Below are 115,343 nucleotides of genomic sequence, written 5' to 3' on the forward strand. Positions count from 1 at the left end.
CCTGCATGGATCGTACGGCTGCAATATCCACCCCACTCGATCGAGGTGGAGTAAACAGGATCACTGACGTTACCGATGTACCAGCTGGCAAAGGCATCAACGTAGCGATGGCTACCTACAGGGCCGACGAACCAACCGTCGCCATTGCACCGGCATCCGCAGGCGATCCCTTTACTTCTTTAGTTCATAAAACAGGTCTCAGTTTTGTACCGACGCCAGCTGACCATCCCGTCCGCGTCAACCTCACTGTCACGGAACCCGATGGCACGACGACGAAACTGAATGAGCCAGGCAATCCTCTTGAGCATGATCACATCGACACGCTGACTCGAGTGATTTCGCAGGTCGCGCAGCGTGCATCATGGATTGTTCTCTCCGGTTCACTGCCACCTGGACTGCCTACATCGTGGTACGCCGACATGGTCGGAGCGATTCGTAAGAGTGCCAACGGGCACGACGTCAAAATAGCGGTCGACACGTCAGATAAACCGCTTGAGGAACTCGGCGCGCGGATGCTGAAGGATCCGGCTGTGGCCCCCGATCTCCTGAAACCTAATGGTTTCGAAATCGGCCAGATCCTCGGCCTCGACGGAAAAAACATTGAACACGAGGCATCGCAGGGAAATCTCAAGCCCGCGACAGAAGCCGCAAAGCTCTTGGTTGACCACGGCGTGCGTTATGTCCTGCTCACACTCGGTGCGTCGGGCGCGGTCTTAGCTACCCACCAAGGGACCTGGTATGCCTCTCCGCCTCCTATCACTCCGGTGAGTACTGTCGGAGCGGGTGATTCAAGCTTGGCTGGCTTCATTATCGGTACCCAAAGAAGCGCTCACAGTAACGGAACGAGCTCAGCTACAGACAGTTCAGTTGAGAAAACTGCACTTCAATACGCTGTAGCCTACGGCTCTGCGGCAACGTCGCTGCCCGGAACGACAATCCCCTTCCCCTCCCAAACACAACCTGAATCCGTCACCGTCATGGCTGGCGCCGAAGCAACAGCCTTGAAAGGAGTGTCATGACATCATCGAGCGGCTCCGGATCTACTCCGAATACACCGACACAAAAAGAAACAGCACCGGCGAAGGGAACACAGACGAACTCCGCGGAGCCTCCAGTAATCACCCCGGACCTCATCATGCTCGACGTGGCTCCCGGTGATACCAAGGAAGCTGTTATTAAAGCTTTGGCTTCACATGCGGCGGTGGCCGGTCGCGCTGATGACGCCGAGGGACTTACCTCTGACGCCTTGACTCGTGAATCGAAGTCAGCCACTGGTGTGCCTGGTGGCGTGGCAATTCCGCACTGCCGCACCAGCCATGTGGAAGTTCCGACGCTGACCTTCGCGCGTCTCTCGAAGCCTGTTGATTTCGGTTCTGCCGATGGACCTGCCGATCTGGTTTTCCTTATCTCCGCTCCGATGGGCGGAGGGAAAGCGCACCTGCGGATCCTGTCGAAATTAGCCCGTAGCTTGGTAAAAGCCTCATTCCGGGACTCGCTACGCGAAGCATCCGACGAGAAGGACGCAGCCCAGCGCATCCTTGACACCTTGGCTGCTAAACCAAAGAAGAAGTCCGCATCGACGGCGTCGGCAAGCAAGAATGCAAGCTCGGCTGCGGCGGGTAGCGCTGCGGGTTCGACACCCGTCGGAGCAGCGGGAGCATCAGCTCAGAGCACCGACAACAGCGATAACGCTGGTGGATCCGGACAAGCTGTTACCCACCTTGTCGCGATTACCGCGTGCCCAACCGGTATTGCGCACACGTACATGGCTGCGGATTCTCTGTCTCAGACAGCCGACGCGCGTGACGATGTCGAGATCACGGTTGAAACTCAGGGATCGTCCGGAGTCACTCCCCTTCCCTCTGACGTCATTAAGAATGCCGACGCGGTCATTTTCGCAACGGATGTTGGGGTGAAGGACCGTGAGCGGTTCGCTGGCAAACCAGTCATCGAATCTGGTGTGAAGCGGGCTATTGATGAACCCGCGGTCATGATCGATGAAGCCATCGCGGCAGCAAAAGATCCTCATGCACGTCGCGTCAAAGGGAAGGCATCATCGTCGTCTGAGAGCTCTCAGGAAGAGGGCGCAGGACTCGGCTGGGGTAAGCGCATTCAGCAAGCCCTGATGACCGGCGTCTCGTACATGATCCCCTTCGTGGCAGCAGGCGGCCTCCTCATGGCGCTGGCCTTCGTGCTGTCCGGTGCGGATATCGCCAAGGTTTATGAGACCGTCGTTAACCACAATGCTCTGTGGAACCTTCCCGGCCAGCACATTACTGTCGACGGTGAAACGTACAACTTTAGCCAGGCTCCCATACTGATCTACCTTGGTGCTGTGTCGGCCTATGTCGGCACGCTGGGGATGAACTTCCTCGTTAGTGCCCTGTCGGGGTACATCGCCTACGCCCTCGGTGGCCGGCCAGGTATTGCGCCTGGATTCATTGGTGGTGCCGTCTCCGTCGCTGTGGGTGCAGGGTTCATTGGTGGCCTGTTCACCGGCCTCATCGCAGGTCTCATCGCAATGTGGTTCAACACGCTTAATCCACCGCGGTGGCTTGCTGGGTTGATGCCCGTTGTGATCATTCCTTTGGTGGATTCGCTCATCACCGGCTTCGCCATGTTTATCCTGCTTGGACGCCCGATCGCCTCGCTGATGGATGCCCTGCAGAATGGCCTGAACTCGATGTCCGGCTCCTCCGCGGTTCTCCTCGGAATCATCCTGGGCCTCATGATGTGCTTCGACCTCGGTGGCCCCATCAACAAGGCAGCGTACTTGTTCGCCACAGCGGGCCTGAATGTCGACGATCCTGCGTCGCTGAAGATCATGGCTGCTGTCATGATTACCGGTATGGTTCCGCCTCTGGCCTTGGCTCTTGCGACGACTCTGCGGCCTAAGCTCTTCAATAAAGCGGAGCAGGAAAACGGAAAAGCGGCTTGGTTGCTAGGCCTGTCCTTCATCTCTGAAGGTGCTATCCCCTTCGCCGCTGCGGACCCGCTGCGCGTGATTCCGGCAACGATGCTCGGCGGCGCAATCTCCGGTGCTATCTCGATGGCAGCTGGCGTCGAATTGATGGCTCCTCACGGCGGTGTGTTCGTGATTCTGGCTGTCACCCACGTTCTCATGTTCTTCGTCTCACTGGTGGTTGGCGTGGTCATCGCTGCTGCTGGTGTCGTCGCCCTGAAGACATGGTGGCCAGTCAAGACACGCGATGCCGCGGAATCGCCTGCATCAGCAGCGCCGTCGTCGCAGAACAAAGAAGCTTCTGCAAAGACCACAGCGTAAAGCAGAAGTTCGGCCATTACACTGACATTGGCTTAAAGATCGGGCTGGTACACGCTAAACAGCGCACCGGTGGTACCCCCGATCGTCAGATACGGAAAAGGCTGTGGCACATGGCATTTTCCGTATCTGAACTAACACACTTGCAGCAACTTATCGGCTACGATAAGTACCGCTGTAGAAATAAATAAAATGCTTTGTGCAGGAGGACTTTAAGTCCGTTATTCTGGCACAAGAGGATCCCAATGATCCACACCTTGTTTTGATTAACAGAAAGGTTCACTTATGGCTTCCACAACCGTGACTGTCGGTTCAACCGTTGGTCTTCACGCTCGTCCCGCAGCTGTTATCGCCGAGGAAGCATCTAACTACGATGATGAGATCTTGATCTCGCTTCCCGACGATGATGATGCAGAACCTGCCGACGCCGCTTCTTCCCTCATGATTATGGCCTTGGGCGCTGAGCACGGTGACACCGTGGAAGTTTCGTCTGAGAACGCCGAAGCTGTCGAGAAGATTGCGGCTCTGGTTTCACAGAACCTCGATAACGAATAATCCAGTAGTTGTGGGGATCGCCACTGCGCGGTGACCAACGGCACTATTGATGGGGATGACCGAACTTTTAGGTCATCCCCATTTTTAATACTGACGTTGGCTGGCATCCTGCCCTTCCCCAACGTGCTCGAAGAGGTAGCGCAAAATCGGGTATCCAATGATGATTCCCACCGATCCCCACGCAATACCTTCAATATCGACTGACCCCACCCGCAATGTGAGATTTCCTATCCCAGCTATTAACGCCACTGCAGCAGCGGTCAGGTTAACGGGATTGGTAAATCGAACATTGTTATCTTGCCAAATACGAATCCCAAGCATTCCGATCATGCCGTATAAGACCATAGTCGCGCCACCCAAAACTCCAGTGGGAATAGTGAACACCAAAGCGCCGAACTTAGGAATAAAGGCGAGAATTATTGCGGTCGCAGCGGCAACCCAATACGCAGCCGTCGAATAGACTCGCGTAGCCGCCATGACACCAATATTTTCGGCATAACTGGTTGTACCCGATCCGCCGCAAAACCCTGCCACCGTCGTCGCGATACCGTCAGAAAATAAAGCTTTCCCCGCTAAGTCATCCATATTTCTTCCCGTCATCGCAGAAACAGCCTTCACATGGCCGACATTTTCTGCAATTAACACAACGACAACGGGAATCGTCGAGATAACGATTCCTGTATGAAAAACGGGAGAATGGAATTGAGGGAAACCAATCCATGCGGCATTCGCAATCGTCTTAGAGGTACCTGGCGCTAAATTCCCTGTTAGCGACGCGAAAACCCACCCGACGACGACACCAAAAAGAATTCCTAGCCGCGCGATCATCCCCCGACCAGCCACTGTGAAAAGCAGAATGGCCGCCAGAGTAATGCCGGCAACTAAAGGCTGCTTCTGCACGTTGGAAGTGGCGGCAGAGGCCAGATTCAGACCGATGAGTGCGACGATTGCTCCCGTGACGGGCGGAGGCATCACGGCGCCAAGAGCGTGTTGTCCCACGGCCATGACAACGAGCCCCACAACCGCAAGTGCTAACCCCGCGGCAAGTACGCCACCCAGCTGGGCGGAGAGTCCCGCGCTATGTGCAGCGGTCAATGGAGCGATGAACGCAAATGAAGACCCTAGATATGATGGAAGGCGATTCCTCGTTATAAGGAGAAACGCCATCGTCCCCAGGCCAGAGAACAACAGGGTCGTATTAACGGGGAACCCCGTGAGGGTGGGGACAAGAAGCGTCGCCCCGAACATGGCAATGACGTGCTGCATTCCCACGCCGATAGTTCGAGGCCAACTTAATCGCTCATCTGGGGCCACCACAGCACCAGGCCGGGGTGTTTTTCCATCACCATGCACGGACCACGGTAAAAGACTCTTTTTTGCGCTCACGCTTTCTTATTATTCAACCTGAGCAGTTAGATCCTTGCCACGACCCCTATAAACACGAGCACGCCCCTGTAAGCAAAGAGAACTATGAGTATTCGTCCGCCTGAATAAACTCTTTCACCTCTTGAGCAACACGAGCTGGAACGCGCACATCAAGAACGGTGCCGTCGGTATCGTATTGTTCGTCGATAACGGTTCCATATTCGTGGACTTTCGCCACGATGTCACCACGGGTGTACGGGACATGAAGCCTCACATGGGTATCCAGAGTATTTAAGAAAAGCTCGATTCGTGATGCGAGTTCATCGATGTTTTCGCCGGTCTTCGCCGACACGAAAACAACGTCGTCAAGCTCGTGGCGAAGCTGCGCGAGAACAATAGGGTCAGCCTGATCTATCTTGTTCACAACAATGATTTCAGGCGGCATGGTCTCCGCCTTACTGTTGCGAACGTCGGCAAGAACCTCGTGAACTGCCGCTATCTGCTTCAAAGGGAAGGGATCGGAACCATCCACAACGTGCAGCACCAAGTCTGCCGACGCAACTTCCTCCAGTGACGATCGGAACGCCTCCACCAACTGTGTGGGCAGGTGCCGGACGAATCCAACGGTGTCCGAAAAGATCACTGCTCGCCCGTCGGCAAGTTCTGCACGACGTGTCGTGGGGTCCAAGGTAGCGAACAGAGCATCCTCCACCAGCACCCCTGCCCCGGTGATGGCATTGATTAACGACGACTTCCCCGCGTTCGTGTACCCGGCAATCGCGATTTGCGGAGTGGTGGAGTTATCCCGCCGATCTCGCTTGATTTCACGAGCGGTCGTCATGCTCCGCAATTCCGCTCGCAAACGAGCCATATCTTTACGCAACCGTCGGCGGTCGGCCTCAATCTTCGTTTCACCAGGGCCACGGAGGCCAACACCGCCATTAGAACCGGCTCGCCCACCCGCCTGCCGGGACATCATATCGCCCCAGCCGCGGACCCGCGTATAAAGATATTCCATCTGGGCGAGAGAGACCTGTGCTTTTCCCTCTTTGGACTTCGCGTGCTGAGCGAAAATATCGAGGATCAGCATCGTGCGGTCAATAACCTTGACATCGAGCTGTTTTTCTAAAGCGATGAGCTGTCCTGGGCTCAGCTCACCGTCGCAAATCACTGTATCTGCGCCCAATGATCGGACCGCGTCACGGAGCTCAGCAACCTTGCCGGATCCGATGTATGTGCCCGCGTCGGGCTTCTCGCGCCGCTGGTAAAAAGACTCGAGGACCTCAGACCCGGCTGTCTCCGCGAGAGCACGGAGCTCTTCCAAATTTGCTTCAAATTCAGCGGTAGTCCCGGAGGTCCATACGCCGACCAGAATGACTCTTTCTAACCGCAGCTTTCGATATTCGACGTCATAGCCATCGGATTGCTCCGTCGTGTGAGCTTGGCTACCCCGCGACAGCGCGCGGAGTTCGTCTCGCTCGCTAAGGTCGAGTTCGCCCGCGGTGGGCATGTCCGCATGGCGAACTCTTGTGTCGTTATGTAGGCCTCCTCCGCGTCGGCCATGGTCATCGGTGAGGTGAGTGTCGGTGTCCGAATAAGACGGATAATTATGTGAACGTTCAGTCATTGCTCACAAGTGTCTCACGACTAGCCCTCACGCGGTAGTGCGTTCGCTATAGGCTGATGAACCGTGGCATGCCTGTGCTATGCCTACACAGGTCACGGCTCCATGCCACGGCTCTATACCTAGTGCCGGCCCGCGGAGCTAACAGCTTCAGGCACAGCCGACGTGGACGCAGCCGGCCAGCACTGTGGACGACGGGTTAAAACCAGCGCAACCGGGCCTGTTCCGCCGATGTGCGATCCGCATCCAGCCCCTCCGTCGGCCTTACCCAATGGGCAGGATGAGCATCCCCCGCCGGGGCAGGATGTACCCAGCGGTTTCTTGGTCAACCAACCCATGCGTTCGAGGTGCTCAATGGAGGCGTCGACGGTGGTTCGGGCAAGGCCCGTGTTTTCAGCGATCCGTGACCGATCAACGGCCCCAGAGGCAATGGCGTCACGAACCATGGCAAGCGGACCTTGTGAAGCCGACGATGCCGATGCTCGCCCGGAGAAGTCACCCCGCGAAGGAACGCGTCGTGGTAAGTCTCGTTCTCGACGAAACAGCATTGCTATCACTGCTTTCACGAATCAATATAGAGGAAATGTTTTAGAAGAAAAGACGTAGTGCCTGGAACGTTACGACGGCCAGAGCCCAGGCCACTGTCAGCTGTATGGCTATCCCCACCAACGTCCATTTCAACCCGATTTCTCTCTTTTGGGCAGCCAGTGTAGCCACGCATGGGGTGTACGCCAACAGGAAGACCATGAAAGCCCACACTGCCGGGTACGTGTGACCACCTGACGAGTGGTTAAAGTCTTCACGAATAGCCTGAGCCAGCGCAGAGTGCCCCTGGTCCACAGCATCTTCATCCGACGGGTCCTGCAGGGCGTACGTCTGAGCCCACGACGAAATCACGGCTTCCTTAGCGATGAATCCCGTGATCAACGGACCCGACAGCGACCAGGAATCGAAGCCAGCCGGGGCAAACACAGGTGCCACTGTTTGCGATACCGCGCCGTAGACCGAATCTTGCGGATCGAGGTCGTCGTCACCCCAGCTGTGGCCGCCGACGACGGGAGTCGACTGCAGCAGCCACACGACGATGACCGTCGCAACGATGATCCCGCCGGCTGTGTGCAGGAACCCTTTGAGACGCATCCACATGGCGGATAGTGCCAATCGAGGCACTGGCAACTGGTACACCGGCAAGTCGATAACGAGCGGTTCCGACCCCATACGCCGCCACAAGGTGTTTTTGATCAGTAACCCTGTGAGCACAACCAATGCAATAGAGATCACGTACATGGCGAACACAACGGAACCACTGTTGTGGGGGAAGAAGGTCGCGGCCAGCATGACGTACACGGTCAGCCGGGCGGAGCACGACGTAAAGGGCACGAGCAGAGCAGTCAAAATACGTTGACGAGCGTTGCTTAAAACCCGTGTTGCGGAAATGGCCGGAACGTTGCATCCAAATCCCACGATCAGCGGGATGAAGGCTTTACCCGGCAGGCCAATCGCTCGCATGAGCCGGTCCGCAACCACTGCGGCACGAGCCATGTAGCCCGAATCCTCCAGCACAGCCAGGCATAAGAATATTAACGCCATCAGTGGCGCGAAGGTCAGAACCATTCCCACGCCGCCGATCAGGCCGTCGACAATCAACCCGTGAACAAACGGATAGTCAAGCCCCAAGGCCTGAAGTAGGGATGTCGCCCCATCACTGACGGGCCCGCTGAAGAAGTTATCCAGCCAATCCTGCAGAGGTGCGGCGACCGTCGTCGTAATTTCGAAGACACACCACATAGCCGCAAGGAAAATCAGTGGCCCTGCGATGGGGTTAAGAACAACGCGGTCGATTTTTTCCGAGACGGACCGGGTGTGATCGTTGTGGATCGTTGCCTTCGAGACCGCTTTATCAATCCAGCTGAAACGTGCGTCAGAGACAGCCAGTTCGCGGTCCGGACCCTCTAATTCATCGGGAATGTGCTGGCAGCACATCGGCCGGACGGTATCGGCCGGCATCTGTAACTGCTTTTCAACGGCAGATGCCAACTCACCGACGCGACGCTTACGCGGATCGACCGCGACGACGGGAACCTGAAGCTTCCGCGACAGCACTTCAGGGTCAATCTCAAACCCCTGGTTTAGCGCAACATCGCCCTTGGTGAGGACGACAACCATACGATACGGGTGCTCAGCGACTTGCGCCGCAAGATAGAGGCCACGCGAAATCGTGGCGGTATCTGCGACGACGATGACCAGATCTGGCCGCTCCTCGACGTCACGTTCCAAAAGGAGTTCACGTGTGAGAGCTTCATCAGGGCTCATCGGATCAAGAGAGTAAGCCCCCGGAAAATCGATGACGTCATAGACTGTTTCACCCGAGCCGTGTGAGGTCTCGGAGTGGTGTCCACCCTTTGTCGATTCTTCAGCCTTCGGCTCCCCGTGATCGCTGGCGCAGTGAGGGCATGCATCTGCCGAATCCACCGGAACGGAACCCGCATGCTCTTCGCACGAGTCCGCGTGATCGACGGCGCTGTGCTTGTCCTTCTTGACTTTCCATGCACCGCGAGACACTGACACGGTTGTTCCCGGCCAGTTGCCCATTTTGGCTTTTGCACCGGTAAGTGCGTTGAACAGGGTTGATTTGCCGGCATTCGGCGCGCCGACGAGCGCGATAACTGGAGAGCCCTTCGGTGCCATGGCCGTTCCGTGGCTTTCGCAGTGACAAGATGGTGCGTCGGCAAATTGTGTTGTGAGGTCCTTAGTAGATGTGGCCGTCGCCGCGCTGGAAGTTGCGACACCACCCTCCGTCTGAGGACCTAACGAGTCATTCATTTTTTCCTCCGAAAATCCCCACCGTCATGGGGAAATGACCTCTATGACGAGGTCGAAATAGCAATGTGCTTGAGAGTAAAAGCATCGAGCGCGTATCGAGCGTCAAGAACCTTCACAATGCGGCCGCCGCCTGCGGCGTTTTGAGCCACATGAACGGTAGTGCCCTCGCGCAAACCCAGTTCACGGAGTCGACGAGCAAAAAGAGCATCGACGTCCGAGCCCACAATCGTTGCGGAATGTCCTGGTGGCACGTCGTAAAGAGTGCTCATGGCAGGCGAAGGAGTAATGTCGTGACGGTCCGAGCGACTCATGGAAATCTTTCCCATTCCAGGTCTCCTCATCGGCGTGCACCATGCACTACCTTTCACAGTGCACAGTGACCGCGTGTCCTTACTTGCCAGAGAGAGGGAGCCATCTGGAAGGCTCACCGAGGGGGTGGTCTGCGGGTGGTTGTCCTCGGTCTGGTTTTCCTTAACTTATTTCCAGGTCTTTCAGAATTGTGGTTCTGTTCGGCCTATAACCGTTTTCATGGTAGCACGACACAAACGGGCATAAACAAAAAAATGAGGGAAACAAACAAACACTGTGAGCAAACCCGTGAACGGCCGGATTCATAAGAGAGCTAGAATCGACTTCTATGAGCACACCTACCGAAACCCCCGCTGACTCCCAGACTGCGGGAGCACGCACGACGACGGGGCTCACAGCATTAGGAATGGGGGGCGTCCCCTGGCAAGAGCTTTTAGAAAAAGCCTACTCAACCGGCACTTTGTTTGTCACCGGTGAATTATCAGGTGGACAATTGCTCGCGTTTAATGACGTCAGTGGAGCGCAGCTATTCATCCTCGCTGCCCCACCGTATGCCGCGTATGCAGGCTTCGATGCATTGACCGAATGCGAAGCGGAAATTTCGATGCTATCCGACGTCTTAGCGCTGCTCAGCGTTCATGATGACGAAGGCAACATCGTGTGTGATATTGCCGCCAACCTCGCCCAGGGCCCGCTTTTGGTTGATGAGCCCACCCAATTGGGAACGGTCAATCTTTCTGCTCTTGGTGTTGACACCCACGTTTATTCCGATGAAAAAGCGTTCTCTGACGCCGGCGGAGCAACGACTGGTTTCGTCATCTCGCACGGTGCAGCCGTGGTCAATGCAGGGTCAGGCGATACCGAACCATCAGCCGCAGGGGATGTATCACTCGTCGTGACGTCCGCTGAAAAACGGACGAACGGACTCACTGGCGAATCGTTCTGGCATGTCAATGTCGACGCCCCTTTCCCTGTCGATCTGTGCCTCCCCGAATCCGCAGCTGACAACATCAGCAAGGGCAATATTGTCGCTGGTCGAGTGCTGTTCACAGCGTCCGTCGCGGCCGATACCAGCGCTGGCGGGTGCTGCGGTGGCGGAGGCGGCGGCTGTGGTTGCGGTGGCTGCGGATGTGGTGGCCATTAAAAGTGACCAGCTCCCCTACCGATAAGGATGGTGTTCCGGCGCTGACGTCACCTCACCGTGATGTCCGGGTATGGCGTCTTATCTCTCTGAGCGCCATCCTCACCGTTATCGCCCTGTGTCTGATCATCATTTTCCACTGGCTCGGCTTTGGGCTTGTTCTCGCGTGCGCTGTCGTCGCCATCGTTATCGCACGAACGTCAACATTCTCCGCCGAACAAGAACAAGTTCGTCAGTCCATTGAGTTGTCAGCTGCGGACATCACTGCAGTTCTGGACCAGTGGGAAGCATTTCAGAACGGCACGTCAGCCCAGGCTGTTACCGATCGATCCACGCATTCCGTGCTCTTGGATGAATCTCACCAGGAGAATCCGATCATTAGTCGGTTCCACAAAGCCAGGGTGTCGAGCGAATTGTTTATCGACGATCTTGAGGGTGTCGTTACCCACGCACGCACCATTCACATGCTGGAGCACATCCTCTCAGCAACAGATGAGATGGCGCGCGAAGTACAAGAAGCGTGGGTTGAGGCTCGACAGTACGCTAGCCAAGTCGACAGCCCGGTGGTACGGTTTCCTGAAAGCCAGACACGTACTAGCCCGTCCACATATGGATGGACTCCCGGGGCTTCTAGCTATAGGTCGTCTTTTCCACGCAATGCTGGCGCATAATGCGCCGAGGCATATTCACGCAATTGGTCGATATTAATTGTTCCTGACGCAACAATTACCGACGGACCTTCCAAGGTGGCCTGCTCGTCCTTGATAGTCACCGTGACCTCACCACCAGGAACGACGACGTGGACCGTGCCGTCGACCTGACCTCGGTCAGCCAAGGCCGCTACTGCTGCCGCGACCGTTCCCGTCCCGCATGATCGGGTCTCCCCCGACCCGCGCTCATGGACGCGCATCGACACTGTGCTGTCCCCACCCCGACTGTCATCCGCGTGAAGAGGAGTAAGAAGCTCGACGTTGGCTCCGTGCGGGAAGAACTCGTCGTCAAGAACAGGCTTGAGGTGAAGAGGAAGCTCGCGCAGACCAGCGTCATCAAGATCGGGAATAACGCACGCTAAGTGGGGGTTGCCTACATCAATCCCCACACCGGCAAACCTCTGTCGATCAAATGCAGCTACGGACTGACCAATAATGCCCACACGTCCCATATCGACGGCGATCCGCGCTGATGAGTCAGTCGTTTGTGCCGGATTGACGACGGTCAAGCGCTTCACTCCCGCTCGCGTACCAATCGAAAAATGGGGCGAATCGCTCACGAGGTTGTGCGCGAACAGATAGTGCCCAAATACGCGAGAGCCATTTCCACACATTTCAGCGATCGACCCATCGGCATTGCGGTAATCCATAAACCACTCGGGTGTATCTTCTGGTGCCCCATCGCCGGACTCACCAACAGCCTCTCGTGCAATGATGCCTTTATCGATCAAAGCTTCGGTGCGAGCAATGCGGATCACACCATCGGCACCCAACCCGCCGCGCCGATCACATAAAACCCGGACGAGTGCTGGGTCGAGGTCGATATCGGCGTCGAAGTCTGGCAGGAGGATGAAATCATTCTCTGTGCCGTGGCCTTTACTGAAGGGGGTTATCTGTTCGGGCATGGGGCCATTCTAGACGTGGTTGTCGATGATCGACGTCGCTTCGCTGACGGTGTCCCCTGCCGCGTCGATCCAGTGGGTTCGTGGGTCGCGACGGAACCACGAACGCTGTCGTCTGACATAGCGACGGGTCCCTGTGATGGTGGACGATATGGCTTCATCGGTTGTTATGTCGCCGGCCAGCATGGCAAGTACTTGGGAGTATCCGATCGCTCGCCCGGCGGTGGACTGTGCAATGAGCCCGTGCCGGGTGAGGCCGTCGACTTCGTCAATAAGGCCTCGGTCAAACATGGTGTGGGTGCGTAATTCTATTCGCGGGTTCAACCATTCTGATGATGTTTGTAATCCGATGATGAGTGTTCCCCATCGGGCTGGTGCGTTGATGGGTGGCTGTGATGCCGCGAAAGGCTTCCCTGTTAATTCGATGACTTCCAGGGCGCGGACAGTCCGACGCGGATCATTGACTTCGATAATGCCGGCAGCCGCTGGGTCAATAGCAGCAAGTTCCTTGTGCAACTGCTTAACACCTATCTCGTCGAGGCGCTGTTGCCATTTGGCCCGAACTGCAGGATCGGTGGGTGGGAACTGCCAATCATCGACGAGCGACTGGACATACAGCATGGAGCCACCCACCAAAATTGGCGTTTTCCCTCGTGAACGGATGTTTTCAACATCATCGACGGCAGATTGTTGGTATCGTGCGACGCTTGCCCGCTGTGTGACATCAAGTTTGTCGAGCTGATGATGCGGGATGCCCTCGCGCTCTTCAGGCGTCAACTTTGCCGTACCGATATCCATCCCCCGATAAAGCTGCATGGAATCGACGTTGACGATCTCTCCGTCATAGCGGTGCGCGAGCGCAAGGCCCAATGCCGACTTGCCCGACGCGGTGGGACCGACGACGGCCACGGGGAAAGGCAGAGATGCGGGCACGTTATCATCCTGTTCTACATCACGGTGGTGAGCTGCCATACGCCACAATGGAAACCTATTCCTCCATAGGCAGGCGGCCCATCCTGTGCGGGTGGGCCAACCTGTTGCTCGGCGGTGGTATCGGCGCGGTCATCGATGGAGGACCAGTGATACAGGGTACTCACACTGGAAGGGTGGGCTCGGCAAAAGTCAGCCCAAGCGATCCATGGTTCCGGGTCAATCCCACAGTTTTCTGCAGCAGCCACGTCAAACAATGGTGCCGACGCCTGAGCCGCGGGATCGATAACAAAACGCCGAAGTTTCTCCTCGAGGGCCCACGCTCCGGGCACGTCACCCAAAGGTGCGTCAGGGTGAAGTCCCGCTCCCCCGTCGGCGGCTATTAGAAGAGGCCCATCCAGCAGCGTCCCATCCTCGGCGAGAAACTGCACGTCGTGAACGTCGACGCTGACGATCTCACCGTCGTATCCCCACCGTCGAAGAAGGGCCCGCAGAACGAGATCGGGCAAGTACGTTCCCGCCCCCACGTTCACCTCAATTCCCCATGCCTTGAGAGATCCAACGTGACGTGTCGCCATGGAATCGTCGGGATGGAAAGCAATAGTGATGGGCCCGTCGGTAGGGAGTATCCACTGCCGGGCACGGTCAATTCCTGTGCGGAGTTGTGCCGGATACTGGGCGTGACCAGTCGCTTCGGGGATAAGCAGAGGAGTTGGCGGCAGAAGCGCGACAATGCGTCCCCGGCGCATCCCAGGCTTGGCGTCGGAGATATCGGTTGGATCGGGTCGTCGATGCGACGTGGGTGCGGGCGACGAAGCCGGTGAAGCCGTGTGGGAATGGGTCACATCACTATCCTAACGGGTAGACTCTCGGCGGGAAGTCGTGCAGTCTAAACAGTGGATTGTGTTTGGCAGCCGTGCCGCGCGGCAAAGAAAGAAAGAGTGAGGAACACCGGCCCATGACTACTTCTTCGGTCCCTTCAGCGCCTATCCCTGGACCCCGAGGCGCTCATCCCACACCGGCATCCATGTCTGGCCATGCAGCGACAACGACACCGCCCCGTCGGACAAACAACCCCGAAGACCACGGGCGTATCGACGATGATGGAACAGTCTGGCTAATCACTCGTGACGGTGAGCGCGCTATCGGTGAGTGGAAAGCCGGCTCGAAGAGCGAAGGATTCGCTTTCTTCGGCAAGCACTTCGATAGCCTGCAAACTGAGGCGGATATCCTCCGCGTACGTCTCCACACCCACCCCGAAGAGGCTGCTAACACTCGCAAGTCGGCCGAGGAACTACAGGCTAAAGTCGCCGAATCAGCTGCGCTTGGCGATGTTGATGGCCTTAATGACCAGCTCAGTTCAATTATCGACGACAGCTACACCGTCGCTGAACAGGCCGAAACTGAAAAGAAACAGCGCCGGGAGGACACGATTGCCCAGCGTGAAAAGCTTATCGACGAGGCTGAGCGCATTGGTTCGGATTCGACGGAGTGGAAAGAATCCGGCGATCGACTGCGCGAGATGCTGAACGAGTGGAAGAGCATCCACGGTATCGACCGGAAAACGGATGATGCGTTGTGGAAGCGTTTCTCTGCTGCTCGTGAGCAGTTTTCGCAGCGCCGCGGCGCGCATTTTGCCGAGTTGGATCGGAAACGCAATGAAGCTCGTCGCCTCAAGGAAGATATCTGCGAACGAGCGGAGAAGATCCAGGATTCGACGGAGTGGAGAGACACCGCGCGTCAGTTCCGCGACCTTATGACGGAGTGGAAAGCCGCTGGCCGCGCGCCACGGGGTATCGATGACAAGCTGTGGAAGCGCTTCCGTCACGCCCAAGACACGTTCTTCTCGGCACGGAAGGCCGTTAATGAGGCTAAAGACCGTGAGTATGAATCCAACGCCGAGAAGAAAGACCAGCTCATAGAGCAGTACAGCGACAAGATTAACCCTGAGGAGAACTTGGACGCTGCTAAGAAAGCTCTCCGCGAATTGCAATCGCAGTGGGAAAGCATCGGATACGTGCCGCGGGGTCGTGTCCACGAGTTCGAGGATAAGATCCGTGCACTGGAGAATCGGGTCAGTGACGTCGAGAATGAGCAATGGCGGAAGACTGATCCCGAACGGCAGGCTCGCGTCGCCCAGTTTGAGGCTAAAGTCAATGAGCTTTCAGCGGCAGCGGACAGCGCTGAAAAAGCTGGGAACAGCAAGAAAGCCGCAGACCTGCGGGCTCAAGCCGAGCAGTGGGCGCAATGGGCTCAGACTGCTCAGCAAGCAGTTGACTAAGTAGCGACGGGCGACAGGCGGACCTAACAGCACGCAGAGAACTGAGAAGCCCCACGAGTAACCGGGCATAGTGCCCGATATTGATTCGTGGGGCTTTAGTTCTGAGTTGTGGGAGTTCTGAATCAAGGCTCCTATTTATCCGCGGGCGGTCGTTTCCGCTTACGTTGGTTTTCCGCCACTTGATGTGCGCGCTCCCTGGCACGTGCACGTCGGTTATCCACCGGCTCCCTGTACTCCTGAACGGTCAAACCGGTCCGAAGATGCTGCTGGGCAGCCCGCGCTTCATCATCGCGGTCGGCTTCTTCACGCCGGATTTCTGCCAAAACACGCTGGAGAACTGATCGGCGGAAAACGACGGTAGAGATGGTTGCGAAAATAACGATGATCGCGGCGAACCCAACGATAAGCCCGAACGAGGGACCGGATCCCGGCTCTGTCGGTGGACGTGACTGCCGCATCCAGATCGCGAAAATACCGAATACCCAACCAACTCCGGACACGACCCAGGTCACCCAAGCCACGAGGGTGGAGCGTGAAACGATCACACCGATGGGTAAGAAGATTCCCCCTACCAGCGCCAACCACACGTAGATGCGCTCGGGCCACGTGGTGACCATCTCTTGAGCGCGGTCGGAGTAAAACAGAACGTCAAAGCCATACACGCTCCCCGAGTGCGGGAGGAAAATGGCGAACAACGCCCCCAGCATCCCGAGCAAGAAAAAAGGAAGCTGACGGTTGATTACCACGGTTCTCGACGCCAAGCGTTCTTCTACGTTGATGTTGGCGCGTTTGCTTTCGCCGAAAGCTCGAAGCGCTTCTCTGCGCTCCTCAGCCGTCATCTCTTGGGGCTTTTTCGCAGGTTGATGCCGCTGAGCCGAGCCGTCGCCATCACTACGTCCAGACCTCTTCTTCATTGCCATGCTTCTTACCCTAATCCGTAAAGCTCATTCGTGATGCTTACCAAGCTTGGCTACCTTTTCATCGTCTTGATCGTCGGCATTCCCAGACCAACACCGCGGGGCGTCGGAGCGGAAGCAGCTTCAGTCCGGTCCCCCGCCGGCATACGACGATGAGCAAGAACGCCCGAGTCAGACAACAGGAAGTGAGAGCGTGAATCGGTGATACGCACCCACACCACATCTCCTGCGCGGATCGCCCGATCAACACCCGGTTTCACGCACTCTTCAACGGAGACTCCGCCGGAAGCCGTCGGATGTGCCATAGGAGTTGCTCCAATGGAATCCCATGCTCGGGCTGTTTCTTCCATCGGTGCAGCATCAGGGGCAAAGTGCACCAGGCGACCATCGCGTGTTCTGCCCGACAAACGATGTGTTAGAGCCGATCGTCGACCGTCGTCAGCCTGAACAAGGACCTCGACGACGTCCCCAACCAACTCAGCATTGAGCTCGGCGCTGATTCGCTCTTGAAGTTCAACCAGTCGCTCATATCGATCCTGCACCACGGCCTTCGGTACCTGATTCTCCATCGCCGCTGCAGGAGTTCCGGGACGAGGCGAGTACTGGAACGTATATGCGCTCGTAAACCGTGCTTTTTCGACGAGATCCAGCGTCTGTTGGAAATCTTCCTCAGTTTCTCCAGGGAAGCCAACAATAATGTCGGTCGTAATGGAGGCCTGAGGGAGCTTCTCACGAACTTCGTCGAGGATCCTCATAAAACGCTTCGTCCGATAAGAACGACGCATCTCTTTGAGCACCTTGTCTGAACCCGACTGCAAGGGCATATGCAGCTGCGGGCACACATTGTGCGTCTCCGCCATCGCGTCGATGACGTCAGAGGTGAACTCGGCAGGGTGTGGACTGGTGAAGCGGACGCGCTCCAGGCCCTCGATATCACCACATGCGCGCAATAGTTTGGAAAATGCGCTGCGGTCACGCTCTAGCGTCGGGTCCTCAAAGTGAACTCCATAGGCGTTGACGTTTTGGCCCAGCAGTGTCACTTCGCTCACGCCGTCGTCGACAAGAGTTTGTACCTCCGCCAAAATGTCACCTGGTCGGCGGTCCTTTTCCTTCCCGCGGAGGCTCGGGACGATGCAGAATGTGCAGGTGTTATTGCACCCGACAGATACGCTCACCCAGCCGGAATAGGCGGAGTCACGTTTTGCGGGAAGGACAGAGGGGAACTGCTCTAACGCGTCGGCAATTTCCACCTGCGCTTCATGATTGTGGGCAGCACGCGCCAGAAGAGTCGGGAGCTTCCCAATGTTGTGGGTACCGAACACGACGTCGACCCACGGGGCTCGCTTAACAACGACATCCTTGTCTTTCTGCGCCATGCATCCCCCGACTGCGATTTGCATGTCAGGTTTCGTGTCTTTGACCGATTTCAGCTGGCCCAAGGTTCCGTACAGGCGGTTATCCGCATTTTCGCGTACTGCACACGTGTTGAACACGACAACATCGGCAGGATCGTCGCTGCCTACTGGCACGTAGCCGGCTTCCTCCAAAAGTCCGGCTAGCCGCTCCGAGTCATGCACATTCATTTGGCACCCGAAAGTACGCACCTCATAGGTGCGCGGGCGGGTGGTCGTCGTCGAAACCGAGGAATGCGGAGAAGCAGTGAAATGGTTCATGGTCTGTAAATGATTAATTGACATATCAGGGGTTGTGCCGTTCATCGCGGACTATCGTACTGGTCACCCCCGACAGACGGGGAATTGGTTACGGTGTTGTTAAGTTTTTGTTTCCCACACAGCTTTGGCTAAAGAAACCCTTTAAGTTTTTCCGTATGCCAGAAGTTTCCGGATCCGACGTCACAGCGCCGTCGACACAGTCCATTCCCGCACACGCTGCAGACAGCTCTGCACCTCATCCCGACGCTGAAACGGCTGCCAAAGATCCTGGGCATCGCCCGCCGATGATCTCAATGTCCCATGTCAACAAGTATTTCGGCGACTACCACGCGCTCCGCGATATCAATCTGACAATTCCTGCAGGACAGGTCGTGGTTATTCTCGGCCCCTCAGGCTCGGGGAAATCAACTTTATGCCGAAGGCTTAACCGGCTCGAGACTATCGACGATGGGGAGATCGTGATCGATGGTGAGGCGCTTCCTGAAGAAGGGAAGAGTTTGACCCGGCTAAGGGCGGAAGTCGGCATGGTTTTCCAACAGTTCAATCTGTTTTCGCACAAGACCATCCTCGACAATGTCACTCTTGGCCCTATCAAAGTGCGGAAACGGAGTAAGGCCCAAGCTAAGGATCGGGCTATGGCTCTGCTCCGACGGGTCGACATTGATAGCCAGGCTCACAAGTATCCCGCCCAGCTATCCGGTGGCCAACAGCAGCGTGTCGCCATTGCACGCGCCCTCGCCATGGAACCCAAAATCATGCTTTTCGACGAGCCGACGTCTGCTCTCGACCCTGAGATGGTGAATGAGGTTCTCGACGTCATGGTCGGACTCGCTCGAGAGGGCATGACGATGGTATGTGTGACCCACGAGATGGGTTTCGCCCGACGTGCCGCTGATCGTGTGTTGTTTATGGCCGACGGCGCCATCGTCGAAGACGCCGATCCGGAATCTTTCTTTACGAATCCCCAGACGGACCGGGCCAAAGATTTTCTCTCCAAGATCCTCGGTCATTAAAAGGGGGCGTGAAGAATGACACGAATGCAGTTCGCCGGCCGTCATATCGGCCAGTTTGTTACTTATTTCCGACGGGGCACGTGCCGACGCCACTCTTTCCGACGCCACACCCGCGTGCGCGCGGTGGTGGCCGCGGTGACCGCCCTTGTTTTCGTCACCCCGACGCTCACCGCGTGTGGGTCGTCGGAGCCCGTGAGTGTCCTCGACGAAATTAAAGCCGGGCATATCGTCGTCGGCACGAAATATGACCAGCCGGGTATGGGAATGCGCACGCCGGATAAGAAATTCGTCGGTGTGGATCCAGATGTCTCCCGGTATGTCATTAACCACATTGCAGAAAAGAACGGTTGGGATAAGCCGAAGATAACGTGGCGTGAAACGCCATCTGCGCAGCGAGAGACGTTGATCAAGAATGGCGAAGTGGGCATGATTACGGCCACGTATTCCATCAACAAAGGGCGCGCGAATGCTGTCGCTTTTGGTGGGCCTTACCTGGTCACCCATCAGGCGCTACTGGTGAGGGATAAGGACGCGGGGATCAAGTCTCTGACAGACCTGAATAAGGGAAAACGTTTGTGCTCTGTGAGTGGGTCCACTCCCGCCCAGAAGGTCAAAGAGGCGCTCCCCGAGGTCCAATTACAAGAGTTCGATTCCTACTCGTCATGTGTGGAAGCGCTCCACCAAAAGAAGGTTGACGCCCTAACCACCGACGCCACCATCTTGTATGGGTTTGCGACCCAGTACCCGGGCGAGTTTCGCGTCGTCGATATGAAACAGGATGACGGATCGTGGTGGACCGATGAGCACTACGGGATCGGACATGCGAAGGGCGACACCAAGTCGACCGAGGCAATCAACGATGCCCTGAAAGACATGTGGGCGTCTGGAGCTTACGCGTCCATTGTTCACAAGAATCTTGGCAACGACTTCCCCGTGGGCGATGAACCCGCCATCGGCGATCTCAGCTTTTTGCAGAAGGGATAAGGGGGATCAATGGAGACAACGACTTTATGGAGTGACCTCAGCGATACGCTATGGCCTGCATTCTGGGTCACCATCAAACTCACGGTGTGCTCAGGGATCGGTTCACTGATCCTGGGCATCGTTCTGACCGCCATGCGCGTATGCCCCGTCGGGATATTGCGCACCTTATCGTCACTGTTCATTACTGTGTCGAGGAACACTCCCCTGACACTGATTGTGTTGTTCTCATCGATCGGGCTCTACCAAAACTTGGGCTTGACGCTCGCCCCCGAGAACGACAACTTCATTAAAAACAACAACTTCTGGCTCGCTGTCCTGGCCTTTATCATCTACACCTCGGCTTTTGTCGCGGAATCCTTGAGGGCAGGCATCAACACCGTGCCCTTTGGACAAGCGGAGGCCGGCCGATCACTGGGACTGTCTTTTGGCCAGAATTTCTCTTCCATCGTGTTTCCCCAGGCGTTTCGCGCGTCGATTGTTCCGTTGGGCAACACCCTGATTGCGTTGTCCAAGAACACGACCATCGCGTCCGTCATCGGTGTGGGCGAGGCATCTCTGTTGATGAAGTCGACGATTGAGAATCATGCGGACCAGTTGTTCTTGGTGTTCGGCATTTTTGCTCTCGGCTTTATCATCTTGACCCTGCCCATGGGATTGTTCTTCGGCTGGGCTGGTAAACGATTGGCGGTGAAACGATAGTGAGTACTCGCGCAACTGTCCTTTATGACAACCCTGGCCCACGCGGGCGTCAGATCAACCGCATTCTCACGGCGGTTACTGTCGTCGTTGCTGCTCTGGTCATCGGGTGGACGATATCGGTGCTGGCCAAGAATGGTCAGCTGGAGGCATCCAAGTGGGATCCTTTTATTAAGTCGACCACCTGGAAGACGTATATTCTCCCCGGTCTGTGGGGAACGCTGAAAGCCGCCTTTGTTTCCATTATTTTGGCTATGCTTCTTGGAGCGGTACTGGGAACTGGGCGTTTGCACCATCGGTGGATCGTTCGCCGGGTCTGCGGGGTAATCGTCGAGTTCTTCCGCGCTATTCCCGTGTTGATTTTGATGATCTTCGCCTACCAGCTTTTCGCTGAATATGCGGTGTTCCCTTCAGAACAGTTGGCTTTCGCTGCTGTTGTTTTTGGGTTGACGCTGTATAACGGCGCGGTGATTGCCGAGGTTCTTCGTTCGGGGATTGAGGCGCTCCCGAGCGGGCAATCTGAAGCCGCGTTGGCGCTGGGATTGACCCACCGGCAGACGATGCGAATCATCCTTCTTCCTCAGGCTGTGGCCTCGATGCTCCCCGCCTTGATTGCACAGATGGTGATTGCTCTCAAGGACTCCGCATTGGGCTATCAGATCGGGTATGTGGAAGTGGTGAGGTCTGGCATTCAGTCGGCTTCGTATTACCGAAACTTCCTTGCGGCGCTCGTTGTTGTTGCAGTGATCATGATTATCGTCAACATTGGGCTGACGAAGTTCGCGGAGCGAATCGAGCTTCAGCTGCGGGCTGGGCGTGCTCGGCGCAATATTGTGGCCCATGTTCCCCACCAGAAAGAACAGGGCGTGGAGACCAAGGATGAAGCCGTGGTCGACTGGCATGACCCGGCCCACCGCGATCTACGCAGCACTTTCGAATAGTTACAGCACGCTCTGAGGATTCTCGGCGGTGTTATTTCCCGTCGGGATCGCTGCTCAATTCGGTGATTCTCTCCTCTACGACGTCATGAGCGATCCGCTGTGACATCCCCGCCGGAAAGCCTCGCCGTGCCAGCGCTGCGGCAATCCGTCGGAGATGGGCATATTGTTCTTTCCGATCGGCGGGAGCCGTCCGAATCCGTCGAGCGCGATCTTCGGCAACGCGACGAGCTAATTCCTGTTCATCGTCGTCACTGACCTCGGCTAGTGCATGATCGCAGTCGGAATCGGAGACCCCTTTTCTTCGGAGTTCTTCGCGCAGGACACGGCGAGATTTTCCCCGACGCGTTCTGCGTTGCCTCACCCATTCTTCGGCAAATCGGCGGTCATCAATCAGTCCGCCTTCGGCAAGGTCGGCAATGACGGTATCCACGCTAGCCTGGGGAAACTCGGCATCGAGGAGACGATCCCTCAGTTCCTGCTCTGATCTAGCGCGGTGATCCAACAGGCGCAATGCTCGCGATCTAACAGGTCGTACAGCATTTTCTTCTTGCGCAATAGATCTGCTGGTGTCCACGCGAGAGATGGCTTCACTGAGATGCCCGATAATGTCAGCGGTGGACTCAGCAGAGTTATCACTGTCACTGGACTTAGGCATCGCCTAATTTAGCCCTTTCGCATCTATTCGTCGTCGTCATCGAAGTCCACATTCGGGACGACATCGATCGGATCGTCATCAGAGCTGGTGCTTTCTGACTCCGCCGCATCATCATCAGTGACATTCGCGTACGGCCCGACCTTCGCGGCCCTCATGATTTTATCTTCAATAGTCCCAGCCAGGTCACTATTATTCTTGAGATAATCGCGGACCTTTTCTTTACCCTGGCCGAGCTGTTCGCCTTCATAGGTATACCAGGAGCCTGATTTCTTGATAATGCCGTAGTCCACGCCCAGGTCGATGATCGAACCCTCCCGCGAAATACCTTCGCCATAAAGGATGTCGAACTCGGAAACCTTGAACGGCGGCGACACCTTGTTCTTGACAACTTTTAGTCGCGTCCGGTTACCAATGACGTCTTGGCCATCTTTCAGTGCCTGAATACGGCGAATATCACAGCGAACGGAAGCATAGAATTTCAGAGCCTTACCACCCGTGGTGGTTTCGGGCGACCCAAACATCACACCGATCTTTTCACGCAGCTGGTTGATGAAAATGGCGGTTGTGCCCGACTGAGACAGCGCGCCTGTCATCTTTCGAAGAGCCTGGCTCATCAAACGAGCCTGAAGCCCCACATGGCTATCGCCCATCTCACCATCAATTTCCGCCTTCGGGGTTAGTGCAGCCACCGAGTCGATGACGATGATGGCTAAAGCACCCGACCGGATGAGCATGTCGGCAATCTCCAAAGCCTGCTCACCTGTGTCTGGCTGCGCAACAAGCAGCGCATCGGTATCGACCCCGAGCTTACGGGCATATTCAGGATCCAGAGCGTGCTCAGCGTCGATAAAAGCAGCAATGCCACCGTCTTTTTGAGCTTCAGCAATCGCGTGAAGAGCTACCGTGGTCTTACCTGACGATTCTGGGCCGTAAATTTCTACAACTCGGCCGCGGGGGAATCCACCAATCCCTAACGCAACGTTAATCGCAATGTTGCCTGATGAGATCGAGCTAATCGGAGGACGCTTATCATCCCCCAAACGCATGACTGCGCCTTTACCAAAATCCTTTTCGATCTTCGCTAAAGCCGTGTCGAGGGCTTTCAGGCGTCCGTCGCCACTAGTCTGATTTGTTTTCTTTTTCGTTGCAGTTTTACCTGCCATTGTCCACCAATCCTTCATCGAAGTCAGAGCACTACTGCTGGTATCTAGCAACCTGACCTAACAACACAACATCTACCTGATGACAGCCACTCGCCCGGTCACAGCACAATACGTTCTCAAACCAGCATGACTGTCCTCATCACACGGAATAGACGATGTTACTCCGGTTCTGGTTCCAAGATAGAGAATATTCTGGCGTCGGACACGGCAACACCGCTCTTCATCATACGCAAACGTATGTTCGATTCAAAACGCCGCCGCCCATCGCCTAGCTCTCAGCCGTGAGCCATTATCAACGTTCATTCGCCGAGCAATACTAGTGTTAGCCATACTTTTTATTACGATGTCAGCTATGGGTGATAAAGCACATAACGCTGGTTCTACCTCCACCTCTGCTCCCCACCAGCAATCATCACGCCGATCTTCATGGGGGAGCCGTGACGTCGCATATGTAGCAGTCTTTGCCGCACTCTTCATAGCCATGGCCTTCGTCTCTATCCCGATAGGAGTGGCCGGCGTTCCTATTGTCATGCAGAACGCAATCGCGATTATGGCCGGAATGATTCTCGGACGACGCCGCGGAACAGCTGTCATTGGGCTTGTGCTTATTCTCGGCCTTATCGGTCTACCGGTACTTGCAGGTGGACGATCTGCACTGTCGGCTTTTGCTGGCGTTAGCGGCGGATATGTTATTGGCTACCTTATTTCGGCATGGGTATGTGGCGCGATCGCAGAAATAACTCCGCGTCGCCGACCACTCCAGACGATTCTCTTTGTCATTGTCAGCGTGCTCGGAATTTTCGTCCAGTACTTTTTTGGCGCTATATGGATGGTTGTCATCAAAGGCTTTAGCCTGAAGGCAGCATTGACAAGCCAACTCGCCTTTATTGGCCCCGACCTGGTGAAAATGATTGTTGTCGGACTCATTGCTTCGGGAGTCGCGGCTGCTTTCCCTCGTTTACTACCCGAACCTCGCTAATGAATGCATCCGTCACCCCACCCGTTATTCAGTTCGACAATGTCACAGTGGCTTTTGATGAACGCACAATTCTCAATGACATCTCCGTTGAACTTTCAGAACGACGAATAGCCATTATCGGAGCAAACGGATCCGGAAAATCCACCTTCGTGCGCATGATTAACGGGTTGGGAACGCCAGATAACGGAACAGTCACCGTTAACGGGCTCAATCCTCAAACCGACGGCCGCGATGTCAGAAAAAAGGTGGGATTTGTTTTCTCCGACGCTGAAAATCAAATATTGATGCCGACGGTGTATGAAGATATCGAGTTTTCTTTACGAAATATACGTGTAGATGGCCATCGCCTTTTTCGTCGTGAAAAGAACGATCGTGTCATGGCGATGCTCAGCCGGTTTGGGTTGGATAAACGTGCACAGGCATCGCCGTATCGGTTATCCGGTGGCGAAAAGCAAATGCTGGCACTGGCCGCGGTGCTCATCGGGCAACCACTGACAATTATTGCCGACGAACCAACAACGCTTCTTGATCTATCCAACAGGCTCAAACTTGGACGCTTGTTCGATAGCCTCCCCCAACAATTAATTGTTGCTACCCACGACTTAGATTTTGTGTCCGATTACGACCGTGCACTCTGGATTGATGGTGGCCGCATCCGGGCGGATGGGCCCGCGAATGAAGTGTGTCGAACATACGAGGAAGCAATGCTCGCTAGGGACCAAGCCTGACAAAAATGAAGAACAAAAGTAATTCTCGTACTCCCCGACAGTGGTTGACTATGCCTCTCGGCCATTATGTGGATAAAAATACCGTCGTCCACCGGCTCAAACCCACCACGAAGATCGTATTCATTATGGTCATGGTGGTAATCATCACGGTCCTGTCACGGACGGTCGGGAGCCACGTCACCACACTCGGCCTAGCGATTCTCGGGATTGAAGTCCTCGTGACTGTGGGCGTGTTTGTCCTCGCTCGCATCCCGTTCAGCGTTGCGACATCACAGTTACTGCCCGTGATCCCTGTTCTTGCGTTTATCACCGTATTTCAGGCTTGGAGCGCGGGATGGTGGTCGGCTCTGTCACTGGCCACATCATTGTTGGTCAGCGTAGCTCTGGCATTAATTTTGACTCTGACAACGCGAATCGGCGACATGATCGAGTCGCTTGACCGAGCTCTCCGCCCCCTTGCCCGTTTTCACGTCCCTGTGAACGCAATCAGCGTGGCCATTGCCATCACTATCCGCCTGATCCCCCTCCAGATGGAAAATATCCGCGTGGTCATTGAAGCTCGCCGTGCTCGATCCTCACGGGGGCTACGTGCCTTCGCTTTGCCGGTGGTTATCCATTCGATTCGACGTGCCGAAGCAATGGGAGAAGCCTTAGGAAGTCGCGGATTTGACGACTGGGATCCGACGGCGCCCGAGTATGACTCTCAGGAGTAGGCACTGAAAAAGCGCGGTAGCGACCCCCTCACTACCGCGCCTATCAACGTAGCTATGTAGACTAGTTCCCTTCGCGTAACTGCCGCAGCTTCTCAGCCACTGCATCCTGCGAGACATCGTCGCCGCCCTGGGAAGAGCGAGTAAATTCCCCATGAACGGAATTATCAATATCGCTACCGTTTTGGGGCGACTGCTCCAGTGACCGCTGGGAGGAACCGGCAATGCTGCGGTCAGCGTTAGCCCCAGAGCGCCCACCGTTATTCATCGACGCACGAATTTCTTCCAAGCGAGAGTGCCCTGCCATCTGCACGCTGGCCTGCTGCACCTCTACCATGCGGTTTTCAACTGAATTCTCCGCCAGTTCCGCCCGTCCCAAAGCATTTGAGTAACGCTTCTCGATCTTGTCCCGCACCTGGTCCAGGTTCGGCGAATCGTCGTTGGCGGTCAGCTTGTTCATCGAGGAGATAGAATCGGCAACTTTCTCCTGCATCTTGGCCTGCTCTAGCTGGCTCAAGAGCTTCGTGCGCTCCTCAGTCTTTTGCTTCAAGGCCATCGCATTGCGTTCAACCGCGGCTTTCGCCTGCTGAGCTTGCTGTAGAGCCTGATCATGGAGCTGCTTGAGATCTTCTACCGACTGCTCTGTCGTCACCAATTGCGCGGCAAAAGCCTCCGCTGCATTTTCGTATTCGACAGCCTTCGATGAATTACCTTCACTCCGGGCTTTATCCGCTAATGACAGAGCCTGGCGGGTATTGCCCTGCAGCTTTTCCACCTCTGCCAGCTGTCGGTTAAGTTTCATTTCCAGTTGACGCTGGTTGCCAATGACAGCTGCGGCCTGTTTCGAGAGTTCCTGGTGTTGTTCCTTCGCAGCCTGAATGGACTGCTCAATTTGTACTTTCGGATCAGCCTTCTCTTCGATCTTGTTGTCGAAGAGAGCCATCAAGTACTTCCACCCTTTTGAAAACGGGTTCGCCATCGTGAAAACCGGGACCTTTCTACACAGAGCTGCTCAGCAACCGATGCTGACAATAACAACGTGGATGAACAACAAGGATGGCACAGAGCACGTGGATGACTACTACACGGTGGCGTCGAGCTCGTGCCTGAAATCAACTGCTTCCGCCTCCAGGGCCATAATGCTAATGCACTCCAGAAGAACATCTGAAACGCGGACTCCAAGAGCATGGCAGACAGAGGCTAAGAGTTCAGACGACACTTCTTTACGGCCACGTTCAATCTCTGACAGGTAACCGGGGCTCACCGACGCAACATCCGATAGCTCCCTGAGCGTCATCGACGCACGAACACGGAAAGCTCGGAGCGCCTCACCCAGCGTCTCACGCAGGAGAGGTTCAGGTGTCCCGGCCGACGAACCGATAGCGCCGTCGAGAGGGTTCTCACTGTCATGGCGGAGTACGGGGCTATTGCCCTGTGATTGATGGTGCGGAAAAAGAGCAGGATTATCTAGAACGGTGGTCTGAGTTCTCATCACTGTGTGTAACGAATCTTTGCCCACTTTTGTTCCCATCATTGCTATTTTCTATCGACGCTGTTTTCCGTCGACGCTATTTCCCAACGACATCGAATTCCGCTAACCAATCGCTGCACGAAGATAACGCCGCAGATACAGACAAGCGTCGAATCGTCTCACGATCTCCACCGATAAGGATATCCGACGTAGCTCGTTTATCTGCATAATTGTGGCGAAAAAGCACATTACCAGCAAGCTGTGCCGTGGCTTTTGTGCCATCAGCGGTGCCAATGAATACTTGTCCCACCGGCTTGCCCTCTTGAGGCTCCGGCCCGGCAACGCCAGTCAGGGCGACCCCGAGCGTGGCCCCGCATGCCTCGCGGATATGAGCAGCTAAGTACCGCGCGGTGGTTGGTGCCACTGCCCCGTCGGCGTCGAGGACGTCACGGGGTACTCCACCAAGGCTCGCTTTAAGCTCTGTCGCATACACGACGATGCCACCACGTAAGACGGCCGACGCGCCGGGCACGGTCGCTACCGTCGCACTCAACAAACCGGCTGTTAACGATTCTGCACACGCAATAGTCACGCCCGCGGACGAAAAGCCGTGGACGACGCGTCGGGCGGCCTCAGACAGCTCATCATCGGTAGGGCGAGCGAGCTCAATAGCACTTTGAGGTGCAGATTTTGGCACCTGGACCACTTCTTTCCATCCACTAGCGGATGAGTATGACTATCGCGCGACTACGCCGACGTCGTCGCAGATGATGCTGCTCGTGATTGCCGCGAATCGAGCAAATATTGAATACCGGTCACCACGGTGACGATGACCGCAGCGGCCATGACGATACCGGTGAGCCAGTCGGTCCATCCCGGCAGAGGCATGAGGAACAAGCTGACGGCTAGCGACTGTAGCGCCGTCTTCAGCTTCCCGCCCTTAGATGCAGGAACCACTAGCCCGCGGTGAAGCATCGCCATTCGCCACAGGGTGATACCAATCTCGCGGATCACGATCAGGCAGGTCACCCACCACCACAGGTGGCCAATGATATTTAGCCCCACCAGTGCAGAGATCATGAGGGCCTTGTCGGCAATGGGATCCGCAATCTTGCCAAAGTCGGTGATGAGGTTACGTGATCTAGCTAGTCGTCCGTCGACAAAGTCGGTGACCATGAGCGCGATAAACATAAGCAAGGCCAGCCAACGCGATGCAGCAGATTCTCCCCCGTTCCGGAGAAGGAGCCACACGAAAACGGGGATAAAGACGATGCGGATGACCGTGAGAACGTTGGCAATGTTCAGCAGTTTTGCGCTTTCTTGCGTGTGACGTGGAGCTGGCTGCGTGTAGTCACTCACCTCGTGGTTGTCACTCGCAGCTTCCGAAACCGTCGGCCCATGAGCCTTGTCGTCTGACGCGTTCACACTTAAACCTTACCGCTTACTACAACGATGAAACCGTTTTATCACCAAAATTGGTTAGCAGCCACCCGTATCGTTCGACGGACCTCACATGCGATTACGGACGGAGATACCTCCGGCCTCACGATCCCGGCGATCCTTAATAACGCTCGCTACCACGGTCACGGTCAGCGTAACGACGATGACACCCAATGACAAAACTGTCGAGATTTCTGGGACGTGGACATCCTCACCGCCATTAATGAACGGCAGATTGTTCTCCTCCAAGGCGTGGAACAGGAGTTTCACGCCAATGAAGCCGAGGATGACCCCCAGTCCGTACGGAAGATAGACCAGACGCTCCAAGAGGCCGTCGAGCAAGAAGTACATCTGACGAAGCCCCATGAGGGCAAAGACGTTGGTCGTGAACACGATGTAGGGTTCCTGGGTCAAGCCATAAATCGCGGGAATGGAGTCCAGGGCAAAGAGAAGGTCGATAGCACCGAGGGTCACCAGCGCCAGCAGCATCGGCGTAACCATGCGCTTGCCGTCCACTTTTGCCACCATTTTGTGGCCAACGAACTCGGACGACACCGGGACAAAGCGGCGGAGCGTCCGAACCACAAACATGTCATCAACATCGGTTTCTGGCGCGTCGCGGACTTCGTCGACCACCAATTTGATGGCCGTGTACAGCATGAAGATACCGAATAAATAGAAGATATCCGACCACGCATTAATCGCCGCAGCACCCAAAGCGATGAAAATACCGCGAAAGACGATCGCCAGCGCGATGCCATAGGCCAGGACTTTTTGTTGCAACTCTCGCGGAACTTTAAACGAGCTGATAATTAGGGCGAAGATGAAGAGATTATCGATGCTCAAGCTCAGCTCGGTGAAGTATCCAGAGAAAAACTCAAGCCCGTGCTTGTGCGGATCCCCCGGGGCCGGCCAGGACACCCACAAGAAGATCCCAAATATCGTGGCCAGACCAACGTACATGCCCAACCACAAGCCAGCTTCTTTCATGCTGGGTGTGTGGTCCCGCCGGACGTGCCCGACGAAATCGACCAACAAAATTCCAACGAGGACGACGATTGTGATCGCCCACGTTAACCCATCTACATGCATTAAATACCTCCGGTCGTCATTACCAAAGACCGGAGGTCTTTCCCACTAGGCTCACCACAACATCGATAATTGACAACCACGCGGACGCACCGCCTTCTGTCTTACACAGAAAGCCGTGTGCCCTCGGCTGATCATGATCGGCCTAGCCGTTGATACCGGGTGCCGCTGTGCTCGTTCGCCTACTCACATACTCCACACGAACACAGGCACCGTGTTGACGACACCAACGCGACGGGGATACTCCCCTCCAGCTATTAGAGGGTACATGACCCATGTGTAAAAACCACGATCATGGTGCGTGACCAGCCAAGACAGCACCGCAGCGCCAGAAGAAGGGGGTACCCAATCAGACGATGCCGCTCGACGGGTTGGCGCTAACTACCTTTGTCGTTGAGGCCGACGCTCCACCAGCTGCAGCGTCGGCTTCCCCGTTGTCACTCGGATCTTCCTTAGGTGCCTCAGCAGGATCAGCACCCTTAATCATCCACAAAATGGTGTCCAGCTCCTCCGGTTTCACCAACACCTCACGCGCTTTAGACCCCTCTGACGGGCCAACAATTCCGCGCGACTCCATCAAATCCATCAAGCGACCAGCCCGGGCAAATCCCACGCGAAGCTTGCGCTGCAGCATCGATGTCGAGCCATACTGGCTGGTCACAACGATCTCGACGGCTTGCAGCAGGTCCTCGAGATCGTCGCCAATGTCCTCGTCAATTTTCTTCTTCGAGGATTCAGCCTGCTCGACCACCTTGGGATCGTATTCCGGCTCACGCTGAGCCTTCGCCGCATCGACGACGGCCTGCACTTCAGTGTCAGTGACAAACGCACCCTGGATACGCATCGGCTTGCCCGCGCCTTGGGGGATAAAGAGGCCATCGCCCATGCCGATGAGCTTCTCAGCCCCACCTTGGTCAAGGATGACTCGCGAGTCCGTCAGGGACGAGGTCGCGAAGGCCAAGCGTGAGGGGACGTTCGTCTTAATCAAGCCGGTGACAACGTCAACCGACGGGCGCTGCGTCGCCAATACTAGGTGGATACCCGCAGCACGAGCTTTCTGGGTGATACGGACAATCGAGTCCTCAATCTCTTTCGGAGCCGTCATCATCAGATCAGCAAGCTCATCGACCACACAGACGATAAAGGGGTAAGGCTTGACTTCGCGTTCAGAGCCGAGAGGGGCCGTATATTCGCCCGTCTCCACCTTGCGGTTGAAGTCCTTGATGTGCCGGACACCGGCGGACTTCATATCCATATAGCGCTGCTCCATTTCATCAACCAACCACTGCAGCGCGCTCGCAGCTTTCTTGGGCTGGGTGATAATCGGAGTAATGAGGTGCGGCACCCCCTCATACGGCGTGAGCTCGACCATCTTGGGATCCACCAGGATCAGACGGACATCTTCCGGCGTCGCGCGTGTCAGCAAGGAGACCAACATGGAGTTCACGAATGCAGACTTACCTGAACCGGTAGCACCAGCCACCAGCAAGTGAGGCATCTTCGCGATCGAGTGGGCAATGAAATCGCCTTCGATGTCTTTGCCCAAGCCAATCAGCATCGGATCAGTGTTCTGCATGACCTCCGGGGCGTGCAAAACGTCAGAGAGCCGAACCATTTCACGATCGGCGTTCGGCACCTCAATCCCCACCGCAGACTTGCCGGGGATCGGGGTGAGTAGACGCACGTTGTCCGTCGCTGCTGCATAAGCCAAGTTGGACTGCAGATTCGTAATCTTGGATACCTTAACGCCCGGCCCTAGCTCAACCTCATACCGCGTCACTGTCGGACCACGCGAGTAACCGGTGACCTTCGCATTGACCTTAAACTCCGAGAAGGTCTCCGAGATCGCAGCGATCATCCGGTCATTGGCTTCAGTTCGGGTCTTCGCCGCTTTACCCGGAATGAGCAAATCGGCACTTGGCAGCTCATAGTGATGCCCCGCTTCCGATGACGATGCGGCAGTACTGCGGTCTTGGCTCCCCGAGGCCGACTTCGACGCCGCCGGGGCACGCTGCGATTGCTTTTTCCCGGGCGCTTTACGTGCCGCATCAATCCCCGAGCGCGCAACAATTGCCCGACGCATGGCCTCACGACTGGCACTGACCGCGTCCGTACTGCTCTCGCCGTGTTCACCGTCGCCATCGTCCACCAGCTCAGGTGCGCCTTCACCCGCAGCATTAACTTTTACTGCCGACGATTGAGACGAACCCTCATTCGCTGCGGAGGGAACATCGTCATCCTCGGTGAGAGAGGCGTCGACCCGCGTGTTATTGACGTTGTCTCGTTGCACCGCAGCATCTCGTTGCTGTTCAGCGTCTACGAACGTCGGCATACCACCATGGAAACCGGCGATGTCAACGTCGGTGGGTTGATCGTCCAGCGTCGGCGCAGGCCTTCTCCCCGAAGTATTGCGGGACGAGCGACCACGATCACTACCCCGCGACCCCGATGAGAACACACGCGTCGGCGCAGCATCTTCGTCCAAGGGATAGTTATCCATCGGCGTATTGCCATACGAACCGTACTGCTGAGCACCCGAGGGCAGCTCGTCATCGTCAAACTGCGCCCCCTCCCCGACGATGAGCGGTTGCCCATCTCTGTGTACCCGAGGATCAGAAGGCACGTTGCGTGCCGGGTAATGCCTGCGCCCCGAATCGTAGGGAGTCAGGTCGCGATCCGAGCGGGCATACCGACGGTCGGCTCCAGCGCCATCGTCATAGTCGGCACCCTCATACTCGGCATCAATGTCATAACCGGATTCGTCATACTCGTCGGGGCCATAGGAGTCGTACGAAGCGTCGTCGTACGCTCCCCTGCCCCACCGGAAGCCCATCCAGTCGGACACAGCATGAGCCGTATCTTTGATGGTCGTTCCAGCAAGTGTGATCGCCGACCAGACGATAATAAGGAGCAAAATCGGCACAGCAAGCCACACCGAAAACCCGGTTGCCAGGGGCGTTCCGGAGAACAGACCTATCACACCACCGGCGTGGCTCCGACCTGCCCATGTCGACGGTTGGCCCGCGAAAAGGTGGGCGAGGCCCAGCATTGCAATCAACAGCAGTGCCAGTGCTCCCCCGGACCGATAATGATTCACTTGACGGACGGTTACACCCACCATCAGTGCCCAGGCAACGAAAAACAGGGCAACGGGAACCAGGTACGCAGCTGCACCGACGACCATCATGAGACCAGTGGACAGGGCACCACCCACTGGACCGCCAATCCCGAACCACAGTGATCCAGCAGTGATGAGGCCGAGGGCGGCGACGATCAAGGCGGGGGTGTCGTACCCGCCGCCAATCACTACTCCGGCATCGTCGGCGTAGGCGTCACGATCCTGGTCCACACCCTCATCCATGAGGCCGCGCTGTGCGGAGGATACGCTCCGTCGGGTGCTGCCACCACGCCTATGTCCCCCCGGCGACACGTTTTCTCCTTCAGAATAATCGTCAACAATCTCTTCACTATCGGCAGTATGCCGGTCTGATGGCTCCGACGCCTGAGATACCCGGCGGAATCGGCCCCTGCCCCGTCGTGGTTTCCGGTCAAGGCTCTGGTGATGACTATCAGGGGTGCTATCGCCCGAAGCATTGTTACCGTCGGCACTATCGTCGAAGAGATCGTCATCATTCGATCCTCGGATACTGCCTTGCGGTCCTCGAACGGAAGCGACTTTGCGGGTCAAACTTCCCAACCCCCGCGCTGTACTACTGAAAAAACCGGCCAGGCCAGAGCCCACGGCTGAAAACGCGCTGCCTGTGCGCTCAAATTCCTGGGTAGGAATTAGCTCCTCGCCGCGGTTAGCAGGTCGGGATCCCCCTCGTGGTCTCGATGCTGGCGCACCCCTCCGGGACCGTGCACGCGTAGAACTCGCAGGGTGAGTCTTCCGGTTACGTGTACTGGTTTTCCGAGGGGCAGTCATGCATGCCACTTTAGACTCTCAGATCACATCATTCACATTATTAACCTACGCAGGGCGTTTAGATGGCCGCTGTGTTTTCACCCCGCACGCACCTCATAATGAAAAAGTCCTGACCCCAAATTCATGGGACCAGGACTCTCACCAGGCTATGAGGCAATACCTACATCACAGCGATTCGCGTGTACCTGTCACATCGGACACCAACGGTTCGTCGGATGTCATGGGAACAACCGTCGGAACAACAAATGGCTTCCTGCGCCACTTCTCGCCCACGAACTTGGTGATCCGACGCTTGATCTGCTGAGCCATTCGGTAAGGATCATTTTCGCCCTCGCCTGACAAATCAAGCAGGGTGTTATCGACGAGATCCTCAACCTCATGCATCATCTCGCGCGACTCGTCCGAGAAGCCAGATGCCACAACGCGAGGCTTCTCCAACGCCATGCCCGTCCGGTTATCGATCACGACGGTGACGGAGATGACGCCGCCCTCGCCCATCTGAGCGCGGTCTTCCAGAACCTCAGCGTTCACGTCGCCCATGGTGACACCATCGACGTAGAGGTTTCCGACGGGGATCTGTCCAACAACGTCGGCGTGTTTATCCACGAGATCAACAACCACGCCATTTTGTGCCAGCACGGTGTGATCCTCACGAACCCCCGTCGATATGGCCAGTTGTTTATTGGCCCTCAAATGACGCCACTCACCATGCACAGGCATGAAGTTCTTGGGGCGGGCTGCGTTGTACAAGAACAAGAGCTCACCAGCGAAACCGTGACCCGAGGTGTGTACCTTAGCATCTTTACTGGTCACCACACGGGCGCCGATCTGCGAGAGCATGTTGATCACACCGAAAACGGCCTCTTCATTGCCCGGCACCAGCGACGACGACAGAACAATAAGGTCACCATCACGGACAGTGATCTGCCGATGCTCACGCCGTGCCATACGGGACAGTGCAGCCATAGGCTCGCCCTGCGTACCCGTCGTCACGAGCAGAACCTTATGCGGAGCCATCTTCGCGGCGTCGTCCATAGAAACAATGGTGTTTCGTGGAACCTCCAAATAGCCCATCTCTTCCGCAATTTGCATATTGCGGATCATCGACCGGCCATTGAACGCAACTTTCCTACCCGCGGCAACGGCTGCATCCACTGCGGCTTGGACTCGGTACACGTTCGAGGCGAAGGAGGCGATGATGACACGTTGTTTCGCTTCGGCAACGAGACGTTTCAATGTCGGGGCCACATCCGCCTCCGACCCGGAGAAACCAGGCGTCGCGGAGTTCGTCGAATCCGCCAGCATGATGTCAACACCCTCATCACCGAACCGGGACAATGCCGGCAAATCGGTGGGGCGGCCACCCGTCGGAGTCTGGTCGAGCTTGATATCGCCTGTGTGAATCAGAAGCCCAGCCCCTGTCTTCAGCGCGATGCCAAGGCAATCCGGGATGGAGTGGTTCACATTCCAGAAGCGCAGGTCAAACGGACCATACTTCTCGTGAGAGGTCTCATTAACTTCGATCAGCTTCGGGTGCTGATGGTGCTCACGACATTTCGCCGCAATCAAAGCACATGTAAAGCGCGAGGCCACGATAGGAATATCAGACCGCAGTTTCAGCAACCACGGGATCGCACCAATGTGGTCCTCGTGGCCGTGGGTAACGACCAGCGCCTCGACACGATCCATCTTGTCTTCCAAGTAGGAAAAATCAGGAAGAATCAGATCGACGCCGGGTTCGTCGGAACTTGGGAAAAGAACGCCACAGTCAATAATGAGAAGGCGATTGTGGTATTCGAAAACGGTCATGTTACGGCCGATTTCGGAAATACCACCCAAAGCGACAATGCGCAGACCATCTTTTGGCGCTTTAGGAGGCTCAGGCAGGCGCTGAGTGAGGTCAGCTCCCTGCATGGATTTCACGACAGAGCGGTTCTTATTGTGTCCCCTGTTGCGGTCACGGCCTCGTTTATTGGGGCGATTGTTTTTTCCGTTCTTATTCGAGTTCCGGGAACCGCCGCGCTCTGAACGACCGTTGTCGTTTTTGCTGTTACTGCCACGGTTGTTGCGGCCTTTATTACCATTGCCGCCACCGTGCTTGTTATTGCCACCACGGTTCGATCGGCCCGATGAACCATTGCGGTTTCCATCACGTCCATTGCCTTTGTTGCCGTCGGCGTGGCCTTGATTGTCATCGGAGGATGGTGAGGACTGACTACGTGTAGTGGCTTTCGGCTCTGTGAACTCTGGACGCTGAGCTGCGTCAACATCAGGCGACCCGGCCTTACGCGTCGATCGCCGACCGCGAGTGCGGTTATCTGGCACTACAGAACACCAGCCTTTCGCATATCATCAGCAAGCTCGTCGAGCTGTGATGGACTGGGGGAAATTTGAGGCAAACGAGGTTCTCCTACATTAATGCCCTGCAAGTGCAGAGCTGCTTTGGCAAAACTTACCCCGCCGAGTCGTGCTTGGGCATGATAGAGCGGGGACAACGATGCTGATAAACGCTGAGCTTCAGGGAGATCTCCGGAATCATATGCGTCGTACATTCTTCTCAGCACGGGAGCAGCAATGTGTCCGACGACAGAGATAAGACCCGTTGCACCAACCGACAACCACGGAAGGTTGATGGGATCGTCTCCGGAATACCAGGCCAATTCAGTGGACTGAATAAGCTCCAAGGCCTCTGCGAGATTCCCTTTCGCATCCTTAACAGCTGCAATACGCGGGTGCTCGGACAAGCGAGCCAGCGTCTCCTTCGCAACCGGAATAACACTACGCGATGGGATGTCATAAATCATGACAGGCACGTTCACAGCGTCGGTAACAGCCGTAAAGTGCTGATAAATGCCCTCTTGACTTGGCTTCGAATAGTACGGAGTCACAACGAGGAGTCCATCCGCGCCAGCCTCTGCCGAAGCACGGGATAACTCGATACTCGTCGCCGTATTGTTTGTTCCCGACCCCGCGATAATACGGGCGGAATCTCCCACCTCTTGTTTAACAGCCTTGAGCAACCGCAACTTCTCTTCGACGGTCGTCGTCGGGGACTCACCTGTAGTCCCAGCGAGAACCAGGGAATCACACCCTTGATCAATGAGGTGCTTAGCCAACGACACCCCTGCGGATATATCGACGTGACCGTCGCTATCGAAGGGCGTCACCATTGCTACGGCAATAGTTCCGAAAGTTTCGGCGCCGGCCCGTGTTGCAATACCAGTGCTCATATCGGTCAAGGGTACCCGCGGGGCACGGGCACAAACAACTAGCTTTCACTAACAAACGGGCTTGTTGCGACCTCAGTTCCGTCGCTGAGCTCGGTCACAGAAAAATCACCGAAAGCATGAGGCGCCACGGACTGAAGCTCTTTCAAGATCGCAATAGCTAAGTGCCGGATCTCTTGATCCGCATTTTCCGTCGCTCTCATCCCAATAAAATGACGCCAAGTCCGAAAATTCCCCGTGGCCACCAACCGAGTTTCGGTTGCCGACGGCAAAATCGCCCGTGCTGCTTGCCGCGCTTGCTTCTGACGCAACAGGGCATTCACACGTCCCGACGCCCCACCCGGAGTTTTCTTCTCGAGGCTACTCAGTAGCTCCGAAAAGGTATCTCTGGCCACATCACACGCTTCGAGGAACAAATCTGTTAACTGTTTATCTTTCGCAATTTCTGCAGGAACAACGACATCAATGTCATCGTCCGGCGTGAAGCGCTGCGAGAGTTGAGAAAACGACAAGTGACGGTGCCGCATAAATTCATGGGCACATCCCCGAGAAAGCCCCCGGATATAAAACGTCGCCGTCGGATGTTCAAGGAGAGCAGTATGCCCTACCTCCATAATGTGCCGAATATAGGCTCCATTCGACGCCGTGTGGGGGTTCGGGCGATCCCATGTTTCGTAGCAGGCACGGCCAGCAAACTCGACTAATGAATCCGCATCGGAAGAGTCTTTAATAAAGCCCAAGTCCATCCCCGTGGGGAGAGTAAAAGACGTGTGGGCAATAAGAGACACTTCACATGGCTTAGGTGTTGCCATTTACAGCCCCAAAAAAGAATCCAAACCGATGGTTAAGCCTGGGTGTTCAGGCACCTTACGCACTCCCAGGAAAACACCGGGAACAAATGAGGTGCGATCGTAAGAATCTTGACGGATCGTCAAGCTCTGCCCCTGGGAGCCGAAAATAACTGCTTCGTGCGCAACGGCACCTTTCATCCTGATGGCGTGGACAGGAATCCCGTCTACCGAAGCTCCACGAGCTCCGTCGAGTGCTTGCTCGGTAGCGTCCGGCTGATCGCCACACCCAGCCTTGTCCCTCGACTGAGCAATTGTTTGTGCCGTGTGAATGGCAGTACCCGACGGCGCATCCTTCTTGCCTGGGTGGTGCATCTCTACCACTTCGGCAGAATCGAAATACGGAGCAGCTATTTCCGCTAATTTCTCCGTCAATACCGCGGAGATAGCAAAGTTCGGAGCAACTAAGACACCAGTGGTGGGCGAATCCTTGAGCCATTCGCGGACCTGGCCATAACGATCATCAGTCCACCCCGTCGTACCGACGACTGCGTGAATTCCATGGTCGATGAGGAATTTAACGTTATCCATCACAGCCGAGGGGGACGTGAAATCGATGGCGATTTCCGCACCTGAATCAACCAACGTGTCCAAAGAATCATCGCGGTCAACCGCAGCAACGAGCTCAAGGTCTGACTCCCCCTTCAATGCCGCAACGAGTGTCTGTCCTACATTCCCCGAAGCACCGATGACACCGACTTTGAGTGGTGAATTCATTATTTCTCCCATCATTAGTGGATATATCTGTCATGTGGGTGGCCGCGGCCACCGCAACGGCGATAGTCTACCCCTTCTGGCACGATACCGAACTACCCCCGGACGGTAACCCCACTGCTTGAATGAGCCCAATCGACGTCACGAATCGTATTCACATTCTTCCAGCTCAGCTTGATAGAGACCGGGACGTAATACAACCGAAACATTTTGTAACCTCTTTGTTTCGACATTTAGCAACGCCTCGTCATCAATCAGTTTTACATTTCAATGCGTAAAGCTTGTCTTCGTGACGATGAGGCCCCTGACTATGACGAAATATTTGGTGAAGAAGCTAGGCGGATGGCTCGCCATCATCTTCATTGCCACTAACATCACATTTTTCCTTGCGACTGCATTCCTTGATCCCAAGTCAAACTATGTTGGCAGACGACCTCCGCTGCCAGAGGATCAAATTCAACGCACACTTCAGCCGCTGAATCTCTCTGATAACACCCCGCTTTTCGAGCGTTGGTGGACATGGTTATCGAACATCTTGTTCCACTGGGATTGGGGAGAGTCTCCCCTCGGCGAGTCTGTTAACCAGCAGATTTCATTTCGTATCTGGGTCTCGGCAGAGCTTCTTCTGTTAGCAACAGTGTTATCCGTCATCATCGGTGTCGCTATCGGCGTCTATACCGCGAGTAATCAATACAAAATGGGCGACCGTATTTGGCAAGGAATTTCGATTGTCACCATGAACCTCCACATCGTTGTCGCATCGATCATTACGGTGGCGTTTGGTTTATGGGTCAATCGAATCACTGGTTCCCGCATTTTTTATGTCACTGGAGCATCGAAATATGGCGTCCACGGATTCTTTCCGACGCTCCTCGACTTTCTTCAGCACGTTGCTTTACCGACGTTCTCACTCCTGTTGGTGAATTACGCGGGCTATCACATGATGCAGCGTTCACTGCTTCTCGATAACCTCAACGCCGACTATGTCCGGACAGCCCGGGCAAAAGGTTTGCCTCGGCGTAAAGCTATCCGGAAGCACGCCTTGCGTACGTCGATTATTCCGGTGGCTACCTCGGTGGCGTTCTCTATTCCAGGGATTTTCACCGGCGCCATCATGACCGAGAAGATTTTCGCCTGGCAGGGAATGGGCGATTATTTCATTACGGCGTTATCGCACAATGACATATACGGAACGGTAGCCGTTGCCGCCTTCGGTGCTTTCACAACCGCGGTGGCAGCAATTCTCGCAGATATAACTGTCGTGATTTTAGATCCCCGGGTAAGGGTGAGTTAAATGGCTCAGCATAAAACTGCCTTATACGCGCGTCGTTTCGCGCGAAACAAACTGGCCCTTATCGGCGTCGTTGGTTTTCTTATTCTGGTTTTCGCTTCGATTTTTGGACCCTATATTTCGAAGTGGAGTTATGAGGAACCGGATTTTCTCCACCTCGCCTCTGCCCCGAGCGCTGAACACTGGTTTGGGACCTCAGACTCGGGAAATGATCTCTTCGCCCAGACAATCCACGGGTTAGGACGGTCGCTCATCATCGCTGTGACAGTCTCCCTCGGTGTGTCGATTCTCTCCGCGCTCATCGGATGTGTCGCGGCACTCTTGGGTGGCATCGCGGAAAAGATCATTCTGACCTTCATTCACTTTATGTTGGCCATCCCCTCCTTCTTGATCATTGCTTTACTAGTGTCTGGTTCGGGTGGAGACTGGAAGCTATTGATCTTAGTTCTGATCATTTTCGGATGGATTTATCCTGCACGCGTTATTTGGTCAATGGCGTTATCGGTCAAACAGAATGACTATGTCAAAGCAGCCCAATATATGGGTGTCAACACTCCCCGCATCGTGATTAGGCACCTTATTCCCAATATTGGTTCGCTCTTAATTATCCAATTTGCACTCGGAGTTCCCGCGACGGTGATGACAGAAACAGGCCTGTCATTCCTCGGGCTAGGAGTCAAGCTCCCCGACGTGTCCCTGGGCACTCTCTTAACAGTCGGTACCGGAGCCGTCGACGCATCACCGTGGCAGTTCTACTTCCCGGCCCTGATCCTTACACTCCTGACAATTTCCATGGCGTTTATCGCTGACGGCCTGCGCGATGCTCTGGATCCCTATTCTGCTGCTGGAGGACATGTCTCATGACATCTGAAGCGTTGTCATCTACTCAGACGCGGTCGACCGAAAAAGCTGAAAAGCCTATTCTCTCCGTCCGTGAGCTCACCATTCGTTTCCCCTCCGAGGCGGGAACTGTTCACGCCGCTCGCGGGGTTGATTTCGACCTCTACCCGGGACGCACTCTCGGGATTGTCGGCGAATCCGGATCAGGTAAATCCGTCACTTCTCTGGCGGTCATGGGGCTTTTGCCCGATTCGGCGGCGATTTCGGGCTCAATCAAACTTGATGGCCGCGAGCTCATCGGCATGAACGATAAGGACATGAGCGCCATCCGCGGGAAAGACATCGGCATGATCTTCCAGGATCCGCTGTCGTCCCTGACGCCGGTGTTCAACGTTGGTGAACAAATCGTTGAGGCCATTCAATGCCATTCCTCCATGTCAAAGTCCGACGCATGGAAGCGCGCTATTGAGCTACTCGATATGGTCGGCATTCCAGAGCCACACAAGCGTGTGAAAGCCTTCCCGCATGAGTTTTCCGGTGGCATGCGGCAGCGCGTCGTCATCGCCATTGCGATCGCGAATAATCCGCGCATACTTATTGCCGACGAGCCCACCACTGCTTTGGATGTCACCGTCCAGGCGCAGATTCTGGACCTGATCAAGGTGGCACAGAGGGAGACAGGCGCGGCGACGATAATGATCACGCACGATATGGGCGTCGTCGCAGAAACGGCCGACGACGTGCTCGTCATGTATGCCGGCCGCCCCGTGGAACGCGCCGATGTGTCGTCGATATTTCACAACCCAAAGATGCCGTACACGATTGGGCTGCTGGAATCGACTCCCCGCGTAGACAAACAGGCGGGAGGAGCGCTTCCTACTATTCCTGGGCACCCGCCTATGCTGATCGATCTCCCACAGGGATGTCCCTTCGCGGCCCGCTGCCCCGTCGTTATCGACAAGTGTCGGGAAAAAGAGCCTCTCGCAATTCCCCTCGACGATAAGCCCGACCACAACACAGCGTACTTCCGCTCCCACGAGGTTGTTGATCAAATGATCGACAATACGAGGATGTATCCGCCTCCTGTCCTCGCCGACGACATTCTCGCCGGAACGCCACGGAGCGAACGGTCGACAGTGCTGTCTGTAACGAACCTCCGCAAGGAGTTTCCACTGCTCAAGGGTGCACTCGTTAAGCGCCGGGTCGGTACGGTTCACGCTGTTCGTGGCGTAGATATCGACATTAAACAAGGCGAATGCTTTGCAATCGTCGGCGAATCGGGATCCGGAAAAACAACCACACTCTTAGAGATCATGGATCTGAATCCGCCGGAAGGAACTGCGATCGAATTGTGTGGAGAATCCGCGGCCCGTTTCACCCGGAAGTCACGACTGAAGGCTCGTCAGAATATACAGATCGTCTTCCAGGATCCTATGGGCTCTCTCAACCCGCGCATGACGGTGCGCGAGATCATTACCGAGCCATTAAAGAGTCTTGGTTTCGACGGGGACGTTAACGAGCGCGTGACCGAGTTGATGAAGCTTGTTGGCCTCAACGCGGCACATATCGACCGCTTCCCCAGTGCATTCTCTGGTGGTCAGCGGCAGCGCATTGGTCTTGCCCGCGCTCTGGCAACAAATCCTGCGCTCATCGTGCCGGACGAACCGGTATCGGCCCTCGACGTTTCGATTCAAGCCGGGATGATCAATCTTCTCGACGACCTCAAGCGTCGGTTAGGACTTTCCTATCTGTTCGTTGCCCACGATCTGTCCGTCGTTCGACATATCAGCGATCGTGTTGCGGTGATGTACCAAGGAGAGTTCGTCGAACAGGGAAATACCGACGACATTTTCGACAATCCTCAGCACCCATATACGAAAAAGCTGTTGGCCGCTATCCCGATTCCGGATCCTCACGCAGCGCACGACCGATCTGTCCACACTGTGGATGCCAAGTAGTGAGTGTCGTGGCCATGCATCGTGATCGAGTGATCCATCAACCCGCCAGATCTTCGTCGGAAGGTAAAACCGTGAACGTCCCCTTACTCGCGCCCCTGCGGCACTCCGTTCGACACGCACAACGGCGCGTGCGCTCGAAGGTCATCATGGCCCTCGTCGTGATTGTTTCGACATCAAGCATGTCTCTGACTGCCTGCGGTTATAACGACGACGCAGAAGGCTCTAACCAAGGATATGACCAAATTGCCGACTACAAACCGACGAACCGAGACCAAATAAAAGATGGTGGGCATCTCAATTTAGCCATTGACGAATTAACGACCCAAGAGAATCCTTTTCATGGTGACGGTACGGCGTACACCACCACGATATGGTCGTATTACAACCCTCAATTGGCTATGTACACCCCACGTGGTGAGTTCTCTCCGAACCATGACTATGTGACTGATATCAAGGAAGACACAAGTTCTGGCAAAACGGTTCTGACCTACACCATCAATCCGCGTGCTGTGTACAACGACGGCACACCAATTGACTGGCGTGCCTTTGAAAACACGTGGAAGGCAAACAACGGGACTGATGAGGATTACATCCCCTCCTCCACCGACGGATACAAGCTCATCGAATCTGTTACTCCCGGCGAGAATGATAAACAAGCAGTAGTGACGTTCTCTCAGGTTTATCCCTGGTGGAAAGGTCTATTCAACATCCTGCTTCCTCCACAAGTGTCGGATGCGGAGAAGTTCAATAACGCATATAAAAGCGCTTTGCATCCGGAATGGGGCGCTGGGCCCTACACCGTTGACCACGTCAACTTTAAAAAAGGGGAAGTCGTCTTTAAACGGAACGATAAGTGGTGGGGCGATAAAGGAAAACTCGATTCCATTACGTTCCGGCAAATGGAACCACAGGCCTCGATCAATGCCTTGCGTGCCGGTGAAATCGACGCGACCTCAGTCGGTAGCCGTGAGCGGCTCAAAACAGCAGAAAAGATGGGTAAGCTCGTCGACATTCGCACCGGGGCCGCACCGTTTACGTCGCTGATCACTCTCAATGCGAAGTCAGATATTCTCTCCGACATTAACGTTCGTAAGGCGGTCATGACGGGAATTGATCGGTCACAGCTCGCGACCATCAGGTTCAACGGCATGGGATACTCAGAGAAACTGCCCGGTTCGTTCCAGCTCTTCAGCCGCCAGAAGGGATATGACGACAACTTCGGCGCCGTCGTGAAGTTCAATAAAGACGAAGCGCAACAGATACTCGAACAGGATGGGTGGAAACCTGGGTCCGACGGTGTCCGGAGGAAAGACGGTAAGAAACTGCAGCTGAAATATGTGCTGCTTGGGGATGACAGCCTCTCTCGGGCAACGGCCCAAGCAACACAAAAGATGATGTCCGATATTGGTGTGCAGCTATCGATCCAGGAACGGCCTAGCTCGGAGTTTTCCGACGTTGTTACGCGTCGTGACTTCGATATGTTCTCGATGGGATTTAGCCAGTCGGATCCGTATGGCGTAGCGTATTTCCAGCAGACCTATGCCTCTGATTCTCAGCTGAATCGATCCGGAACTGGTACCCCGGAGATGGATGAAAAGATTAATGAGCTGCAGAAACTTCCCACCGAAGATGAACAAATCCGTCGGGCCAATGAACTCGAAAAAGAGGCATTCGCGCGGTACGGGATTATGCCGGTGACCAATGGTCCATCCATTACTGCGGCTAATCCGGACCTCGTTAACTTTGGTCCTAAGTTCTTCGGCAGTGTCAAGCTGCAGGACATCGGCTGGAAGAAGAAGTAGGGGCTTGCGGTAGTGCTCGCGGCGGGGGGGCTGTGCGAAGCTGGCCCCTACAGCACGAGCGCTATGACGACACCAAGAGTAACGAGCTGCTCGGTCTTCCCCACCCGCTTTGGCGTCCACTTCCCACCATTATGCGCCGAGCGGGGTACTGCCCAACTGCGAAACAGTGATATGGCGGCCGCGACTACAAGCAACCAGGTTCCCACGGTCCACCACAGACCTGTATACGGCGAGAATCCTGCGACAACCCCACATGAAGCTAAGACAGCAAACACGAGGGAAATAAGAACAAATGCCGCGTGATATCCGATACTAAACGTCAAATAACGCGGGTTGTTGCGCTCACGAATCATTGTCTTGACGTAAATAATCGTGCCCGTGAAGTAGATGCCCAACATGAGGGCCCACCACCACGCGATTCCGTTAATACTCCCCCGGATCGTGTGGTCTGCCACGGGAACCATCAATACGGACGCAACCACCGTCGCAATACCAGAAAGCAAAGAACGTGGGCGTTTTCTGACGACTTCCCACAGAGCAACACCCATGATAATGACGAACGCGGGTGCCCACACCAACAGGCTCGGACGAAGCACCACAGTAACAAGCGCTGCCGCGAGCGTAATTGCACAATACGTAGCCGTCGCCACAAAAGCCTTCTGTTTACGCTCGGATGACCGGCCGTTCCGCGGTGGCGGTATCTTAACCCAGAGCCCCCACGCGAAAAACGCAAAATAGCCGACTACCCAGGTTATTAATAACACCACCGACCGGGCTACCCCCATGATCACTGCACCGGCCGATGATGAGTCATTCACCAAAGTACAAATGCCTAAGCCCATTCCCATGATGATGGGGAGCAGAAGCATTGCCCACGCCCCATGTTGGTTAGGTACCCAGGGACTAACTGCACGTGCCATGCGAATTAGTGTATAACCGTTAGTCGAGCCTTAACAAGAAGCTCGAAAGTACATAGAGGGGCCATTAAAGGCGACCCGCTCTGGTTATCCCAGAGCGGTTATTATCCAAAATTAGTCGTCGACGGGAACCAGCGAGATCTTCCCGCGGTTATCGATATCGGCGATCTCAACCTCGAGCTTGTCGCCGACGTTGACGACGTCCTCGACCTTCTCGATGCGCTTCTTGCCACCGAGCTTCGAGATGTGCACGAGCCCATCGCGGTTGGGAAGGATTGACACGAACGCCCCGAACGCCGTGGTCTTCACCACAGTGCCCAAGAACCGCTCCCCCACCTTCGGCAGTTGAGGATTGGCAATCTCATTAATCCGGTCGACCGCGGCATCTGCGGAGCCACCGGAGGTGGCGGAAATGAACACAGTACCGTCATCCTCGATGGAGACGCGGGCACCGGTATCTTCCGTGATCTGGTTAATGTTCTTGCCCTTTGGGCCGATCACTTCACCAATCTTCGAGACCGGCACAGAGATCGTCGTGATACGCGGTGCATAGTCACTCATCGGGTCGGGCTCATCAATGACCTCAGCCATCGTGTTGAGGATTTCAAGCCGAGCCTCGCGAGCCTGCTTCAACGCACCGGCAAGAACATCCGACGGAATGCCGTCGAGCTTGGTGTCCAGCTGAAGCGCGGTGATGAAGTCCTCCGTGCCCGCAACCTTGAAGTCCATATCGCCGAATGCGTCTTCAGCACCCAAGATGTCCGTGAGGGTGACGTATGTCATCTTCCCCTTGACTTCGCCGGACACGAGGCCCATTGCGATACCTGCAACCGGAGCCTTCAGCGGAACACCAGCGTTGTACAGGGACAACGTCGACGCGCACACCGACCCCATCGAGGTGGAACCGTTGGAGCCCAACGCCTCGGAGACCTGACGGATGGTGTACGGGAAGTCATCGCGCGACGGGATCATTGGCTTCAGAGCGCGTTCTGCCAACGCACCATGCCCAATCTCACGACGCTTCGGGGAACCAACACGGCCCGTCTCACCGGTGGAGTACGGCGGGAAGTTGTAGTGGTGGATGTAGCGACGGTGATCAACAGGACCCAAAGAGTCAACCTGCTGCTCCATCTTCAACGTGTCCAGCGTCGTTACGCCGAGGATCTGGGTTTCACCACGCTGGAACAGCGACGAGCCGTGGGCACGAGGAACAAGGTCGACCTCAACATCGAGATCTCGAATATCCTCGACGCCGCGACCGTCGATGCGGAAGCCGTCGGCCAAAATACGCGACCGGACGACCTCTTTTGTTACGGCGTTATGAGCAGCACGGATTTCCGCTTCACGCTCCGGGAACTCTTCGAGCAACGCCTCAACCGTGTCATCCATGTCTGACGAGAGAGCTTCATCGCGCTCCTGCTTATCGGCAATGGACATGATGTCACTGATACGCCCTTTGGCCTCAGAATCGACAGCGGCCACAACGTCGGCACCATAAGGCGGGAACAGAGGAAATTCCTCGGTCTCCGGATCCACAGCCTGGCGAAGAGCCTGCTGAGCGCCACACAGTTCGGCAATGAAGGGCTTTGCTGCCTCAATACCCTCAGCGACGACGGACTCGGTAGGGGCAGGTGCACCATCGTTGACGCGATCGACAACGGTTTCCGTCGCTCCCGCTTCCACCATCATGATCGCAACATTGTCGGTCTTTTTCCGTGGACTCGACTTGCGACCGCGACGACGTCCCTTCCGTGGCTTCTCCGAGACTTGCTCATCAGTCAAACGACCGGCAACGACCATTTCAAACACGGCCGACTCGTGTTGTTCTCGAGTGGGGAATGCGACCCACTGACCATCCTCATGATCGTCGTCGACGATGAGAGCCATTCTTACGCCACCAACCGGGCCCGACACGGGCAGCCCCGAAAGCTGGGTCGACGCAGATGCCGCGTTGATCGCGACGACGTCGTACATGTCTTTCGGGTCCAAGGACATCACGGTGACGATAACCTGAACCTCGTTGCGCAGTCCCTTCACAAAGGTCGGACGCAACGGGCGGTCGATCAGGCGGCACGCCAAAATAGCGTCGGTGCCTGGGCGGCCTTCCCGGCGGAAGAAAGAGCCAGGAATACGTCCAGCGGCATACATGCGCTCTTCCACGTCTACGGTCAACGGGAAGAAGTCAAAGCCCTCTCGAGGTTTGGATGACGCGGTCGTCGTCGACAACATCATGGTGTCTTCATCGAGATACGCAACGACGGAGCCATTCGCCTGGCGAGCTAGTTGTCCGGTCTCTAATCGAATAGTGCGTGAGCCGAAGTCGCCATTATCAATCGTGGCTTCGACAGAATGGGTGCCAAACTCTTCGTCATAAAAAACGGAGTGATTATTGGTCATAAAAGGGGGAATCCGTCCTTCTCTATGGGTGCCCCGGGCGATCATCGGTGTCGCCAGCGAGAAATCTCTTCTTCATATATCTTCAGGCGACCTCATCTTAGCAGGTGAAACCTGGAAGAGCAGGACGACGGGGTGTTGACACGCCTACCTACCTCTATGGATGGCTTCATCAGCGATACCACGGCCAGGTCCAAGCACCGTTCACAAGCTCCAGATATGAAAAACTCGGCCCTGCCGCACTGTGCAGAACCGAGTCACGATTGCCGACGCAGCAATTAGCGGCGGAGACCTAAACGGGCAATCAGGTTACGGTAACGATCGACGTCGTTAGCAGCCAAGTACTTCAACAAACGCTTGCGACGACCGACCAAGAGCATAAGCCCACGACGTGAGTGGTGATCATGCTTGTGCTCACGAAGGTGCTCCGTCAGCTGACGAATGCGCTCGGTCAACAAGGCAACCTGAGCCTCGGTTGAACCGGTGTCGGTCTCATGAAGACCGAACTCGGAAAGGATTTCTTTTTTCTTTGCAGCGGACAAAGCCATAGGAAAACTCCTGAGATTGAGGTCGTTATTTCAGTCCGTATGCGCTATGTCGTAAAAAGACACAGCTTTCACAACTGCAACGGACCGCAGTTGATACCCGAACGAGGCTACCACATGTTCGGATGGACCCGAAATACCATCCAGCAGGCCCAAAACCAGGTCATGCACACCCCAGGAAATACTAAAGCACCCGCGCTCATCCTACTTCCGAGCCGTCATCGCCCTTACTGCGTCAACGTCGCGGTGCATGGCAGCGAGAAGCTCGTCGACACCCGAAAATGTTTCCATTCCCCGGACATAACCGATGAACTCGACTGTCGCATGCAAACCGTACAAATCCGCGTGCCTATCAAGCACAAAAGATTCAACCGACCGACGATCATCGTTAAATGTTGGGTTCATCCCCACCGAAATGGCGGTTGGATACCGAACTCCCGGTTCCATATCTCCATCGACGGTCTCACCAGGATCAATCGTGAACCAGCCGGCATAGACGCCATCTGCGGGCAACGCACGCTCCGGGTTGATATAGAGATTGGCCGTGGGATATCCCAGTTCCCGGCCACCCCGCCCGGCGCCGTGTTCAACCTCGCCATAGACGGAATACGGACGCCCGAGAGCCCACGCGGCCTCGTCGACATGTCCTTGGTCAAGTTGAGAACGAATGAATGTCGAGGAAATCGTATGACCGTCCTCACTCAACAGCGGGACAATATCAACATCGCATCCATACCGAGGTCCTTCAGTTTCCAGTGTCTGAGACGTGCCTGCCGCTTTGTGACCAAACGTGAAGTTCTCACCAACCACGATGGCCCTGGCATGGAGCTGCTGAACAAGGACCTGCTCGATGTACTCAGTTGGACTCAAGGCAGCCAAGCTTCGCGTGAAATCAACGGTCAAGAAATAATCCACGCCCAGCTCTTCGGCCATCGCTTGACGATCCTTCAAACTTCCCAAGAGCCGTGGAGTACGTTCCGGCGCAAACACCTTGACCGGGTGAGGTTCGAATGTCATCAACACACAGGGAACATGCAGTTCACGAGCACGACGGACAGCAGTACCGATAAGCCGACGATGCCCACGATGAACACCATCGAACACACCAATAGTAACGACGGACGCTTCGAGGGACTGCGGTATGTTATCCAACCCGTGCCAAATATCCACGTGAATAGCGTACGTCACAGGGGCGACGTTCTGCGATACGACCCCGATATAAACAACCGTGACGACGGTGTGGCTCAGGGTCCTCCTCAGCCCACAGTCCTTCGCGCTCCCCGAGTAAGACGTCAGCTACGCTAAACCCCGTGAATGCCTCAGAGAACCCCGGACAGTCCTCTACACAACGGCCACGTACACAGCGTCCGCGTGGCGAAACACCACACACCACCAGTTCGTCGACGCACTCATCATCGGTACTGGACCGCTCCGGCATTATCATCGTCGATAAGCCCGCAGGAATGACGAGCCACGATGTCGTCTCGGCGATTCGTCGCCTGATGCGGACGCGCAAGGTTGGGCATGCGGGGACGCTCGATCCAGCGGCAACCGGCGTCTTGATCCTTGGAATTGAGCGCGGCACAAAATTTATGACGCACTTAGTGGCGGACACGAAGTCGTACAACGCCACGATCCGCCTCGGATTCGCCACCACAACGGATGATGCAGAAGGCAAACCGATCCCCTACCCCTATAACGCTGATGACAATTACGCCCAAGCCGCCGAGCATCCTCTCATTAGCCTGGCCACCCGCGAGCGACTATCACTGCTGCTCTCTGAACCGGACCGGATAAATCAGGCCTGCGAGCAACTCACCGGCGATATCCTGCAACGGCCGAGCAGCGTCAGCGCCATCAAGGTGAACGGCCGTCGTGCCTATGACCTCGTACGGTCTGGTGAAACAGTTTCCCTTCCCTCACGGCCCGTCACCGTCTCCAGCTTTGTTATTCGCAATGTGAGAAAGGCCCCCATCGACGTTGGGGATGATGCTGTCACCGTAATCGACCTCGATGTCACCGTCGATTGTTCGTCGGGCACCTACATTCGCGCGCTCGCGAGGGACTTGGGCGAAATACTGGGAGTCGGGGGACATCTGACGGCACTTCGTCGCACACGCGTCGGCTCTTTTAGTCTCGATAACGCCAAGACACTCGACCAATTGCGCGACGAGCAATCCCTAGCCGAGCAGCGGATTCGCGACGAACAGTTGACCGGCGAAACTCCACGGGCATCGCTTAGCTATTCCCTCGACCAGGCCATTACCCGGGCGTTCCCCATCCGGCGCTTAAGTGACGACGAAGCCACCGCGGTCTCGATGGGGAAACGTATTCCTGCGTCGGATCTGAAGGATGTCTACGCGGGGGTGTCAGCCAATGGACACGCTATAGCTTTAATGAAGAACGAGGGGAAGATAGCGAAAACGGTGTTCGTCGCCCGCCCGGCAACCCTCTCATGATCACGCCTCGTCATGAACACCACCGCGGGCCGCGCTCGAGCTAGGCGATCGGCGTAATCCACGTACTTGTCACGACGTACCCTGAGCTGACCATCCATCGCCCCCGTATCGTCCGGGGCGCCGTTCCACAAGCCGCATCATGATGGACGGAGGCAGTCAATGTTCCGTCGTGGCAGAGTTCAATGTCTGCCTCGGCAAAATCGAGAAAAACGTGAGTTAGCGGGAACCACGATTTATACAGCGCCTCTTTCGCCGAGAAGACCACTGTTTCCAAGATCTTTTCTGTCGACGAAAACCGTGGATCGCTCTTGTTGTGCTGCACATCCTGTTGTCCATGTTGTCGCACAGCAGCGATATTTTGCAGATCGCGAGGGGTGAGAACAACGTTGGACACACCGTCAGGTAGTGGCTTGGCTACTTCTGCGTCCACGCCGATGGACTTCAACGTATTTGTACGCGCGACGACCGCTGCGCGGAAACCTGTCGTGTGAGTCAGCGATCCGACGATGCCGTGGGGAAAGAGTGGCATTCCACGCTCGCCCTTCGCAATGACAGTGTCAGCATGGTCATGGCCGATGAGATCCGTTAAAGCGTTTCTGGCACACGCGCGCGCATCAGCGAATTGCGCCCGTCTGAGCGGCACAGCGTCGCCGACATAAGCGCGTTCTTGGGGATGCAAAGCGTCCCAGTTCCTACGGCTGACGGACGGCCACTCCGCGTTGCGTGACGGCTGTGAAGGCTCGGAGATACACAATTCAGACCACGCACAGCCGTCGGGGAAAAAGCCCGTCGGGATCACTGCGCGCCCACTCGGGCCCAGTTTCCGCGGAGGAATCGAAGCGTAGTCGTTGCCAATCGGAACAAGAAGAAGGTAATAAGCCCCCACCAGACACCAACCAGTCTCCAACCCTGGTTCAGGGAAATCCAGGTCAGGGGCAGGAAGCCCACCAAGGCCGACACCAGGGTGGCGTTACGGAGGAAGATTGCGTCACCGGCGCCGAGCAAAATCCCGTCGAGGGCGAAAACAAACCCGCCCAGGAGGACCAGAACCACGAGCTGCCACCACGGCCCGGCCATCGCGTCGAGCACACTCTCCGAATGGGTGAATTGGCGGGGAATCCAGTAGTACCCCGCGGACATCCCACCGGCTAGCACCACGGCAAAGAGCGATGACCACTTAATGATGGACCGCCCCACGGCTTTAGCATTAGTCGACCGTCCAGCGCCAAGAGCAGCACCAACAAACGCCTGCGCGGCAATAGCCAACGAATCGAGAACCATGGTTAAGAAGTTCCACAGCTGCAACAAAACCTGGTGGGCTGCCAGAGATGCTGCACCGAAACGACCAGCAACAGCGGCCGCAGAGATAAAGGACAGCTGGAAACTCAGTGAGCGCGCGATTAGGTCACGGCCCATCACCAATTGGTCTTTCATAATCGACCATCGTGGTTTCCACGAATTCTCGTATCGGCTGTTCTCCCGTATCAGGCAGACGAGGAAGCACAATGATGTAATAGTCTCACCTGTAACATTCGCCAGGGCGGAACCGACAATCCCCAACCGCATCACCAATATTGGCACCAGGATAAGCGCTGGTCCAACCCCCGCCAAGGTGAAATACAGGGGGTACCTGGCATTTTGGACTGCCCTCAGCCAACCATTCCCCGCCATTGTCATGAGAGTCAGGGGCACCGCTGGCGACGCAACGCGCAGCCATCTCGTCGCCTCTTTGCCTACCCCGGGATCATCGGCCAGCCAGTTCGTCAACACCGGGGCGAGGATCCAAATCACCGCCGCCAAAGCGATTCCTACGAGCACAGCGATCCATGTCGACTGCACGCCCTCTTCAATTGATTTATCGCGTCGGCCTGCACCATAGAAACGCCCCGCGCGAGCTGTCGTCCCGTAGGACAGGAATGTGAGCTGCGTGGTGACTTGGGCAAGGATGGTCGTTGCTGCAGCAAGTGCAGCCAAATCCGTCTTACCTAAGCGCCCCACCACGGCCGTATCAAACAAGAGATAAATAGGGGTAGCCGCCAGGACACCCAACGATGGAAGAGCGATCGATAAGATCTTCCAAACACCAACCCCGTCGCCGTTCCTGCCGGTACTAGCAGAGCGATCGACGTTATCACTACTCATCGACCGGTTTTCTCCTCTTGGTTCACACGCTGTCGAAAAGCAGCTATAAAACCGTCCCGAGTGCCTTGCCAGGTTAATCCGGCCGCCTGCGCATGGCCCCCGCCCCCTAGTTCTTCCGCCACCCGGGCAACATTGACCGCGCCACGGGACCGCAACGACACCACAATCTCGCCTGGCCGATATTCCTTCAGAACCATGGCGACCTCGGCTTCCGATGCCGTCCGAACTACGTCGATAACTGATTCGACATCGCATTCGACAGCCTCTTGAGCTTGGCTATCGGTGACAACACCCCACACCAAACCACGACCATTCACTGCCAACGGCTCATACACCAAGTCGGACAACACTGCGCCTAACATCCGCAGGTAAGGAACAGAATGGTCATCGATTAACGACGACGAGATACTCCGTGTATCAATTCCCGTCGATGCCAGCCGATGAGCTGTCGCAAACTGGGTGGCCCCGCCCCAGCGAAAGCTCTCAGTATCGGTCACAAGACCGGCGTAGAGCGCCGTGGCCATGGTCCGGTCGATCGTTTCCGAATACATGTCACATAAAGAAGTGAGCATGCTCGTTGTGGAATCGGCATCCGGGTGAACCCAGTTAATGCTGCCAAAATTGGTTGCGGTCTCATGGTGATCAATCACCAGAGAGCGACCTTTCTCTGTGGCGCGCTCGACCATATCGACGGCGACTCCACACCGATCAAGGGAAGCCGTGTCAACGCACACCACCGCGATGGGATCACGAGGGATGTCCTCGAGCGGGACGTACACATCCTCCGTATTCAGAACAGAAAAAGCAGATGACGGCACTCCACCGTCGGCGTCCACGGCCACAGCAGTCCCACCCCACCGACGGATGAGATGGACAAGAGCGCAGGCCGAGCCAACAGTATCCGCATCCGGGCGCACGTGACTGATCACAACGCAGGGATGCAGAGCGCGTTCATCGTCGGCAAGAGCATGAGACTCCCAGGCCATGGCCTGCAGGAACACCCATGCGTCCCGATCTGCCACCGGCAGCCCGCGTGGGATGAATGTCGAATCGTTACCATCCATCCGCTTCGCTCTCAGGACGGTCCTCGTGCGTCGAGGTTTTGTACGGATGAGCGTCCCCCGCTGGGGTTGCTCCTTCGGCTTGACGTGCAACTTCTTGGTCTCGCTGTCGAGCCTGGGCCAAAAGCTCCTCGAGACGAGCACTTGTTTCAGGGACGGTGTCCAGAGTGAATGTCAAGGTCGGAGTGAACCGAACTCCCAACTGGTCCCCGACGGCTTTCCGCAGTTGACCACGTGCCCGGTGAAGTGCTTCGGCCGCCTGTTCACGGTCGGGTTCCTCGTCGAGAGTGCGCCCACGGACCGTGTAAAAAACGGTAGCGTCATGCAAGTCGCCGGTGAGCTGGGTATCGGTGATGGTAACGAGCTCTAAACGGCGGTCCTTCACACTATGTTCGATGGTGTTCGCCACGATAGTTTGGATGCGCTTAGCCATGCGCGCAGCGCGAGCGCGATCAGCCATTAGAAAAACTCCCTCCGTTATCTACGTGGAGGGAGTTTACCTGACGATCACCCCGATCACCCGATCAGGAGATCGCCCTGGCCAACGAAGGGCTTATGGTTACTTGCTCTTCGAGGCCTTCTTGTTCTGCTTGTCCCGAGGAACCTCAACCAATTCGTAGGCCTCGATCTTGTCTCCGACGGAGATGTCGGGGTAGGACAAGACCATACCGCACTCGTAGCCGTGCTGAACTTCTTGGACATCATCCTTACCGCGGCGCAGCGATGTGACGGTTGCTTTGTCGGCAACAACATTTCCATCGCGAACCAACCGGACTGTCGCATTTCGCTTGACGACGCCTGTTTCAACCATGCAGCCGGCAATCAGGCCAACTGCGGAAGCCTTGAACAGCTGACGGATCTCGGCTGTACCCAGGTCACGCTCTTCGTAGATCGGCTTGAGCATGCCGCGAAGAGCAGCCTCGATTTCTTCGATCGCCTTGTAGATGACCGAGTAGTACCGGACATCGACGCCCTCAGCGTGGGCGGCCTCAGTGGCCTTGCCTTCGGCACGGACGTTGAACCCGATGATGATCGCATCCGAGGCAGCCGCCAAGTGGACATTTGTCTCGGTGACGGCACCGACGCCGCGGTCGATGATGTTGAGCTCAACTTCGTCTCCGACGTCGAGCTTAAGCAGAGCATCTTCCAGGGCCTCAACGGTACCGGCGTTGTCACCCTTAAGGATGAGGTTCAGGCTGCTGGTCTCCTTAAGAACCTTGTCCAGATCCTCGAGGGAGACGCGCTTGCGGGAGCGAGCCGCCAAGGCGTTACGACGTCGTGCGTCACGACGATCCGCAATCTGGCGGGCAGTGCGATCGTCCTCGACAACGAGGAGGTTATCGCCAGCTCCAGGAACACTCGTGAGCCCCTGAACCTGCACAGGCACCGACGGACCAGCATCGGTGATGTCATTGCCACGTTCGTCGGTCATACGACGGACGCGACCATGCGCGTCACCCACGACGATCGAGTCACCCACGTGCAACGTACCGCGCTGGACGATGACGGTGGCAACCGGTCCACGTCCACGGTCGAGGTGGGTTTCGATGGCGACACCCTGAGCATCCATGTCCGGGTTGGCCACCAGCTCGAGCGATGCATCCGCAGTCAACAGAACTGCTTCAAGCAACTTGTCGATGTTCTGGCCCTGCTTCGCAGAGATATCCACGAACATGGTGTCCCCACCCCATTCTTCTGGGGTGAGACCGTATTCGGTCATCTGGCCACGGATCTTCTCCGGGTCCGCGCCTTCTTTATCAATCTTGTTGACAGCGACGACGATCGGGACGTCGGCTGCTTTCGCGTGATTGATGGCCTCTACGGTCTGGGGCATGACGCCGTCGTCGGCAGCGACCACCAAGATGGCGATATCGGTGGACTGAGCACCACGGGCACGCATGGCGGTGAACGCCTCATGGCCCGGGGTATCCAGGAATGTCACCAAGCGGTGCTCGCCGTCCAAGTCAACCTTCACCTGGTAAGCGCCGATGTGCTGGGTGATGCCGCCGGCCTCGCCCGAAGCAACATTGGCTTTACGGATCGTGTCCAACAGGCGAGTCTTACCGTGGTCAACGTGACCCATGACAGTAACCACCGGAGGACGCTTGGTCAGATCCTCTGCGCCACCTTCGTTCTCACCGAACTGGAGGTCGAAGGATTCGAGGAGCTCACGGTCCTCGTCCTCAGGTGAGACGACCTGGACCTTGTAGTCCATTTCGTCACCGAGGAGCATCAGAGTCTCGTCAGAGACCGATGCCGTAGCGGTGACCATTTCCCCCAAGTTGAACAGGGCCTGGACCAATGCGGCTGGATCAGCATCGATCTTGTCCGCGAAGTCAGCCAAGGAGGCACCACGCGCGAGGCGAATAGCCTTGCCATGACCATTGGGCAGCTTGACGCCACCGACGACGGTCGGGGCCTGCATTGCCTCGTACTCGTGCCTCTTCTGCCGCTTCGACTTACGACCGCGACGTGGAGCGCCACCGGGACGTCCGAATGCACCTGCGGTTCCACCGCGACGGCCTCCGCGACCACCGCGTGGACCGCCACCGTGTCCGCCGCCTGGCCCGTGTCCACCACGGCCTCGGCCACCACCGAAGTGGTTCGAGGACTTGGAAGGCATCTGACCCGGGCTCGGGTGGGATGGCATCATCGCGGGGGTGGGAGCGTGCCCACTGCCCTGCTTCGAAGAGCGCTCGTTGCGGTTACCACCGCGACCACGACCGCTCGGCTTCGTGTGTGCACCGGGGCGTGGTGAGTGCTGACCGCCACCGCGCTGGCCGGGCTTACCCGACGTTCCACCGGGACGTGGCATATCTCCGCCACGCGGGCGCGGGGCAGGACGTGTTCCCGAGGAGAATGGGTTATTCGCTACACGAGGAGCTCGCTTGCCACCGGGCTTAGCGCCTGGCTTCGGAGCGCCTTGCCCCGGCTTCGGGGTCGAACGGTGGGAACGCGCAGCTTGATCACTCGGCTTCGGACCGGGCTTCGGAGAGTTCTTCCCTGCCGCAGTCGGTTCTTCAAACCGTGGCTGACCGGGCTTCGGCGATGATTTCCCAGCCGAAGGCTTGGGTGATGCCACTGACTTGGAGGCAGACGGCTTTCCAGCACCCTGAGCGGACGACTTGCTACCGCTCTGTGCGGGACGGGGAGCATTCGGGCTTCCCGAGGCACGAGCAGCTGTACCCGGAGTCGGACCAGACGGACGACGCTGCTGTCCCGGCGTCGACTGACCAGCTGCCGAGGAAGCCTTTCCACTAGCTTTGTCAGCAGATGCGGAGGCTGCAGCGGAATCCGAGAGCGCACTTCCAGCTGACGTACCCGGCTGGTTCGCCTTAGAGGTTTCTCCGCCTTTGGCGTTCTTTCGATTGGCCATCGACGCAGGCGACGGCGATGCCGAAGGATTCCTACGATGGGCCGCTGCGGCAGCAGCTGCGGCAGCCGCGGCCGCCGGATTCGACTTCGATGACGGTGACCCGGAGGACTTATCAGCCACCCCGTAGTATTCCTTCATCTTTTTAACGACGGGAGGCTGGACCGTCGACGACGCGGTCTTGACAAATTCTCCCTGCTCTTCGAGCGCAGCGAGCAGCTTTTTACTTGTTAATTTAAGACTGCTGTCTAGCTGGTTGAGCTGTTTAACGAGCTCGTGGACACGAAGCTTTGGCACTACTCTCCTCACTTGTGGAGTCGAGGGCCTTCATGCCGCGTCGACTCCGGGGTTAACTGTTGACATTCATCGCTGATGCTTCATCGTGTGCTCATCAGTGTTCAGGTCTTCCTTCGTTCAATGGTTCCTACTGAGTGTGCAGAGTTCGGGTTAGTTGTACTGTCCGCCATCCCGATCCGTCTCAATCCTTGTGCGGAAAAGAGAAGGCCACGGGTAAAACTGGCGTCGATTAGGTGGCAGTAACGCTCCCTGACTCCAATGACTCGATGTATTCACCGATCTGGCGGGTATCAGCCTTACCTGATATCCGGAGGGCACGCTCGAAAGCACGCCGTTGACGGGCCCGTTCAAAGTTTTCTGCTGTGGGAATAATCCATGCCCCTCGACCTGGTAAAGACCGGGAGGGATCTGGAATAATCACAGCCTCTTTCTTTGACGAACCGCCCTGTGATGCACCGTCTTGCCTTAGGACGACACGCAACATACGAGTGTCAGAGCACCGCGTCCGAGTAGCAACGCAAGTGCGTATGCGGACGAGGGTTGAACCCTGGCGATGCACTCTCTGCCACTCTCCTATCGCAGTAACTCTGTGTATAACTCTCTGTTGGTTGTGACAACTACGCTCTGAACCCATCAGAGCGTGCGTCATCGTCCCTCGTCATGGAAGGGCATACAACAGTGTAACGTCACAGACTGATTTACGCGAACTTACCAGCGTTTATTCAGTGTCCGAGTGTATATCGATCCGCCACCCGGTCAGACGTGCAGCAAGACGGGCATTTTGCCCTTCCTTACCGATGGCCAGGGACAGCTGATAATCCGGAACAGTCACCCGTGCGACTTGTTCCTCCGGCTCAACAACCTCAACTTTGAGAACCTTCGACGGGGCCAAAGAATTCCCGACGAAGGTAGCGGGGTCCTCATCGAAGTCAATAATGTCGATCTTTTCGCCGCCAAGCTCGTCCATGATCGCTCTGACGCGCTGCCCGCGAGGGCCGATGCACGATCCTTTAGCGTTCACGCCATCGATGGTCGACCGCACGGCAACCTTGGAGCGGTGGCCAGCTTCACGAGCAATGGAGACAATCTCGACGGAACCGTCGGCAACTTCAGGAACCTCTAATTCGAACAAGCGATGCACGAATTCGGGGTGTGTCCTGGAGATCATGATCTGCACGCCACGTGGCCCGCGATTGACGTTAACCACGTAGAACTTGAGGCGCTTGCCGTGTGGATATTTCTCGCCTGGAATCTGCTCGGCGGGAAGCAACGTTCCGTCATTCCCGTGCGCTTCCGTGCCAAGACGGGCAATAACGATCCCTTTCGCCCGCGCGAAAGAATCTGCCTCAACGATGCCTGTGACAACCTTCGAGGTCAGCGATGCATACTCTTCGTAAGTCTGGTCTGCTTCCGCCTCCTGCAGTCGAGCAACCATTGCCTCGCGGACAGTACCAGCGAATGAACGGCCGAAGTCCGACGGGGTCTCGTCGACTTCGGCGATAACGTTACCGTCGTCGTCTCGCTCAGTAACAATAACGGCCACATGCCCATCGTCGGGATCGACATCGACACGCGCTTCTGAATCACCCCCTGACGACTTCTCCCACGCTTCCAGCAGAGCCTTCGCGATGGTGGCTGTCATGTCTTCCACGGACACCCCGCGCTCACGTTCAATCGCACGCAGCGTGCTCAAGTCGATGTTCACTTGTAGCCCTTCGATTTTTGTACCTGCAACCTCAACTTCCCATAGGCTACTCACTGGTCGTTTCGTCGCAAAATGTGCCCCGCCACACCATCATGTGCAGTTATTTTCAGGCGCTACCCCAACTGCTCAAAGGGTGTGTTAACAAGAGCCATTTCAGCTTCTGGCGGGGTTGAAAACTCCACTTCTAGCTTCGCCTCACGAATCTGCTCCAGCGGGTAGGTCCCCACCGACGGTTTCTTCTTCCCTGGGAGAACAACCGCCAACTCGGTCTCGTCGGCGTTCAAAGCACCGATTCGCGCCACAAACTGAGCGTTACCGGCGTTGTCTCCTCCACGGGCGTCGTCCGCCTGGGTGAGAACAAACGTGGCAACGTGCCCACGCTGACGTCGAAAATGGCGAGCTGCGACCAAGGGTTCATCGAAACCTGGGGTCGAGACCTCAAGACGGTAACCGGCGCCGAAGTTCAACTCCCCATCACGTTCGGCGGCGTCGAAATTGCGGGAAATCTCGTCCGAGAGTTCCTCGATAACATCCAGATCAGGGCGCTGGTCACCGTCGATGCGGATAATGACGGCAGACTTCGCGCCCGCTTTTTTAATATCGACCTTTTCAACATCAAACCCGCGCGGACCCACGATGTGTTGCACGCGCTGTGTAATCTCTTCTGCCGTCGGGAAAGCCATAAAAACAGGATAACGAGTCCCAGCCAAGCCCACTAACCGCCTGTGAGAGACTAGAACGGTGAAGAGGAACGTGAAAAGCTCGAAGACAACGAGGAATAGCAGTGCTGAGCAGCTGAAACAGAACAGCTCACGTGAAACCCGCGGTGCTACCTTATCTCGGCGGGCTTTCTTCGGACGCTCCGCGCAGGCCGTAGGTGCTGCCGTCGCCGTTACGGTGCTCTCCGGAAGCGGCCTGCTAGCCGGGTGCGAATCTACGCACACCAAGCCTGACCAGAAATTATCTGACCTCTACGTGCAGGCCAACTCTGTGGCGGGCTCACTTGACGCGTCAGAACACCACGATGCCGCGGTCTTTGTTCATGCCCACGCGGATGCACTACGGCAAGAAATCCGACGCATATGTGGCACGGATAAAGACGGGAATTCTCCGTCAACATGCTCGGATTCCACACTGGATTCTGAAGGCAACGGCGGTAATCCACAATCCGCTGGCGGCAGCAGTGACGAAGAGTTATCCCAAAAGCTGAAGGACCTACGGTCGTCCGTTGTCTCGGTGGCATCTCAAGCGAACACGAAACGCAATAACGGTTTGTTTGTTTCTATTGCGTCATCACTATCGGTGATCGCCGCGCAAACGTCGTTGGGCGACTCGGACTCGGCTAACACGGGGACGACGCAGGACAACGATGCTGCTTCGCAATCCAGCACCACTGCAACGTCGGGTTCATCGAGCGGCAACCGTCGTCCCAATAAAGCTGATGTCACCGCAATGACCACGCTGCTCACGACGGAGTATCAAGTCATCTATGGCTTTGGGTTGGCCCTGCCCTTCGCGGACTCTGCACTAAAAAAGAGCATTGAATCTGCAGCGAATAAGCACCGCGCGACGCGGGATCGCATCATCTCATGGCTCGAGGACCAGGCCAAGGTCTCTCAGAACAACATCCCCCTCGCGGATGCTGCATACTCGTTTGCTGCCCCGCCGACAGACTCGGACACCGCCCACCAATTCCTGATTAACCTGGAGCTCTTTGCGTGCGCGCGAACCTACGATCAAGCGAGGGCTATAAACACAAGTAGCGCGATGGATATAGCTTCGTCTCTGATCACGCATTCAGCCGTGGACGCCGCATACTTTATCGACAAAGCCGGAGGAAATGCGATGAATGATGATCGCCTCCACCTGCCAGGCATGGGGGCGTCGGCAAATATCTAGCCCCACCCCTGGTCAGCTCCTCCGACGTTAGTTTTTCACGAGGCCAGCGATATGCTCTGCAGCGTCGTCGACGGGGACAGTCTCCACCGAATCGGCTAACCGATCGCGCACCTCAACTTTTCCTTCCTTGAACGCGCGGCCCAGCACCACAACGTAGGGCATACCCAGCAGTTCCGAATCCTTGAACTTCACGCCCGGGCTGACCTTCGGCCGATCGTCGAAAAGAATGTCGAGCCCACGGCTGGATAGATCCTCCGCAAGAGTAGACGCCGCTTCCGCTGCCTCCGCATCCTTATTCGCAACCACGAGATGGACCGGGAACGGTGCAACACTGACCGGCCATTTCAGGCCCTTGTCGTCGTGGTACTGCTCAGCAACGACGGCGACCAATCGCGAAACTCCGACCCCGTAGGATCCCATTGTGGGCCGCGAGCGCTTACCGTTCTCATCCAGCACATCGAGCTCGAAGGCGTTCGTGTACTTCCGGCCAAGCTGGAAGATGTGGCCGATCTCAATACCCTGCTTGAGGAGCAACGTGCCCGTTCCATCCGGTGCAGGGTCTCCCTCTTTCACCTCGGCGGCCTCGATAGCGCCATCCGGAGTGAAGTCGCGGCCCACCGTGACATCAACGCTGTGGTGGCCATCCACTCCGGCTCCGGTAATCCACCGCGTACCCGCTACCACGCGTGGATCAACAAGGACCTTCACATCGTGCTCTGCCATTCCCACCGGTCCGACGTAGCCCTTGGGCAGGAAGTCATGCTCGTCGAAATCTTCCTGCTCAGCCAGGACAACTTCTTTCGGCTCCAGCGAAGCCTCGAGGCGTTTCATGTCCACCTCACGGTCACCAGGGATCGCAATAATGGCGTACGAAAAGTCCTCTTCCCCCGGTTCCCGCGTCTTCACTACCACGCATTTCAGGGTGTCTTGAGCAGTGATTTCACGATCAAACCGCTGGGACACAGTCTCATTCGAATTGGCCCAGTCCACCAGCGTGGCAATCGTCGTACAGTTCGACGATTCCAGTGTGATTGCCGGCTCAATCGAGTCGATCGCGTTTTCGTCGACAGTCGGCGCAGGAGTGACGACAGCCTCGACATTGGCCGCATAATCGGAGTTTGTCGACGTCACAAACGTGTCCTCGCCGACGGGCGAGACAGCGAGGAATTCCTCAGACGCGGACCCACCCATCGCACCAGACGTCGCAGCGCAGATAGCGTAATCGAGCCCTAAGCGGTTAAACATGCGCTGATAGGCGGCCCGGTGCTTCTGGTACGACGCCTCTAGCCCCTCATCTTTCATATCAAAGGAGTAGGAATCACACATGATGAATTCCCGCCCGCGCAAAATTCCCGCGCGAGGCCGTTCTTCATCCCTGTACTTAGTTTGAATTTGATACAAGGTGACGGGGAAATCTTTATACGAGGAGTACTCGCCTTTCACCGTCTCGGTAAAAATTTCCTCATGAGTAGGGCCTAAGAGATAATCGCCTTTTTTACGGTCTTTTAACCGGAAAAGAGCGTCGCCGTACTCTGTCCATCGACCTGTCACTTCATAGGCATCGCGAGGAAGTAAGGCAGGTAATTCAATTTCTTGAGCACCTATACCGTCCATCTCTTCCCGCACAATCCGCTCAATGTTTCGCAGAACCTTGAGTCCGAGCGGCAGCCACGAATACACACCGGGTGCGATGCGTCGGATAAAACCGGCCCGAACAAGGAGCTTGTGGCTAGGAACTTCTGCATCTGCAGGGTCTTCACGCAAGGTTCGCACAAAGAGAGAGGACATACGGGTAATCATGGCTCGATACATTACCCCACAGTTTCAGTAAGGTCTCGCTCCGGTGGATGGCAATCGCTGTGGTGGCGATGCGCGTTCACATTTCAAGGCGGTCTTATCAACAAATTCACCGTCAAAGCCATCATCAGAGCCTCCGTCGAACCTGGCTCACCATAGCCGTAATCACACCTGCATAGGGGTAAAATCCCAACACGTAATAAAACTATTTTTTCGTTTTTAACGCCATTTTGCGCCTGGACACACCCTCTTAATCGATCAACTACAACGATTAACAAACCAGCTGAGCTGAGAAAATACACGCATTTTCGACATTAAAGTGTCCGCTGTGCCTGCACACCGTGCCGAACATCAGTAAATAACGGAAGGAGACTATATGTCTGAACGAAAGCCCATTCGCGTCGCGATTGCTGGAGTCGGAAACTGCGCCTCATCACTCGTTCAAGGGGTGGAGTATTACAAAGACGCCGATCCGGAAGAAAAAGTCCCCGGACTCATGCACGTGAAATTCGGCGACTATCACGTCGGCGATATTGAATTTGTCGCCGCATTTGACGTCGATGCAAAGAAAGTTGGCACTGATCTTTCCGACGCCATTAATGCGTCAGAAAACTGCACGATCAAGATTTGCGACGTTCCCCCCAGCGGAGTCACTGTTCAGCGCGGCCCTACGTATGACGGTTTAGGTCAGTACTACAAAGAGACAATTGATGAGTCGACCGAAGAACCTGTTGATGTCACTCAGGTGCTCCGCGATACCGAGGCGGACGTCCTTGTGTCGTATCTGCCCGTGGGATCCGAAGAAGCCGACAAGCATTATGCACAGTGCGCGCTAGACGCTGGCGTTGCGTTTGTTAATGCACTCCCCGTGTTCATAGCGTCCGATCCAGAGTGGGCCAAGAAATTCGAAGACGCCGGCGTGCCGATTGTTGGCGACGACATTAAGTCACAAGTCGGGGCAACAATTAGCCACCGTGTGATGGCGAAGCTCTTCGAGGATCGCGGAGTTCGTCTTGACCGCACGATGCAATTAAACGTCGGCGGGAATATGGACTTCAAGAATATGCTGGAGCGCCGCCGGCTTGAATCAAAAAAGATTTCTAAAACTCGAGCGGTGACGTCGAATCTTGAGCACGATATGGGTGAAGGCAATGTCCATATCGGGCCTTCGGATTATGTTAGTTGGCTTGACGACCGAAAATGGGCCTACGTGCGGCTGGAGGGAACAACTTTCGGCGATGTCCCGCTCAATCTTGAATACAAATTAGAAGTTTGGGACTCACCTAACTCGGCCGGAATAATTATCGACGCTCTTCGCGCGGCAAAAATTGCGAAAGATCGAGGGGTATCTGGCCCTGTGTATTCGGCCGCATCCTACCTCATGAAGTCGCCACCGAAGCAACTGCGCGATGAGGTTGCTCGACAGCAACTCGAAGAATTTATCAGCGGCAAATAATTCCTACCGACGCCCCTCAGCGTGGTACCGGGACGATCGCCCGATAGGCTTTCCCCATGCTGATAATCCTTCCGCCATCGGAGTCACAATCTCACCCAGCCGATACTGCGGATCGTGGATCCTCCCACGGTGATGGCCCAGCTTTGGATTGGGACACGTTGCGCTTTCCCTCTCTCAATCCGACGCGCCAGGAGATCGCTCGGGAGCTCATCGCCTTGTGCAGTATCGAGACTGACGAGGGGCGGGCGCGCGCTCGGGAAGTATTAGGGTTGTCTGAGCGCCTTGATTCCGAACGCGCATCAAACGCTCAGATTTTAACCAGCCAGGCCGCCCCCGCTTTAACGATCTATACCGGTGTCCTCTACGACGCACTCGCTCCGTCAGGCCGAGGCGAGCCCATCACGAAAGCCGGTCATGTCTGCCCCGCTGTGGGGCCTTTGCCCGCCGCAGCTACGCGTCGTCTAGCTATAGGTTCGGCATTATTCGGGGTTATTTCTGCCGACGACGTCATCCCTCATCACCGGCTATCCGGCACCGTAACCTTGAACGACTCCACAATGCGGGCGCGGTGGAAGCCCGCCTTAACTCAGACTCTGGTCGAATGGCGCGATAGCACGGAAGCGCAATCCAACGCGATATTCGATTTTCGCTCAGGAACGTATCGGAATTTGGGCCCCGTGCCCGGCGCGACAGAACTTCGCGTCGAAACGATCGACTCGTCTGGAAAGCGGAAAGTGGTCTCCCACTTCAACAAGTTTTATAAAGGCCTGGTCGCTCGACACTTGGCGGAAGCTTCTGAATGTAAGCAGGAAGACGCTGCCGAGCTTTTATCCAGTGTGATCGACAAGGAGTTGAGGTTCGCAACGGAAATTCAGGCGGGAGCGGTGAAAGGGACGAAAGGTGACCTCGTCACCATGCTCATTCCGCAGTAGAGCTCACGCGGCGTGAGAGCCGAGTTCGCGTGAGGGGCTATTCTGCGTGGGGACGCGGTACCGCGACGTCGCCGATGACAATCACCGCCGGCGGATCGACGTTTTCCAGCACCTGTCCTAACGAGGCCAACGTCGTCGCAATCGATTTTTCGTTGGACGTCGTTCCTTCTTGGGTAACAAAGGCTGGGGTTTCAGGATCACGACCTGCATCCATCAGCGCTTGGGCAATGGCGCCACCATTTTTCACGCCCATGATGATGCAAATTGTGCCCCTCATGTGGCCTAATGCGTCCCAGTTCACGAGTGACTTGGGGTGCCCGGGCGGCACGTGGCCCGATACCACGGTGAAATCATGAGTCACCCCGCGTTGAGTCACAGACACACCGGCGGTTTCGGGCACAGCAATGGGGCTTGTTATGCCCGGGACAACCGTGACTGAGACATGGTGATCTTCGCAGTACTCTTGCTCTTCGAGCCCACGGCCGAAAATAAAGGGGTCCCCGCCCTTCAGGCGAACGACAAATTGACCGGCTTCCGCGCGCTCAACCAGCATCGAGTTAATTTTTTCCTGAGCCACCGACTTGCGGTATGGCAACTTGGCCACATCAATAACATCGCAATCAGCGGGAATAATTGACGACAGATCAGGCGCTAAGTGGTCGATCAAGATCGCGTCCGCGGCCCCCACATATTGATATCCACGGTACGAGATCAGTCCTGGATCGCCTGGGCCACCACCGACTAAGGCAACTGTTCCACGAAGCTGTCCTCGGATATCGCTGATAGTCTCCGACGGCAGCGGTCGGAGAGTCACTGGTGGCAAATCGGTCATGGCCTTCAGCTTAGTCTCGGTCTCATTGGGGGCTGACGCTGGTGGATGGGTTGGCTGTGTACGCAGGTTATCGCCACTATCGACGACGCGACGGCTCACGCGTAATGATGCGACGCCTGATCGTGAAACCCGCGGCACGCGTCGACAAAATTGACGATAGCGTTGGGCATAGCGGCAGGATGAGTATGCAAATACGACGCATGAATGTTGTTGCGCACCCACCCCTCGTAGACATCACGGCCGTCCCATCCCGTCCATGTCCACGCAGACTGACGTTCTGACGGATCACTCGAACCGCCCATAGCAGCGTCGTCAATAACGAGGGATGTGTGGTGGAATTCGTGACCAATGAGCTGGTCGCCCTGATGCCATAACGCTGAGGACTGTGTTGCGGTCGCCTCGCGGTAGCCGAGAGTCACCCGCTTATTCATGTGCGCCGATGCCGGGAATACCCCACACATGGGATAGCCCTCCAGACTCTCAAGGAGCCACAAGAGCCCAGCGCACTCGGCGTGAATAGGGCGATGGCAATCCGCTGATTCACGGATGAGTCCAGCCAAGCATCGCCTCGAGGACAGCTCATTCACGTGCTCTTCCGGGAACCCGCCCGGGATGATAATTCCGTCGGACCGCCGGATAGCATCACACGCGGTGTCTTCATCCCCCAGTGGATCCACATCGATGACATCAGCACCCGCTGCGTCGAGCAGTTCCTGATGCTCTGCATACGAGAAGCTAAATGCTGGCCCACCAACCATGGCAATCAATGGGCGCTCTGATCGACGAGGACCGGCACCGGTGTGGCACCGCTTGATCTCCTCAGCAGGATTCCACACCGGGCCCGGCGCGGGCGGCGTGGCCAGGTCGCGCACAGCGTCCAGGTCAACGGAGTCTTCCACCATGTCCGCCATATGGCTGACGGCTTCCTGCGCTTCGGCACTCCACTCGGATGCCGTGATGAGCCCCAAATGCCGGCTGGGCACCTCGACATCGACGGCACGCGGAACTGCACCAATGACCGGAACGCCCTGCTCTTCGACCGCTTTCGTCGCAACAGCCGTGTGTCTGGTGGACCCCACTCGGTTCAAGATCACGCCAGCGATGGTCACGTCCGGATCCAGGGTCATAAAACCTTTCACGACGGCCCCGACCGACTGGCTCATTCCGCGGACATCAACGACGAGAACGACGGGGAGGCCAACGAGGCGGGCTACTTCAGCCGTGGAACCACTGGCTACTGAACCGCTAGCCACAGCGCCACTTTTCTCGGCGGCGCCACTATTCTCGGTACCGAGGTGCGAGGACAAGGCCGGGATTCGACCGTCGAAAAGGCCCATCACGCCTTCCACCACGGCAATGTCCGCGCCCAAGGAGCCGTGACGATACAACGGGGCTATGCGGTCGGTTCCGCACATGACTGAATCGAGGTTGCGTCCTGGTCGTCCCGTGGCCACACCGTGATAACCAGGGTCAATGTAGTCGGGACCAACTTTAAACGGCGCAACGATGTGTCGTCGGCTCAGTGCCGCCATCAGGCCGGTGGCAAGCGTCGTCTTTCCCGTCCCCGAGGCTGAACCGGCAATAACAAGTCCCGGCGCGCCCGTACCTTGGGTGTCTACCACTCGATACCTTTCTGGCCTTTTCGCCCTTGATCCATGGGGTGCTTGATTTTCTCCATCTTGGTCACAAGGTCGGCAACGTCAATGATCTCTTGTGGTGCGCGCCGGCCGGTAATGACGACGTGTTGGGTGCCGGGGCGGCTCCGGAGCGTCTCGGCTACTTCCTCAACAGGGACCCATCCCCATGCCATGGGGTAGGTGAATTCGTCGAGAACATAGAAATCGTGGGTTTCCTCTTGGAGCCGTCGGGCAACCTCATGCCATCCATCGAGGGCGTTGCGCGCATGGTCGTCTTCGGTTCCCTTGGTCCGGGCCCATGACCATCCTTCGCCCATTTTGTGCCATTCGACGGGTCCGCCGACGCCGGTCTCGTCGTGTAGCTCCCCCAGTTTCCGGAAGACGGCTTCCTCGCCGACCCGCCATTTTGCGGACTTGACGAACTGGAAGACGCCGATGCTCATCCCTTGGTTCCAGGCGCGGAGGGCCATGCCGAAAGCAGCTGTGGATTTTCCTTTGCCATCGCCCGTGTTGACCGCGGTGACTGGGAGCATCCGTCGCTGTCGTGTTGTTAATCCGTCGTTGGGAATGTTCGCGGGATCAACTTTTCCTTTTGGCATTCTCGTCTCTCTCCTCAGTGACTGTCATTGCCTGCACGCGTGCGTCTATCCAATTATCGCCGTGCTTATTCACGGCTGAGCGGAGTGGGTTGCTTTGCCCCGACGCTCTGGCTCGAGGTTCTAACGCAACGTTTTAACTAAACGTCTTGATGACTCCACCTAGGTTATCGGCCGACAACTCATCTAACCGAACACACGGGGCATGGAGGTTCGCTGCTAGTCGTGATGCTAAACCTAATCGCACCCGGCCTGGGCGTTCACAATCGATGACAACGCTCCCTACAAGCCCTCGGCGAGCGATACGACGAGCTGCTACCTCGGCAGCAGCCAGACCACCTTTGCCATTTGCGCGTCCGTCCGACAGACACATGAGGATAGCTCTACGGCCAGGCTCGCGATAGTGTTCGCGGGTAATTAGCTCATAAGCTTTATCGAGCCCGGCGGCCAACGGGGTACGTCCACCTATTTTGACATCGGCTAAACGACGAGCAGCGATCGTGATCGACCGTGTAGGCGGAAGAACGACTGTCGCTTCTGACCCATGGATAGTGATCACGGCGACCTTGTCACGGCGCTGGTAAGCGTCGGTCAGCATCGACATAATCGCTCCTGTCACAGCTGAGAGACGGTCGCGTGCTGCCATCGACCCCGAGGCATCGACGAGGAACACGACGAGGTTTGCTTCCGATCCACGACGAATGCTTCCGCGCACGTCATTCGATTCCAGAGGAACACGGTGAGTGTGATTGTCGATCCGCGCTCCACGATCTGCCGCGGCGAGGACCGTCCCCACGACGTTGAAACCGTGACCGTCTCGTACTGCTCGGATAGTTGAGCCGTGCGCTGAGATGGCATGCGATCGTCGCCCCAGCGCGGTGGATTCGACCTGGCCTAACTTCTGAAGCTGAACAAGCCTAGCGACGAAAGGGCGCGCCCTGGGCGGCGCGGCCTCCTTCCTGCGGTGCCGGACCGCGGTTGTCATCGTTATCTGCATCGGACTTGTTCTGCTGCGGTGTGGGATGGTCAGCGCTGGGGTCAGGGGTCCCATCCGAGTGGCCATCGTCGCTGGTGAGGTCGTCGACATCGTTAGTATCGACGTCACCATCACTGTCCTCGGTGTTGTCCGGCGCGGGGTCGTCATCCGGTTCATCGGGGACCTCGTCACGTGCGCGGTCCAACGCTTCGTCGAGCTCGTCGTCGCTGATATCAGGGGAATCGAAGGGGTCCCGACGTCGGTGCGGGAGCGCCAACTCGGCCGCGACTTTAATGTCCGAGTCCTTGATCGTTGTCCGGCCTTCCCAGGCAGCATGGGCGGCGGCGGCACGAGCAATCACGAGGTCTGCGCGCATGCCATCGACATCAAAAGATGCACAGATGGATGCGATTCGCCCCAAGACGACGTCGGTGAGTTCTACTCCTGTCACACGCTCTTTAGCAGCGACAATGCGCGTTGCGATGTCCCTCTCGGCATCGGCCCACTGCTCGAGGAATTCCTCAGGGTTCTCATCGAAGGCCAAGCGCCGGCGCATTACTTCCGTCCGCGACTTCGTGTCACGCGGCGCGGAAACGTCGACAGCCAAACCAAACCGGTCCAAGAGCTGGGGGCGCAACTCCCCTTCTTCCGGGTTCATCGTGCCGACGAGGACAAAGTCGGTGTCCTCCGTATGAGAGACCGCGTCGCGTTCGATGCTGATGTACCCGGTTGCTGCGGCGTCGAGAATGATATCGACCAAGTGGTCCGCCAGCAGGTTAATTTCATCGACGTACAGCACTCCCCCGTTTGCCTCGCTGAGCAGGCCGGGCTGGTATTCAGCATGGCCGGTAGTGAGAACGCGCTCGACATCAATAGAGCCCACCACACGGTCTTCCGTGGCACCCAACGGGAGGTTAACAACCTTCGCCTTCGGGTCCGGAAGCATCCGGGAGAAAGCGCGAACTGTCGTCGTCTTCGCCGTGCCTTTTTCGCCTCTAACAACGACACCGCCGATGCGGGGAGAAATAGCGGTCAAAATCAGCGCTAATTTCAGTTGGTCCTGCCCAACCACGGCACTGAAGGGGAAAAGCGAAACGCTGTGTGACGAAGGCAACATACTTCCTACTCTAGAGGCTTCCTACCGTGAACGGTTTACCGCCACTGATAATAAACACCAGGATGCGACAAGTGAAAGACACGAGAAAACGGCCCGGAACCGAACATTCACCGATTCCAGGCCGTGCTCAATAGCCGTTTAGGATTCCAGCTGCAACGCCTTCTGCGAACGATCCCACTGCTCATGGAACAGATCGGTGTGACGCGACATCAACTTGCCGTACGACGGCACCATTTCCTTGATCTTCGGCGCCCACTCGATCATCTTGCTGCCGAAGCACCGCTCCAGCAGTTCGATCATAGCCGACGGAGCGATCGAAGCTCCCGGCGAAGCACCCATCAAACCGGCGATGGAACCGTCGTTGCTCGAGATCACCGCGGTTCCGAACTCCAAGGAACCAAACTTCGGCGCACCAATCGGCTTGATGACCTGAACACGCTGACCAGCGGTAACCAGCTCCCAGTCCTCGGTACGTGCCGACGGCATGTATTCACGGAGCGACTCCACACGAGCGGTCTGGTTCTTCAACACCTCTTCCACGAGGTAACGGGTGAGGCCGAATTCCTGAAGGCCGACGCCGACCAGCGACGCGATATTCCCCGGACGCAGCGACTTCGGTAGATCCAAGAAGCTGCCCTTCTTAAGGAACTTCGGTGTCCAGCCAGCGTAGGGGCCGAACAAAAGGCCACGCTTCCCGTCGATAATGCGGGTATCCAAGTGCGGCACCGACATCGGGGGAGCACCCACGGACGCCTTGCCATACACCTTCGCAGCGTGCTGTTTGATCAAGTCCTCGTTGGTGCAACGCAACCAGGCACCGGACACAGGGAAACCACCGTAGCCCTTAATTTCCGGGATACCGGCTTTCTCCAGGAGCGGCAGTGCCATTCCGCCTGCACCAACAAAGACAAAGTTTGCTGTAATCACTGAAGTGTCCCCGGTGTGAAGGTTCTTCGAGGTCACCTTCCAGTGACTGCCCTCTCGAGAAATGTTTTGAACCTCATTGCCATACCGGATTTCGACGCCATTCTGGGTGACGTAGTCAATATATTGGCGAGTCAGGGCACCAAAGTTAATATCCGTGCCCTCGTTGGTCCACGAAATCGCCACTGGTTCCGTGTAGTCACGGCCGCGCGCCATCAGGGGGAGTTTTTCAGCGAACTTTTCGTTGTCATCCGTGAAATGCATCCCCGGGAACAAGGGGTGCTTGCTGAGAACATCAAAACGCTTACGGAGGAAACGGACCTGCTCACCGCTGTGCCCGAACGACATGTGGGGGCACTTGTTAATGAACTCACGCGGATTGCCGAGCTTATTTTCCTCAATGAGGTAGCTCCAGAATTGGCGAGAGATCTGGAACTTCTCGTTCACACTCACCGCTTTTGTAATGTCAATGTCGCCATTGACTTCCTGCGTGTAGTTCAGTTCACATAGCGCCGAGTGGCCAGTGCCAGCATTATTCCATGGTGACGACGACTCCCCCGCCGGAATATCAAGACGCTCCAGGATCACCTGATCCCAATCCGGTTGAAGCTCTTTAAGCAAAGTACTTAGCGTAGAGCTGATAATTCCGGCACCGATGAGCACAACGTCGGTATCGGTTCCTTTTCCTACGCGATCAGTGGATTCTGACACGATTTTCATCATCCTTCGAAGCGTCGCGAACCAACGCGACGCCGGTAAGAGAAGCGAGTTGTTATTCGTTCTGGTCTGTCATATTGCGCAAAACGGCCCGCGGCCAATTGCTATGGTGACCCGTCACGGTCAAGAACCATGAATCGTGGGTCGATCCCAACGCGGAACCATCCCACCGTTTGAGAGTACCCGGCGCGGAGGACAGGCACGGCATAACCGTCGTGAAAAGCCCAACATAATGACCATTTACATATCACCGGCACCCTTAAACGGGGGAAGCCCAAAGCTGTCACCGATGACGCCCGGTGGGAACAGGACTCGCCTCTGCGGTGTTAGTCGAAATGTAGACTCACGTGCGCATGATAAAGCGACGGCATCATTCGCATGTTATCGACATAGAAAGGACGTTCAATGGCTCCAACCTCGACGGCTGAGCGCAATAATCCTGTTATCCCTCAACCCGTCCACAATGGCCCCGAAGCACCGACGCGGCACTATGACCTCATGATTATCGGGACGGGGTCCGGCAATATGATCCCGGGGCCTGAGTTCGGTGATAAGCGGATAGCCATCGTCGAAAAGGGCACGTTCGGGGGGACATGCCTTAACGTCGGCTGTATTCCCACCAAGATGTATGTCTATGCGGCCGATATTGCGGAGGCTGCGCGGGAATCCGAACAGTACGGGGTGCATGCCCACGTTGACGGGGTCGATTGGCCCGCCATCGTGCGTCGTATTTTTGAACGCCGTATCGACCCCATTGCGCGCGGTGGCGAAGAATACCGCCGTGGCGATGAGAACCCGACAGTGGATGTCTACGACCAGTTCGCCCGTTTTATCGGACCACGGACCCTGGCAACCGGACAAGGTGATCAGCCTGTCACGATCACAGCGGATCGTATTATCGTGGCGGCAGGTTCGCGGCCATTCATCCCATCCGTCATTACGAATTCGGATGTGGCCTACCACACGAATGAAGATATCCTCCGGATCCCTGATCTCTCCTCATCAATGATCATCCTTGGTGGTGGAGTTATCGCCGCCGAGTTTGCCCACGTCTTCAGTGCGCTCGGGGTGGACGTGACCGTCATCAACCGGTCGCCTCATTTGCTCAAGCGGTTCGAGGCGGACCTTTCGGAGCGCTTCACTGAGATCGCGTCCGAGCGCTGGACTACATACCTTGGCCGCACCGTCACCAAGGCGGAAAGAAAGACAGAAAGCGCCGACGGAGTCACCCTAACTCTCGACGACGGCACCACAGTCAGCGCTGAGATGCTTCTCGTCGCCATGGGACGAACCCCCAACGGCGACCTCCTCAACGTCACTGAAGCCGGCATGGACCTCGATGATGGAGGAAGAATAGTCGTCAATGCGTACGGCGAAACCACTGCTCCCGGTGTGTGGGCGCTTGGCGATGTGTCGTCGCCGTACCAGCTGAAGCACGTGGCCAATCACGAGGCGAAGGTCGTCAAGCACAATGTCTTGCTTGATATGGGGCTGTTGAAGAGCCCTGACGAAGCACAAGCCGGCATGGGAGAGATATCCACGAGCGGCCCCGATGCTGGCAAACAAGCCTTCCACCACACATATGTTCCTGCAGGAGTGTTTACCCACCCGCAGATCGCAACCGTCGGTATGACGGAGGACGAAGCGCGGAACTGGGCGGACGAGAATGACACGACCGTGGCCGTGAAAACGCAGAACTATGGCGATGTGGCCTATGGCTGGGCGATGGAAGATACCACCGGGTTCGTGAAACTCATTGCTGATACGACGAGCAAACGGTTGCTGGGTGCCCACATCATTGGGCCGCAAGCCACGACGTTGATCCACCAATTCATCACCATGATGGAGCAGAAACTGACCGTCCCTGAGGTGGCCGAGGGACAATACTGGATCCACCCGGCACTGTCGGAGGTCAATGAAAATGCCCTCCTTGGGCTGGATCTGTAATCCCACACGCACAGCCCCGCTGTAGTCCCGCAGTGGGGCGAGTGGCCCTACCCACCCATCGTCGTATATAAACAGGTGGTCAATTAGCGAAAGAAGAAGTGTAGAGGTAACTGCTCAATTTATGGCTGGAAATAGGTTTGCTCTCAAGGGGTCGACGTCCGACGCCCAGGAAGGCCTACTCTCATCCCAATATCGTGCTCTCACGATCGGGTTGATAACGCTCATTACCATTGCTGCGTTTGACCAGACGGCAGTCATGTCCGTCATGCCCACCATCACCGCAAGTCTGGGAGCACCCGGGGGAACCGCTTATACGTTAACGTTCACTGTGGCAACGGCAGCGTCAATTTTCGCCATGGTTGCTGGCGGAATGCTCGCGGACTCCCGGGGCGCAATGAGAACATTGCGAGGGTCCGGCCTCTTATTTGTGGCAGGCCTGGTACTTGCTGTTGTCACCCCGACGATGCCGATTTTCCTCGTCGCGCGCGTGCTCCAGGGGCTCGGCGGGGGCGCCATCGTGGTGGCGATCTATGCGATTATCGCCGTCATTTACCCCTCGCAGCTGCAGACCAAAATGTTCGCGGCCTTAGCGGGTGCCTGGGTGATACCCACACTCATTGGGCCCGGGGTTGCGGGGATTATTACAGAGAGTCTCAGCTGGCATTGGCTTTTCGGCATCTCAGCTGTGGCGTCGATCATTGTGTTCCCTCTCCTCCCCCGCGCGACGACGCCATTAACGCGTGAGACCGATCATCGGAACGCAATGAAGATGCTGATCGCGGCGTTCGTTATCGCGATAGCTTCCTATCCGCTCTCAATTTCCGGTGATTTCGCGGCATGGGGAGTTCTGATCTTCCTCCTCGCCACAGGCGTGACCGCCGTCGCGATTCGCCCGCTGGTACCCGTCGGCACTTTCCGCGCTGCGGGTGATGTGCCGTCGATGGTTCTTTTGCGATTCCTTTTCGACGCTTTCTTCGGGCTCGAGGCGCTCATCCCTCTGCTTCTGGCACGCCGTGACGGATTGCCACCAACACTGACCGGGCTCGCGCTGACGGGAACGGGGATTACCTGGTTTATCGGATCGCAAGTGCAGTCGAGCGCCAAACCGCGGTCACTCCCGGTGACGTTGTGGATCTCTGCTGCGGTCTTGGGGATCGGCGCTGCTGGTGTCGGTATCAGCAGTGCATCAGGCGCACATTGGGCGTGGATAACAGCGTTTTGGACATTGACCGGATTTGGTGTGGGATACAGCTACCCCCGGATTAACACGGCAGCGATGAGCTTGTCCCCGGCCGATAAGGCCGGCTTTATGGGATCTGCACTGCAGGTAGCAGGCATGACCGGGATGACGGTGTCTGTCGCGGCCGCGACTCTTGTTCACACCCTTGTGCCTCTGTCTACGGGCGGATCCTTCGGCGTGGTGTACATGGTCGCCGTTCTTTCACCTCTATTCATCGCACTCATCGCACGCAGATGTGGACATATTGATGACGAAGCACGAAATAGCGTCAGTAACGCCGGCTAGGTCGTCACGATTCCCAATCGTTCGGCCCAGTCTGCGCCCAACGCTGCGTCCACGGCGTCGGCTAACCGGTCGACCTGTTCAGCGCGAGCGTCATGGAAACTGATGTGTCCGGGGACGAATCCGGATAAGCCACATGTCTGGGCAACATCGCGGAGGAAATGGCGTCGGAAAGAATCGACCTCGAGCTGTCCGTGCCGGTGTGTGCCCCACACGGCTTTATCATGTGCTCCTTCGTAGCGTGCTGCCCGGGCTGCACCGCTCACATGACTGTCGAGACCTGCATGGTCGCCTAAGTCCCCGTCGTCGGTAAGTGGCCCGATCCACCCTGGGCAGTTTTGACGGACAACTCGACCGTGGTGGATCTCAAAGGCTGTACCGTGATTGGCCAGTGTTTTTTCGGGGAAAAACTCGATATCGATGTCCAAGAAATTCAAGCCGGCGACGGGTTCGGAGTGGCCGGACTCGACGGGGTCCGTAATCGAGTGGCAGAGCATCTGGAATCCCCCACATATTCCCAAGATCGGCCGGCCGGCGCGGTAGCGTTCCTGAAGCTGCGGGCCAGCTGTTTTCTTCAGCCACTCTAAGTCGTGGATCGTCGACTTCGACCCCGGAATGACCACTAAATCCGCCGAGGCAATAGCCGCGGGCGAGGTGGTCCATTCCACATCAACGCCAGGCTCGCACGACAAGGCCTCGATATCGGTGCTGTTCGACACCCGAGGCAGGCGAACAGCGGCTACCCGTATGGTGTTGGTCCCGATAGGCGGAAGGCCGGGGCCCACTCGCCCACTGGCACCCGATAATGAGTCTTCAGCATCTATCCAGAGACCGTCGATGAATGGGATGACGCCGAGCGTCGGAACACCGGTTCGGCGCGTGACCTCGTCCAACCCCGGCTGAAGGAGGCCGACGTCACCGCGGAACTTGTTGACAATGAAACCTTGGAATCGGTCGCGATCAGCCTGGTCGAGAATGAAGTACGTGCCAAAAAAGTGCGCGAGCACACCGCCGCGGTCGATATCGCCGACAAGGACGACGGGAAGATCCGCAGCTTCCGCCAACCCCATGTTCGCGATGTCGGTGTGCCGGAGGTTGGTTTCCGCTGGTGACCCAGCCCCTTCACAGATGACCACATCGTATTCGCGGCGGAGCGACTCCAACGCGTAAGCGCTGACCTCACGCAAGTGCGTGCGGTGTTCGATGTAGTCCCGTGCGCCGACGGTGCCGGTTGCGACTCCGCGGAGCACTAGTTGGCTTCGACGGTCTGCCTCCGGTTTCAGCAGGACCGGGTTCATGTCGACACTGGGAGTCACCCCGGCAGCGAAAGCCTGCAATGCCTGGGCTCGTCCGATTTCCCCAGCGACGAGACGTCGGCCATCGCCGTGAGTGGAAGCTGGATACGAGGCCGCCTCCCCACTGTCTGAGTTGCCCGCACCTACTGAATAATCAGTCGCCAACACGACGGCCGAATTATTCGACATATTCTGAGCCTTGAAAGGCGCGACACGGTAACCCCGACGTGCCAATGACCGGCACATGCCAGCAACGACAACCGATTTGCCAGCGTCTGACGTACATCCGGTCACCAACAGTGCCGGGGCTAAGGAAGGCGAAGAATCAGCCTTGTTGTACCCGGCCTTTTCATAGTCAGCATTCATGGGTATTTAACTCGAACCACGCACGTTCGATTCTCACGCTTCGTCGATGGAGAAGTCTGGCTGGGTCAAAATCTCAACGCCGTCCTCGGTCACGACGAGGGTGTGCTCAAACTGTGCAGTCCAGTTTCCTGGTTGCGTCAGTTGGACGGTCCAATCGTCATCCCACACGCGGTAATCGAGGTTCTCCGTTTGTGTGATCATGGGTTCGATGGTGAAGGTCATGCCCGGTTCCATGATGTCATCCGGCCATGAAGCGTCGTAATGCAAAATGACAAGTCCATTGTGGAATGTGGTTCCAATGCCGTGACCCGTGAAATCACGCACTACTCCGTACCCGAAACGGCGAGCATAGGACTCAATCACACGGCCAATCATGTTCACAGGCCGGCCCGGCTTACACGCTTTGATAGCCCGGTACATGCTTTCTTCTGTGACCTTGACCAGCTTTTTATGCTCTTCAGAGACATTCCCAGCCAGGAACGTTGCATTGGTGTCACCATGGACCCCATTTTTGAATGCCGTGACATCGATATTCACAATGTCACCGTCCTTCACGACGGTGGTGTCCGGAATCCCATGGCACACGATCTCATTGAGGCTGATGCAACTAGCTTTGGGGTAGCCGCGGTAATGCAAGCAGGACGGATAGGCATCGTGCTCAATGAAGTAATCGTGAACGATCCGATCCAGCTCGTCCGTCGTCACTCCCGGTTGAACTGCTTCCCCCGCCTTCTGCAAGGCATTTGCCGCGATGACGCTCACTTCGCGCATCCGCTCAATGTTTTCGGGAGTCTGAACAAGGGGTTCCCCAATCCCCTCTTGAGGCTCTTTGCCACTGTTAACGTATTCAGGACGCGGGATATGGGCCGGGACATGGCGGATAGGAGTGGCATGCCCGGGCTTGAGTGGCGCACGATCACCGCCGTGACGCTGTGACTCCGATGTGTGAGATTTCTTTGCTGAACCGTTAATCATGACCACATGGTAGCGCGGTCCATTAACGACGCCGATGCGGGCGACCACTTGCGCTCAGTGACGCCGACTGCGTGCGCTCGTCGTCGGCAGTTTAGGTGCGAGCCGGCCAGCGTATTAGTCGTCGCCACCCAAGTTCTGGAAAAAGGATTGGGTGATGGCAACCGAGTGTTCCGACCCGCCGCCCATGGGGATCAGAGTGGCGAAGGCGAGGTCTCCCCGATATCCAGCGAACCACGCGTGTGACCCATCGGAGACTTCAGCTTCACCGGTCTTACCGAAAACATCGCCCTCACCTGCGATAGCACGAGCCGTACCCGACGTCACGACAGCTCGCATCATCCCGCGCAGTTTGTCGATGGTGGGGGGATCAATCGTCGGCACATTGGTGTTCTTGACTGTCGTTTGGTGGGATTCGATCAAGGTAGGAGTCGGAGTTTTCCCCGCTGCAGCTGTGGCAGCAACAAGAGCCATACCGAACGGGCTAGCCAAGTCTTTACCCTGGCCGAAGCCACCTTCTACACGATCAACCAGTTCATCGGCCTGTGGCACCTGACCTGTCAGCGTGTCCAACCCGTCAATCTTGTAGTCCTGCCCGATGCCGAACTGCTGGGCAGTAGATTTCAGCTCCCCCGGCTTCAGCTTGCTAGACACGTCCGCAAAGGTGGTGTTGCACGATTGAGCGAACGCTTTGGTCAAGGAGACATTGCCCAAACTGAAGTCGTTGTAATTGTGTACAACGCGGCTTCCGATTTCCATGGTGCCCGGGCACGGCACGGTGGAATCGGGAGTGACCAACCCGTGCTGCATCCCCGCCGTTGCCGTCACCATCTTGAACGTCGATCCGGGAGGGAACAACCCCGTCAGCGCCAGATCGCCCTTTTTATCGGCATTAGCTGTCTGAGCAACAGCCAGGACCTCACCCGTCGACGGGCGAATCACGACCATCATCGCTTCGGTATCTGCACGGGTGTCCACTGCTTTTTGGGCAGCGTCCTGCACCTTCTTGCTCAAACTGATCTTCACCGACTGAGCAGGAGTTGGTTGCTGCTCTTCCAGGCTCTTAATGACAGCCCCATTGGGGTTCACAGAGGCCACCTGCCACCCATTTTTCCCATCGAGTTCGTCATTCACTATCGACGACACCCTGCTCAGAATGTCAGGCGCGAAGTTCGGGTCAGGGCGGACCAGAGCCGGTTCCTCGTTGAGAGTGACTCCATCGACCCCTTTGAGTGCATCAACGACGTCGTGCGCACGTGAAGGCACCATCGCGACGGAGTAATCTCCGTTGACGTTTTTCACGGATTGGTGGACGGCGGAGGCGTCAATCGTCGGAACCCCTGCGTCCCCCGCATGGCCGTCGTTGAGGATGGATGCAACATGATTGATGGTCGCCGAGTCATGCTTATTGAGAAGCACGCGGAATTGGGTTCCCGGTTCGAGCAAGACCTGGCCGTCCGACCCGATAACGGGTGCCCGATCCGCCTGGAGCGATCGAAGCTCTAAATGCTGGTCGGAGCCCAGATCGGGATGAATGACCGCTGGCTTCCACCGCACTTTCCACGCCTGATTCGTCTTAGCGAACGTGGCCTTGGCGTCGTATGAGAGCGAACGATCCTTCGGCAAGGTCCAGTCGTAATGGTAGGTGGCTACGGACACATCACCGGACGAGGAAAAATCTTTCAGGCTAACTTTAAGGTTTTGCGCCTGCAGTCCCTTCCACGAGTCCGTGATGCTTGCCTCTGCTGCCGACTTATTGTCTGTTGCATCGGCCGCTTTGTCGGCGTGGTCAATAGGCTCATCGTCATTGGCATCGCCGTTTTTATCTTGCGACGAGGCCATCGCGCTGAGCTGCTTGGCGAAGTCAGTTGCCGCTTCGCGCGCTCCAGCTGGTTTTGGTGTACACGCGCTCAACGTCGCTAAAACGGTGACCGAAGCCACTGCCAGGATCTTCTTTCCGCCATGCCCGTACCGACGAAGCCTCACGCGCTGCATGGTACGAAACCTAGCAGCGTTCAACGTTCTCTAGGCTCCGACCCGCCGACGTTCCTCCGCTGGGTCTTAGCCGAAGAGTCTGATGGGGTTCACAACGTCAGCAACAATGACCAACGCACCGAAACCGAATAAGAGGACAAAGACGACAACGGTCAGCGGCATCAACTTGGTGTAGTCGGCGGGCCCAAGTGGCGATAAGCCGCGGAGCCGTCGCACCATATCACGGAGCTTCTCCCAGATCGTGACGGCCACGTGCCCACCATCGAGCGGGGGCAAGGGAACGAGGTTAAACAATGCGAGGAAAAAGTTCAGGCTAGCCAGGAGGAGGAAGAAGGACGACCACTGATCGTGTTTAACCAAGTCGCCACCGGCCACCGAGGCTCCGACAACGCTCATCGGCGAGCTCTCGCTGCGCTCACCACCGCCGATCGACCGGACGACTCCTGGAACCGATGCCGGCAGCTTGGCCAAGCCGACGACCGACTGGCCGATCATGTAACCGGAATAGTGCAAGGAACCCGGGATAGCGGATAGCGCGTTGTAGTGCGAATACATATTGTTGGGGCGCTCCCAGGTCATCCCAATAGCGCCAACCGTCACCGTCTTGCCCTGAGTGGTCTCCCGCTGGACACGCTGGATCGTGACATCAACCGTTCGTGTTTCACCGTTTCGCTCGACAACGACGGGGACTGTGGGGTCGTGGTCGTCATCCGCGTGGTCACGTCCGATCTTTTGGACGACGTCGCCCATCGTCGTGAAGTCCGGGGTGTCGTGACCATCAACCTTGACGATCGTATCACCCTGGCGGATTCCAGCCTTCCCCGCGGGCCCGGGACCACTACAGTCAGTCGTCGACGAATCCTGGGACGAACTATTCACGGAAGCCGATTGCGGAACACACTGCGTCGAGCCGACTTTTGCCGACAAATCGACGTCGGGATTGGGGAGCCCCCACGCGACGGCCACGAAGTACATCACGACGACGCCGATCAGCAGGTTCATCATGATGCCCCCCAGCAGGACGATGAGGCGCTGCCACACGGGCCGTTTGACCATGGAAAATGGCTCGTCTTCTGGAGCAACCTCATCGATCGCTGTCATCCCGGCGATATCGCAAAACCCACCGAAGGGGACAGCTTTGAGGCCATATTCCGTCATGAGGGGACGCCCGGCCGCTGCCGACGTTTTCTTTTCCCTCCGTCGGAAAGAGAAAAGCGTCGGGCCAAAGCCAATAAAGTAACGACGGACACGCATTCCGCAGGCGCGTGCAGAAACCATGTGGCCACATTCATGCAGCGCGATGGTCAGAACGATCCCCAAGGCGAATAAAACAAGCCCCACGATGAAACTCATGAGGGCCAACCCTACCGCGTTCCACGAGAGAACGCTGCTACGTGCAGACCACACCGTTTTTTCACAGAATTACCACCAACAGGGTGTATTGGTCATGGTCGACGCGCTACCCTACTATGGCTGAGAATTAATTTGGGGTAATGTAAACGACAGCAGTGTGACTGAAACGTCGACAATAAATACCCCACTGGTCCCGCGGAATCGCACCGGACACATATATCAGACGTGGATCGTCACTGTTCCGGCGGAGATAGAGGAGAGGTTCTCGTGTCTGAGACGAAAGACAAAGTATACGACGGCGTATCAACAAAGGACGAGCCATCCGCATTCTGGGGTTGGCATGATCTAGGCCGGCGTCCGGTTATTATCTCTGGCGTCGTTGGTGGCCTTTTCCTATTGTTCATGCTTGTCGGTAACCACAAGGGCCATGTCGAAGATATTTTCCTCATCGCAACTGCTGCCCTGTGCTTCGTCGGAGCATTGCTGATCGCTTTGCGTCCTAAGCTCAACCAGGTTCGGACCGTGACCGCTCGCAATAAGCCAGCGGATTACGTTGAGCGCGACTGGGCTGCTGATCAGCTCAACCTCCATGGAGCATATTCTGACCTTTCCGACTCTCAGTTGCGTTCCTTCAACATTGATCCGGCGACGTTGAAGGGGCAGCGCGCCGTCCAGGGGAACTAACTAATACAAAATCAGTTGCTGGGATAATCCCCTGGCTGTCCGGGCCTTACCCCCGGCCCCTGGCCCAGCCTTATGCAGTCTTTTCTTCCGCAGCTAGCTGACCGCAGGCTGCGGCTATTTCTTGTCCGCGGGTATCACGAACGGTGCACTCGACACCTTGTGCTTTCACTCGGCGGACAAATTCTTCCTGTTGCTGCTTCGTCGAGGCATCCCAAATAGACCCAGGCGTCGGGTTCAACGGAATCACATTCACATGGACCTTCGAATGAAGTGCTTTCTTCAACTTCTTACCTAAGAGGTCCGCACGCCACCCCTGGTCATTGACGTCACGGATCAACGCGTACTCGATAGAGACTCGGCGCCCTGACCGATCCGCATAGTACGCAGCAGCATCCAAAACCTCCTCCACGGACCACCTATTGTTCACAGGAACGAGGCTATCGCGGAGCTCATCGTCGGGAGTGTGCAACGATACCGCCAGCGTGACGGAGAGACCTTCGTCGGCAAACCGGCGAATTGCTGGCGCAAGTCCTACCGACGACACCGTCACGTTACGTTGAGACAAACCGAATCCCCGCGGCGAAGGGTCAGTAATCTGCCGAACAGCGCTAACGACGCGCTTGTAGTTCGCCAGCGGCTCGCCCATCCCCATAAAGACGACGTTGGACAGGCGGCCTTTGCCACCAGCAACGTCACCACTGTTCATCGCAGCTGCGGCGGCGCGAACCTGGTCCACGATCTCCCCCGTCGACAGGTTACGATGCAAACCGCCTTGGCCAGTTGCGCAGAACGGGCAGGCCATGCCACACCCCGCTTGGGAGGAAATACACAACGTGGCTCGGCCCGGGTACCGCATCAAGACTGACTCGAGCAAGGTGCCATCGTGCAACTTCCACAATGTCTTCCGCGTCATGCCCTGATCACACGAAATATTGCGGACCTCAGTCATGAGCTCGGGGAAAAGAGCTTTCTGAACCGGCTCACGCGCAGCAGCCGGTAAGTCCGTCATGGTCTCAGTGGAAGCCTCAAATCGGCCGTAATAGTGGCGGGCCAATTGGTTCGCCCGAAAAGCCGGAAGCCCTAAGTCCTTCACGGCCTGCTTTTGCTCATCCACCGTCAGATCCGCGAAATGTGTTGGAGGTTTCCCGCGACGCGGAGCGGCGAACTTCAGCTGTGCTTTGTTGTCAGCTCGATTGAGGGACTCGACGGGCTTAAGACCCAAGTCGTTGTGTGTTTCTGTATGTGTTTCCGTCATTACTTATATTCTGCCTACGATGCGAGAGGATAATCCAATCACAGCCCACCGGTGAGTGCGACGGGATGTCCGCGAACCGACGTGCTGGTGGATGTTGAGGTATTGTTACGGAGCAATGAGTACATCACCAAAATCTAAGGACAACAAATCGACTCGGGCCAATAATGCGGTGGGTCGCCCACGCATGGACGGAAAAAGCGACACCGAGGCACGCACACCGAGCGTCGTTAGACCAACCCCTGAAGGTGAGCGGAAGAAGGCCGAGCGCCAACAGAATGAAGAAGCTGCGCAAAACCAGGATGCGCAACAAAACCGGTCTACGGGCAGCTCCTCCCCCGTTAGCTCCTCCGATGATGAGCCACGTACCGAGCGCCGTCGCGTGAACCGTGAGGGAACTGACACCAATGCTGGTCCGATGAAGAATAAGACTGACGTACAGGGCTCCGTCGCGGGAAGCACGTGGGTGGCACTGAGTGTCGGAATTGCTCTGTTAGTGCTTCTCCTAATTTTCATTATTCAGAACATGGAGTCTGTTACGCTAACAGTCTTTTTCTGGACGGTCTCGTTCCCGGCAGGTGTTGGGTTCCTCCTCGCCGCCATTATTGGAGCTGTCATTATGCTCTCTGTTGGCTCCGTTCGGATGATTCAGTTGCGACGGCAAATCCACCAACTACGGAAATAAGGAAGCACGACGCGGACCGGTTACATCTGAAGAACAGTCGCGATGATCCAGGTCATCGCGGCCGCAGGGAGCAGGCTATCCAATCGGTCCATGAGCCCACCATGTTCGGGGAGAAGCGTGCCCATATCTTTAATTCCCAGGTCTCGTTTGAATTGGGACTCGACGAGATCACCGAGCGTGGCGGCACACGCAAGGAACAGGCCGACGAGGATGCCCTCCCAGGGGGCTCGGTGGAGCAAAAGCCAGGTGGCTATGACCCCGACAATGGCCGCAAATACGAGGGAGCCTGCGAATCCTTCCCACGATTTCTTGGGGCTAACGGCCGGTGCAAGAGGATGTTTCCCGAAAAAAACGCCGGCTGTAAAACCACCAACATCATTGGCAACGACGCACAAGATGAATGTCGCAATGAGGGCCCAGCCACGAAGACTTCCCTCATTAAACAGGGTGAGATGTGCGGCGGCCGTTCCGCATAGCGAAATCCACGTCAGAACAAAGACCGCCACTGACATATCGCGAAGGTAATTCGTGGGTGCTTGATGGGTTCCCCGGTGGAATAGCCGGGTGATCATGATCGCGCCGACGGACACGATGTAGCCCATCAGCATGCCCTTCGCCCCCCACGGCAACGACAACCACAGCATCAACTGCCCACCAGCCAGCATGGACAGAACTGGGACATCGTAGTCATGCTCCTTCAGCCGACGGGACACCTCGAGGGTCGCTAGCGGAATGATGACGGCTAACAGCGGGTACCACGCGTGCGGAATAATGAGGCATCCGATAATTAAGGCCCCAAGTAGAACGCCAACAATGATGGCGACGGGGACGTTACGCCCCGCCTTGTTGCGTGGGTGCGGCAGAGATCTGCCGTCGGAACCGCGCTCGCTTACCTTCATCAGCTTTCCCCGAGTTTTCTGCTGTAAGCCACGCTAGACTTCCATTAATTCTTTTTCTTTGGCTTCGATGAGCTTGTCCACCTGGGACACATACTCGTGGGTGGTTTTATCCAGTTCCTTCTCCGCGGCCTGGACCTCATCTTCGCCGGCTTCGCCGTCTTTTTGGATTCGCTTGAGCTCGTCCATTCCCTTCCGGCGGATGTTACGGATAGCGATGCGCGCGTCCTCCCCCTTGCTCTTCGCGAGCCGGACCATCTCTTTACGACGCTCCTCGGTCAGCTGCGGCACGGTGACACGCAAAACTTGACCGTCGTTGGTCGGGTTGACGCCCAAATCCGAATTGCGAATAGCGTTTTCGATGGCGTTCATAATGCTGGGCTCATATGGCTTGATCAGCAGCATTCGTGGTTCTGGGACGCTGATCGTTGCCATCTGCGTAATCGGCGTCATGACTCCGTAATATTCGGCTTGAACTCCGTTAAACATCGACGGGTTCGCGCGGCCGGTGCGAATCGTCGTGAGGTCTTCACGAGCGTATTCCACCGACTGGGTCATACGTTCTTCGCTCTCTAGCAGTGTGTCATCAATCATGGTGTGTACCTCACAGTGTGTTGTAATAAGCGCGACGTCATGGGCACGCGGGGCTCATGCCGTCGCCTCATTGGCCATGTCGCCTAGCAAACGATGGCTGTATTAATCATTATCAGACGAACGGACCAGCGTGCCGATATTTTCGCCATTGACCGCCCTCGCAATATTTCCTTCAACGAGCAAATTGAAGACGAGGATCGGCATGTTGTTATCCATGCACAGGCTGAAGGCCGTGGCGTCAGCCACCTTCAGTTTCTTATCAAGGCATTCACGCGGAGTGACTTCCGTGTACATGGTGGCGTCAGGGTTTTTACGGGGATCGTCGTCGTACACTCCGTCGACGGCCTTCGCCATCAACAGGACTTCACAACCGATCTCCAGCGCTCTCTGGGCCGCGGTGGTATCCGTCGAGAAGTAAGGCATTCCCATGCCCGCACCGAAAATGACGACGCGACCTTTCTCGAGGTGCCGGGTCGCACGGAGCGGAAGATAGGGTTCCGCGACTTGCGCCATGTTGATCGCTGTCTGAACGCGGGTCTCGACGCCCTGTTTTTCAAGGAAGTCCTGAAGGGCCAGGCAATTCATCACGGTGCCGAGCATGCCCATGTAGTCGGAACGCGATCGATCCATTCCCCGCTGGGACAACTGCGCTCCGCGGAAGAAGTTGCCACCCCCGATGACCACACAAATTTCAACTCCGTTGCGGGCAACTTCGGCGATCTGACGAGCAACATTGTCGACGACGTCGGGATCAACTCCGACTTTGCCGCCGCCGAACATTTCACCGCCCAGCTTCAGCATGACCCTCTTATATGGTGATCGGTGAGGACCGTGTGCAGGTGAATTGGGGGCGTCATTCTGCGCCATTCTGGATGTCTCCTCATGAAGTTGAGTGTGCGACCCTACCTGAACCGACCAACGTGAACGCTGCCATCGGCAACGAAGGGGCCAGTGGGTAACCCGTTGGGTTTTCCTCGTGACATCCTACCTGGCTCTCTGGACAAGAACACAACTTGACACTTGGAGGTAGTGGGAGGAGACGAGGATCCGGCCAATCGTCCACTATTTGGGCATCATTTCTGCCGGTAAAAAGCAAAAACCTCGGCCCCTCTTCCCCGTATAGGGAAAAGAAACCGAGGTCGTTTCGCTCACTAGGTGAGGCTCAGCAGATTACTGCTGGCCAACTTCGTAGCGACGGAAGCCGGTCAAGGTGACGCCAGCCTCATCCATCAACTGCTTAACAGTCTTCTTGTGATCAGCGACGGAAGGCTGCTCCAGAAGCACAACGTCCTTGAAGAAACCGTTGAGACGGCCTTCGACGATCTTCGGAAGAGCCTTTTCGGGCTTGCCTTCCTCACGGGAGGTTGCCTCTGCAATGGAACGCTCTTTCTCGACGATGTCGGAGGGAACGTCCTCGCGCTTCAGGTACTTTGCCTTCAACGCGGCAACCTGCATAGCAGCGTTGTGGGCTGCTTCTTTCGCTGCGTCGCCTTCACCTTCGTACGCGACCAACACGCCGACTGCCGGCGGGAGGTCAGCGGAACGGTGGTGCAGGTAAACAGCAACGTTGTCGCCGTCGATGGTGGTAGCACGACGAAGAGCCAGCTTCTCACCGATCTTGGCCGAGAAAGCCTGCAGGGCTTCCTCTGCCGGGGTGCCGTCGACGTTGACAGCAGCCAGGTCCTCGGGCGAGTTAGCCTTGGCCTCATCAGCGGCCTTAGCAACCTTGTCCGCGAATTCTTTGAACTCGGCGTTCTTAGCAACGAAGTCGGTCTCGGAGTTGACCTCGATCATGGTGTTGCCGGACACGGCGATGAGCCCTTCGGCAGCGGTGCGCTCTGCGCGCTTACCGACGTCTTTCGCACCCTTGATGCGGAGGAATTCCACGGCTTTGTCGAAGTCGCCGTCAGCCTCCTCTAAAGCTTTCTTACAGGACATCATGCCTGCACCGGTGATCTCACGGAGCTTCTTGACATCAGCTGCAGTGTAATTCGCCATCAGCGATTCTCCTTCAGTATGTGAAAACGGGTCTTACTTTGACTCAGCTTCAGAGGATTCGGCTGCGGACTCATCACTGGAGGTCGCCGTCGTCTCAGATGCCGTTGAAGCAGCGTCGGAAGCCGCTTCTGCGCTCTCACCTTCGGAAGAAACAGGCGCATCGTTATCGCCAGCAGCAGCCTTGGCCTCAGCCTGGGCGCGCTCAGCGCGAGCCTTCTTGCCGTCCTCAACGGCGGAGGCAATGACGCCAGTCAGCAGCGCAGCCGAACGGATAGCGTCGTCGTTACCCGGAATCGGGTAGTCAACGACGTCAGGATCGCAGTTCGTGTCCAGAATGGCCACGACAGGGATGTTCAGCTTTTGAGCCTCGGAGACAGCGATGTGTTCCTTGTTGGTGTCGACGATCCAGATCGCAGACGGAACCTTGTTCATGTCGGAGATACCGCCAAGAACGCGCTCGAGCTTCTGACGCTCGCGGGTCAGCATCAAGACTTCCTTCTTGGTGCGACCTTCGTAGCCGTTTTCCGCTGCGTCCATGGCCTGAAGTTCCTTCAGACGACCCAGGCGCTTGTGGACGGTTTGGAAGTTGGTGAGCATGCCGCCCAACCAGCGGTGGTTGACGTACGGCATACCAACGCGCTCGGCCTCGGTTGCAACTGCTTCCTGGGCCTGCTTCTTGGTACCGACGAAGAGGATGTTGCCGCCATGAGCAACAGTCTCTTTAACGAACTCGTAGGCAGAATCGATGTAGGTCAGTGTCTGCTGAAGATCAATGATGTAGATGCCGTTGCGTTCCGTGATGATGTAGCGCTTCATCTTCGGATTCCAACGACGGGTCTGGTGGCCAAAGTGGACACCGGCGTCAAGGAGCTGACGCATGGTTACAACAGCCATATATTTATTGGGAAGCACATTGGGGACGCTTAGGTGCTCGTTGTGCCAGGTGGTTTGTACCGATTCCCGGCGCGGAACACAGCGGTCCGGCTTCCCTCCTCGCTTTCTGCTCGGACGTAGTGGTTATTTCTTACATGTCAGCTTGACCAGCTGACGTGGTTGTGTGGGTTTCCTCCACACCCTGGTGCCATCGGGTTCGAATACTCGCGAATCACAACAACGCCAGAAAGCAGGAAAACTGCTTCCCTACCGGCGATACTGCGATTCCCGAGACCACATTCTCTCCCTTACCCTTCATTTTTAACGCAGAACAAGTCCTTGGCTTTCGCCGACGTAGCTGCTGCCACGTAGACAAAAAATAAGGCTTTAACGGCTTTAACGCGTTAAAGAAGTGGGCGTGATGGTCACGCGAAGTCAATGGTCATACGGCGAAACCACGTCGAGGCGTCAACGGTGTCATGCGGCTGTGAGACTCTAAGCTCACCGCCACGGTGTCCGTTATTAGCTCTACGCGGCCCACGTAGGCACATTGCAACGGGTAATTGTACTGCTTAGAACGCTTTTCCCCAAGTCCTAAAAAACGACGCACTCTGGCGCGACTCGAATGAGAATCGAACGGGAACAGTTAAGTCGTCGCTCCTCGATTCTGGGTTATCCACGAGCCTCCAGTTATCCACAGAATGAGTGGTGACCGGCGGTCGATCACACCCCGATTTGTGTGAATAAGCGGACTCTTATGTCATGGCTTTGTCAACACCATTTGTTTCCAAGATTCGTACACGCAGTTCGCTGACCGTGTTGTTCACGGTGGTGACCATTCTGTGGGTCACGGCGCTCAGTCTTTGTCCTGCTCATAGCCCTGTTTTGATGGCATCAGCGGGCACGCGCCACACGACTGTAGCTCACGCGGAGGGTACTACCGACGAGACATCGCTCGACCGCGCCCCACTCACAGCGCACCACCATATCCACCGACATCGACTACCCGTGGCATCAAAGGTGATTCTTCCCTTCAAAGCTCCACCAGAGCCCTGGTTGTCGGGCCATCGCGGTGTTGATCTTGAAGCCGCTCCTGGCACACCTATTCGAGCGTCTATGTCGGGGACCATTGCATTCGCTGGGCAGGTTGGTGGCCGGCCGGTGGTATCGATCCAGCACGCAGACGGTATCCGGACCACGTATGACCCTGTAATTTCTCGACGCTCCCGTGGCGACGTTGTCCGCAGGGGTGACATTATTGGTGTCCTTGCCAACGAGAATGAAGCGACTCACGGCCCAGGGCTTGGTTGGGGAGCAAAAATCGGCGAGAGTTACATCGACCCTCTAACTCTCCTTGGCCGATCAGAAGTGAGGTTGAAGCCTCAATGAGCGAGGCCAACACCAGAATCAGTCTCGACGCGACCTGTGCGGTGCAAACGACGTTCCGACAAGCAATGTACGGCCACGCGACGGCCGGCCTGACAACGTCCGGTCACGCCCGAGGGTGGGCCTGGTTAAACACCGCTTTCAAGCGCTCTGAATCAACATGGGTGTAAATCTGCGTCGTTGCTAGCGAGGCGTGTCCCAGCATTTCTTGGACCACTCGAAGATCCGCTCCCCCTTCAAGAACATCAGTGGCCGCGCTGTGCCTGAGTGCGTGTGGGGAAACATCCCCGCCCGTCACGGTGGAGGTCGCTTGATGAACAACCGTTCTGACTTGACGCGGGTCGATCCGGCCACCCCGTTTTCCTAGGAAAACAGCCTGATCGGCGTCCTTATGATGCCCGTGATCAGCGATCACGGGCCGTCCGACATCCATCCACCGCTTCAGTGCTCGCACAGCAGACTCCCCGAAGGGGACGACACGTTGTTTATTGCCTTTTCCCAGAATGGTGACCGTCTGTCTCGCGAAATCTAGGTCGCCAATGTTGAGCCGACACAGTTCAGATACTCGCACGCCGGTGCCGTACATAAACTCGACCATCGCGAGATCGCGGAGCGCAATGGGGTCCTCTTCTTCCGCACCAACTTCCAAGTTGTGAAGTATCTCTGCAGTTTGATCAGCAGCTAAGACACGCGGAAGCGTTTTATCCGGTCGTGGCGACGACAAACGGGATGCTGGATCGCTTTGCACGATTCCTCGGTGTTCAAGCCATCGGCCGAAATTCCTCACCGCTGAAGCTCGACGCGAAAGACTCGATCGCGCATGCCCGGCGCGCAAAGCATCCGCCTGCCAGCGTCGAATGTGGTGCAAGGTGAGCTGATCGACCGTCGTTAGCCCGTCGACAAGCGAGTGAAGATCGTTGCGATAAGCCTTGACAGTGTTTTCGCTACGTCCCTTGGTGAATGTGAGGAAGTCTAGATAGTCCTCGATAATGCCGTCCCACTGCGCCGATACGGCCGGTTCGTTATCCGGCGCAGCATCATTCCGTTCTTTACTGCAACCAGTATCGGATGAATTCGGTGTTCCGGCCATGTATATCGAGTATAGGTGCCGAGACACGATCCCGCCGAGGACCTGGAATTAGACCGAGTACGCGTTTACACCGAGGATGCAGCAGTGTCACGTTGCCAGAGATTTCCGGTCCGGCTAATCAGTCCCTTGTCTCTGAGTTCACACAAGATCGTCATGGTCTGTACCAAGGGCAGCCCGGACGACGCGGCGATGGTGGCTGCGTCAGATCTCTTACCGCTTACTGCATCAAACACGCGTAATGACGGTCGATCAAGGCGCTGGACGTCCGTCGCGGGATAATCCATTTCCAGCTGGGCATCGCTATCCACTGTTCCCAAGGGACTCAGTGATTCGATGAGGTCCGCCCCGCTTTCAATCAATTCGGCGCGACCTTCGCGGATGAGTCGGTGACAGCCGTGAGATGATCGTGACGTCACTGCCCCGGGTACTGCGAACACCTGCTTGCCCATCGTTTCGGCCCAGCTCACGGTATTGAGCGCACCAGAGCGATAACCAGCCTCGATAACCACGACCCCTTGCCCCAAGGCCGCTGATAGGCGGTTCCTGGTCAAGAATCGATGCCGAGCCGGACGCGTGCCCGGGGGATACTCCGTGATCACCGCTCCTTCTCGAGCGATGTCGTTGAACTCAGTTCTATGGGCTGCGGGATAGGTGACGTCGATACCGTGGGCCACGATGGCAACAGTGGAATGACCGACGCGGAGGGCTGCACGGTGCGCGCTGATGTCGATACCGAAGGCGCCTCCCGAGACCACTGTCCACCCATGAGTGGCGCATTCAGCGCCGATATCTGCAGCGACCGCATTCCCGTACCTTGTGGCAGCACGTGTGCCGACAACGGTGATCGCTTTCTCCGTCAAGGCCCGAGCATTCCCACCTTTCACCCATAACCCATGTGGCGGGATCGCATCATCGTGATGGGATTTCGCCCCATCGGCGATGCGGGAAACGTGAAAAGATTCGGCAAGTACTGGGCCAGGCCATGCGTCGTCATCGGGTGTGATAAAACGTGCTCCGACGGAGGCTGCGGAATGAAGGTCGGCCAGCGGTTGGAACCATTCATATCGCGACTCGGTGGCACTCAACACCTTGGGCGAAAGACTCGGATCACGACGAATAATCCGTACAGCAGCAGAAACCGGATCCGATTCCCCGCTTTCCCAAATCAGAGCCAAAAGATGCGCATTCGGCCCCTCCACAACTCGGTTGAGATAAGCCCACGCTTGATGCCGTGCCGCGAACTCGGGTGTGTCCTTAAAAATGGCCGAATGAACCAAAGAAGGCATTGCTTTATTCGACCCGCTTCCCTGTGTCACCCGCCCGCTCTCATAGTCATCTGCCTGAACCGCCTGACAACTACTGTTATCGCCCAATGTTGTCTACCCCCTCATGTAAAGACTGTGCTTCATCAAAATGGTCGAGCGTCACGTGAGACAGCTCGAGCCCCTCGTCCATCCCCGACGAACCCACATCACCAGCGCCAAACGCCCCTGCCTCAAGATCCGCAATGGTGAACGCCACCCGACACAACCGATCAACCCCTCGCTGGGTTACCGCATCCGTTCGTAATAAATAGTCGACGTAACTGGCCACCATCGGGACGGTGCTTAACCACTCGCGGATCCATTTTCCTGGGACGCGGGAGTTCGTGATCGACCCCAAACCGGCGGACTCCCATCGTCGCCTCGCACGCATGTGGGCCTGACATACTCGCCGTCGTATCGATTCTGACGATTCACCACGACGCACCGACGACACCACGGATCCCTTCGGAGCCGTCGTCACAGCAAGATCAATTCTGTCTAGGAGTGGGCCCGATAATCCGGACAAATACATCGAGCGAACACGACCTGTACACCGACATTCCTGAGGCGTTGCTGCACCACAGGGACACGGGTTAGCTGCCATAATCAGTTGAAAATTCGATGGATACACGACGGAAAAACGATTGCGCGAAATCCGCACATAGCCCTGCTCAAGTGGCGTGCGCAGAGCATCGAGGACGCGAGCTTTCATCTCCCCCACCTCGTCGAGAAACAAGACACCGTGATGTGCCCGACTGATCGCGCCTGGCCGCGGACGCCCCGAACCCCCACCAATAAGGCCAGCGACTGAGATCGAATAATGCGGATCCACAAACGGAGGACGAGTGACCACATCGGTCATCGTCTCTGACGACAACGAATGAATCGCCGTCACTTCAAGGCATTCTTGTTCACTCAACGGCGGGAGGATTGTGGGCACACGCGCGGCCAACATTGATTTCCCCGACCCAGGAGGCCCGATGAGAAGCATGTGGTGGCCACCAGCGGCAGCGATTTCGATACCGCGCCGGGCTAGTTCTTGACCGAAAACTTCCGACATGTCCAGCGTCTCGTCGCCTTGGCCGGGCGCAGACGATACGCGGTGATGCTCGCAGCGAATACACGCGTGCTGCACAGCTTCTGAAATCAAGGCCGATTGATCACTCGTCATCGGTTGTCCCGTGCATACCCACGCCCATGCCGCGCGCAATGAGGTCACAGCCCACACCGAAATACCCGCAACTAAGGAGGCCTCCGCTGCGTTCGCCGCGGGAACAATGGCGGCCGTCATTCCCTGGTCACGCGCTGCGATCACGGCGGGGAGCACACCAGCAACAGAACGGACATCACCGTTCAGTCCCAGTTCGCCGATAAAAACCGTCGAGTCAAGCCGAGCTTTTATATCTCGGTCACGTGTCTTCGAGCCACTCGATCCATTCGCAGACCTGCTGGCATTCGAGGCTAAAACCGCGATCACCAGAGCAAGGTCATAGCCGGATCCGTTCTTCGGTAACGACGCAGGCGAGAGACTGACCACGATCTTCGTTTTGGGCCACTCGAGGCCGGAGTTTCTCGCCGCTGATCGGATGCGGTCGCGCGCCTCCGATACCGCCGTATCCCCCAAACCGACGACGTTCATTCCGGGTAAGCCCGGACCAGAATCCGCCTCAATAGAGATAGGAATTCCGGATACCCCTTGAAGGGCCACTGAGTAGGTCCGCCCGACTGTCATCACGCCACCTCTTCAAAGTGCTCGAGCGAACAACGCCATGGCATACCGTCGCTAGGGGGATGAACTGCAATGTCAATCAAATCGATACGAATGAACTGGGGATGGATGTCAGGGTGGGCGGTTAGCCACTGGCTCATTCCCCGCCGAAGAGTCTGCTGCTTCTTCCGCGTTATGGCCTCAACTCCTCCACCGAAAAACTGGGTTCGACGCGTTTTGACCTCGACGACGGCGCATACCGTCGGTGAGTTGCCCGCGCTGCTGTTCATCGTGGCGACGATGTCCAACTCGCCACCGTGAAAGCGCCAATTCCTGTCGACGATGACGAACCCTTGACGGACAAACCATTCGGCTGCGCGATCTTCGCCCCACCGGCCTAAAAGCTGAGTGGAACAACTCCCTACAAACGCCGACACGTAATCGTCGTCAAGACAAAGCTGTGTCTGTGCACTACCGTCAGTCCCCACCGCGACCCCCTACTACTGATGCCAGTCATATCCGTGTGGGAGATAGCTTCTCATAAAAAATCCCCAGCGACGTCGGTATTCGGTGTGAACACCATGCGTCGCTGGGGATAACTTCCGGCCTGGGGATAACTAGGTAACAAACACACTATGTAGAGCACACAACGTGCTACCGCCCCTATACGTACTCTGAGCACGTGGGCACAAGAGCACTAAAAGAACTCTAAAAAGGCGCTCGAACGAGAGCGCTCTGAAAGCACTCTCTCAATTCTCGCTAGCGCGAATCGACCTAATCCGGAAGCTGGATATCCGGCTTGTCTAGCTCCTCAATATTGACGTCTTTAAAGGTGATAACTCGCACGTACTTAACAAATCGAGCGGGCCGGTACATGTCCCACACCCAGGCATCCGACATCCGAACTTCGAAATAGACTTCCCCGTTCGAATTATTAGGTATGAGCTCCACCGCATTAGCTAAATAAAACCGACGTTCCGTTTCCACGACATACGAAAACTGGCTTACCACGTCGCGGTATTCGCGATACATGGATAATTCTACGTCGGCCTCGAAATTTTCAAGATCCTCAGCACTCACTGAAACTCAATCCTCCACAGCAGATCCGGATATACGACATAATGTACGTCAATTCAATAAAGGTCAGACGATCAGATCGAATGATGAGCACGGTACGCACCTACCGCCTCGGCCACGTTCCGATAAGTGTAACGATGTTCGGGCGTCCCGCCGTGGAGGCGCACCGCGTCAATATGTTGAGCAGTCCCGTAGCCCTTGTGCTTCTCCAGACCGTACTCGGGGTAGCGCTCCGCAAGGTCACACATGTAGCGGTCACGAGTAACTTTCGCCAAGACGCTTGCAGCCGCGATACACCGGGCGGCCGAATCCCCACCGATGATCGGAAGATGCGGTTGCGTTAACCCATCGACTCGCATGGCGTCAGTAAGAACATAGTGAGGGCGTTCGTCTAATACCCCTACGGCACGGCGCATTCCAGCGATATTCATGGCTTGGATCCCATATTTATCGATATCTGCAGCTGGGATAAGAATGACTGACCATGATTCAGCGGAATCCTTAATAATCGGGAACAGTTTTTCTCTCATTGTGGGAGAAAGTTTCTTAGAATCAGTCAGCTTATCCAGGGGATGAATGGGCTTTGCCGGTAATATGCACGCGGCTATGGCCATCGGACCACAACACGCTCCCCGACCTGCCTCATCCACACCAGCGACGGGACCTAAACCCGCTTTGACCAACGCATGCTCATATGTCCGAGCTTGTGGCATACGACGAATTCGCGTGGCATGAATGGTCAACCGCGCACCAGCATGCTTGGTACCAGCATGTTTACTCGTTTCTACACACGCTCTCACCTGGTTAAAAGTACGCGAATGCCCGTCGACCAGCAGAGCACGCCCCGACGTTGTCAGCACAACCGATCCCCTACGACTGAGTCTGAGGATGTTTCACAGTACCTATCCGATTGAACGGCAAAATGCGAGCATCAACGCGACCAATCACATTATCCACCGGAACAGTTCCTTGGTATTGATCCCCCATATGGAACCGCGAATCTCTCGAATTGGTGCGGTTATCCCCCATGACCCAGAGATGATCCTCGGGAACTTTCACGGGCCCGAAATACTCGCCCCCACAAGCAATCGATCCACCTTTAGTATCGACGCTCCGGGAAGGCGGGTTCATGATATACGAATTATCAATGTCCTTCCCGTTAACTTTGACCCCTTTATCACCAGGTAAGCATTCCACTGTCTGCCCACCGGTTGCTATGACACGCTTAACAAGATCATTTTCGTCTGGGGCCACGAGTCCGATATACGACCCTAGGTTTTGAAAACCACGGACAATTCGATTACTCGATCTACTCGTTGTGTACGCATTATCCCAGGAGTCAGGCCCCTTAAAAACAACCACATCACCGGGCTTGGGGTCCTTGAAGTCATACACCATTTTATTGACAAAAATTCGGTCATTATTGCAGTCTGTACATCCATGCAGCGTGGGCTCCATGGATTCAGAAGGAATGACATAGACCCGCCCCACCACTGCTTGAAAAGCAATGGTCGCTATGAGCGCAATCGCGATAATAATGGGGACATCGATATACCATGGACGCTCAGAACGAGGCGACTGTTTTCTCGCGCGCTCGGCTTTCGACGGAGCAGCGACACGACGTCGTGCCGAATAGCTTTGAGGCCTGTTGCTACCGCGAGGATGCCGTTGCGCCCGTAGTCGCCTGCTGTCTTGCCTGACCGAGGTGTGTGACGGCTGGTGCCGACCGCGTCGCCCATCGGATGACGAGCGATCGATGCTCGTCCTCGACGCACGTAAACGCTCGGGGCTCGTACGGGGGCGCCAGCCCGGTGGGTTAGTTTCGGTCACAGGCCGTCATAGTACCAGCAGAATTCAGCAAAACATGATGTTTCCACTGCGATGGCGGATCGCAGTGGGGCAACAACTTTGCCGAGTCCACCGCCTATGACGTCGCGAACAAAACGGCGGGAACACACGGAACTGCGACATCCCGGCCCAACGCGTTCATCGCATAAGCAATAACACGCGGATTAGTCGTGTACGAAAGGTGATCGCCATAATCCTTATTGCATCCGTCTTGCGTCACAATGTTGCTGACATCAACGTCTTTGCCCGATTCGGCAGCCGTCGTAAACTGCGCATGACTTGTCGGCGTGACAACCAAATCAGCATGAGACGAAATGGATACGTACTTGACCCCAGGAACCTCAACGTCGCTCATCTCATGAGTCATGAAATCTGATCCAGTTAAGAGGTCATTCGACGCCGGGCCACCCAGCGCACCAACGACAGTGCTGATCGGCAATCCAGCAGCGTCCAACTCCTGATAGAGGTGGTTCACTCCGACCAACGTGGTGCCTTTGAGAACACCACCAAGGGTGATGACCTTACCGACGCCCTTACCCTCTTTACGCTTGGTGTACGCGGCAGCCATCGAGCCACCCTCGGAGTACCCGATGATGTCAACATCGCTACCCCCTAGGTTCTCACGAATCGCATCAATCTTGGCGGTAACTTCATCCACGCTATCCGCCATCGGGTTAAGGCCATTCAGGCCAGGGATCAACCCGGGTGCCGTCGCGTTATCTGCCGTCATCGGCCGCGGGTCACCGTAATTGAATCCATAGACACAGAACCCTGCAGCTGCGAGTTCCGGAGCCATCCGTGCATATGTCGAATAGAAATTCGAGTTCAAACCGTGAAGCAAAACAATGGGATTTTCACCGGGGCGAGGAGTACATTCCACATTTGCACCTTGAGGAGCCAAAGCCGGATTCGCCATGCCCAGCAATGTCGCCTGAACAAAGCTATCCTCTTTTGGTCCGTGGCCGACGGTTTCAGCCCATGAGACATTCGTCGCCGCAGGAACATCAACCTGTGTCGTTATGGGTTTAGCTGAAGCCTGTGGGTTAGTGCCGACCACACCTGTCATTCCGGCGATAGCAGTAGCGGCAGCAAGGACACACGCGGCCACTTTCTTCGTCGACGAGTGAAGCGATGAGAGCATTATGAGCCTTTCGCACAACCTTGCACTCGACTCGACGTGATCAGAGTTAATTCACTGCGACTGAGTGCAACGTGTATTCGATCCAGTAATAAGAAAGTTTCAACAGTTCTCGATGACAGGAACACGACTGCAACGCTTTGTGAACGTCACCGGTTGTCATACCGGTTTCGCGGGCAGCACTGCGGTAGTAGCTCACAGCGTACGAGAGGGGAAACTGAAGAACCAACATTCAAACTACCTACGCAACCGTAGAAAAAGGCTCATCCGACGAAAATTACCCCCGTTTAAGGTGAGGTTCCCCGCTTTACGCCGATGGTTTCTACGTAAACGACGTTTTTTACGCCCACATATTCGTGAGCATCGTTATGTCAGGCCCGGGGATTGATGGGTCAATCACTGCCTCTACCTCCCCTACACTGACCTACACCCGACCCCTTTCAGGCCAACCGCACAATGAGTAAAGGGTCATACGACACAATTGGCATCAAAAAAGACCAATGCGATGTGCCTGAGCACTCACATTGGTCTTCATTGTCACACCACCGAGGTGGTCAACGATGGACAGCCGATTAACGACGTTCCTTAATCTTGGCTGCCTTACCCCGCAGGTTACGCAGGTAGTACAGCTTGGCCCGGCGAACGTCTCCGCGGGTCAAAACCTCGATGTGGTCGATATTCGGTGTGTGAACCGGGAAAGTACGCTCCACACCGATGCCGAACGACACCTTGCGGACGGTGAAGGTCTCACGGATACCGGAGCCTTGGCGACGGATAACAACGCCGCGGAACACCTGAATACGGGACTTCTGCCCCTCGATGACCTTCACGTGGACATCAACGGTATCGCCGGAGCGGAACTCCGGAATATCGTCGCGCAATGACGCAGCATCAACCTTGTCAAGAATGTTCATGAATACGATCCTTCGTAGTCGGAGCAGAGGAACCTAGCGGCACTTCCCTGGAGGGCGCTCGGCCGGTTCGTACCCAGTACATATTTCACTGTCGAGTTACGCAGAGTGTTATGGGATAGTGCCGTGCAGCATCCCAGGACCAACGTCGATTGTTACGACGATGGCTTTTATTGCAACGATGACTTTCGCTTGCACTCGGCGAAACAGACAACCCCGAAATTATTGCACTACAGCAGTATTTTCTTCAACTCAACCGACGTAATCGGTGTGTCTACCGAAGCTTGAGCACCGGATCTCGGCCTATACTTCCCGTTAATCAGCAATGGTCACCTCATTGCCGCCCGTCACTTGCCAAACCCGGCGCGACGAAGGGCATCAGCCATGGAGCCACCCTGCTCACGTCGGGTACCCGCTCCTCGCCGACCACCCTGATGAGCCTTGCGGCCACTCTGATTGGACTTACGCGAACCCTGGGCACGTCGATGAGACGAGTGACCGCGACGATCTCGGCGGTCCTCGCGATCATCGCCTTGTCGACGTTGACCCCGAGAGCTAGAGCCCCCCGAGCTAGAACGCTGACGTTTCTCTCCCGGCTCGTCATTCAACCGCAGAGACAACCCAATCCGCTGCCGGTCTGTATCAACGTCCATAACTTTGACGCGAACCACCTGGCCTGACTTCACAACATCGTGCGGATCCGACACAAAACGATCACTCATCGCCGACACATGGACGAGCCCGTCCTGATGGACTCCGATATCGACGAAGGCTCCGAAGGCGGCAACATTCGTGACCGTTCCTTCAAGCACCATTCCCGGAGTTAAATCAGAAACCTTTTCTATGCCCTCTTTGAACGTTGCGGTCCGGAACTCCGGACGCGGATCGCGACCCGGTTTATCGAGCTCAGCGATGATATCGGTTACCGTCGGAATCCCGACAGCCCCTTGGGCAAACTGAGCGGGGTCGAGCCCACTGAGTACTCGAGAATTGCCCATCAAGTGGTCCACATCTAAACCAGTCGCATCCGCAATGGTCGAGACAACACCATACGACTCAGGGTGTACTGCCGACGCGTCGAGGGGCTGCGAACCCCCACGGATACGCAAGAAACCAGCACACTGTTCAAATGCTTTCGGCCCCAGGCGCGGAACCTTTGTCAACGTTGTGCGCGAATCGAAAGCACCATTGTCCTCCCGGTACGCCACAATGTTCTCGGCGATGGTCGGCGTCACGCCCGCCACACGGGTCAGCAGCGGAGCCGACGCGGTGTTCAAATCAACCCCCACCGCATTAACCGCGTCTTCCACCACAGCGTTGAGAGCATCGGTCAGGGATGACTGGTTGACGTCATGCTGGTACTGCCCAACACCAATCGATTTTGGATCGACCTTGACCAACTCGGCCAAAGGGTCTTGCAAACGGCGAGCAATCGACACCGCCCCACGCAACGAAACATCGAGATCAGGGCACTCTTTACTCGCCAGTTCCGACGCCGAATACACGGAGGCTCCCGACTCTGACACCACCACTGGAGTCGGAGCGTCGCCCCCCAGCTCTTTCACCTTGGCCGCCACCTCGCGGGAGAGTTTTTCTGTCTCGCGGCTAGCTGTTCCGTTGCCGATAGCCATCAAGGCAACATGGTGGCGTGCGCACATCGTCGCCAATTCTTCGATAGCCGCCGACCACCTGTTCTGTGGCTGATGGGGGTACACGATCGTCGTATCCAATACTTTCCCCGTATTATCAACGACCGCCACTTTCACGCCATTGCGGTAACCGGGGTCGAGGCCGATCGTCACCTTCGGGCCCGCCGGAGCAGCAAGTAAGACGTCGTGAAGATTCTTCGCAAAGACCTCTACCGCCGTTGCTTCCGCTTTTTCTTTCGCCCGCATCCGGGCATCCAAGCTCGCGGAAACGCTTAGTTTCGTTCTCCAACCCCACTGGATCGCTTTCTCAATCCAGTCTGCCGCGGGGCCATCACTGTCAATAGTGCTCCCCAAGTCCGCATCGTCGGCAATAAGGCCAATATAGGGATCATCGTCGCCTGGATCGACCGACAGGGAGATGATCCCCTCACGCTCACCACGCAACAGGGCTAACACCCGGTGCGACGGCACATCCGAGAGCTGCTCTGCGAAGTCGAAATAATCCCGATAAGTGGCCCCCTCTTGTTCTTTGCCCTCCACAACGTGAGCCTCGAGGGCACCAGAATCCCATACTCTATCGCGAATATGGCCGACGAGATCGGCGTTCGTTGCTAAGCGGTCGACGAAAATAGCGCGGGCACCCTCCAGCGCCGCTTTCGCATCTTCAAACCCCTCGGTTGTATAGGTTTGCGCGGCCGATTCCGGCTCCAGGGTGGCGTCGTCAAGTAGAGAGTCAAGCAGTGGCTCAAGACCAGCTTCACGTGCCTTATCTGCCTTCGTCCTGCGGCGCTTTTTATACGGCAGATACAGATCCTCTAAGCGAGCCTTCGTGTCGCACTGTTGAATGAGATCACGCAACTCATCGGTCAGCTTGCCCTGATTATCAATCGCTTCGAGAATCGTGTGCTTGCGATCCTCAAGCTCCCGCAGATAGGTCAAACGCTCCGACAGGGTACGAAGCTGGGCGTCATCGAGACCGCCGGTCATTTCCTTGCGGTAGCGAGCAATAAAGGGAACCGTATTACCTTGGTCCAATAAGTCAACAGTCGTGCGGACTTGTTGTTCAGTTACACCTAATTCATGAGCGAGGGTCTGAATAATCACCCGACCGATGGTAGCCGTTGTGCTCCAGCCACTCATCGTCAGCATGGTTCAGAAGCCCCGCAGCCCGGCAGCGCTCAATCAAATCTGGCCGACGTTGGGCCGTGATTTCCAAGGCGCGCTCGCGATTCCACTGATCGACCTTCGCGTGATCACCCGACAGCAAAATATCGGGGACGTCCCGACCGCGCCACGACCGGGGCTTCGTGTACCTCGGCCCCTCCAGCAACCCCTCAGAGAACGAATCCTCCTCGTGGCTGCGCCGATTACCAAGGACCCCCGGGATTAGACGAACGATCGCTTCAGCCATCACTAACACAGCAACTTCACCGCCGACCAAAACGTAGTCGCCGATCGACACTTCCTGAACGCGATAATGACCGCGGGCTTCATCAAAAACCCGCTGGTCAATGCCTTCATAACGACCGCAGGCGAAAACGAGGTGGTCTTCCTGCGCTAACTCATGCGCGAGCTCCTGGGTAAATGGAGTACCTGTCGGGGTTGGTACGACGAGTACCGGCGTTGACGAGGTGTGCCCCGAGTGGCCAGCGTGGCCGGAGCGATCACTCTCGACGACCTGCCCCGACGAACCACTGATGCCGTCAGATGAATGATGGAGGTCGTCGTGCCTGGGTTGGCGCCGGTGAGCCTCGGCTGTGACAAGGTCCGCGGACTCAGCGGCGGGACCAGTCCCCTGGGCGACGTCGTCAAGCGCGTTTCCCCACACGTCGGGCTTCATCACCATGCCCGGGCCGCCACCATAGGGTGAATCGTCGACGGACTTGTGGACACCCGAGGCCCACTGCCGCAGGTCGTGAACACCGACGCTAATGATTCCCTGCTCGATTGCTTTACCGAGCAGGGCGTGCCGCAAGGGTTCCATATAGGCGGGAAAGATGGTGATGACATCAAGCCGCAGGTGGTGAGGCACGGTCGCTTCCTTATCCATCCTGTCCTCCTACGGTAGGTCCAACAATCCCTCGGGCGGGGCCACAACAATGGCCTCATTGTCGATATCGACGATCGGTACAATCGCCTGGACAAATGGAATGAGGACCGTCCGTGGCGCATCGCCGGATTCTGCATCAGCAGACTCTGCATTGTCGGACGCTATCTCCACTTCCAGTAAACGCTGAGCCGGGCCACGCAACACATTCTTGACAATTCCGATGTCCTCGGGCTCTGGTTGAGCTCCCTCATAGGCCCGCGCGTGCGCTTCCTCCGCACTCACTGGGCCCACTGTGAGAACGTGGAGCCCTTCCAACTCAAAGTCATAAAACTCGTCGTCGGAGTGGTCGATAACCGGCTCCGCAACGAAACGCACTCCCCGTAAAGACTCGGCGGCATTCCGATCCCGGATTTCCTCGGTTTTCATGATGATTCTGCCTTGGTGCCCCCGAACCGACGCCACGGTCAGAGTAAAAGGCTCCTGAGATCCCCCATTCCGACGCTGACGCCCACCCACGGGCATAGCCTTGACGACGCTTCCCACCGCGAAGCGCCCATCGGGATCATCAGTGGTTGGTTCGACGACGAATTCTCCCCGGACCCCGTGTGGCTTGACGACGCGACCGATCTGTACGTAATTGAGATCGTCCGCGGAATTATCATGCTTGGTCACGACGTCATTATCACAAAATCATTGCCGCGGAGCGAATACGTCAACGAATCTCTATCCGAGTATCGCGATCGAGGCTGCGCAGAATAGTGCGCAGTGCCTCGGCGTGGCGTCCTTTGCGCCCGATCACCATTGCGCGATCGTCGGGGTGAACGTAAACGATAAGAACGTGCTGCCGGCCCCGGTAAGTCGTCCGTACGGTCACGTCGTCGGGGTGAGGAACAATGCCCCGAACAAGGTGGAGAACAATTTTTTCTTCCGACGACGTCACCTCTGATGTGGTGCGGCGGAGATCGGAGGGAGATGCATTCGTCATAGCTGCCACTATAGTTCCTACGGCCCCGAGGAACTGGAGCAAAACAAAAACCGGTGCGCAGAGTCACTCTGCACACCGGGTAAGCACAAGCTAGACGTTATGAGGCACAGCCCCACAGTACGTGAAACTACTCAGCTGATTCTTCCTCAGTCTTCTCTTCAGCAGCTTCCTCAGCTTCGGCTTCTTTAGCCGCTGCTTCTTCAGCAGCCTTCTTCGCAGCCTTGCGCTTTTCGGTGATGGCCTCCAAGGTCGGGCCATTGTTCGCCTCAGCAAGAGCCTCGTTGAAGAGGTCCAGCTTGGACTTCTTCTCAGGCTGAGCCTTCAGGGTGCCCTCAGCACCGGGGAGGCCCTTGAACTTCTGCCAGTCACCCGTCACCTTGAGCAGAGCGAGCACGGGTTCGGTCGGCTGAGCGCCAACGCCCAACCAGTACTGGACGCGCTCCGAATCGATGCGGATCACTGAAGGATCTGCCTTGGGCTCGTAGATGCCCAGGTTTTCGATAGCGCGACCCGAACGGCGGGTGCGGGAATCGGCAACGATGACACGGTAGTGCGGGGTACGGATTTTACCGAGCCGCTGCAACTTAATTTTGACAGCCATATTCTTCTTTCTGTGGTCACCGGGCAGTGCAGACACTCCCTACCAGGAGGGAGCCGGTTCAGCCCTTGGATTTAACCTGCGCGTGACCACCGGTCGGCCGTGGCCGAGGACGGTGTTACGCAGGAACGCTACGCGCTGTCCCATCGGCACTACTCGCGGACGAGTACGCCGAAACAGACAACTTTCCGAATGCTAGCAGATCACACCCGAATTGCCGAAACACCGCACAGCGTTACTTATCTGCGTTACTCATCGGCGTGACTTATCAGCGCTACTTCTTCCGTCGGCCCTGAGAGCCTTGCCCGAAGTCGAGGTTGTTGAGGTCGATATTTTCCATTCCCTTGGGCAGGTTCTGCTGCCCCATCCCAGGCATACCGGGCATTCCACCGCCCATACCCATCTGCTGCTGGAGCTGCTGCAGCTGATCCATGTTCGGCATCCCGCCACCACGCTGCGCCGCGGCACGGTTCTTATTCTTGTTCTTGCCCTTCTTCCCCTTCTTGCCCTTGCGGCCTTTCTTCTGCTTCTTTGTTGCGCTCCCCCCGCCCATGCCGAAACGGCTGGTCATTTTGCTCATCATCTTCTTCGCCTCGAAGAAGCGCTCAACCAGCCGATTAACATCCTGAACGGTCACACCCGAGCCAGCAGCAATACGACGGCGTCGCGACGCATTCAATATTTTCGGATCATTACGCTCAGCGGGAGTCATACCGCGAATAATGGCCTGGATGCGGTCGAGCTGCTTTTCGTCGACCATATCGGCCATTTTGGACATCTCGGAGCCGCCCGGAAGCATCTTCAAAATGGCGCCCATCGGTCCCATGCGACGCACCATCAGCATCTGCTCAAGGAAGTCATCCAGGGTGAGTTCCCCAGAAAACATTTTCGACGCCGACCGCTCAGCTTCTTGCTGATTGATCTTCTGCTCAGCCTGCTCGATGAGCGTCAGGACATCGCCCATGCCCAGGATCCGGTTGGCCATCCGGTCCGGGTGGAAGACGTCGAAGTCGTCAAGCTTTTCACCCGTGGAGACGTAGAGAATCGGCTTCCCTGTCACCTCACGGATGGAGAGGGCCGCACCGCCTCGAGCATCGCCATCGAGCTTGGTAAGGACAACGCCGGTGAAATCAACGCCTTCCCGGAACGCGTCGGCAGTATGAACCGCGTCCTGACCGATCATCGAGTCGATCACGAAGAGGACTTCGTCGGGGTTCGTGGCATCACGAATGTCTCGCGCCTGCTGCATAAGGACTTCATCAATACCGAGCCGACCGGCTGTATCGATGATGACCACGTCATGTTTGGTGCGCTGCGCTTCCTCAATACCCGCGGTCGCAACACCCACAGGGTCACCGTGTGACTGGCCCATCTCATGCTCGACGGTGTCCGTCCGGGTACCAGGATCTGGCGCGAAAGTTGGGACGTCCGCACGTTGACCGACGATTTCCAGCTGCTGGACAGCTCCCGGGCGCTGGAGGTCACAGGCCACCAACATCGGCGTGTGCCCCTGCTTCTTCAAGTGGTGAGCTAATTTCCCAGCCAGCGTAGTTTTACCTGCACCCTGCAGACCGGCAAGCATGATCACCGTCGGGGGATTCTTGGCTAACTGAAGGCGCCGGGTCTCACCGCCCAAAATGCCGATGAGCTCTTCGTTGACGATCTTGACAACCTGTTGAGCAGGGTTAAGAGCCTCTGATACCTCAGCACCCGTAGCACGTGCCTTGATGTTCTTAATGAAGGCGCGGACAACGGGAAGCGACACATCTGCTTCCAGTAAAGCTAAGCGGATTTCACGCGCCGTGGCATTAATATCTGATTCAGTCAGCCGGCCTTTACCGCGCAAACCTTTGAGCGCTCCGGTCAATCGGTCAGACAGTGACTCAAACACAGATTCTCCCCTGTTGGGTTGTCGGTCAATATCAGTGGGCGTCGAGCGCGCCTGCCACGCAATCCGGTGTCCACCGATGATGGTTCATGAACTCCCCTAGCATACAAGCTCAAGGCTTGCAGTACTGAGCCCGCTCGTATCGGATGAGCACAAATCGGTGCGACCCACCAAGGCTTAGGCCCTATTTCTTATTATGAGCAAGCGTGGCAAAAGCCTGTTTAATGCAATCAACGAAAATCGGCATCGCCCCGTAGTCCGGGTGAATGCCATCAGACTGCAAGTCACCGGTGTGTTTTTCTGCCACATCGGACCAGTCCGCCACAGTCACATTCGGATATTTCGCTGCTATCTTTTGGTACTCGTCCGTTACTTGTGGTTCCCAGCCAGCGCCGTATGTATTGACCAGAACGACGGTCCGCCCACGCTGAATCTCATCGATTTCTTGCTCAACAGCTTGAGGATCGCGGACACCCCAGTTTGTCCCCAGCGCAATAACGACGGCACGACGGATCTTCCCTTGGCGCTCCATATCTTGCATGATCGGAATAGCTTGCTCCCACGCACGCTCCGACTGAGCAACAATATCCACGCCGGGATAGTCTTTGACGATCTCAGGGGCCGTCGTGACAAGCATGGAATCACCGAACATGGTCGTGTCCTTGCCCTCCGGCGGAGTGTAGTCCACGGTGTCCGAGCGGTCTGTCCCCTGCCCGCCCGTCGCGCCAGCGCCACCTCCCGCAGACGTGCCGTCGCCAGTATTGACGAGGTGTTCATTTTCGGTGATTTTCTGTTCGACGAGTGTTTTATCTGGCGCGGTCGCGGCAACAGATACCGTGCATGCCGCCAGCGCGACGGGAACAATTAGAGTTGCCACAGCGGTCGGAGTTAACCGAACACGCCGTGCTGTTGTGGAACTCCGACGTGCCGACGTCCGACGACCGTGACCGAGCTGAGTATCCGGACGTGAAACGAAGAGCCCACAAAAGGCGGCCCACGCGCCACGGAACCCTAAGCGCCTGATAGGAGTTTCCAGATACCGCAGGGAAATCTCACACACGATGAACGTAACGACGACAGCGCCCAACCGCACTGCCCACGATGCTGCACTATTGTCAGGTGTCGGGATGACGATTTGTGCGAGGATGATCAGCGGCCAGTGCCAAAGATAGACCGCGTAGGACCGATCGCCGAGCCACGACGCGGGGCGGGATGACATCAGCCGGACTAAGCCACCACGTTTCACCAGGAAGCTGGCGATCATGATCGCGGTCAGGACATTTGCCACGGCAATGCCGCCGTGGAAAGCTTCGGCTGAGCCGTCGCCAATGATGATCATGAGAACGATTAATCCGGCGCAGGAGAGCCAGCCGAGGACCGGCCCCACCGCGGACCAGAACCGGGTTGTGATGAAACCGCCGTCGGAGCGCGAGGCCTCGAAGGCTAGGGCGGCGCCGATCATGAGCCCGAAGAGGTGAGTGTCCGTTCCGTAATACACGCGCGTCGACGAATCCGGGCTAAAGAGAACTGCCATGCCGACGGCAGACGCCGCAGCGACGATAAGCAGGGAGAAAGACACCCGACGCCGGACGAACTGTCGTCGAGCTATCCAGACGAATACCCAGGGCCACAACAGGTAGAACTGCTCTTCCACCGCCAGTGACCAGAAATTCATGAATAGCTGGGGAACGTTGCGGGTGAAGTAGGACGACCCGGCGGCGATCTCAACCCAGTTGTAGGAGAAGGTCAGGACCCCGACTATCTGTGGAGCAATGCGTACCAACAGGTCCTGGGCTTGTTCGGCCCAGCGCGTGCACAGCCAGGTCAGCGGGACGACGACGATGATGAGGCTGACCAGCGCCGGGATGAGCCTGCGCGCACGTCGGATCCAGAAATTCGCCAAATTCGAGTGACCCGTTTTGTGGCGTTCGCGGATCAGCAGCGTGGTAATCAAGAACCCCGAGACGACGAAGAAGACGTCGACACCCATGAACCCGCCGGGCAGCAGATCGGGATCAAGGTGGAAGAGGAGGACCGAGAGAATCGCGATAGCGCGGAGACCATCCAATCCCAAGATCCGCCCACCGGGAAGGGTAGGCGATACTCGAGTGGGCTGGGCTTTCGTGCGACGGCGGGTGCCCTGGCGTGAGCGCGATGTGCGGGACCGTTCAGGTGCCTGCGACGCTGGCCGGACACGATGACCGGCCGAGGTGGAAGCCCTGTCGAGGCGGTTGTGATGAGTCTGGCGAGTGGCACCCGCACCGCGATCCGCCGATGAGTCTCGGGTGACAGACGATGATTCTCGTTTGAGGAAATCTGCTTCGGGGCGGCGTCTGCGGGCCTCTGCTAGTGCTCCTGCCCGTATGGAATAAAAATTGTCACTGGGTAAGCGGCGCCCGTTGCGGTCTAAGCGTCCCCGCGTGTATCGCTGCGGGTACTCTGTCCCCCGTTTCTGACGGGGATATGACTGACGGGGCTGCGCAGTGTGGGGAAGTCGTGCTTGTTGCTCACGAGAGTGACGATAGTGGTTCGTCGAAACGCTCTCCGGATCCTGGCTGATACGGCGGTCATGGCGACCATCGGAGGGCGACCATGTGACACGGGCCTCGCGCCCCGGCTGTCGGCTATTACGACGGTGGTGTGCCACAAAAACCACCTTTCTGGAAAATCTCCACACAAAGCATTGCGGAAATAAAACTTTACTGGAGAAATGCTGACAAAGCGTGAAACCTATCGCGTGTCCATCACTAAAACTAATTACTTTAGGTAAATAACGTACCTGACTAGCAATGGCGATGACACTGAAATCGGAACAATCCCGCGATCGGACGGCGGCACAGACCCGGCTGCACGGCGCTTATTGATAACGGTGCTCTACCGGGCTCACCGATAACGCCCTTTACCGTCGCGGGCAACCACTACCCCGCCCCCGGGTTCCGATGCTTTAATCACCGAGGGCGTGCCGAATCCGCATCACCGCAGCGTCCTTCTCTTTACGAGTCAGCCCCGGCTTCACACCAAACTGATCGACGACCGTATCGGCAAACGTCGAGACCGTTGCCCAACGAAGCTCCGGAAGAACACCAATCACCGCAGCCAAAACCCCTAAACGATCCCGTGCGCGAACCTCGAGAATATCGCCATTCCACACCAGTTCAGCATCATCTTTGGTGAACGGAAGACGCGTTTGTCGGGACTTCTGTTGCGCGTAAAGCGACTGAAGAACGGAGTTATCGGGCTTACCCTCATGCACCGGATGCAGGGCAAACATCGCAACGGTCTGGGTCAACCCCTTGTCGGTGGGCTCATCACACATGATGCGGGCTTGTAGGATGTGCCACTTGCGGTCGAGCATCAGGTTGATGACACGCTGAAGCGCGGAGGGGTCGTCGTCGTCAAGGATTAAGCGCCAAAAGTGCTTGTCATCCTGCATTTCGACCGGCGCAGAAGTCTCCTTCAGGTCAACGACGTCGGCCGCGAAGTCAGGGTGCTGCACGGGTGCAATCCGCATCTGCGACCGAGCCACGCGGGCGAGGCGTCGGACAGAAGCGGCAGCTCGCGGAGTCCAGACGGTGGGACCAGTCCCCTGAGCATCGCACGCGGTGAGTACCTCGAGAAGATCGAGAGCCAAGGGGATGCTATCGACGCAATCGACCAGCTCACGCGCGGTCTCTGGATCATTGGGATCCCGGTTCAGGGCCAGCCGCATGAGATCCGTATGGTGAGCAACCAACACTTCCAGCACGCGAGCATCAGCGGGATTGAGGCCCATACGCCGGGCAGCATCTTTGACCATCCGAGCACCGACCACACTGTGGTCCTCGGGATTATCCTCATCCCCCGTTTGCTTGCCCAGATCGTGATACAAAGCAGCAAGCAGGAGCAGATCGGGGCGCGGCACATGAATCGTGTTCTCCGCCGCTTGCTTCACCACAGCGAGCGCGTGCTTATCCAAGGTCAACACGTGGGTTCGTTCGCGCGGCATGACTCCGCGAATACGGCGCCAACCTGGCACGATGGGCTCCCAGAGGTCATGCCGATCCATGGCTTCGACGACGTCGTTCGTTCGATCCCCGCCCGCAAGGACCGCACAAAAATCAGAGAGTGCCGACGACGGCCAGGGCTCAGGCAACCGAGGGCATGACTCCAGGCGCGCCCATACGGCTTCACCGACGGGGAGACCTGTTCTCGCAGCGGTAGCTGCTACGCGTAGAGGAAGGCCGGGATCATCCATCTTCACCGAGCGAGCTAAAGCGATCTGCCCATTGTGATCAACCACGCCTTCGTCGAGAGGACGACGGATGGGGCGACGAAGGGCCGTACGTGACGGTAGCGCCGCGCGTGCCGTCGAAAAGCCAATAGTCAAAGCGGCGTCGATGTTTCGTGCCGCGGCGGCGACTTCTTCGGATAACGCGTAGCGGTCACCGCGCCCCATGGCGACGGCGATATCGGCGGCAAACTCGGGATCCAGGATGTCGCGGGCACGACGGATGGAATCATGCAAGAGTGCGCGTACGTCTAATAACAGCTGGTAGTCCGTATCAGACACGGTGGCATTGGCCACCTGCGCGAGGGCGAGCGCACGCAATAGCTGTGCGTCACGAAGTCCACCGCGGCCGTGCTTGAGATCTGGCCGGGTCATCGCGACCACGGACCCGGAACGGTGCCACCGCGATGCTGCGGAGGCAACCAAAGAGTCAAAGCGTTGAGGAATGGAGGTCCGCCAATCCGCCATGATTTTGGCCCTGGCGGAGCTAGCGAGTTCTTCGTCGCCGGTGACAAAACGAAGGTCCACCAACGATAGCGCGGCGGTCATGTCCGCCGATGCCGTCGAGATCATGCCCGACACAGTCCGCACGGAATGATCGAGCGGAATGTTGCGATCCCACAGCGGATACCACACCGATTCTGCGACCGACGCCACCACATCCGATTTGATGCCATCCGCGTGCAGGAGCGTCACATCGAGATCGGAATAATGAGTCATTTCGCGACGGGCAAAAGACCCCGTTCCACACAGCGCGAAACCATCCGGCAAGTCGCACTGGCTGAGCATCTCCTCATACGAGGCCGTGACTGCCTCGCGTACCAACGCCGGCGACGACGAAAGGCCGTCTGAATTACGCGCCGCTGAATTACTCCCAGTCAGCTGCCCTGAAGGCGCACTTGGCTCGTGCCGCACCCCGGCCAATCGCTGTCCTCTACTTGTTACGCCCACTTGTTATACAGCGTCCTCACCGCGTTCCGCCGTACGGACTCGCGCAACATCGTCGACCGGTGTCACCCAAATCTTCCCGTCACCAATCTTCCCGGTACGAGATGCGGAAATAATTGCTTCAATGACGTCGGAGTACAAATCATCCGACACAACAACTTCGATCTTTATTTTTGACACGAAGTCGACGGCATATTCAGCCCCGCGATAAACCTCGGTATGCCCTTTTTGCTGCCCAAATCCTTGAACCTCGGTAACCGTCATGCCGCGCACGCCGATACTTTCCAAGGACTCCTTAATATCGGTGAGCGTAAAAGGCTTCACAATAGCGGTGACAAGCTTCACGATCATCTCCTCCTTATTCCTGCTCGGTCTCTCTGTAGCTCTGGGTTAAATCTGTTTCTTGTGCCCATACACCGTACGCCATTCGCCGGATCAACAACGCCTATCGAATGTCCATCCCGACGAAGTCATACGCGGTCTCGCTATGCATGGCGAAATCAATTCCGCCTCGTTCAGCGGAATCGTCGATACGCCAGCCCATCGCAGCAGAGAGAATCGTTCCGATGATTGTGGTGATGATGGCCGTGAACACCATCGCGACAACCGCGATAACCACCTGAATGATGAATAGTCGGAAGCCATCTGCACCGCCGCCGGTCAACAGCCCGGCGTGGTCTTTCGCTAGCAGACCGACGCCGATCGTTCCCCAAATACCGGATAAGAGGTGAACACCGACGACGTCTAAGGAGTCGTCAAACTTGAGTTTGTACTTGAGGCCGACTCCGTAAGCTGACACCACGCCAGCGACAGCACCGAGGATGATCGATGTCACAGGTGTCAAGTCTCCACAGGCCGGGGTGATAGCAACCAGACCAGCAACGACGCCGGAAGCCGCGCCTAAGGAGGTGGCGTGTCCGTCTCGTATGCGCTCGACGGCAAGCCAGGCCATCATGGCAGCGCAGGCTGCGACCGTCGTGTTGACCCAGGCCAGAGCAGCATTGCCGTCGGCGGCGAAGGCGGAACCGGCGTTAAAGCCGAACCAGCCGAACCACAGGAACGTCGTGCCGATCATGGTGAGGGGAAGGTTGTGGGGGCGCTGAGGGGCTTTCAAGAAATCACGCGACTTGCCCACGATGAGGGCCAAGACGAGGCCTGCAACACCGGCGTTGATGTGGACCACTGTTCCGCCGGCGAAGTCGATAGGGGCGATTTTCGCGACTTTTTCGCCGTCGTCCATCGTCGTCCCGAATAGCCATGCAGCAATGCTGTGTTCGGAATCGGACAGCAAGCCGCCGCCCCACACCATGTGGGCCAAGGGGAAGAACGCGAAAGTGACCCACAGCACCGAAAACACGAGCCAGGTGGAGAATTTCACACGGTTGGCAAGCGAACCAGAGATGAGCGCTACCGTGATCACCGCGAATGTCAGCTGGAACGCGACGTCGATAATTTCAGGGTAACCATTGCTACCCGTGGGGAATGTTCCGTCGTCGGACGGGAGAATTCCTCGCAGCCCGAAGTTGGTGAACGGGTTGGCGAAGATGCCGCCGATGTCGCCGCTGGAATACGACATCGAGTATCCCCACAGCACGTAAATAACTCCGATTGCCCCGAGAGCCCCGAATGACATCATCATCATGTTGAGGGTGGATTTTTGACGTGACATTCCGCCATAGAAAAAGGCGACAGCTGGCGTCATTAACAACACCAGGGATGCACTAATGAGCATCCACGCGGAATTGCCAGCCGTCACACCACTCTCCGTTGCCGAAGCGGCAAGAACTACTTGGTCGACGAGCACACGAGACTCCTCTCGCAGGACTCCACGCAAGAGGCTAGCAGCGCAAATGGGACGATATTCACGCGCGTCGGCACCTCAAGCGGAAAGCCTGATTGTGGGCAGATAATTATTCGGGGCATTCACGCTCGGCACGTCGACAGTGATTGTGAGTTTTCACTCCACGGGCAAGGAGGTGATGCCTACAGAAAAAGCATGGTTATCTCGTGTTTCCGACGTCGCAGTATGACGTTTCATTCGTGTGAAATAAAACCCATATTGTTTCGCTTTTGTTACGAGGGAGATGTTCGCTGGAGTATGCAGTGGGGATTTTTCACGCAATACGACAGGGACGCGTTAGAACAGCGGGACGGAATAACTGCGCAGCGTGATTTCGGGGTTACGTGATGACATACGCGAAAACCCCAGGTGATGAACCCGGGGTTACCTTTAGTGCGACAGCTTGTTAGGGCTATAGCTTAGAGCCTGGCCGTAATTTGCTGCGCCATGTTGTCTACACCTTGGTAGGTCATGTGCATGGACATTGCAGCGTTGTTGCCGTTGGTCTCAATCAGACCTGAAACCCAGTTTTCCCGGCCGGGGGCACACGTACTGTGTCCCACAGTTGATTCGGCCATATCAAGGTAAGTGCCACCGTTACGCTCTGCAGCCGACGACTGCTGGCGCTTAATAATGTTGAAAGCGTTCTGGAACCCGAAGCCAGGAGTGTTGAACGGGCGAGCATCGCCAGCCTGAATCCAGCACATCATATTCGGATCGTCAGGCGCAGTGAGCTGGGGGTAGGACAAGAAGATCAGCTTGGCGTTCGGGGCAGCTTCACGGATGCGATGCGCAGCCTTGTCCAGCTCTGCGCCAGCTTCAGCCTCATGAGCAGGATCCTCAGGGGTGAAGCTCCAGGCGTACCCGGTCTTATAGAAGTCATTGATACCGATCAGAATCGGAACAGCCTGGGTATTCGGGTTCAATGCTCCGCTATCGATTGCCTTGGTCACCAAGGTATCAAGACGGTTGGGGTTCAAGTTAGTTTGAGTCGGTGCAGCGGCCAACGTCGCGCCTGAACATGCGTAGTTCTCAACTTTTCGGCCCGAAATAGACTGCAGAACAGAGCCGACATCGTGCTGGTCGATGGGGCAGCCGGAAGCAGCTGAACCCGTGACAGGAGCAAACCGGGGAGCGACGGGAATGGCAGCTTGAATGTGGTCATTGAGGAGAGCCAGCTGGTTTGGGGTGGCCATGTACGAATCACCCAACAGCACAATATTGGAGTCTCCCTCAGCTTCGGCTGGGTGAGCAGCTACGGCTACACCGGCACCAACAGCAAGAACACCGACGAGGGCAGAGAGCTTTTTAGCTAAGGACATTTCACTTCTCTTCTTTTTACGGGGGGGAGTTTCCATGTGCCAACGCAGTTCGCTAAACGGCGGTGGAACTGGCCTAACACACAGAAAGGCGCCCTGGTTAAGGTGCCGCACTAGTCCGCACGGCCCACTACACAACGGCCTA

General features: G+C 56.6%; 97 protein-coding genes (1 of these 97 cut by a window edge). 26 read left to right on the top strand and 71 right to left on the bottom strand.

All coding sequences use genetic code 11. From position 1 onward, the window contains the following. From KCQ76_RS01240 to KCQ76_RS01250, 3 genes are all read left to right on the top strand, one after another. Positions 1–1,019, top strand: partial view of a 1-phosphofructokinase family hexose kinase gene (locus tag KCQ76_RS01240; protein WP_046202381.1) — the 3' portion only. Its footprint begins 43 nt before the window's first position; the window shows 1,019 of its 1,062 coding nt (coding positions 44–1,062); the start codon falls outside the window, past its left edge; it ends in the stop codon at positions 1,017–1,019. Next, entirely contained in the window at positions 1,016–3,283 is a 2,268-nt protein-coding gene (locus tag KCQ76_RS01245) for a PTS fructose transporter subunit IIABC (RefSeq protein ID WP_082089820.1), read from the top strand. The genes KCQ76_RS01240 and KCQ76_RS01245 overlap by 4 nt, the downstream gene beginning before the upstream one ends. Positions 3,284–3,565: 282 nt before the next feature. Further along, positions 3,566–3,835 carry an HPr family phosphocarrier protein gene (locus tag KCQ76_RS01250; RefSeq protein ID WP_012731732.1) on the top strand — a complete coding sequence of 90 codons (270 nt, stop codon included), beginning with the start codon at positions 3,566–3,568 and terminating at the stop codon, positions 3,833–3,835. Between the two features lie 84 nt (positions 3,836–3,919). Here KCQ76_RS01250 and KCQ76_RS01255 read toward each other — a convergent pair whose 3' ends face one another. The 5 genes from KCQ76_RS01255 to KCQ76_RS01275 all read right to left on the bottom strand — a co-directional run bounded on the left by KCQ76_RS01255 (position 3,920) and on the right by KCQ76_RS01275 (position 9,973). Then, positions 3,920–5,221 (bottom strand): uracil-xanthine permease family protein, encoded by a 1,302-nt coding sequence (locus KCQ76_RS01255; RefSeq protein ID WP_046202224.1) that lies wholly within the window; start codon positions 5,219–5,221, stop codon positions 3,920–3,922. A gap of 82 nt (positions 5,222–5,303) precedes the next feature. Further along, positions 5,304–6,710 carry a GTPase HflX gene (hflX, locus tag KCQ76_RS01260; RefSeq protein ID WP_046202380.1) on the bottom strand — a complete coding sequence of 469 codons (1,407 nt, stop codon included), beginning with the start codon at positions 6,708–6,710 and terminating at the stop codon, positions 5,304–5,306. Positions 6,711–6,946: 236 nt separating this feature from the next. Beyond that, entirely contained in the window at positions 6,947–7,372 is a 426-nt protein-coding gene (locus tag KCQ76_RS01265) for a FeoC-like transcriptional regulator (RefSeq protein ID WP_082089819.1), read from the bottom strand. A gap of 40 nt (positions 7,373–7,412) precedes the next feature. After that, complete coding sequence (gene feoB / locus KCQ76_RS01270; RefSeq protein WP_046202223.1) at positions 7,413–9,512, bottom strand: ferrous iron transport protein B; 2,100 nt, start codon at positions 9,510–9,512, stop codon at positions 7,413–7,415. A 176-nt stretch (positions 9,513–9,688) separates the two neighbouring features. Beyond that, positions 9,689–9,973, bottom strand: coding sequence for a FeoA family protein (locus tag KCQ76_RS01275; protein ID WP_052722251.1), 285 nt, complete (start codon positions 9,971–9,973; stop codon positions 9,689–9,691). Between the two features lie 311 nt (positions 9,974–10,284). Here KCQ76_RS01275 and KCQ76_RS01280 point away from each other — a divergent pair, with 311 nt between their 5' ends. Together KCQ76_RS01280 and KCQ76_RS01285 are read left to right on the top strand one after the other, a co-directional pair. Beyond that, a complete protein-coding gene (locus tag KCQ76_RS01280; RefSeq protein ID WP_046202222.1) occupies positions 10,285–11,100 on the top strand; it encodes a hypothetical protein in 816 nt (271 codons plus the stop codon). Positions 11,101–11,102: 2 nt separating this feature from the next. After that, complete coding sequence (locus tag KCQ76_RS01285) at positions 11,103–11,768, top strand: hypothetical protein (protein ID WP_046202221.1); 666 nt, start codon at positions 11,103–11,105, stop codon at positions 11,766–11,768. Here KCQ76_RS01285 and dapF read toward each other — a convergent pair. From dapF to KCQ76_RS01300, 3 genes are read right to left on the bottom strand one after another with little or no spacing between them, the layout of a single operon-like run. After that, a complete protein-coding gene (dapF, locus tag KCQ76_RS01290; RefSeq protein WP_046202220.1) occupies positions 11,732–12,712 on the bottom strand; it encodes a diaminopimelate epimerase in 981 nt (326 codons plus the stop codon). The genes KCQ76_RS01285 and dapF overlap by 37 nt on opposite strands. Before the next feature lie 9 nt (positions 12,713–12,721). Further along, on the bottom strand, positions 12,722–13,681 hold the full coding sequence (gene miaA / locus KCQ76_RS01295; protein ID WP_046202219.1) for a tRNA (adenosine(37)-N6)-dimethylallyltransferase MiaA: 960 nt from the start codon (positions 13,679–13,681) through the stop codon (positions 12,722–12,724). Beyond that, positions 13,657–14,484 carry a hypothetical protein gene (locus tag KCQ76_RS01300; RefSeq protein WP_052722250.1) on the bottom strand — a complete coding sequence of 276 codons (828 nt, stop codon included), beginning with the start codon at positions 14,482–14,484 and terminating at the stop codon, positions 13,657–13,659. The genes miaA and KCQ76_RS01300 overlap by 25 nt, the downstream gene beginning before the upstream one ends. A gap of 113 nt (positions 14,485–14,597) precedes the next feature. Here KCQ76_RS01300 and KCQ76_RS01305 point away from each other — a divergent pair, with 113 nt between their 5' ends. Further along, positions 14,598–15,920 (top strand): DUF349 domain-containing protein, encoded by a 1,323-nt coding sequence (locus KCQ76_RS01305; RefSeq protein ID WP_046202218.1) that lies wholly within the window; start codon positions 14,598–14,600, stop codon positions 15,918–15,920. 131 nt (positions 15,921–16,051) lie between these two features. Here the strand turns inward: KCQ76_RS01305 and KCQ76_RS01310 are convergent, their stop codons facing one another. Further along, entirely contained in the window at positions 16,052–16,840 is a 789-nt protein-coding gene (locus KCQ76_RS01310; RefSeq protein ID WP_046202217.1) for an Rv2732c family membrane protein, read from the bottom strand. Between the two features lie 50 nt (positions 16,841–16,890). After that, complete coding sequence (gene miaB / locus KCQ76_RS01315) at positions 16,891–18,510, bottom strand: tRNA (N6-isopentenyl adenosine(37)-C2)-methylthiotransferase MiaB (RefSeq protein WP_046202378.1); 1,620 nt, start codon at positions 18,508–18,510, stop codon at positions 16,891–16,893. A 284-nt stretch (positions 18,511–18,794) separates the two neighbouring features. Between miaB and KCQ76_RS01320 the strand changes: the two genes are divergently transcribed. From KCQ76_RS01320 to KCQ76_RS01335, 4 genes are read left to right on the top strand one after another with little or no spacing between them, the layout of a single operon-like run. Continuing rightward, the gene (locus KCQ76_RS01320) at positions 18,795–19,523 is read left to right on the top strand and encodes an amino acid ABC transporter ATP-binding protein (RefSeq protein WP_046202377.1); all 729 of its coding nucleotides are present in this window, start codon (positions 18,795–18,797) and stop codon (positions 19,521–19,523) included. A gap of 15 nt (positions 19,524–19,538) precedes the next feature. Further along, positions 19,539–20,507 carry a glutamate ABC transporter substrate-binding protein gene (locus tag KCQ76_RS01325; RefSeq protein WP_231725276.1) on the top strand — a complete coding sequence of 323 codons (969 nt, stop codon included), beginning with the start codon at positions 19,539–19,541 and terminating at the stop codon, positions 20,505–20,507. 9 nt (positions 20,508–20,516) lie between these two features. Continuing rightward, the gene (locus KCQ76_RS01330; protein WP_046202216.1) at positions 20,517–21,206 is read left to right on the top strand and encodes an amino acid ABC transporter permease; all 690 of its coding nucleotides are present in this window, start codon (positions 20,517–20,519) and stop codon (positions 21,204–21,206) included. Next, positions 21,206–22,144 carry an amino acid ABC transporter permease gene (locus KCQ76_RS01335; protein WP_046202215.1) on the top strand — a complete coding sequence of 313 codons (939 nt, stop codon included), beginning with the start codon at positions 21,206–21,208 and terminating at the stop codon, positions 22,142–22,144. Before KCQ76_RS01330 ends, KCQ76_RS01335 begins: the two co-directional genes overlap by 1 nt. Before the next feature lie 31 nt (positions 22,145–22,175). Here the strand turns inward: KCQ76_RS01335 and KCQ76_RS01340 are convergent, their stop codons facing one another. Next, the gene (locus KCQ76_RS01340) at positions 22,176–22,799 is read right to left on the bottom strand and encodes a regulatory protein RecX (RefSeq protein ID WP_052722249.1); all 624 of its coding nucleotides are present in this window, start codon (positions 22,797–22,799) and stop codon (positions 22,176–22,178) included. A 23-nt stretch (positions 22,800–22,822) separates the two neighbouring features. Next, complete coding sequence (gene recA / locus KCQ76_RS01345) at positions 22,823–23,962, bottom strand: recombinase RecA (protein ID WP_046202214.1); 1,140 nt, start codon at positions 23,960–23,962, stop codon at positions 22,823–22,825. A gap of 481 nt (positions 23,963–24,443) precedes the next feature. Between recA and KCQ76_RS01350 the strand changes: the two genes are divergently transcribed. The 3 genes from KCQ76_RS01350 to KCQ76_RS01360 are packed head-to-tail and all read left to right on the top strand — an operon-like array spanning position 24,444 to position 26,382. Continuing rightward, positions 24,444–24,941: a biotin transporter BioY gene (locus tag KCQ76_RS01350; RefSeq protein WP_373369107.1), complete on the top strand. Its 498-nt coding sequence runs from the start codon at positions 24,444–24,446 to the stop codon at positions 24,939–24,941. After that, a complete protein-coding gene (locus KCQ76_RS01355; RefSeq protein ID WP_046205175.1) occupies positions 24,941–25,669 on the top strand; it encodes an energy-coupling factor ABC transporter ATP-binding protein in 729 nt (242 codons plus the stop codon). The genes KCQ76_RS01350 and KCQ76_RS01355 overlap by 1 nt, the downstream gene beginning before the upstream one ends. A gap of 5 nt (positions 25,670–25,674) precedes the next feature. Next, positions 25,675–26,382, top strand: a complete 708-nt coding sequence (locus KCQ76_RS01360; RefSeq protein ID WP_046202211.1) for an energy-coupling factor transporter transmembrane component T family protein — start codon at positions 25,675–25,677, stop codon at positions 26,380–26,382. A 61-nt stretch (positions 26,383–26,443) separates the two neighbouring features. Here the strand turns inward: KCQ76_RS01360 and KCQ76_RS01365 are convergent, their stop codons facing one another. The 10 genes from KCQ76_RS01365 to dapB all read right to left on the bottom strand — a co-directional run bounded on the left by KCQ76_RS01365 (position 26,444) and on the right by dapB (position 39,096). Then, positions 26,444–27,358: a PspA/IM30 family protein gene (locus KCQ76_RS01365; RefSeq protein WP_046202210.1), complete on the bottom strand. Its 915-nt coding sequence runs from the start codon at positions 27,356–27,358 to the stop codon at positions 26,444–26,446. A gap of 102 nt (positions 27,359–27,460) precedes the next feature. After that, positions 27,461–27,874 carry a helix-turn-helix domain-containing protein gene (locus KCQ76_RS01370; protein ID WP_373369106.1) on the bottom strand — a complete coding sequence of 138 codons (414 nt, stop codon included), beginning with the start codon at positions 27,872–27,874 and terminating at the stop codon, positions 27,461–27,463. A gap of 73 nt (positions 27,875–27,947) precedes the next feature. After that, positions 27,948–28,490, bottom strand: a complete 543-nt coding sequence (locus KCQ76_RS01375; RefSeq protein WP_046205179.1) for a CinA family protein — start codon at positions 28,488–28,490, stop codon at positions 27,948–27,950. 107 nt (positions 28,491–28,597) lie between these two features. Then, positions 28,598–29,275, bottom strand: a complete 678-nt coding sequence (gene pgsA / locus KCQ76_RS01380; RefSeq protein WP_180962470.1) for a CDP-diacylglycerol--glycerol-3-phosphate 3-phosphatidyltransferase — start codon at positions 29,273–29,275, stop codon at positions 28,598–28,600. Positions 29,276–29,359: 84 nt separating this feature from the next. Further along, positions 29,360–30,382, bottom strand: a complete 1,023-nt coding sequence (locus tag KCQ76_RS01385; RefSeq protein ID WP_046202209.1) for a TerC/Alx family metal homeostasis membrane protein — start codon at positions 30,380–30,382, stop codon at positions 29,360–29,362. Positions 30,383–30,728: 346 nt separating this feature from the next. After that, the gene (locus KCQ76_RS01390) at positions 30,729–33,809 is read right to left on the bottom strand and encodes an FtsK/SpoIIIE family DNA translocase (RefSeq protein WP_082090312.1); all 3,081 of its coding nucleotides are present in this window, start codon (positions 33,807–33,809) and stop codon (positions 30,729–30,731) included. A gap of 660 nt (positions 33,810–34,469) precedes the next feature. Then, positions 34,470–36,629: a ribonuclease J gene (locus KCQ76_RS01395; protein ID WP_046202207.1), complete on the bottom strand. Its 2,160-nt coding sequence runs from the start codon at positions 36,627–36,629 to the stop codon at positions 34,470–34,472. Then, the gene (dapA, locus tag KCQ76_RS01400) at positions 36,629–37,534 is read right to left on the bottom strand and encodes a 4-hydroxy-tetrahydrodipicolinate synthase (RefSeq protein WP_046202206.1); all 906 of its coding nucleotides are present in this window, start codon (positions 37,532–37,534) and stop codon (positions 36,629–36,631) included. Before dapA ends, KCQ76_RS01395 begins: the two co-directional genes overlap by 1 nt. A 38-nt stretch (positions 37,535–37,572) precedes the next feature. Further along, complete coding sequence (thyX, locus tag KCQ76_RS01405) at positions 37,573–38,343, bottom strand: FAD-dependent thymidylate synthase (RefSeq protein ID WP_060941867.1); 771 nt, start codon at positions 38,341–38,343, stop codon at positions 37,573–37,575. Beyond that, the gene (gene dapB, locus KCQ76_RS01410; RefSeq protein ID WP_046202205.1) at positions 38,344–39,096 is read right to left on the bottom strand and encodes a 4-hydroxy-tetrahydrodipicolinate reductase; all 753 of its coding nucleotides are present in this window, start codon (positions 39,094–39,096) and stop codon (positions 38,344–38,346) included. 307 nt (positions 39,097–39,403) lie between these two features. On the opposite strand from dapB, the gene KCQ76_RS01415 reads away from it, so the two are divergent. From KCQ76_RS01415 to KCQ76_RS01430, 4 genes are all read left to right on the top strand, one after another. Continuing rightward, a complete protein-coding gene (locus KCQ76_RS01415; protein ID WP_046202204.1) occupies positions 39,404–40,387 on the top strand; it encodes an ABC transporter permease in 984 nt (327 codons plus the stop codon). Continuing rightward, on the top strand, positions 40,388–41,248 hold the full coding sequence (locus KCQ76_RS01420; RefSeq protein WP_046202203.1) for an ABC transporter permease: 861 nt from the start codon (positions 40,388–40,390) through the stop codon (positions 41,246–41,248). Continuing rightward, complete coding sequence (locus KCQ76_RS01425) at positions 41,245–43,182, top strand: ABC transporter ATP-binding protein (RefSeq protein ID WP_221914774.1); 1,938 nt, start codon at positions 41,245–41,247, stop codon at positions 43,180–43,182. The genes KCQ76_RS01420 and KCQ76_RS01425 overlap by 4 nt, the downstream gene beginning before the upstream one ends. A gap of 71 nt (positions 43,183–43,253) precedes the next feature. Further along, positions 43,254–44,984, top strand: coding sequence for an ABC transporter family substrate-binding protein (locus KCQ76_RS01430; RefSeq protein ID WP_231725275.1), 1,731 nt, complete (start codon positions 43,254–43,256; stop codon positions 44,982–44,984). A 47-nt stretch (positions 44,985–45,031) separates the two neighbouring features. Here KCQ76_RS01430 and KCQ76_RS01435 read toward each other — a convergent pair whose 3' ends face one another. The 4 genes from KCQ76_RS01435 to KCQ76_RS01450 all read right to left on the bottom strand — a co-directional run bounded on the left by KCQ76_RS01435 (position 45,032) and on the right by KCQ76_RS01450 (position 50,010). Next, entirely contained in the window at positions 45,032–45,904 is an 873-nt protein-coding gene (locus tag KCQ76_RS01435) for a YwiC-like family protein (protein WP_082089816.1), read from the bottom strand. 111 nt (positions 45,905–46,015) lie between these two features. Next, positions 46,016–48,298, bottom strand: a complete 2,283-nt coding sequence (locus KCQ76_RS01440) for a polyribonucleotide nucleotidyltransferase (RefSeq protein ID WP_046202200.1) — start codon at positions 48,296–48,298, stop codon at positions 46,016–46,018. A 275-nt stretch (positions 48,299–48,573) separates the two neighbouring features. Then, a complete protein-coding gene (gene rpsO, locus KCQ76_RS01445) occupies positions 48,574–48,843 on the bottom strand; it encodes a 30S ribosomal protein S15 (protein WP_046202199.1) in 270 nt (89 codons plus the stop codon). Positions 48,844–49,044: 201 nt separating this feature from the next. After that, a complete protein-coding gene (locus KCQ76_RS01450) occupies positions 49,045–50,010 on the bottom strand; it encodes a bifunctional riboflavin kinase/FAD synthetase (RefSeq protein WP_046202371.1) in 966 nt (321 codons plus the stop codon). Between the two features lie 293 nt (positions 50,011–50,303). On the opposite strand from KCQ76_RS01450, the gene KCQ76_RS01455 reads away from it, so the two are divergent. Further along, the gene (locus KCQ76_RS01455; RefSeq protein ID WP_046202370.1) at positions 50,304–51,299 is read left to right on the top strand and encodes a tRNA pseudouridine synthase B; all 996 of its coding nucleotides are present in this window, start codon (positions 50,304–50,306) and stop codon (positions 51,297–51,299) included. Between the two features lie 40 nt (positions 51,300–51,339). Here KCQ76_RS01455 and KCQ76_RS01460 read toward each other — a convergent pair whose 3' ends face one another. From KCQ76_RS01460 to rimP, 8 genes are all read right to left on the bottom strand, one after another. Then, a complete protein-coding gene (locus KCQ76_RS01460; protein ID WP_152646991.1) occupies positions 51,340–51,978 on the bottom strand; it encodes a 4'-phosphopantetheinyl transferase family protein in 639 nt (212 codons plus the stop codon). A 116-nt stretch (positions 51,979–52,094) separates the two neighbouring features. Further along, positions 52,095–53,441, bottom strand: a complete 1,347-nt coding sequence (locus tag KCQ76_RS01465; protein ID WP_046202198.1) for an MATE family efflux transporter — start codon at positions 53,439–53,441, stop codon at positions 52,095–52,097. Then, positions 53,438–54,505: a DHH family phosphoesterase gene (locus KCQ76_RS01470; protein ID WP_052722247.1), complete on the bottom strand. Its 1,068-nt coding sequence runs from the start codon at positions 54,503–54,505 to the stop codon at positions 53,438–53,440. The genes KCQ76_RS01465 and KCQ76_RS01470 overlap by 4 nt, the downstream gene beginning before the upstream one ends. Beyond that, entirely contained in the window at positions 54,495–54,962 is a 468-nt protein-coding gene (rbfA, locus tag KCQ76_RS01475; RefSeq protein ID WP_046202197.1) for a 30S ribosome-binding factor RbfA, read from the bottom strand. The genes KCQ76_RS01470 and rbfA overlap by 11 nt, the downstream gene beginning before the upstream one ends. A gap of 99 nt (positions 54,963–55,061) precedes the next feature. Then, positions 55,062–58,172, bottom strand: a complete 3,111-nt coding sequence (gene infB / locus KCQ76_RS01480; RefSeq protein ID WP_046202196.1) for a translation initiation factor IF-2 — start codon at positions 58,170–58,172, stop codon at positions 55,062–55,064. A gap of 229 nt (positions 58,173–58,401) precedes the next feature. Further along, positions 58,402–58,821 carry a YlxR family protein gene (locus KCQ76_RS10945; protein ID WP_306421793.1) on the bottom strand — a complete coding sequence of 140 codons (420 nt, stop codon included), beginning with the start codon at positions 58,819–58,821 and terminating at the stop codon, positions 58,402–58,404. A gap of 69 nt (positions 58,822–58,890) precedes the next feature. After that, entirely contained in the window at positions 58,891–59,877 is a 987-nt protein-coding gene (gene nusA, locus KCQ76_RS01490) for a transcription termination factor NusA (protein ID WP_046202367.1), read from the bottom strand. A gap of 113 nt (positions 59,878–59,990) precedes the next feature. Then, positions 59,991–60,560 (bottom strand): ribosome maturation factor RimP, encoded by a 570-nt coding sequence (gene rimP, locus KCQ76_RS01495; RefSeq protein ID WP_046202195.1) that lies wholly within the window; start codon positions 60,558–60,560, stop codon positions 59,991–59,993. A 70-nt stretch (positions 60,561–60,630) separates the two neighbouring features. Between rimP and KCQ76_RS11035 the strand changes: the two genes are divergently transcribed. After that, the gene (locus KCQ76_RS11035) at positions 60,631–61,776 is read left to right on the top strand and encodes a DUF4439 domain-containing protein (RefSeq protein ID WP_046202194.1); all 1,146 of its coding nucleotides are present in this window, start codon (positions 60,631–60,633) and stop codon (positions 61,774–61,776) included. 27 nt (positions 61,777–61,803) lie between these two features. On the opposite strand, the gene KCQ76_RS01505 is transcribed toward KCQ76_RS11035, so the two are convergent. After that, a complete protein-coding gene (locus tag KCQ76_RS01505; RefSeq protein ID WP_046202193.1) occupies positions 61,804–63,576 on the bottom strand; it encodes a proline--tRNA ligase in 1,773 nt (590 codons plus the stop codon). 373 nt (positions 63,577–63,949) lie between these two features. Between KCQ76_RS01505 and KCQ76_RS01510 the strand changes: the two genes are divergently transcribed. Both KCQ76_RS01510 and yaaA read left to right on the top strand, forming a co-directional pair. Beyond that, the gene (locus tag KCQ76_RS01510) at positions 63,950–65,029 is read left to right on the top strand and encodes an inositol-3-phosphate synthase (protein WP_046202192.1); all 1,080 of its coding nucleotides are present in this window, start codon (positions 63,950–63,952) and stop codon (positions 65,027–65,029) included. 56 nt (positions 65,030–65,085) lie between these two features. Continuing rightward, positions 65,086–65,961, top strand: coding sequence for a peroxide stress protein YaaA (gene yaaA, locus KCQ76_RS01515; RefSeq protein ID WP_046202191.1), 876 nt, complete (start codon positions 65,086–65,088; stop codon positions 65,959–65,961). A gap of 37 nt (positions 65,962–65,998) precedes the next feature. On the opposite strand, the gene cobA is transcribed toward yaaA, so the two are convergent. The 6 genes from cobA to mqo all read right to left on the bottom strand — a co-directional run bounded on the left by cobA (position 65,999) and on the right by mqo (position 72,754). After that, positions 65,999–66,793 (bottom strand): uroporphyrinogen-III C-methyltransferase, encoded by a 795-nt coding sequence (cobA, locus tag KCQ76_RS01520; RefSeq protein WP_052723045.1) that lies wholly within the window; start codon positions 66,791–66,793, stop codon positions 65,999–66,001. 95 nt (positions 66,794–66,888) lie between these two features. Then, positions 66,889–68,415: a cobyrinic acid a,c-diamide synthase CobB gene (locus tag KCQ76_RS01525; RefSeq protein WP_046202190.1), complete on the bottom strand. Its 1,527-nt coding sequence runs from the start codon at positions 68,413–68,415 to the stop codon at positions 66,889–66,891. Continuing rightward, the gene (gene cobO / locus KCQ76_RS01530; RefSeq protein WP_046202189.1) at positions 68,409–69,029 is read right to left on the bottom strand and encodes a cob(I)yrinic acid a,c-diamide adenosyltransferase; all 621 of its coding nucleotides are present in this window, start codon (positions 69,027–69,029) and stop codon (positions 68,409–68,411) included. Before cobO ends, KCQ76_RS01525 begins: the two co-directional genes overlap by 7 nt. A gap of 133 nt (positions 69,030–69,162) precedes the next feature. After that, complete coding sequence (locus KCQ76_RS01535) at positions 69,163–70,011, bottom strand: vWA domain-containing protein (protein ID WP_235428814.1); 849 nt, start codon at positions 70,009–70,011, stop codon at positions 69,163–69,165. Beyond that, entirely contained in the window at positions 69,944–71,119 is a 1,176-nt protein-coding gene (locus tag KCQ76_RS01540) for a magnesium chelatase ATPase subunit I (RefSeq protein ID WP_046202188.1), read from the bottom strand. The genes KCQ76_RS01535 and KCQ76_RS01540 overlap by 68 nt, the downstream gene beginning before the upstream one ends. A gap of 138 nt (positions 71,120–71,257) precedes the next feature. Then, a complete protein-coding gene (gene mqo, locus KCQ76_RS01545; protein WP_236881396.1) occupies positions 71,258–72,754 on the bottom strand; it encodes a malate dehydrogenase (quinone) in 1,497 nt (498 codons plus the stop codon). 411 nt (positions 72,755–73,165) lie between these two features. Here mqo and mtr point away from each other — a divergent pair, with 411 nt between their 5' ends. Both mtr and KCQ76_RS01555 read left to right on the top strand, forming a co-directional pair. Next, entirely contained in the window at positions 73,166–74,707 is a 1,542-nt protein-coding gene (gene mtr / locus KCQ76_RS01550; protein ID WP_257994324.1) for a mycothione reductase, read from the top strand. A gap of 121 nt (positions 74,708–74,828) precedes the next feature. Then, positions 74,829–76,232 (top strand): MFS transporter, encoded by a 1,404-nt coding sequence (locus KCQ76_RS01555; protein WP_046202450.1) that lies wholly within the window; start codon positions 74,829–74,831, stop codon positions 76,230–76,232. On the opposite strand, the gene KCQ76_RS01560 is transcribed toward KCQ76_RS01555, so the two are convergent. From KCQ76_RS01560 to KCQ76_RS01575, 4 genes are all read right to left on the bottom strand, one after another. After that, positions 76,229–77,890, bottom strand: coding sequence for a cobyric acid synthase (locus KCQ76_RS01560; RefSeq protein WP_231725273.1), 1,662 nt, complete (start codon positions 77,888–77,890; stop codon positions 76,229–76,231). The genes KCQ76_RS01555 and KCQ76_RS01560 overlap by 4 nt on opposite strands. A gap of 33 nt (positions 77,891–77,923) precedes the next feature. Continuing rightward, a complete protein-coding gene (gene map, locus KCQ76_RS01565; protein WP_046202709.1) occupies positions 77,924–78,865 on the bottom strand; it encodes a type I methionyl aminopeptidase in 942 nt (313 codons plus the stop codon). Positions 78,866–78,979: 114 nt separating this feature from the next. After that, positions 78,980–80,857: a penicillin-binding transpeptidase domain-containing protein gene (locus KCQ76_RS01570; RefSeq protein ID WP_046202451.1), complete on the bottom strand. Its 1,878-nt coding sequence runs from the start codon at positions 80,855–80,857 to the stop codon at positions 78,980–78,982. Between the two features lie 66 nt (positions 80,858–80,923). Beyond that, positions 80,924–82,210, bottom strand: a complete 1,287-nt coding sequence (locus KCQ76_RS01575) for a M50 family metallopeptidase (RefSeq protein WP_046202452.1) — start codon at positions 82,208–82,210, stop codon at positions 80,924–80,926. Between the two features lie 267 nt (positions 82,211–82,477). Between KCQ76_RS01575 and KCQ76_RS01580 the strand changes: the two genes are divergently transcribed. After that, positions 82,478–82,894, top strand: a complete 417-nt coding sequence (locus KCQ76_RS01580; protein WP_046202453.1) for a DUF2631 domain-containing protein — start codon at positions 82,478–82,480, stop codon at positions 82,892–82,894. 70 nt (positions 82,895–82,964) lie between these two features. Here KCQ76_RS01580 and rlmN read toward each other — a convergent pair whose 3' ends face one another. After that, positions 82,965–84,149: a dual-specificity RNA methyltransferase RlmN gene (rlmN, locus tag KCQ76_RS01585; protein WP_231725272.1), complete on the bottom strand. Its 1,185-nt coding sequence runs from the start codon at positions 84,147–84,149 to the stop codon at positions 82,965–82,967. Between the two features lie 115 nt (positions 84,150–84,264). Here rlmN and KCQ76_RS10720 point away from each other — a divergent pair, with 115 nt between their 5' ends. Then, positions 84,265–84,831 (top strand): LapA family protein, encoded by a 567-nt coding sequence (locus KCQ76_RS10720; protein ID WP_231725271.1) that lies wholly within the window; start codon positions 84,265–84,267, stop codon positions 84,829–84,831. Between the two features lie 20 nt (positions 84,832–84,851). Here the strand turns inward: KCQ76_RS10720 and KCQ76_RS01595 are convergent, their stop codons facing one another. The 5 genes from KCQ76_RS01595 to rpsB all read right to left on the bottom strand — a co-directional run bounded on the left by KCQ76_RS01595 (position 84,852) and on the right by rpsB (position 89,213). After that, on the bottom strand, positions 84,852–85,730 hold the full coding sequence (locus tag KCQ76_RS01595) for a phosphatidate cytidylyltransferase (protein WP_046202454.1): 879 nt from the start codon (positions 85,728–85,730) through the stop codon (positions 84,852–84,854). 33 nt (positions 85,731–85,763) lie between these two features. Continuing rightward, on the bottom strand, positions 85,764–86,321 hold the full coding sequence (frr, locus tag KCQ76_RS01600; RefSeq protein ID WP_012731798.1) for a ribosome recycling factor: 558 nt from the start codon (positions 86,319–86,321) through the stop codon (positions 85,764–85,766). Positions 86,322–86,423: 102 nt separating this feature from the next. Then, complete coding sequence (gene pyrH, locus KCQ76_RS01605; RefSeq protein ID WP_012731799.1) at positions 86,424–87,188, bottom strand: UMP kinase; 765 nt, start codon at positions 87,186–87,188, stop codon at positions 86,424–86,426. 303 nt (positions 87,189–87,491) lie between these two features. Continuing rightward, positions 87,492–88,319 carry a translation elongation factor Ts gene (gene tsf / locus KCQ76_RS01610; RefSeq protein WP_046202455.1) on the bottom strand — a complete coding sequence of 276 codons (828 nt, stop codon included), beginning with the start codon at positions 88,317–88,319 and terminating at the stop codon, positions 87,492–87,494. A 33-nt stretch (positions 88,320–88,352) separates the two neighbouring features. Next, positions 88,353–89,213 (bottom strand): 30S ribosomal protein S2, encoded by an 861-nt coding sequence (gene rpsB, locus KCQ76_RS01615; protein WP_046202456.1) that lies wholly within the window; start codon positions 89,211–89,213, stop codon positions 88,353–88,355. 741 nt (positions 89,214–89,954) lie between these two features. Here rpsB and KCQ76_RS01620 point away from each other — a divergent pair. Further along, complete coding sequence (locus KCQ76_RS01620; RefSeq protein WP_052722245.1) at positions 89,955–90,581, top strand: M23 family metallopeptidase; 627 nt, start codon at positions 89,955–89,957, stop codon at positions 90,579–90,581. A gap of 103 nt (positions 90,582–90,684) precedes the next feature. On the opposite strand, the gene KCQ76_RS01625 is transcribed toward KCQ76_RS01620, so the two are convergent. The 20 genes from KCQ76_RS01625 to KCQ76_RS01720 form a co-directional block, all read right to left on the bottom strand. After that, positions 90,685–91,668: a tyrosine recombinase XerC gene (locus tag KCQ76_RS01625; protein WP_180962471.1), complete on the bottom strand. Its 984-nt coding sequence runs from the start codon at positions 91,666–91,668 to the stop codon at positions 90,685–90,687. A 65-nt stretch (positions 91,669–91,733) separates the two neighbouring features. After that, complete coding sequence (gene dprA / locus KCQ76_RS01630; protein ID WP_046202714.1) at positions 91,734–92,954, bottom strand: DNA-processing protein DprA; 1,221 nt, start codon at positions 92,952–92,954, stop codon at positions 91,734–91,736. Positions 92,955–93,030: 76 nt separating this feature from the next. Beyond that, entirely contained in the window at positions 93,031–94,704 is a 1,674-nt protein-coding gene (locus KCQ76_RS01635) for a YifB family Mg chelatase-like AAA ATPase (RefSeq protein ID WP_046202457.1), read from the bottom strand. Next, positions 94,704–95,168 (bottom strand): YraN family protein, encoded by a 465-nt coding sequence (locus KCQ76_RS01640; RefSeq protein WP_052722243.1) that lies wholly within the window; start codon positions 95,166–95,168, stop codon positions 94,704–94,706. Before KCQ76_RS01640 ends, KCQ76_RS01635 begins: the two co-directional genes overlap by 1 nt. A 286-nt stretch (positions 95,169–95,454) precedes the next feature. Beyond that, positions 95,455–95,760, bottom strand: a complete 306-nt coding sequence (locus tag KCQ76_RS01645; protein WP_012731807.1) for a DUF2469 domain-containing protein — start codon at positions 95,758–95,760, stop codon at positions 95,455–95,457. A 71-nt stretch (positions 95,761–95,831) separates the two neighbouring features. After that, a complete protein-coding gene (locus KCQ76_RS01650) occupies positions 95,832–96,470 on the bottom strand; it encodes a ribonuclease HII (RefSeq protein WP_180962476.1) in 639 nt (212 codons plus the stop codon). 157 nt (positions 96,471–96,627) lie between these two features. Beyond that, the gene (gene lepB, locus KCQ76_RS01655; RefSeq protein WP_082089815.1) at positions 96,628–97,587 is read right to left on the bottom strand and encodes a signal peptidase I; all 960 of its coding nucleotides are present in this window, start codon (positions 97,585–97,587) and stop codon (positions 96,628–96,630) included. 94 nt (positions 97,588–97,681) lie between these two features. Beyond that, positions 97,682–98,746, bottom strand: coding sequence for an esterase/lipase family protein (locus KCQ76_RS01660; RefSeq protein ID WP_052722242.1), 1,065 nt, complete (start codon positions 98,744–98,746; stop codon positions 97,682–97,684). 569 nt (positions 98,747–99,315) lie between these two features. Beyond that, positions 99,316–99,657 carry a 50S ribosomal protein L19 gene (gene rplS / locus KCQ76_RS01665; RefSeq protein ID WP_046202459.1) on the bottom strand — a complete coding sequence of 114 codons (342 nt, stop codon included), beginning with the start codon at positions 99,655–99,657 and terminating at the stop codon, positions 99,316–99,318. 344 nt (positions 99,658–100,001) lie between these two features. Then, a complete protein-coding gene (locus KCQ76_RS01670; protein WP_180962472.1) occupies positions 100,002–102,407 on the bottom strand; it encodes a Tex family protein in 2,406 nt (801 codons plus the stop codon). Beyond that, the gene (gene trmD, locus KCQ76_RS01675) at positions 102,382–103,323 is read right to left on the bottom strand and encodes a tRNA (guanosine(37)-N1)-methyltransferase TrmD (protein WP_046202719.1); all 942 of its coding nucleotides are present in this window, start codon (positions 103,321–103,323) and stop codon (positions 102,382–102,384) included. Before trmD ends, KCQ76_RS01670 begins: the two co-directional genes overlap by 26 nt. Positions 103,324–103,362: 39 nt before the next feature. After that, a complete protein-coding gene (locus tag KCQ76_RS01680) occupies positions 103,363–104,025 on the bottom strand; it encodes a ribosome maturation factor RimM (protein WP_046202460.1) in 663 nt (220 codons plus the stop codon). A 40-nt stretch (positions 104,026–104,065) separates the two neighbouring features. Next, positions 104,066–104,338, bottom strand: coding sequence for a KH domain-containing protein (locus KCQ76_RS01685; protein WP_052292482.1), 273 nt, complete (start codon positions 104,336–104,338; stop codon positions 104,066–104,068). A gap of 127 nt (positions 104,339–104,465) precedes the next feature. After that, the gene (gene rpsP, locus KCQ76_RS01690) at positions 104,466–104,939 is read right to left on the bottom strand and encodes a 30S ribosomal protein S16 (RefSeq protein WP_046202461.1); all 474 of its coding nucleotides are present in this window, start codon (positions 104,937–104,939) and stop codon (positions 104,466–104,468) included. A 271-nt stretch (positions 104,940–105,210) separates the two neighbouring features. Continuing rightward, positions 105,211–106,827, bottom strand: a complete 1,617-nt coding sequence (gene ffh / locus KCQ76_RS01695) for a signal recognition particle protein (RefSeq protein ID WP_046202462.1) — start codon at positions 106,825–106,827, stop codon at positions 105,211–105,213. Between the two features lie 181 nt (positions 106,828–107,008). Beyond that, positions 107,009–109,471: an acyltransferase family protein gene (locus KCQ76_RS01700; protein ID WP_052722241.1), complete on the bottom strand. Its 2,463-nt coding sequence runs from the start codon at positions 109,469–109,471 to the stop codon at positions 107,009–107,011. 297 nt (positions 109,472–109,768) lie between these two features. After that, entirely contained in the window at positions 109,769–112,042 is a 2,274-nt protein-coding gene (locus KCQ76_RS01705) for a [protein-PII] uridylyltransferase (protein ID WP_082716614.1), read from the bottom strand. A 3-nt stretch (positions 112,043–112,045) separates the two neighbouring features. Continuing rightward, positions 112,046–112,384, bottom strand: coding sequence for a P-II family nitrogen regulator (locus tag KCQ76_RS01710; protein WP_046202722.1), 339 nt, complete (start codon positions 112,382–112,384; stop codon positions 112,046–112,048). Positions 112,385–112,484: 100 nt separating this feature from the next. Further along, positions 112,485–113,771, bottom strand: coding sequence for an ammonium transporter (locus KCQ76_RS01715; RefSeq protein ID WP_046202723.1), 1,287 nt, complete (start codon positions 113,769–113,771; stop codon positions 112,485–112,487). Positions 113,772–114,298: 527 nt separating this feature from the next. Beyond that, on the bottom strand, positions 114,299–115,201 hold the full coding sequence (locus tag KCQ76_RS01720; protein WP_046202464.1) for a GDSL-type esterase/lipase family protein: 903 nt from the start codon (positions 115,199–115,201) through the stop codon (positions 114,299–114,301). Positions 115,202–115,343 lie beyond the last annotated feature (142 nt).

This window comes from Corynebacterium parakroppenstedtii (assembly GCF_019754935.1).
GTDB classification, from domain to species: domain Bacteria; phylum Actinomycetota; class Actinomycetes; order Mycobacteriales; family Mycobacteriaceae; genus Corynebacterium; species Corynebacterium parakroppenstedtii.

What these genes read in the sequence shown, in the direction of transcription:
- pyrH (WP_012731799.1), bottom strand. Translation starts at nt 87,188, where the DNA reads ATGGCGCAGAATGACGCCCCCAATTCACCTGCACACGGTCCTCACCGA.
- KCQ76_RS01350 (WP_373369107.1), top strand. Translation starts at nt 24,444, where the DNA reads ATGGCCTTCGTCTCTATCCCGATAGGAGTGGCCGGCGTTCCTATTGTC.
- KCQ76_RS01535 (WP_235428814.1), bottom strand. Translation starts at nt 70,011, where the DNA reads ATGACAACCGCGGTCCGGCACCGCAGGAAGGAGGCCGCGCCGCCCAGG.
- KCQ76_RS01420 (WP_046202203.1), top strand. Translation starts at nt 40,388, where the DNA reads ATGGCTCAGCATAAAACTGCCTTATACGCGCGTCGTTTCGCGCGAAAC.
- KCQ76_RS01685 (WP_052292482.1), bottom strand. Translation starts at nt 104,338, where the DNA reads ATGACGAATGCATCTCCCTCCGATCTCCGCCGCACCACATCAGAGGTG.
- KCQ76_RS01245 (WP_082089820.1), top strand. Translation starts at nt 1,016, where the DNA reads ATGACATCATCGAGCGGCTCCGGATCTACTCCGAATACACCGACACAA.
- KCQ76_RS01325 (WP_231725276.1), top strand. Translation starts at nt 19,539, where the DNA reads ATGACACGAATGCAGTTCGCCGGCCGTCATATCGGCCAGTTTGTTACT.
- KCQ76_RS01265 (WP_082089819.1), bottom strand. Translation starts at nt 7,372, where the DNA reads ATGCTGTTTCGTCGAGAACGAGACTTACCACGACGCGTTCCTTCGCGG.
- KCQ76_RS01595 (WP_046202454.1), bottom strand. Translation starts at nt 85,730, where the DNA reads ATGAAGGTAAGCGAGCGCGGTTCCGACGGCAGATCTCTGCCGCACCCA.
- miaB (WP_046202378.1), bottom strand. Translation starts at nt 18,510, where the DNA reads ATGAACCATTTCACTGCTTCTCCGCATTCCTCGGTTTCGACGACGACC.
- rpsP (WP_046202461.1), bottom strand. Translation starts at nt 104,939, where the DNA reads ATGGCTGTCAAAATTAAGTTGCAGCGGCTCGGTAAAATCCGTACCCCG.
- KCQ76_RS01365 (WP_046202210.1), bottom strand. Translation starts at nt 27,358, where the DNA reads ATGGCGAACCCGTTTTCAAAAGGGTGGAAGTACTTGATGGCTCTCTTC.
- KCQ76_RS01650 (WP_180962476.1), bottom strand. Translation starts at nt 96,470, where the DNA reads ATGCCACAAGCTCGGACATATGAGCATGCGTTGGTCAAAGCGGGTTTA.
- dapF (WP_046202220.1), bottom strand. Translation starts at nt 12,712, where the DNA reads ATGCCCGAACAGATAACCCCCTTCAGTAAAGGCCACGGCACAGAGAAT.
- tsf (WP_046202455.1), bottom strand. Translation starts at nt 88,319, where the DNA reads ATGGCGAATTACACTGCAGCTGATGTCAAGAAGCTCCGTGAGATCACC.
- KCQ76_RS01510 (WP_046202192.1), top strand. Translation starts at nt 63,950, where the DNA reads ATGTCTGAACGAAAGCCCATTCGCGTCGCGATTGCTGGAGTCGGAAAC.
- KCQ76_RS01360 (WP_046202211.1), top strand. Translation starts at nt 25,675, where the DNA reads ATGAAGAACAAAAGTAATTCTCGTACTCCCCGACAGTGGTTGACTATG.
- rpsO (WP_046202199.1), bottom strand. Translation starts at nt 48,843, where the DNA reads ATGGCTTTGTCCGCTGCAAAGAAAAAAGAAATCCTTTCCGAGTTCGGT.
- dapA (WP_046202206.1), bottom strand. Translation starts at nt 37,534, where the DNA reads ATGAGCACTGGTATTGCAACACGGGCCGGCGCCGAAACTTTCGGAACT.
- KCQ76_RS01505 (WP_046202193.1), bottom strand. Translation starts at nt 63,576, where the DNA reads ATGATTACCCGTATGTCCTCTCTCTTTGTGCGAACCTTGCGTGAAGAC.
- KCQ76_RS01635 (WP_046202457.1), bottom strand. Translation starts at nt 94,704, where the DNA reads ATGACAGTCGGGCGGACCTACTCAGTGGCCCTTCAAGGGGTATCCGGA.
- rplS (WP_046202459.1), bottom strand. Translation starts at nt 99,657, where the DNA reads ATGAACATTCTTGACAAGGTTGATGCTGCGTCATTGCGCGACGATATT.
- KCQ76_RS01425 (WP_221914774.1), top strand. Translation starts at nt 41,245, where the DNA reads ATGACATCTGAAGCGTTGTCATCTACTCAGACGCGGTCGACCGAAAAA.
- dapB (WP_046202205.1), bottom strand. Translation starts at nt 39,096, where the DNA reads ATGAATTCACCACTCAAAGTCGGTGTCATCGGTGCTTCGGGGAATGTA.
- KCQ76_RS01440 (WP_046202200.1), bottom strand. Translation starts at nt 48,298, where the DNA reads ATGACCAATAATCACTCCGTTTTTTATGACGAAGAGTTTGGCACCCAT.
- KCQ76_RS01455 (WP_046202370.1), top strand. Translation starts at nt 50,304, where the DNA reads ATGACGAGCCACGATGTCGTCTCGGCGATTCGTCGCCTGATGCGGACG.
- yaaA (WP_046202191.1), top strand. Translation starts at nt 65,086, where the DNA reads ATGCTGATAATCCTTCCGCCATCGGAGTCACAATCTCACCCAGCCGAT.
- KCQ76_RS01250 (WP_012731732.1), top strand. Translation starts at nt 3,566, where the DNA reads ATGGCTTCCACAACCGTGACTGTCGGTTCAACCGTTGGTCTTCACGCT.
- recA (WP_046202214.1), bottom strand. Translation starts at nt 23,962, where the DNA reads ATGGCAGGTAAAACTGCAACGAAAAAGAAAACAAATCAGACTAGTGGC.
- KCQ76_RS01570 (WP_046202451.1), bottom strand. Translation starts at nt 80,857, where the DNA reads ATGCAGCGCGTGAGGCTTCGTCGGTACGGGCATGGCGGAAAGAAGATC.
- KCQ76_RS01625 (WP_180962471.1), bottom strand. Translation starts at nt 91,668, where the DNA reads ATGGCCGGAACACCGAATTCATCCGATACTGGTTGCAGTAAAGAACGG.
- KCQ76_RS01340 (WP_052722249.1), bottom strand. Translation starts at nt 22,799, where the DNA reads ATGCCTAAGTCCAGTGACAGTGATAACTCTGCTGAGTCCACCGCTGAC.
- thyX (WP_060941867.1), bottom strand. Translation starts at nt 38,343, where the DNA reads ATGGCAACACCTAAGCCATGTGAAGTGTCTCTTATTGCCCACACGTCT.
- rlmN (WP_231725272.1), bottom strand. Translation starts at nt 84,149, where the DNA reads ATGACGGAAACACATACAGAAACACACAACGACTTGGGTCTTAAGCCC.
- dprA (WP_046202714.1), bottom strand. Translation starts at nt 92,954, where the DNA reads ATGCCTTCTTTGGTTCATTCGGCCATTTTTAAGGACACACCCGAGTTC.
- KCQ76_RS01465 (WP_046202198.1), bottom strand. Translation starts at nt 53,441, where the DNA reads ATGAGTAGTGATAACGTCGATCGCTCTGCTAGTACCGGCAGGAACGGC.
- frr (WP_012731798.1), bottom strand. Translation starts at nt 86,321, where the DNA reads ATGATTGATGACACACTGCTAGAGAGCGAAGAACGTATGACCCAGTCG.
- KCQ76_RS01435 (WP_082089816.1), bottom strand. Translation starts at nt 45,904, where the DNA reads ATGGCACGTGCAGTTAGTCCCTGGGTACCTAACCAACATGGGGCGTGG.
- rimP (WP_046202195.1), bottom strand. Translation starts at nt 60,560, where the DNA reads ATGGCTTTCCCGACGGCAGAAGAGATTACACAGCGCGTGCAACACATC.
- KCQ76_RS01415 (WP_046202204.1), top strand. Translation starts at nt 39,404, where the DNA reads ATGACGAAATATTTGGTGAAGAAGCTAGGCGGATGGCTCGCCATCATC.
- KCQ76_RS01310 (WP_046202217.1), bottom strand. Translation starts at nt 16,840, where the DNA reads ATGGCAATGAAGAAGAGGTCTGGACGTAGTGATGGCGACGGCTCGGCT.
- KCQ76_RS01320 (WP_046202377.1), top strand. Translation starts at nt 18,795, where the DNA reads ATGATCTCAATGTCCCATGTCAACAAGTATTTCGGCGACTACCACGCG.
- KCQ76_RS01560 (WP_231725273.1), bottom strand. Translation starts at nt 77,890, where the DNA reads ATGAATGCTGACTATGAAAAGGCCGGGTACAACAAGGCTGATTCTTCG.
- KCQ76_RS01575 (WP_046202452.1), bottom strand. Translation starts at nt 82,210, where the DNA reads ATGAGTTTCATCGTGGGGCTTGTTTTATTCGCCTTGGGGATCGTTCTG.
- cobA (WP_052723045.1), bottom strand. Translation starts at nt 66,793, where the DNA reads ATGACCGATTTGCCACCAGTGACTCTCCGACCGCTGCCGTCGGAGACT.
- KCQ76_RS01660 (WP_052722242.1), bottom strand. Translation starts at nt 98,746, where the DNA reads ATGCTCTCATCGCTTCACTCGTCGACGAAGAAAGTGGCCGCGTGTGTC.
- feoB (WP_046202223.1), bottom strand. Translation starts at nt 9,512, where the DNA reads ATGGCACCGAAGGGCTCTCCAGTTATCGCGCTCGTCGGCGCGCCGAAT.
- KCQ76_RS01330 (WP_046202216.1), top strand. Translation starts at nt 20,517, where the DNA reads ATGGAGACAACGACTTTATGGAGTGACCTCAGCGATACGCTATGGCCT.
- hflX (WP_046202380.1), bottom strand. Translation starts at nt 6,710, where the DNA reads ATGCCCACCGCGGGCGAACTCGACCTTAGCGAGCGAGACGAACTCCGC.
- KCQ76_RS01385 (WP_046202209.1), bottom strand. Translation starts at nt 30,382, where the DNA reads ATGCATGTAGATGGGTTAACGTGGGCGATCACAATCGTCGTCCTCGTT.
- KCQ76_RS01715 (WP_046202723.1), bottom strand. Translation starts at nt 113,771, where the DNA reads ATGCTCATTAGTGCATCCCTGGTGTTGTTAATGACGCCAGCTGTCGCC.
- KCQ76_RS01305 (WP_046202218.1), top strand. Translation starts at nt 14,598, where the DNA reads ATGACTACTTCTTCGGTCCCTTCAGCGCCTATCCCTGGACCCCGAGGC.
- rpsB (WP_046202456.1), bottom strand. Translation starts at nt 89,213, where the DNA reads ATGGCTGTTGTAACCATGCGTCAGCTCCTTGACGCCGGTGTCCACTTT.
- mtr (WP_257994324.1), top strand. Translation starts at nt 73,166, where the DNA reads ATGGCTCCAACCTCGACGGCTGAGCGCAATAATCCTGTTATCCCTCAA.
- KCQ76_RS01720 (WP_046202464.1), bottom strand. Translation starts at nt 115,201, where the DNA reads ATGTCCTTAGCTAAAAAGCTCTCTGCCCTCGTCGGTGTTCTTGCTGTT.
- KCQ76_RS01280 (WP_046202222.1), top strand. Translation starts at nt 10,285, where the DNA reads ATGAGCACACCTACCGAAACCCCCGCTGACTCCCAGACTGCGGGAGCA.
- cobO (WP_046202189.1), bottom strand. Translation starts at nt 69,029, where the DNA reads ATGCCAAAAGGAAAAGTTGATCCCGCGAACATTCCCAACGACGGATTA.
- KCQ76_RS10720 (WP_231725271.1), top strand. Translation starts at nt 84,265, where the DNA reads ATGAGTACATCACCAAAATCTAAGGACAACAAATCGACTCGGGCCAAT.
- KCQ76_RS01355 (WP_046205175.1), top strand. Translation starts at nt 24,941, where the DNA reads ATGAATGCATCCGTCACCCCACCCGTTATTCAGTTCGACAATGTCACA.
- KCQ76_RS01555 (WP_046202450.1), top strand. Translation starts at nt 74,829, where the DNA reads ATGGCTGGAAATAGGTTTGCTCTCAAGGGGTCGACGTCCGACGCCCAG.
- KCQ76_RS01470 (WP_052722247.1), bottom strand. Translation starts at nt 54,505, where the DNA reads ATGGATGGTAACGATTCGACATTCATCCCACGCGGGCTGCCGGTGGCA.
- KCQ76_RS01540 (WP_046202188.1), bottom strand. Translation starts at nt 71,119, where the DNA reads ATGTTGCCTTCGTCACACAGCGTTTCGCTTTTCCCCTTCAGTGCCGTG.
- rbfA (WP_046202197.1), bottom strand. Translation starts at nt 54,962, where the DNA reads ATGGCTGATCGCGCTCGCGCTGCGCGCATGGCTAAGCGCATCCAAACT.
- miaA (WP_046202219.1), bottom strand. Translation starts at nt 13,681, where the DNA reads ATGGCAGCTCACCACCGTGATGTAGAACAGGATGATAACGTGCCCGCA.
- map (WP_046202709.1), bottom strand. Translation starts at nt 78,865, where the DNA reads ATGATTAACGGTTCAGCAAAGAAATCTCACACATCGGAGTCACAGCGT.
- KCQ76_RS10945 (WP_306421793.1), bottom strand. Translation starts at nt 58,821, where the DNA reads ATGACGCACGCTCTGATGGGTTCAGAGCGTAGTTGTCACAACCAACAG.
- KCQ76_RS01620 (WP_052722245.1), top strand. Translation starts at nt 89,955, where the DNA reads ATGGCTTTGTCAACACCATTTGTTTCCAAGATTCGTACACGCAGTTCG.
- KCQ76_RS01275 (WP_052722251.1), bottom strand. Translation starts at nt 9,973, where the DNA reads ATGGGAAAGATTTCCATGAGTCGCTCGGACCGTCACGACATTACTCCT.